This window comes from Psychrobacter sp. 1Y11, from assembly GCF_052259045.1.
Classification (GTDB): domain Bacteria; phylum Pseudomonadota; class Gammaproteobacteria; order Pseudomonadales; family Moraxellaceae; genus Psychrobacter.
Genome location: NZ_JBQQER010000007.1, coordinates 115,344 through 212,745 on the forward strand (window position 1 = coordinate 115,344; position 97,402 = coordinate 212,745).

Here is a 97,402-nt window from a genome sequence, read left to right on the forward strand (position 1 = left end):
TAAGCTTAAGTAGGTAAAGTGCTGCTTTTAACATTCCAGTATTGGACTGGTTATGTATTAAACCTATTGCCCCAACGAATAGCTTGAAACCAACGAGTTAGTCGCTGATGAACAACAAACTAATGGTCAGTAAGTCATACGCTATGGCTATCTCACAACAGATGGTTAATCCAATAAATGTCGCGATAGAAGTATTATACTTAATCCTGAGTAATTTAGTCAAGATTAAAGTGTTGTTGAAGCATTAATTAAATTTAAGGTAACGATTAATAATATCAATTGATGAGAATGCCAACAAAATCAATATACTACTGTTACTTCTATATTGAGAATAGCAGGGATGGTCACTAATCACGAGAAAGGGGGAAAAGAGGAGATTTTGAATCAAGTTGCTTGGTATAGTAATGCTCAAGAGGAAGTAAATAATGATAAGATACATAATAGTAGAGCAAGCACTACTACTATGTATCTTTAAGATGAAGGACTAGTATTTATCGCTTACAGTTATATGCTTAAAATATAGCCGTTTATTATTAATTTACAAAAAAAGCAATAACAGCGATTAGAGCAATGACTGCCGCTACAACAGTAATAATTGTTAGAAGCTTTTGTTTACTCTGCAACTCTTTAAGAGTAGTTTCAAGCTCACGGTTCTTTATGGTGAGTGTATTAATTTGCGTTTGCTGTTCAGCGATGCGCGCTTTGTAATTATCGGTTTTTTCCTGCTTTTCAGCATCACTAGGTTTGGTTTTTCCACTACCTTTTATTTTTTTGATGAGTCCTTGAATGATGCCGCCTAAACCCATTTGCATAATAAACTGTTTGACCAGTTGTACTTGAACCACTTCCCCGCGTACTTGCAGCTTTTCAGTAGTCTCGACATCATGAGTGGTTAGCGCATTAATCACTTGAATACTATAAGCATTGATAATGACATCAGGCTCACTACGATCTGCCGGCATGCTTGCATCTAATAGCACCCCTTTATAGCTAAAAGTGGCAAACACCTCGACATGAGGTAAGTACAAGCGCAAACACACTAACGTGTTTTGTTTAGCCAAAGGGTATGCTGCTTTACGTAGCTCAGGATCTAAGCGTAATAATAACGTCATTGCTGATTCAATAAAAACCAAAATGATATTGAGCAGAGAATGAGACAATGTAGAACGCTTCATGTCAATTATCCATAGTTATGGGGTGAATTATCGGGAGTAACGAAATAGTGAGCAAAGCAATAATAATGCAAATTCTTGCTAAGAGTAGCGTAAAAACGCGGATTGTCAAAATTAATATGTGTCCTAGCGTTTTTAATTTAGCTGCTTAGTCCGTTTAGATCAGCCAGTTTAGGATTGCTGCAGCTATGCTGTTGCTCCCATACTGACAAACTTATCATAAAAATAATGTTATCTGGTGTCAGTAACCGAATTGTTGCTCTGCTAGCAATGTCATTGGGTCTAGAAAATAAATCATTCACAGAATTAGCAATTAAAATAATGAGTTAGACGAGCTGATTAGAGATAAAAAGTAACACCGATAAAAATAGGGGCAAGAAAGTTACTGGTATTTTACGTAACGTTAAGTGTCGAATGCGTTGTAGAGTACACAAAAAAATGTAAAATCGCTTGCGCTCCCTATGCTGCCTTGATATAAAGACTTTAATAAAGCGTAACCCACAAACACGTAAGCCTATAGTTATCGTTATTGCTTAAGCACCATCAGAGCGATACAATAGCTATGGTTAACGTTTATTACAGCCCTTAAACTTGAAGGAAATTTTATGAATAAGTCAGAATTAATTGATAGCATTGCAGACAAAAGCGGTCTAAATAAGACTCAAGCTGGTGATGCATTGAACGCTGTTATGGAAAGCGTTGGTGAAGCACTAGAAGCTGGCGAGAGCATCTCACTAGTAGGCTTTGGTACTTTTAGTGTTAAAGATCGCAAGGCACGCACTGGCCGTAACCCTAAGACTGGTGAAGAATTGGCTATCCCAGCTAGTAAAGTACCTAGCTTTAAAGCCGGTAAAAACCTAAAAGAGCGCTTAAACTAAGCCATACTCTAAGCAGTGTCAGTGTCAGTGTTATTAGTTAGTACCGTCTTTTTATGTTCATTGAGCTAATATTTATGACTCTAACTATATTGAGATAACACTGCAAATAGCACAAAAAAAGCATCTTTAATTGAGGTGCTTTTTTTATGGGTAAAAAAGCTATGAAAGGCGAGACGAATATTTTGAGTCTATTGCAAAAATCACGTATCATAGGCGCGCAGGTCTAGCTTGCTCAATCGCTGAAATAGCAGTCATTCTCTTCTCTTTTGCATTGATATGTTTTGCCTTAATACTTATATATTGACAAGTATTGTATATTATTGATTCTGACCATTATCGATCTTATTAAGACTGATACTATTATAATGGTTCTCCCAACACGGTTTAATAAAGCAGAAATAATTATGGATAAATTGCGCGATTTTTTGAAAACTTGGCCCGGTCGCATTTTATTGATTTTATGCCTAGCGCCATTAGCGCTGTTGGGTGTTGAGAGCTATTTTGGCGGGAGTGTTGATCCCAACCAAATCGCTCAGGTAGGAGAGGCTAGCGTTGGACTTAGCGAGTACCAGTCTGCGGTGAACAGTCGACGTGCTGAGCTGTTGGATCAAGTCGATGATGCCAGTTTGATAAATGAAGACGTGCTACATGAGCAAGTCTTAAAGGGTCTGATTGATCGCACACTACTTGAGCAGCAAGCTGGTAAGCTGGGTATGACCGTATCTGATGACACAATCAATCGCTTATTGTTGCAAGAAGAGATATTTAAAGACGCAGAGGGTAACTTCTCAAACGATCAATTTTCGAACTTTTTGCGTCAGCGCGGGATGACCAAAGATCAGCTATTTGCAGAGTTTCGCAATCAGTTGAGTCTAGATCAGCTTAATGCCAGTATCGTAGGAACGGCTATTTATCCGATGCGCGCTGTCAATCAGCTGATCGACTTGCAACTTGAAACCCGTAAGGTTTGGCTTCATCGCTTCAATTGGCAGGACTATCAACAGCAAGTAAAAGTCACGCAAGCGGATGTAGAGACTTATTATAATGCCAATAAAAACAAGCTAAAAAGCGACGCTATGGTCGATCTTGCTTATATTCAGCTGATACCGGCGAACATCGAAGTCAATCAAGTGACTTCAGAAGAGTTAGAGCAGCAGTATGAAAGCTATAAGCAGCAGCTTGGTGTGGTTGATGAGCGCATGATTAGCCAGATCCTTTTGAGTGGTGATGATGCCAAAGCGCGCGCCGATAAAGTGCTCGCTGAGCTTAAGCAAGGCGCTGATTTTTCTACGCTTGCCAAACAGTATTCTGATGATCCTACTGGCACTAGTGGCGGCGCTATCGGCCGTTTTAACCCTTCGGTATTTGGCAATGATGCGGCTAAGGTTGAAGACGCGCTTGAAGGATTAGAAGTGGGAGAAGTTAGTCCAGCCGTTAATACGAGCTTTGGTTACCAGATCTTCAAGGTCACTGCAGACAATGGCGACGATGTGCCTACTATGGAGAGTATGCGTGAAGAGCTGACTGCCAAAGCCAAAGAGTACAAGCGTCAGACTATTTATGCGGATAAAGTCACTGCGATTAATGATCTAGCAGCAGATGGCTTTAGTATTGAGGATATCGCTCAACAAGAAAATGTGACGCTTAAACGCATCAAAGACTACCGTAAACAAAATAACACTTCAGTACTAGCGCAGCCGGCAGTTATCAAGCAAGCCTTTGATGAATTTACGATTCAAGATCAAGCGGTGACGACTGGTATTGAAGTCGGTAATGGTATGGTCTGGGCGCAGCCGAGTAACTATCGTCCTACTGAGACTTTGAGCTTAGCCGCTGCCAAGCCGATCATCACTCAGACCTTGCTCAAACAAAAAGCCAGTGCTCTGGCTCTAGCTGATGCCAAAAAGACAGCCGCCGCTATTGATACTGTCGATGATATCGCCAAGCAAAACGTGACTTTTCAAGCGTTAGGTGAAATTACTCGTCAGACACCTTTATTATCTGATAAAGAGCGCGGCCTTGCGTTTAGTAAGCAAGCGCCTATGAATGGGGTAGTTGCCATAGCGAGTACTACGGAAGAGGGTGCGTCAGTATTAGTGGGTGATCATATAGAAACTCAGGGCGAATCACAGTTATCGGCAGCAGAAAAATCACAAACCGCTGCTATTATCCGTGATAATTTAGGTCAGGATCAGTTGCAAGATTACTTAGACTACTTACGCTTAGTCTATAATGTTGAGATCAATGAGGCGAATATGGCTAACGCTCAAGTTCGCTAAATAAAAGAATAATCATAAAAAAGCCACCGTCGATACGGTGGCTTTTTCGTGCTTAACAATTAATCAAGCTTATTAATGACGGAAATGACGCATACCGGTGAATACCATCGCTATGCCATGCTCGTTAGCCGCAGCGATAGTCTCGTCATCACGCATAGAGCCACCGGGCTGGATAATAGCAGCAATACCTACTTCAGCAGCATTATCGATACCATCACGGAAAGGGAAGAAGGCATCTGAGGCCATTACCGCGCCTTCAGTAGCAAGACCTGCATGCTCGGCTTTGATAGCAGCGATACGAGCTGAGTTGACACGGCTCATCTGCCCTGCGCCTACGCCGATAGTACGCTTGTTTTTACCGTAAACGATAGCGTTTGATTTGACGTATTTGGCGACAGTCCAAGTAAATAATAAGTCCGCAATTTGAGCCTCTGTCGGCTGTACGTCAGTGACGATTTGCAAGTCGTTAGCTGTGATAATATCTAAGTCTTGTTCTTGTACTAGTAAGCCACCGTTAACGCGCTTATAGTCGAGTTTGCCTTGGCGCTTAGTTGATACTGGCAGCTCGCCGCAAACCAATACTCGAACGTTTTTCTTCGCTGCAGTTACTTCTAGCACGCCATCTTCAATACTTGGCGCAATAATCACTTCAACAAACTGGTTATCGATGATGTCTTTTGCCGCCGCTACGCTAAGCTTAGTATTAAAAGCGATGATACCGCCAAAAGAGGATTCAGGATCGGTGCTAAAGGCCGTGCGATAAGCAGTGACTTGATCGAGATCAACGGCAACACCGCAAGGATTAGCATGTTTGACGATAACGCAAGCGGGGGCGGTAAAGGCTTTGACGCACTCAAGAGCGGCGTCAGTGTCGGCGATATTGTTATAAGATAACGCCTTACCTTGCAGCTGTTTAGCGGTCGCAATAGAAGCCTCTTTGTCGTTTAAAGTGGCATTTTCGATATAGAACGCCGCTTGCTGATGCGGGTTTTCACCGTAGCGCAAATCCTGCGTCTTATCGAATTGTAGATTAAGTGTGCGAGAAAAAGCTTCTGGCTGCTGCGTTTCATTGACGCGGCTGCCTAAGAAGTTTGCAATCATGCCATCGTATTGAGCGGTATGTTCAAAAGCTTTTACGGCCAAATCGTAGCGTAATGCTGAGGTGAGAGTCGTGCCTTTATTTAGAGCAGACAAAACACGCTCATAATCACTAGGGTCAGTTACGATACCGACGTCAGCATGATTTTTTGCTGCGGCACGAACCATAGTAGGGCCACCGATATCAATATTTTCAATAGCCTCAGTCATAGTCACGTTAGCTTGTGCAATCGTCTCAGCAAACGGATATAGATTGACAACGACCATATCGATGCGCTCGATAGCATGCTCACTCATAATCGCGTCGTCAGTACCTCGGCGGCCTAAAATACCGCCATGAATCTTGGGATGTAGAGTCTTGACGCGGCCGTCCATCATCTCAGCAAAGCCAGTATAGTCAGAGACTTCTGTGACTTCGACATTATTCTCTTGCAGTAAGCGAAAAGTGCCGCCGGTAGATAATAAGCCAAAACCGGATTCGATTAGGCCTTGAGCGAATGCTACAATTCCTGCTTTATCTGATACGGAGAGGAGAGCTAGTGGTTTTGTCATCATAAAATCATTCCATAAAAATCCTGAGAATAGAAGGCATTAAACCGCAAGCATGGGCTGCTAGCAATTTATACCTTATAGGTTCAGGCGAGGGGATATAAGCAAAACAAGCCAGGAACTAATTGGCTCAATGATTGCCATGAGTAAGTCGTGATAAGCATTATAAAATATGTAGTTGCTTATATAGTTACTACTGTCATAACGATTAGTGATTAAGGCAATAGCAAAAGGTCGCTATGATAAAACATTTAGCTAGTAGGTACAAAAATTTGTTTTTTTTGCTCAAAATAATTCGTTAAAATATGCGACGCTTTAGCGCTTATAGGTCCAAAGGGTTACATCAAATCGTAGCATTTTAGCTTTTTTCGTAAGGTTCCACGATTCAACCCTAATATTTGCGCGCACTTCGTTTGATTACCGCGAGTCTTTTCGAGGACTACTTTTAATAGTGGCAGCTCAACTTCTTTTAGGATGAGCTCATACAAATCAGTCGGTAACTCATCGCCTAGAGCTAAAAAGTACTCACGAACCACACGCTCAACATGATGACGTAAAGGCTCGGAGCTCTCTGAGCTTACATAATCAACGCTTTGGGCAAAATGATTGGCAGAGGCCTGCACAGATGGTGTCATAAGGTGATGTCCTCAATATTAGGCAGATGATCAGTAAATAGGTTCAATAATAATCCTATCAATTTGCTGGGGAGTCAGAGGGATAGTAAGCATAAAAGATTGGCTGTAATTGGCAGATAACTGGCTTTGATGAGCCATCAAGTAATCGTTTGGCATAGCAATGAACTCACCAACTAAAGCCTCGCTACCATAAATACTAACCTTAAGACTAGGCACCAGCTGCGTCTGCGCACTTTGATTCGATAGCGTAGCTTGAACATCGCTAAAAGCGTTGGCCGCTTTGATCTTGCTTGCTCTAAATGTGAGATCTGAGATCGCAAAAGCATCTAGGTCAGCAGAGGGTAAGCGACACGCTGCTATCACACAGACAGCCTCTAAACGGGCAGCATGGTCTGGGTTTTTGATCAAAGTATTTAAATTAAAAATAATATATTGCGCAAATAAAGATAGGATTAATACTAAACAACCAGCGCTCCACAATAACATCGCCACTGATTGTGGCCCATCATCGTATGGATTCAAGCGCAGCTCTTCGTTTTGGGCTAAGTTACGCTGTCTTGAGCGTTGATATAGATAATCATCGCTCAAAGTCCGGTCAGCTTTGTTAGAGGACAACAGCTGCGGCTTAGTTGAGAGAGCTGTTGACTCAATAGTCGATTCAGAAGCGCTATTATCAAAAGCTTGCGCTTGAGTATGACCAGGCTTTTTATCACGATTAAGGTTACCGATAGAGCTACTGCTATGCTTGCTGAGCAGCTCTTCGAGCCAATTATTATCCGAAAGAGTACTGTTTTCTAGTTTGGCTGCGCCAGCTAATGAGTCATCATGAGCAGAAACAATTAGATGTTCATTCACCAAAAAACTATGCTGACAATGAGCACAGCGCATCTGCGTACTCGGCTTGTGTAAAAGCTCTGGCAATTCGGCATTCAGATCAAAATACATCTCACAACTAGGACACTGAGTTCTGATACACGTAGTCATGTTATCAAGTCCGAAAACGATGTTCGTTAATTCTACTAAGCCACAATTGGCGATAAGCAGTTACTACTAATATCGTAACAGATGTAATTAAATGTTGCTAGCCTGTAAATGTTCCTGAGAGTCGTTGCCAGTGATGATCTTCTTGCGTGGTAAAAGCATGTTTAGGGTCGAGAGCAAAATACGGCTGATAAGCATCAGTGACTTGCTCAGTCTGCGACTCAATGAGACCTGCTAAAACCAGCCTACCTTTTTCAGCGATAAGCGTTGCAAAATAAGGAGCCAACCCAATAAGCGGTTTTGCTAAGATGTTAGCAACTATCATATCTACCGGTATTACCTCATTATTAGCACAATAATCGTTGAACTCTTCTGGTAAGAAAGCCAATAGACGCTCATCAACTTTATTACGCTCAGCGTTTTGCTTAGTAGCTAATACCGCTTGTGGATCGATATCTACAGCATAAACTTGACGCGCGCCCAATAATAAAGCGGCTATCCCTAAAATACCAGAGCCGCAGCCATAATCAATGACGACTTTATCTTGTAAAGGCTCTGCTGTTAGCCAGTCTAGACATAAGCGCGTGGTCGCATGGTAGCCCGTACCAAAAGCTAAGCCTGGGTCCATAATAATATTGGTCGCCTCAGGATTTGGCGGTGTCAGCCATTCAGGTACAATCCAAAGGTTATTGGCGCATTCAATAGGCTGATAATGCGTCATCCATTCGCGCTCCCAGTCCTTGTCATCCACAGCGCTAAGCCAAGTGCGGCTAGCATTTACTTGTGCAGCGATATCATGGCTTAACTGCTCGAGAGCTTGTTTGTTACCTTGCGCGCTTGCGGCATCAAAGATACCGGTCAATACCACCTCATCCCACAATGGCGACTCGCCTGGTAGCGGCTCAAATAAAGGTTGATCGCCTGCATCGTCCAACATAATGGACAGCGCGCCCGATTCTAATAACAACGCTTCAGCCAAATCAACGTTAGTTTTTATACACTGTAGATGCAGTTGTTGCCATGCCATATAAATGCCTTAATAAAAGTGAGTTTAAAAATAATGATAGAATTGAATGCGACCGCATGAGGACTCGCTGCTAAGCTTTAGTGCTAGCGAAGCGCTTGCTGCGCTTCACGAATCACTCGAGTATTATTCTGTGCTTGTCCAGATCTGAGAATGAGCTGCCATAAAGAGCGGCGACGACTAGCATCTTGTGAGACAGTAAGGCCGCGGCGAGCCATCGCTTCTGCTTTACGGGGTTGATTCTTTTTTAGAGCGACTTGAGATAAATAGAAGTACACCGCTGAGGATCTTGGCGCTAAACGCTGAGCACGAGTAAAGCTACTTTCTGCTGCGGTTAGATTGCCGGATTGCAGCTGCGCGGTACCGACTTGCATCAGGTTTTGGAAAGCGGGTAAATCGCTTTTATTATTGGTAGCTTGCCGACTTGACTGCTGAGAGTTTTGACGGGCGCGCTCTAATAAATCGCTATGTGAGGGTAATGTTGGCGATTGAGAAGGCGTATTAGCGTCATAAACGGGTGGCTCTTCAATCATTACGTCCGGTAGCGGCATGACTAAAACGTTATCATCAGGGAGCGTTGGTATGGGCTGAGTAGGAGCTGAGCTTGACTGAGTTAAGGGGTTTTGGCGATTGTCATTACTTTCATAAGTAGTAGGGGCTCGGCTGGACGGAATATAAGGCTCAATAGGATAGCCATCGTTGGTGTGGCTAGTTGTAGGCTGCTTAGCGTTAGTAACAGCGGTCGTTTGATTAATAGTAGTTACCGACCCTCTATTGCTAGCAGTTGTAGACGGCGCTGTTTGACAAGCGCTCATGACTAAGGCGCTCATGATTAGAGTAGGGAGAAGCACTCGCTTTGACTGCAATGAGCTTGCTGCTATGCTTGCCAAAAGTCGTGAGTTTTGCTGCCTTAGTATCGTCATATCCTGCTACCTCTACTTAATATTACATCATCTATAAACAGTAAAAAATTTACTGAATGTTATGGTTACTTCATTCTCATAAGGATTTATATGTCGCTATCATGCCACTGTGCGCGAATCATTATTCAAGCCATCGCTAATGATTATAACTAGCTATAAATAATGGACTGTAGTGAATACTAAAGCCTTTATTATAACTTGATTGGCGCACTTTGCTAGGGCATGACCTCATGATTCAATTGAGGACACACCCTAACAGCCGGCGACTTAATAAGTTAGTAGCTATTCAACAAAGCATTAAAACCACTCAAGCGCGCGGTCGTACCAAGTATCAGCGCCTCTTTGTGTCTCATTATTCTCGATATCTTCATCGGCGGCTTGTTGAGGGTTCTCCAGATTTTCTGACTGTGGCTGCTCGATAGTAAATCCGCGTTCACGTGCCCGCTCTTGCTGATAAAGCTGCAAAGCACATTCGCTAGCTTCTTCAGGTAGATAGGCGGACATAACGGGTAAGTAGCGAGCATTAGCGCAGCGCTCATTAGATAGCTTGCCTGAGTTGTTCTCTAACCATAACCATTCGATCCCTTCAGGTTCTGCCATAGCAACGGGTGTTAGCTTTAGGCGGCGCATATAATCGACCCAAATCGGTAACGCTCCGGTACCACCGCCTAGACCAATAGGCTTATTGTCATCGCGGCCCACCCAAACGACACTGACATAATTGCCGCTATAGCCTGCAAACCAAGCATCACGGTAATCATTAGTGGTTCCAGTTTTACCCGCTAGATTGAGCTCGCTACCCAAAGACTGTGCTCGTCGAGCCGTACCTTCTTTGACCACTTGCTGTAGAGCATAGTTGGTCAAAAAGTTGGCTTCAGGAGGTACACTGCGCTGCGTATTAAGCCCAGTACGCTGCAAAATACGACCGCGATCGTCAATAACCGTGCGAATACTATGAATAGGAGTGCGGAAACCACCGGTGGCAAAGACTTGATACACCCCAAGCATATCCATCGGGCTGAGGTTGACCGAACCTAATAATGCTGAAGGATAAGGTGAGATTTTTTCTTCGATACCCATACGGCGTAATTGTCTAGCAAAAGTGTCTAAACCAAACTCCATTCCTAAACGTACCGTACTTTGGTTATAGGACTTGGCTAGCGCAGTGGTTAGAGGAACATAGCCATGATCCCGGCCATCGTAGTTTTTGGGATTCCAGTCGCCATCGCTCAAGTTAACAGTGATAGGAGAGTCGTCTACTGAGCTGGCGAGGTTATAGCGCCCACTCTCAAGCGCAGTCATATAGATGATAGGTTTTAGCAACGAGCCCACTGGACGTTTGGCATCTACCGCCCGGTTAAAGCCGGTGAATTCACTACCGCTACCGATGACAGAGACCAGCTCACCAGTCTCAGGATTGGCACTGACCAGAGCGCTTTGTAGATCTTTGGTTTTGCTATTATTACGGCGCAGTTCTCCAAGTTTACGATCGACGGCTTTGTCTGCTGCCAGTTGTGCAATAGGGTCAAGAGTACTGATAATAGTCAGCCCTTCGTTTTTGAGATCATCAGCATAGTAGACGTCATTGAGCTCACGTTTGACAATGTCCAAAAAGTCAGGGAACTGGCTTTTACCTTCAACGGGCTTATCGACTACTCCTAAAGATCTTTCAGTGGCAGCCGCGTAGTCTTCTGCCGTCAGCTTGCCTATCGCTTGCATATTACTCAACACCACATCGCGACGCGTTTTGGCCGCTTCTGGATGGCGACGAGGGTTATAGACACTTGGTCCTTTTGCCATACCCACTAACATCGCTTGCTGATCTAGACGCAGCTCGTTTAAAGGTTTATTAAAATAAAACTGTGACGCTAAGCCAAAACCGTTAATAGAGCGGTTACCGTTTTGACCTAAGTAAATCTCATTTAGATAAGTCTGTAGTATCTCATCCTTGCTATAATGCAGCTCTAGCAGTACCGCCATTAGCGCCTCGTTGGCTTTACGCTTGAGAGTACGATCTGAATTGAGATAAAAGTTCTTGATCAGCTGCTGGGTGATAGTCGAGCCGCCTTGCATAGAGCCGCCTGAGAAGTTATTGACGACGGCACGAGTAATGCCTCGTATCGACACGCCTTTATGCTCATAAAATCCGCGATCTTCAGTAGCGATCAGCGCATCTATTAGCGGCTGAGGCACTTCGTCTAAAGAGACGACCAAGCGATCTTCGTTACTATCAGGATAGATACCGCCGATACTGACAGGCTCTAGGCGTATGATACCCGTATCGTTTTGCTCAGTGCTTTGAATACTTTGGATCTTGTTATTAGCAAGCGTCATTTTGATGACTTGTGCTTTATCGACATCGTTAGCGCTATAGCTAAAACCGCGAGTATGGATAAAGTAGGTATTACCTGAGCGGTGAAAGCTACCAGTACGATCATAAGCTTTATCGCTTTGATAGTTCAGTAGATCAAGCCAAGTCTTCATCGTGTCTCTATCGACATTAGCACCTTGATACAATTCCAGCGGCTGCGAGTATACTTTGGCCGGAATATCCCAGCGCTTGCCCTCAAACTTATGGGTGATAGTACGATCAAGCTTGATCAGATATAGGGCCAACAGCACCATAGCCACAATGACAATAATGAGTAAGATACTGCTAAAAACAATCCCGCCTTGTTTAGAGGGCAGGGAGCTCATCGCAGCTCTAGGCGACTGCGGCGGGGGAAGATTAGGTTTTTGCACTGATAACACACCGTTTTAACATAAAAAAACTGCCTCATAATGACGCAAATTGACAAAATTTTCAATCTATCATCTCAGTCTTAGCATTCATCACACGCAAGCATTAAACCGCTATAATAAGCACAACTTATCGTGCTGTAATAGCAGCTTAATGAATAAATGCTGTTTCCTGCTTTTAACCTAGGGTATAGCGGCCATATAAGATAACGGCTTAGAGTAAGGCTCATTATGTTTTTTCTGTGAATCAGCGACTATTAAGAGCAAAGTATGTCGCCTTTATTGATTAGCAAGTCCAAACTACTACTGATCTTAAAATAATCCTGTTAAAAATAAGAGTGATTATGTCTAGTTCTTTTTCATCCTCGTCTGTATCCCATTCTCAGTATGACGATAGCTCCATCACGCAAGGGTTAGTGCTGCCGCACGCTGGGCATTGTTTTCATTGCGGCGATCCAGTACCCAAGCCGCCATTTCACGCACAAATATTAGGCGAGGCGCGTGAAATGTGCTGTATGGGCTGTCAGTTGGCAGCCGAGAGTATCGTAGAAGCAGGGCTTGAGCAGTATTATCTGGATCGCTCAGAGATTAATCGTACCGCAAGTTTGCCCACTCAGCTGACGCAGCTTGAAGCTTATGATCACGATGAGATCAAGTCACAGTTTGTCTACGCGCAAGAAGGTCTATCAGTCGCTGAGCTATCGGTGAATAATTTGCGCTGTGCGGCTTGTACTTGGCTGATTGAGTCAAGGCTTTACGAGATCGATGGCGTGGATAAATGCCAAGTCAATTTGACCAATCAGCGTATGCGTATTATTTGGGATGAAAATAAGCTCCCCATTAGCCGTATCTTAGCCGTTATCAATGAAATCGGTTACGACGCCAAACCTTATCGGCAAGATACGCATGAGGCGATGTTAGCCCGGCACAATAATAAAATGCTGCTCAGACTCGGTATCGCTGCCCTCGGCGCTATGCAAGCGATGATGTATGCAGTGGCGCTATACTTTGGTGAATATAGCGATATGCTCGTCTTTCAGCGCGACTTTTTGCGCTGGGTGTCGTTATTTGTCAGCACGCCAGTTTTCTTTTATGCCGGCGTGCCGTTCTTTACCTCAGCATGGTCGGCGATTCGCGCACGCCAAGTCAATATGGATGTACCGGTCAGTGTCGCTTTAATCGTCACTTTTTTCGCTAGTATGTATGCCACAGTGACCGGGCAAGGAGAGACTTACTACGATTCAGTGAGTATGTTTATTTTCTTCTTACTAGCAGGGCGCTACATCGAGCATAATGCTCGGCTAAAAGCAGCCACTATGGCGAATGATCTAGTAGTGATTGAGCCGATTTTAGTCCAAAAAATTGCTGAGGATAAAGCGTCAGCTGCTCTTATTTTAGAGCGTTTAAAACAGCAAGCTGAGACTGACGTAGCACCATTAGCAGTTGGCGAAGTCACTAATGCTGTTAATACTAATGATGATATCATTGCCAGTCCATTGCCTAACTTTATGCAAAATATGGACGCTAATGTTCAAGTGCTGACGCAAAAGGTCGCTCTGGCCTGGCAACATTCAGATGCCTCAGCGACTGCGCCGCCTGACGCTGATAAGTCTATGGTTACCGCCCAAAGTCTACAAGTTGGCGATATTATCATGATTGAAGCGGGTGCAGAGATCATTAGCGACGGTATCTTGCTCAGTCCAACCGCGACAGTGTCACAAAGCTTATTGACCGGCGAGGGCGACCTGATTATCAAGCGTCAAGGGGATTATATCGTTGGCGGCGCGCAAAACGACAGTCAGCCGTTTGAGATGTTGGTGACGGCTTTACCAGAAGACAGTCAGATGGGACTGATCGATCGGCTGATGAACCGCGCTATGAGTGAAAAGCCTAAACTGGCTCAGCAAGCTGATAAGCTGGCACGTTGGTTTGTCGCTCGTATTTTAGTGCTGTCGGTCCTAGTGTTTATTGGCTGGTATATCGTAGATCCTAGCCAAGCCATTTGGGCCACTGTTGCAGTGTTGGTAGCGACTTGTCCTTGTGCCTTGTCTTTGGCAACGCCTATTGCGCTGACGGTAGCGACCAATAGGCTAGCAAGCTATGGATTTTTGACCACGCGCGGTCACACGCTGCAAACTTTGGCTGAGATTACGCACGTGGCCTTTGATAAGACCGGTACGCTGACTTACGGTAAGCCCAATTTATTAAATATTGAGCTATTAAACGATCAAGCATCAGCTCATGCCGACTCGCAAGATAGTCTATTAGCGATAGCAGCTGCGCTAGAGGTGGGCAGTCGTCATCCGATTGCCCATGCGCTGCTGACGGCGGCCTATCAGCTACATCTGCCAACTACCCAAAACCTTCAACATTACCCGGCAGGCGGCGTTGAAGCGATAGTCGATGGGGTATTATACCGGATCGGTCATGCTGATTTCGCTATGGACGCTGCCCATGACGATGCGAGCAGCAGTGCTCAGTCGCTCAATATCGATTTGATTGCCCATCGAGCCAGCTCAGCGGTGGTTTTATCTTGTCAGTCTTTAATTAAAAGCTCCGAAGATACTGCGCCTAGCTGGCAAGCACTGGCCTGCTTTTATTTCAATGATAAGGTTCGTGATAGCGCCAAAGCAACTTTGGATACTCTAAAGCAGCTAGGGATAGAGTCAGTGATGCTAACAGGTGATCCTAGTCCGCAAGCCTTGGTCATAGCTGATACTCTTGGCATGAGCGCTGCTTACAATGGTCTATCACCTACTGATAAAGTCAATCACATTCAACAGTTGCAAAGTAACGGCGCGGTGGTACTGATGGTCGGTGATGGTATCAACGATGCCCCCGTGCTAGCCGCTGCTGATGTTTCCACTTCTATTGCCGGCGCTGCTGATCTAGCGCAAGTGTCTAGTGATAGTATTATTTTGAACGGTCAAGTCGAAGGCATCAATGCTGCTAAGCGTATCGCCGATAAGACAGAACGTATTATTAAACAAAACTTTCGCTGGGCATTAGGCTATAACGGTATTGTACTGCTACCGGCTATCTTCGGTTATGTCCCGCCTTGGCTTGCTGCTATCGGTATGTCGCTAAGCTCCTTGTTAGTAGTGCTCAATGCTCTACGTCTGAAACGAGCTTAAAATATAAGCTACAAACGAGAGCGTTAGGTTAAAGTTTAGTCCATAAAAAACCGCCTGTTAGCAATAACAGGCGGTTTTTATTTTTAAAAGGTTAATAGCGAATAGCTTTCAGATCAGTCTTGTAAGTAGCTAAGCAGACGCATAAATTCGATGTACATCCACACTAGCGTTGCGAGGATACCGATGCTAAATAACCACTCGAAGTCTTCAGAGATACCCGCTGCTACGCCGCGATCGATATTATCAAAGTCGAGGAGTAGGGTAAAAGAAGCGATAACAATGACAAACAAGCTAAAGCCGATAGCGATAGCGCCGCCTTCAAATAAGAAAGGTAGGCTTGAACCGAAGGCTAGAGATAGTATCCACTGCGCCACATAAACCAGCATGATAGCGATAAGTGCTGAGGTGACAATCGAACGGAACTTTTGGGTAACTTTTACCAAACCAGAACGATAAAGCCCTAACATGACTGCCGCGGTGACGAAGGTTGCACACATAGCAGTGACAGGTACGCTTGGGTACATACGCATAAAGAGCAGCGAGATACCGCCCAAAAATATACCTTCAAGTATGGCGTAAGGGATAGCAAAGGTTTTGGCTTTTTTGGGTTTGAAAGTCATAAAAATAGCTAAGCCAAAGGCGGCAAACATGCTACCAAAAGCGGCCATAGTAATAAAACCTTGTGACAGTCCTGCCATAAGGGCATAAAAGAAAAAGCCTACGCCCGTGATAGCCGCCAGTCCAAGTAACAGACTGGTTTTTTGGATAACACCTTTGACGGTCATAGGCTCGCCGCCGACCGCAAATTCTGCGCGACTGACAATAGGATTGGCCATACATATATCCTTAATATAAAATAGTATAAATCAACGTTACTTTAGCAAAATCGGCATTATTGTCAACTGTCTTTGCGTGACCGATATCAAGGCTTAGCCCTGATATCATCTACCTGTTGCTAGGGTCTAGTGGACATTCACAAGAAGGCACTAACAATAGTTAAAATAGATCGAATCTAAGTAAAAATGAGTCATATAGTAGATTTAAGACAAAAGTGTTGTAGCGCTACTGGGATAAGTTTTGCGCAGCCTCTGTGTCAGCAGCACGCAAGGAAAATTTATCCCAGTAGCGCATTTCGATTTATGACGGTTTTATTTTTAATTGACCATAATAAAGCAGCTAATAAGTAAATCGGTCAATAAAAATCAATTAGAAAAAGATCATTTAAGAAAAGTTACTCAACCAAAGTAAACGTTTACTCTTTTATAGATGGGGTCGATTACGACAGTTAACAACGATGATTGATAAAACATGATAGTTTAACGCTTTATTTATCGCTATCATTATCGAAGATATCGATGTTTTATGATTAGCAATAGCTATAATAAATAGTCATAATAACGCATGTTGCTTTCTTGATTTCATCGTATTAATTACCTTTGCACCTCTTTATTTAAGTTTGGTCGAGTCGCTTTATGGAAAACTCTGCGCAGTCAGCCCGATTGCCACATTTGCACGAATCAGAGCTGTTTCACGCTATCAAAAACCCAGCCTTTCGCCGTATTGGTCTGATGGGTCGCGCGGGCAAACGTAGTGTTATTCAGAGTCTCATTCAGGTAGCAAATACTGTCAATGAGATGAACTTAACGCTGATTATGGATATGCAAACCGCTAATTTACCTACTTTGAACTTGGTAGACATCGAAAAGGTAAAAATCGTCAAGCGCAGTTTGATCGGTGAGATTTGCGACTTAGTGATTGTGGTTGGTGGTGATGGCTCTATTTTGCATGCTGCTGAAGCACTAGCTCGTTATCGCGTTCCTGTACTTGGGGTTAACCGAGGTCGCCTTGGGTTTCTGGCGGATGTCAAGCCCAATGAGGTCGCCTTTAAATTACGGCAAGTATTGATGGGTGATTATCAGCTTGATCACAGATTTCTGCTGACGATGGAGATTCGTGAAGGAGAGAATATCCTGCATGAAGACATGGCGCTCAATGATATTGTGCTCCATGCCGGCAAGTCAGTACACATGATCGATTTTCAGATGAAGATCGATGGTCAAGACGTCTACCGACAGCATAGTGACGGCCTTATTGCGGCTACACCGACGGGCTCTACTGCCTATGCGCTCTCTGGCGGTGGACCTATCATCCACCCTAGTATGGACGCGATTTGTTTAGTGCCCATGCATCCGCATACGCTATCGAGCAGGCCTATTGTGGTCAGTGGTAATAGTGAGGTTTGTATTCGTATTCATGAAGACAATCGCACTCAACCAATGGTCAGTGCCGACGGTAAACCTAGTGTACCTATTGAACAAGATCAGCGACTATATATCCGTAAGCATCCTGATAAGCTGACTTTGCTGCATCCACCAGGGTTTGAGTTCTATGAAGCTTGCCGTACTAAGCTGCATTGGAATGTACATGCCGAAGAGTTCAGTCTGGATAGCGATGACGATGATGACATTGATATTGAAAGCACTGAGGTTGAGAACATTGAGATGGATAACATTGATCACCATAATATTGAGGCCGATGATCATAGTATTACCCCCGAGAAGATAGGTACAAAAACAGAGTGAGCCACTAAGTTTTAGACAGGTTAAAGATAGCTAGAGAAGAGGAGCTAAGATGAATAAAGAGACAATACTAGCCAGTTTGACCCCTGAGATAGTAGATAAATTCCGGGTAGCCATTGAGATTGGCAAATGGCCAGATGGCCGCCAACTGACTGCTGAGCAGCGCGAAACTTGTATGCAAGCGGTCATGATGTGGGAGCACGAACATCTAGCGCCGTCTGAACGCGTGGGCTTTATTCATAAACCTATCAAAGATGATGGCAGTATCGTCGGCGCTGAATGCGATGTCGAGCACGAGCATCATTATCCTAATATGCCTAATCCTAAAGGCGCGATTCAACCGGTTAAATTCCGCGATAAATAATGAGTAATCTTGAAACTAAAAATCCACACTATCATCGATAGCGTGGATTTTTAGTTTTATGTAATAATTTTATAAAACTAAGAGAGTGACTGTTAATTTACAAAGCGGTGGTATCGACAGTCGGACGGAGTGTTAGTGGGTTTTTTTGCATCAAAAACCCTTGCCAACCCCAATGCAAAAAATTGCGAATATTGGCGTGGTCAGTACCCTTAGGAGTGGCTTGTACTTTATCGTAATGTTCACCGAATAGTTTAAGGGTATCAAGCTGGTTTAGGCCGTGATGCTTAGCAAAACCAAAAACTTTGGCACTACCTTCGTTTTCGCCAGCGGCATTATGCTGCATACCATTGACGAATGGCGCTGGGGAATAACGATAAAAATCGTCAATAAAGCTGATCACATCGTTAAAACCTATGGCTTTTTTGTTCAAACCATTCAGTAAAGCCGAAACGTCGGATTGGCGGATGCTCATAGTAAATGACCTCAAAAAGATTAAAATTACAAAGAGTAAGCGCTTATAGTCTTCATACCCGTAAACGAGTCCGCTATAAACGATAAAACTTTATTTTAACGATTAAAATAGTCTTCGTCATCAAAAGAAGGCGCAAAATTGCCTTGTTCAAGATGCTGCATCTGTGATTGTACGGTGCGCTCTTGCTGAATACGCTGGTAGATCTCTTCGCGATGTACCGCGATATCTTTTGGTGCGTTAACCCCTATACGTACTTGGTTACCCTTGACGCCTAGCACAGTAACACTGACCTCATCGCCAATCATTAAAGTTTCGCCTACACGGCGAGTTAAAATTAACATGCGTCACACTCCTTATGTCGCAGTAAAAAACGATTACTTATCATATGACTTCTCAATTACTAAATATCATTAAATGAACCATTATCAAGCTGTTTATGGTTTTAATTCACAAGCGAATATATCGTCTCAAACGAGATAAACAGGGTCAATAATTATAGGTAGCATTTTGCCCAAATGAACGCCCCATTATAAGTCCCATAGACGGTACTGTCACGGATTTTAACAATACTACTGGATAAAACAGAAGTCTGGTGACTATTTAGCAGTGATAAGTGAGCAGATATGCACTGCGATTGTGGCAACTATGACCATAACAGCAAGAAAAAACAGAACCGTAACAGGTTCTGTCTTTATATATTATAAGTTATCTTAGCAGTTTAGCTAACTATCAGTGGCTAAGTGCGGATAAACAAAGAATAGCTAGGGTTTATTGTCCAGCTACTTGGCTATCACCATCCTCACGATCTAAGCCAAAAGCAGTATGCAGCGATTTGACTGCTTTTTCTAAGTGCTGCTCTTGGATAAGTACAGAGACTTTGATTTCACTGGTAGAGATCATTTGTATATTGATATTGTTCTCGGCTAAGGTTTGGAACATTAGGCTTGCTACCCCAGCGTGTGAACGCATACCGACACCGACTAATGATATCTTAACCACTTCGCTATTGCCTGAGACCTCTTTCGCACCGATCTCGTTTTTGACTTCTTCGTTTAGCACCTTTAAAGTTTTATCCATATCAGTACGGTTGACGGTAAAACTGAAGTCGGTAGTGCCATTGGCAGAGAGGTTTTGTACTATCATGTCGATTTCGATATTAGCGCGACCGATAGGCGTGAGAATAGCTGAGGCAATACCGGGGTGGTCAGGGACGCCGCGTACTACAATCTTTGCTTCATCACGGTTAAAGGCGATACCTGAGATAATTGCCTGTTCCATACTGTCTCCTTCGTCTATCGTAATTAGGGTGCCCACGTTATCTTTAAAATCGTCATCAAAGCTACCATCGTTGTTATCATCAAAGCTTGATAGCACTCGTAAGGGTACACCGTATTTACCAGCGAACTCTACTGAGCGAATTTGTAAAATCTTGGAGCCAAGGCTTGCCATCTCGAGCATTTCTTCAAAAGTTATTTTTTCAAGTTTTTTAGCTTTTGAGGTAACACGTGGATCGGTAGTGTAAACGCCATCGACATCGGTATAAATTTGACATTCATCAGCGCCTAGAGCAGCAGCGATAGCGACGCCCGTGGTGTCTGAGCCGCCACGTCCAAGCGTAGTGATGTTATCGTGCTCATCGATACCTTGAAAGCCTGCCACAATGACGACATTACCGGCATCTAGCTGTTGGCGAATATTTTTATCATCTATGCTTTCGATACGGGCTTTATTATGTGAGGTGTCCGTCTTTATAGCGACTTGACGACCCGTCATTGAGCGCGCGCCAATACCTAGATCCTGAATGGCCATAGCGAGTAGTGAGATCGAAACTTGCTCGCCAGTGGAAACCATTTGATCATATTCACGAGGATCAGGGTTATTGCTAATCTGGCGCGCTAGATCGATTAGACGGTTGGTTTCTCCGCTCATCGCAGAGACTACGACGACGATTTGATGACCGTTATCATGCCAGCGTTTGACGCGTTTGGCGACGTTTTTAATGCGGTCAATACTGCCCATCGAGGTGCCGCCGTATTTTTGTACTATTAACGCCATAAGATTTTACCTATTATTCATCCCTTATCAGTTATGAGCGTCAATTAAATCCAATCGTATTTTAATTAACGTTCGTAGTGATAAAGTCGTATTATTATTTGAACGCTGACCTTTATACCATAATCAAAGCACAAATTTAAGTCATCGCGCCGCTTTGATATATGGTAATTAATTATCAATGCTATAACCAACTGCCATAGGTCAAACACAAATCAAACGTAAGTTAAGCGTTTTGTTATATAAACGGCTTGTATTGACCAAGCTTAAGCTAGCTTAGCTGCGCTTCGATCCAAGCGGGCAGAGCCTCTATCACAGTACGAGTATTCCCAGCTTTCGGCGCGCCGCCTTGCGCGTAGTCAGGTTTACCGCCACCTTTACCGCCAAGCTCACCTGCCAAGTGACGAATGATATCACCGGCTTTAATCCGTGCGGTCATCGACTTAGCCACACTCGCGGCTAGCGCTAACTGCTCGTCTTTATCCCCGACTAATACGATGATGCTATCAGGAAGCTTGGACTTGATATCATCCATTAGCGGCCGGATGGACTTACCGTCAATACCGCTTAGGGTGCTGACAAGCACAGGCGTATCTTTGATGGTTTGCACTTCGCTTAATAAATCCGCCGCTTGGCTGCTGGCGAGCTTTTGTTGTAAGCGCTCAAGCTGCTTATCTAAATCGCGCTGTTTATCTGCCATGGTCTGTACGCGCGCGGCAACCTGTGGACGCTTGACTTTTAGCTGTTCTGCAAGAGTCGCTAGCTGGTGATCGTTTTGTTGGATGTATTTGATAGCGCCCATGCCAGTGAGCGCCTCGATACGGCGAATACCAGCGGCGATACCAGATTCGCTAGTGATCTTTAATAGGCCAATGTCACCGGTACGCTGCACGTGCAGTCCGCCGCATAACTCAATAGAAAAGGGTTGCTTGTTACCATCGATGGTGGCTTCTGTGCCCATCGTTAGCACACGTACCTCGCTACCATATTTTTCACCAAATAATGCTACTGCGCCTTTTTCCATCGCTTTATCGATAGCCATGTTCTCTATGCAGGCTGGCGTATTGGCTTGGATTTGTTCATTAACTAGGCGCTCGATTTGAGCGATCTCAGCTGGGCTGACGGGCTTATCGTAAGCAAAGTCAAAACGCAGCACTTCGCTTGAGACTAGCGAGCCTTTTTGACTGACGCTATCACCGAGTATATGACGAAGAGCGGCATGTAAAAGATGCGTAGCTGAGTGGTTTTTGGCGCTAGCAGCCCGGATGCTTGAGAGTACTTGTGCCTCTGCGTTTTGGCCTGCGCTAACAGTACCCATACTCACGACACCATAATGGATAATGGCTTGGCCAGACTTTTTAGTGTCTTGTACCGCAAAAACGCCAGACTCGCTACGTATCTCGCCCAGCTCACCGACTTGTCCGCCGCCTTCGGCATAAAAAGGCGTTCGATCAAGGACCATAACGCCTTCGCTACCTTCTGCTAGAGATTCGGCTGGATTGCCATCTTGATAGAGCGCGATAATATTGACATTATCATCGTTCAGTTGATCGTAGCCAATAAACTCAGTCGGCGTCTCCACTTGGATGACGCTACTGTAATCGACATCGAATTTACCGGCATCACGAGCGCGATCGCGCTGCGCTTGCATCTGCTCGTCAAACTCTGCTTCATCAATGGTAATACCGCGCTCACGGGTGATATCAGCAGTCAAATCAAGAGGAAAGCCATAAGTGTCATAGAGTTTGAACGCCGCTGCACCAGAGAGAATATCGCCATCTTGTAAAGTCTCAAGCTCAGTGGCGAGCAGACGTAAGCCTTGGGCTAAGGTCTTGGCAAACTGTGCTTCTTCTTTTTGAATAGCGGTTTCGATCACGCTTTGCTTTGCTTTTAATTCAGGATAAGCGTCACCCATCTCAGAGACTAAGGGCGCGACCATCTTATAGAAGAAATCACTCTCAGCGCCAAGCTTATTACCATGACGCACCGCACGGCGGATGATGCGGCGCAGTACATAACCGCGGCCTTCATTGCTTGGCATCACGCCATCAGCGATCAAAAAGGACACGGCACGAATATGATCGGCAATCACTTTTAGCGAGGATTGCTGCTCATTCTTAATTTCTAAAATCTTCGCTGCGGCGTCCATCAAATGGATGAACAAATCGATCTCATAATTGCCATGCACGCCTTGCATGATAGCGCTGATACGCTCAAGTCCCATGCCGGTATCGACACTTGGAGCGGGTAGCGGCAGCATGGTACCGTCTTTTTGTCGATTAAACTGCATAAACACGCAGTTCCAAATCTCAATGTAGCGGTCGCCATCTTCCTCAGGCGTACCAGGCAGACCGCCTTCAATCTCAGGGCCGTGGTCATAAAAGACTTCGGTACAAGGACCGCAAGGACCAGTATCACCCATGGTCCAAAAGTTATCAGACGCATAAGGAGCGCCCTTATTATCTCCAATACGGATAATACGCTCCGCCGGCAAACCAATCTTGGTATGCCAAATGTCAAAGGCCTCGTCGTCAGTCTCGTAAATAGTGACATAGAGACGATCTTTGTCGATAGCTAACCAGTCATCGGAGGTTAAAAACTCCCAAATATAAGCAATGCCGGCCTCTTTAAAATAATCACCAAAAGAGAAGTTACCGAGCATCTCAAAGAAAGTATGATGACGCGCGGTGTAACCGACGTTATCTAAATCATTGTGCTTGCCGCCAGCACGCACACATTTTTGTGAAGTGACCGCGCGCGTATAATCACGTGATTCCATCCCCAAAAAAGTCTCTTTAAACTGATTCATACCGGCATTGGTAAACAGCAAAGTAGGATCATTATGCGGAATAAGGCTCGATGAGGAGACAGGGGTATGCTGCTTGCTTATAAAAAAATCGATAAAAGCTTGACGAATATCGGCTGTTTGAGATGGCTGGCTCACAGCGGCTCCTTACAAAAGAATAGTTTTCGGATAGGTATAGAGTATTAAATTTGTCCGCGATTTTAGCACATACCGCCCCTGTTGAACATTCGCAAATAGTCACTGTTAGGGCTAATAAACTAGGGCAATAAATCAGCCGTTAATTGGTCAAGATAGCCGCGTCTGTTTTGTCTAGCTGATCGGTATTCAGCGGATTGGCTTCAATCACTTGTACGGGCAGATAGCGCAGTTGTAGCTTAATCGGTAGGTACTCCGGGAAGTTCTCCACCATGTCTGCGGTGATAAGCGCTTCAATCTGCTGGACGTCATAGGAGCTAGGAGTACTCTCGCCGCGGATGACTGCGCGTACGACTTGGTTTTCATCTGAGGTGTCAAACTGAGTGTTGGTCAGTACATTACCTTTATCGATGAAATAATTGTTTATCGCCTCTTTAGTGCTACTCTCAAAGACTTGCTGCTTAGCATTGGTTTGTAGGTTGATAGTCAAATAAGTACCGAGTCCGGCAAGCAGTAATAAGGTCACTGCATTGCGGCGTAAAAAAGTTAGATAGGTGTTTGATTTATAATCATCATCGACTAGGCGGCGAAAGCCAAGCAGCCAGAGTACTAGCGCATTAGTGAATTGAATAGCGATAATATTAGTAATGGCTAACAGCAGCGCCCCAAGACCTAATTGCGTCTCGCTATGAGCGAATAAAATACCACTCGCAGCTAGAGGAGGCACCAAAGCGGTGGCTACCGCGACCCCAACGACAGCGACCGATAGGTGCGGTGATACCATCGCATAAGCACCAGCCGTACCACCGGCTAGCGCAATCATTAAGTCCATTGAAGTCGGCTGAGTGCGCGATAATATCTCTGAGGTTAAAGGCTGATCGTTGTGGAGCAGACCGATCAAAAAGCCTACTAATACCACCAAAGAGACGCCCGCTATAACCGTAAATAGCGATTTCCATAGCAGTGGCATACGGTGGTCAATAATAGCGAGCGCCACACCAGTAATAGGTCCTAACATCATAGCTACTAGCATAGCGCCAATGACAACGGCTGCTGAATTGGTTACTAAGCCATAGCTTGCGATAATGGCCGAGAGAATGTTCATTATAAAATACATCTTACTCGGTAGCGCATTGGCCTCGATTTTGACTCGTACTTCTGGATAATCGACTTTTTGGTTACTGAATTGCTCAGCGACAAATTGTTTATAAGACTCAAGCTTCGCTTCTTTTTTTTCTTGCACTTGCTCTTTTGCGTTTTCTTCTTCTGCAGCACTCTCAGCGTCGTTTTCAGTTTCTTTAGCGTCTTTACCACTAGCATTTTTGTTGCCAGAATCTCTATTACCAGCAACCTCTGTTGTATTACTATTTTCTATCAGCCCTTCATCAGCAGGAATCGCTGAAAGCGCTAGGTTATCAGGCTGATCGTTATCGATATCGGCAGTTTCGACATGGCTGCTAGTCCCTGAATGCCCGGTAAGGGTCGTTTTATCAGTTGATAGATTATTATGAATGGTATTTGCGCTGTTGGCTTTAGTAAATACTGAATCAGCCATTGCTAAGCTAGAAAAGTCGATGTTAGAAAAGCCAATATTGACAACTTCTGAGTTGGTAGCCTGGACTTGAGCCATTTCAGGTGTGTTATCTTCAACCGTCGCGACAACCACCTCTTCGCTGATAGCCCTCATCGTCACTTTCGATTCAGAATGATAATTTCCTGCTTCTGCGGTGTTCATTTCCTCTTCATTTTGAGACTCTGACGGATCGTTGTCGTCGGCATTACCGTCAGTATTGTCTTCGACATCGTTGACATCTTCAACAAAAGTACTATCAAGGGTAGATGTAGACTCATGAGCGTCCTGGTTATTAAGGCTATCAGAGTGATTAGAGCTGCTAGAGGGATTAGCGGTCATAGTGTTGGACTTTCTTAGAGGCAAGAAGAAAATCACTATTGTAAAGATAAATAGGCGAGGAAGTATAGGTTTTTGCTATGAGCTAGCTTTACAAAGAAGAGTAAGCAATAAATTGAACGTTTTTAATACGCCAGATAACTCCCTAATAATAGCATGGTTTTTGACGTTAGTCGCCTAGTTTTAATGGCTTTAGCGGTTAGAATAAAGACTTACTTTTTATATGGGTTTAAGGTATAAAGTAAGTATACCCACACAAATTATAAGGATTAGACTATGAACTGGCCACTACTTTCTGTTGTTTACTCTATGGCAGCTACTGTTATCGTTGGTTTACTGATGATTGCCGCTTTAGTGACTGGCTTTAATGAGATACGACATATTCAGATAGCCATAGCCATCGGGCTACTAGTCGCTATTCCAGTAGGACTGTTTTTCACCAAAAAAATAGGTAGCATCACAGGTAATGAAGAAGGCTATAAGGCCTGAAAATGTTTTGGGCGTAGTCCAGCTTACAGACTTAGCAAGGGCTTTTAGTCTAAACGTTATGATTTAAGTATAAAAAAACAGCCTATTAGAAAGGCTGTTTTTTTGTCATTAAAAACTGTTTTTGACTTCAGATGTACTGTCGTAGCTTAGCAGTTATTGCAGTTCAACAGTCGCACCATTTTCGATATTGGCATAGACTTCTAACACATCCCAGTTGGTCAAACGCACACAACCTGCTGACGCTTGACGACTGATACCTTCAGGTTTAGGTGAGCCATGAATACCATAAGAAGGTTTTGACAGTCCCATCCATACTACCCCTACTGGGCTATTAGGTCCTGGTGGTAGCATGTGTACTTTTTTTGCGCTGCCTTCACCGACTGTGGCTTTATACCATGGCATTTTGACTTTATTGACAATCTTAAAGCTACCTTGCGGGGAAGGGGTGCTCGCGCTACCAATAGTAGTCGGATAAGTGGCAACTAGTTTATTGCCGTTATAAGCATATAAAGTCTTGTCAGCTTTATTAGCGACGACACGGTTGATACGCTGATTGAGAGGCTCACGATTGTTTAACACCGTGATAGTCTCACCGGCTTTATAGGTTTTATTCTTGTTCAGTTTATCGAGATAGCGTACGTCCATATGGAAGCGCTCACCTAGCATCTCTTTGATATCCTGATAATAAAGGCCTTTGACTTTTGATTTTGCCTCAGAGCCAGCAGGTAGCGTGGCAAAATTGGTATTCACATCATCTTCAGTAATCGTATAAGTGACTAACACTGGCTTATTCGCGGGAATATTTTTAATCAAAGCATTCCAGGTCTTTTGATCCATTTTACCAGTAGCAGGCAAGCCTTTCATGTTTTGAAAGTTGACTAGCGCCTTTTTGCTGTTCATACCCCAGCCACCATCAATAGGGCCAGGAGAGGCATGGTTCCAGTCGAGCAGTGCTTGCAATTTAATAGTCATCGCTGAGTTGACGTTCATATTCGGCGACCAAGACGAACCATTCACTTGCTTGGCATAATTAGATAGATCTAGCGTGGTATAAGTCTTACCGTCTTTGTCTTCGATGCTCTTGATAGCAGACTCATCGCCGATGTTTTGGAGTTGTGCGCTATTGGCTACTTCAAAATTTGGAACATCAGCTGCCGCACTACTAGGGCCTGCTAGGGCTTGGCCATCACTAATGTCATCCGTCGTATCAGACTGCTGGTCTTTACGAGTTAATTCTTCTACGCTCATATTATCAGCGGCAACAGCGTTAGACGCTGTGTCTGTATCGATATTAGGCTGAGCGGCGCGTTTGCTATCAATCAGTTGCCCCATTCTATCAGGCGTTGATGGCGTACTCACTCTATCTTGCGGCTGAGAGTTGTTTGCTGCGGCATTATTTGGCAAGGTAATACGAGTGCCATTATCTGCAGAGCTGCTACGATTCTCTTCTAAGTTGATACCAGATAAGCTTTCGATATCCGGTAGATTATCTACAGTATTTACAGGCAAAGTACGGGTATTGTCTGTCGGTGCAGCAAAGGCACTAAGACTCAGCGTGGCAATAGAGATTGCAATTACAATAGGTTTTATTTTCATCATAAAGGTCACAACATGGTAGTTATAATGGAGGTATTATGCGCATAATATGGACGCTTCGCAAATTTTTAACCCCTCTTTTTGTAGTAATGAGCGGATAGGCGTCAGGCGTTGACGCTTTGATTACTAGGTAGAGAGAATTGAGTCATAATCTAAAGGTTATATTGCGCAAAACAGGCTCTTAGCAAGGGTAGAGCAAGATAAGACACGAGTTAAATATTCTCCTATAGTAGCACGGTTAGTATAGAAATAAGGTTTGGCTTTAGTAGAGTTTCACCAAAGGTTTACTATTAGTAGTTGCTAGATGTATCAGTTGCTCGATTGATTGGCGTCATATTCGGTTTAAGTTTATAATGCCTTAAATTAAAACCATTAATCTTATAAACTTAAAGCTACTAAACAAATAATTAAAGAGGCCGTATGTCAGACGAGCAGATAATGAGTGCAGAAGAATTTCAGCAGCAAAATCAGAATCAGTACGACTATGACGGTCATGAGCTAAATGCTGAAGACACAGATCATAGTGAATTTGCTAACTTCCACAGTGAGCTTGAAGAGGCGCGTCAGCAATTAATGACGATTCGCGATTTCATTCGTTTTTGTGTTACGCAATTGCGTAACTATGATGTCGTAGTAGCACAAGGCACGACCGACGAATTCGCTGAAGCTTCTGCTATCGTTTTGCATTCTTTGTCGCTTGACTGGTCAGCGAATGAGCAGATTCTAGATTGCCGCCTGACTGCATCAGAGAAGCAAGCGGTATTAGAGCTATTAGAAGCGCGTATCGCTAAGCGTAAGCCGCTGAGCTACTTGATTAATTTAGCATATTTTTGTGATTTGCCTTTTTATGTCGATGAGCGTGTCCTTATTCCTCGCTCGCCGATAGCTGAGCTGATCCGTCAGCAGTTCTATCCTTATTTTGACGCCAATGAGCTTGCCAAGCCGCTTGGTATTAATGGCATAAACGATATGAAGGCAGGTGAGTCAGCCACTAAGTTCTTCGAGCATGGTCTTGAGATGAAGCAGCTGACGCAACCTGAGCGTATTTTGGACTTATGCACCGGTTCGGGCTGTATCGCTATCGCTCTAGCAACGCGCTTTGTCGATGCTTTGATAGACGCCGCTGATATCGACAAAGGCGCGCTTGAAGTAGCGATGGTCAATGTCGATCATCATGATTTAGGGCATCAAATCAATGTGATTGAGTCTGATCTGTTTGCTAAGCTGCCAAGCGGTAATCAGTACGAGCTTATCGTCACTAACCCGCCTTATGTTGATGCAGCTATCATGGCCGACTTGCCGCCCGAGTTTTTGTACGAACCTGATCATGCGTTAGCCGCTGGTCAAGACGGACTAGATTTAGTGCATAAGATTTTATATGAAGCCGCTGATTATTTGACGCCAGAAGGTCTACTGGTTTGTGAGGTCGGCGATAGCGAATGGGCGCTGATGCAAGCTTATCCTGATATTCAGTTTGACTGGTTAAAGTTTGCTCATGGGGGTCACGGTATCTTTGCGATGACTTATGATGATCTGATGGAACATCGCCAGTTATTTGCTCATTATGTACAGCTTCTAGAGAATAATCAGGTGCAATAACAGGCGGCTCTTACGAGTAAAGAAATAAGTTAAGCCAAGATTGCAAGATTGAAAGTAGCCCAATATTAACAGCAAAGCAGTATCAAGCGTGTAAGGATAGACATGGCAGGCAATAGTATAGGAAAACTCTTTAGTGTCACTACTTGCGGAGAGTCGCATGGGGCTGGCCTGATGGCTATCGTCGATGGCGTGCCGCCAGGTATGGCGTTATCTAGCGAGGACTTGCAAGTCGATTTGGATCGCCGTAAGCCTGGGACTTCTAAGTATTCCACCCAGCGCCGCGAGTCCGATGAGGTCGAGATAATCTCCGGTGTCTTTGAAGGTAAAACGACGGGCACCTCTATCGGGCTACTGATACGTAATACCAATCAGAAATCCAAAGACTATAGCGAGATTAAAGACACTTTTCGCCCCGGTCATGCCGATTATACTTATAGTATGAAGTACGGCTTTCGCGATTATCGCGGCGGCGGGCGCTCCTCAGCACGTGAGACCGCTATGCGTGTGGCAGCAGGCGCTATCGCTAAGAAGTATCTTTCTGAGCGCTTAGGTATACAGATTCATGGTCATGTGACGCAGATTGGTAATGAGTACAGCCAAGTCACTGATCCAAGCCAAATCGATTGGGACTTTGTGAATAGCAACCCATTCTTTTGCGCTGATAGCGAAGCAGTCGTGCGCTTTGAAACCTTAATCGATAGTCTACGCCGTGAGGGAACCAGCTGCGGCGCTAAGCTTGATATTATCGCAAGTGGCGTGCCGGTTGGGCTTGGCGAGCCGGTATTTGATCGACTGGATGCGGAGATTGCCCATGCGATGATGAGCATCAATGCGGTTAAAGGCGTAGAAATTGGCGATGGTATGGCGGTAGCCGGTCAGTTTGGGCATAAGTCTCGCGATGAGATGACCCCTGATGGCTTTACCGCCAATCATGCAGGCGGTATCTTAGGCGGTATCTCCTCTGGGCAAGATATCAGCGTTAGTATAGCACTTAAGCCCACCTCCAGTATTACCACCCCTGGTAAGAGTATTAATACTGATGGCGAAGCGATTGACATGCTAACCAAAGGCCGTCATGATCCTTGCGTTGGCGTACGAGCGACGCCTATCGCTGAGGCGATGCTCGCGATTGTACTACTCGATCATTACTTGCGTCACCGCGGTCAAAACGCTGATGTGGTCGCCCCGGTTGCGTCGATTACTGAGTAGCTTGAAGTCGTTTAATTAGTAGCGAGCCTTTTACCTTTAATGACTCCCATTAAAGGTAAAAGGCTTTTTTGTGCTTATAATAAATAGGGGTATAAGTTGCTCTTAGCTTTATTCTCTATCAAGCTACTTTTGAATAATAATCAACGGCTACGCAGCGCTGGTGTTTAAAAACCAATAATAGCTGCTGACTTGGAATAGCGAGCCAGTGTCCAAAAGTAATACTTTCGATATTATTTGTCGCTAATAATTGGCGACAATCCTGACGGCTATAACCTAAGTAAGCGTTTGTTGAGTTAGTAGCTTGAGTATGAGTCGGAATTAATTCTTTCATAGGGTTTGTACCTTGTCTAGATAGCAAGTTTGGATAAAGCTATCGTAGAATATTGAGGTATAAAACCCGTGCAGGGATGATGGAAGTTTAATGAATTAATCTTAGTTAGCTAAAGGTAAGGTAAGACGCACCAAAACACCTTGGGAGAGACTGCTAATGTTTTCAATTTCCTTATTATCATCTACGTTATTGATACTAACGCTACCACCATGATGTTCAATCACTTGCTTGACTAAAGTTAAGCCGAGCCCCGTGCCTTTTTTTAAATTATGACCGTTGGCTTGTGGCGATTTTTTTTGATGAGATAGGCTAAAATAACGATCAAAGGCTTTAACAATAGCATAATCGGCAAGCGGCTGACCATCGTTAAAAATATCAACCGTTACGCTACTATGCGTCCTACTATGCGTTGTCGTCACCTCGATACTCACTTCATTGATAGCGAAGTAGATGGCATTGTCTAAGACGTTTTGCAGCGCTTGCACTAACCAAAAGCTATCGGCTGCAATAGTGGTCTTGGCTAAGAGAGCGGGCGGATAATCTTGTTCAGTGGCGAAATGATTTATTGGCTCATTATCAATAAAAAACTTAATAGAGGCTAAATTACGCTGCTGAATCTTAACGCTACTGTCTTTTATCAAGCTAGTGATAATAGGAATTAGCGAGATAGCTTGACGATTTAATCTAAAAGTTGGCTGCTCAACTTTGGCTAATAATAACAGCCGATCAATGAGTTGCTGCATCTTAATACTTTGCTCGCCAATCGCTTGGCTTAGCATCTGCCGATCATCACTATCCAGATTTTCATCTTCTAATAACTCGCCGCTTGCGCGAATGGCAGTCAGTGGACTTTTTAGCTCATGAGTTAGGGTGTGCACATAATCACTGACGTAAGCTCTATTTTCTAGCCGATGTTTCATAGTCTCAATAGTATCGGTCAGGCTGTTAAGCTCATGACCTAAATAGAAGTATGGCTTTTGGGTATCTTCAGCCAAAGCTTGTGTATAGCGAGTCACAAGACTAATACTTTGCTGCAGCCACCAAGCGACTAACCCTGCCAAAATCAGTGAAACAACACTAATAAGTAGAGTCGTAATCAGCATACGCTGGCGCGTATTATCGAGATAGGGCAAGACACTATCGACCGGTTTGCCGATGCTAACCACACCAATAAGGCGCCCTAAATCATCCTTGATAGGCTGGGCGACATACATAATTGAGCTGTCGCGGATGCTGTTAGCATCAGGCGTACTGCGCGCGCCGTACTGACCTCTTAATGTCAGATACACGTCATTCCAGCGGCTATAGTCGGCACCTTCAGCATTATCAGATGCGGGTAGGGAGTCGTACAGAACGATGCCTTGACTATCAGTAACATATAAGCGAAAGCTACTCGCTGTTTTTTGCTTATATTCAGGCTCATTATCTAGATTATAAGCGGTTTTAGCCGTTTTACTTTTATTACCTTGATTTCTAGAGCTAGTGAGCTGGGCGATAAAAGCGCTATCTAACTGTTGTTGATAGGCAGGATTTAATATTTGCCCTGATTGCACAGGTGCTTGTAGATTGGCAGCCATCATTTTACTGGTATCGAGCAAAGTATCTTCAATGACTTGCTGCGCGGTTGGCTTGACGTGCTCAAACAGCTGAGTAAAAACCACCGCCCCTGAAACTATCAAGATCAAGGCGACTGCTAACCAAATCCGAAAAAATATACTTAGATTCAGCGGCTGTTTAGGCTGCGCTTGCAGCTTGTCGGCGCCCATGGAATGCAGCTTAGTATACCAATTGCTTTGATTAACATCGGCATCACTATTAGCTTTTGTATTATCTCGATTTTGGTGTTTAGAAGTAACCATTAGGCAGGGCACAGTCCATAGCCTAGACCACGGTGGGTATGAATGACATCGATATCAGGATGGATAGTCGCCAGCTGCTTACGAATAGATTTGACATGGCTGTCTATGGTTCTTGCCAAACGATGATCGGGATAATCGCTGATTGCATTCAAGAGCTGTTCACGGCTGAAGACTTGATTGGGCGCTTGCAATAAAGCCAATAAAATTTTGCGCTCGGTATTGCTCAGTTCTAGTTTTTGCTTATCCCAAGTGAGCGAATAGTTTAGCGGCTGATAATGCCAGTCTCCTGAGCTATAAGTAAAGCTGATGGGCGATTCTGAGACTGGGTTGGCATCATCGATTGTCTTATCAGAATCTTTTGAATGCTGACGAGATAACTGTTCACGTCGCCAAACCGCTTTTAGGCGCGCGACCAGCTCTCGCGGACTAAAAGGCTTAGCACAATAGTCATCTCCGCCCATCTCAAGTCCTAATATACGATCGACCTCATCGCTACGAGCCGTCAAAAATATAATCGGAATATCCTTTAAACTACCTAGGTCAGGCGCATGACGAATTTGTTGACATAAGCTTAAGCCATCACCGTCTGGCAGCCCAACATCCAAAATGATCGCCGACAACTCTTGCGCCTCTGCGCTAGGCAAACTATGCAGCACCGGCAACACACTGTTAGCATTATCGAGCCAAGTGATCTGCCAGCCTTCACGTTTACAAGTGATTTTGAGCGACATAGCAATGGCGGGGTCATCTTCTACTAATAGGATGTGGGTCATAGGGCTCTATCTTAATTATTTTTAGGTTGTATCTAAAAGACAACTACCGTATTTATAAGCTTGACCATTGAAAAGTCGCAGGCTAGCATCATAAATAGAGGTAATTAGTAGAGCGGGTTGAACATTCGCTAATAGTATTCATCACCGCTTATCAAACTATCCTAGCATGGAAATCTGATAAGACTATGTGATAAGCACGCAAAGGTTATGAAAAATCGATGAATAATGAATATTCTAAAAATCACAACACTTGAAAAGGCTTTGTAGGCAATGATAATTTGTCTTAATTTAAATAAGGAAATCGTATGAGTAACTATTTGGACGTGGTCACGGTAGAGCATAATCCTACGAACAAACCAATTGATCGCGCGGTGATTTGGCTACATGGCCTCGGAGCCAGTGGGCATGACTTTGAGCCAGTCGTGCCGCAGTTAGGCCTTAGTAAAGATATGGCAGTGCGCTTTATTTTTCCACATGCCCCGCAAATACCCGTGACCATCAATGGTGGCATGATAATGCCAGCTTGGTACGATATTCTTGAGATGAGTCTCGATCGTAAGATTGACGTCACACAAATTGAGAAATCCTCGCAGCAGATTCGCGATTTGATTCAACGCGAGATTGAACGAGGCGTTAAGCCTGAGCATATCGTCATTGCTGGGTTTTCGCAGGGCGGGGCAGTGGCTTACCATGTGGCGCTGGGATATCCACAGCGTTTGGCGGGGCTGATGACCTTATCTACCTATCTGGCAACCAATGATAGCCTGAGCTATAGTGATATCAATAAAGACTTGCCAGTCCTCATTGAACACGGGGTACAAGATCCTGTGGTGCCAGTGGTATTAGGTCAGCAAGCTCAGCAGCTATTGACTGATAAAGGCTACAACGTTGAATATCATACTTATCCGATGGCGCATCAAGTCTGTATGCCGCAAATCCAGAATATCGGTAAATGGATGAATAAGGTTTTGGCCTAATATTCTTTTATTATTAATCTCTTATAAGTAGTCTCTTAGCTATTGAAACTGGGTGAGTTGACCTTATATAGTAAGTAGAGTGATTAAGGCAAACACGTAAGCTTAAAAAGTAATAGTCAGCCTGTAAATTAATGTAATAACTATCTTTTATTGGTTGAGTCAAAGCTAAAGTTAGTCTAAAATACTCAGTCTTATTGGGGATGTTCTGGCTTCGACGCTGGTGATGAAACTCAATGATGCATGTCGAGAGTGTATGTCCTCTCGTAAATCAAACATATATTGTTATAGTCGCAAACGACGAAACTTACGCTCTAGCAGCTTAAACCCTGCTTACTGCGCTGCCGATTACCTATAGTTGGTTAGCCCAGTTGAAGCGTCCGTATATAGGTTCGCCACAAGAGATTGTCTCAATCGCTTGGGTTCAAAAGTAGAGAATCGTCCAATCCATCCTGACTGTCGGATCGGTGCGGACTAAAACTAAAGACAGAAACTAAACATGTAGATTCATGAGCGTAATGCTGGCGGACGCGGGTTCAACTCCCGCCATCTCCACCAAACACTAAAAATCCGGTCACTTATTAATTAAGTGACCGGATTTTTTTATGGGAAAAGCTTTCTATTTATGTCATTTAAATAAGAAGTGCATTTTACTGATAAAGTTTAAGGTATCAATATTAAAGCTTAGGGTAGGTCTTAGGAAGGGCTACGAAGTTTGGTTTTATCTGAGAAATTCTCTACTAAGCGTAAATCTGGTTATTTAATTTATTGAAATGGGCATTGCTCACTTTGGTTGCCATAGTATCAAAATGAATAGAGATGCCAGAACTATCTCTTGTGGCGTACCAGTATTCGTCATTACAACCGGTTGGTATTTCAAAAAACTTGTCATTGATGAAACTGCCTACAGTATAGACGTGTCCTTCTGCATAAAAATCATTACCACTTATACATACTACTTTATCACCAGTCTTAATCATATTCGTTCTCCTATCAATCAAAACGAAGCGCGCTTATGATAGTCAAATTCATAATCAAAGAACATGGAGAAGGTGCTGAGCGGTTGAATGGGTATACTGAGCGGTAGTACATCAAATTGAAGATATGTTCTCTATAGAATGTTTATTAGGCCATAATAAAACTCTATAGAAATAAAAAAACCAGCAACATAAAGTCACTGGCCTTTTTTAACTTCAGATAGAGGGTATAAAGCTTACTCTTCAGAAGTCTCTTCGTTCTCATCAGCTGCTTCTTCTACATCTTGGTCTTCGTCATCGCCATCTTCAGATAGGATGGTAACTAAGATAGTAGCAGTTACATCATGATGCAGTTGGATATCAACGCTGTACTCGCCGATCTGACGTAGCGTACCTTCTGGAAGCTTAATCTCAGCACGGTCTACTTCTAGACCTGAGTTGGTCAAAGCTTCAGCGATATCACGAGTACCGATAGAGCCGAATAGCTTGCCTTCGTCGCCAGACTTAGCACGCATGATGACGTTAACGTCAGTCAACGCATCAGCACGAGTCTGGGCGGTTGCGATCTCGGCAGCTTCTTCAGCTTCAAGCTCAGCACGGCGTGCTTCGAACTTTTCGATATTCGCTTTAGTAGCAGGAAGAGCCTTGCCCTGAGGGATAAGAAAGTTACGTCCGTAACCTGGTTTTACATCGACAGTTTCACCGAGTTTACCCAGGTTGACGATACGCTGTAACAAAATAATTTGCATGAGTCACTCCTAGTTAACGGTTAACCCTGATGGTTGTCAGTGTACGGAAGTAGCGACAAGTAACGAGCTTGCTTGATAGCAGTCGCTAGTTGACGCTGATATTTGGTAGAAGTACCAGTAATACGACTTGGTACGATTTTGCCATTGTCACTGATGTACTGTTTTAGCAGTTCAACATCTTTATAATCGATGTGAGTGATGCCTTCAGCAGTGAAACGGCAGAATTTGCGACGGCGATAGAAACGTGCCATAAGTATTCTCCTTTAATTAGTCTTCACTGTTGTTGTCGTTGTCGTCTGAACGACGTGGCGTAGCTTTACGTGCGCGTTTTTCATCGGCATTTTTAGCTAGCTGTGACTCTTCAGTGATTGCTTCATCACGGCGCATGACTAAGCTACGGATGATGGCATCGTTATAACGGAATAACTCTTCTAATTCTTCTAGAGTCTCACCGTCAGTTTCGATGTTGAATAACACATAATGAGCTTTATGGATCTTGTTGATTGGATAAGCCAGTTGACGACGGCCCCAATCTTCTAGACGATGGATGATACCATTGTTGTCTTGAACCAACTTGATATAGCGTTCAACCATGCCGACAACTTGGTCGCTTTGGTCTGGGTGTACAATTAACACCACTTCGTAATGTCGCATTTGGACTCCTTACGGATTAGTAGCTACCGGCCCTATGCAGGTAGCAAGGAGATTTATAAGGTAAACTTAGTCTCAGCTATTATTATAGAGAGCAATAAGCTTAGGATATAAAGCGCCGTATTATAACAGCACTCAAGCGTTAACACAAAGGTTAATGCGGCTAAAAGGAATTAATTCTAGAGCTCATTATTTATACGTGATAAGACTAGCCATAAAAAAAGTAGCGACTAAGCGCTACTTTTCGAAATCTTGTGATTAGGAGGAGTTAGTTTACTGTAGTTACTTCACTTTAGGCTGTTTAACCAGCTGTTTGCTATCTGCTTTAACCACTAAGGTTTTAGCGAGTTTGTCGTGCCAACCGATATTCTCGGGACTTTTTGAGGCCATATAATAATGAACGGCAATCACTATAAAGCCTAAAAAACTGGTAAAAGAAAACAATAGGTTATAGACAATAAGTAGCAGCAAAGTGCGCATTACTATAAGTTTAAAAAAGGACGGTATTCTATGCGTGGTTTGATCCACCACGCGAATACCGGTAATCAGTTTACCTAAAGACTGCCCACGTAAGATAATGAACAATATCTGCAGAGCAAATAAGCCAAAAACCATGACTTGTGACATCATCAAAGTACCGCTAGGGATACTCTCCATCAAGGTCATTGAGTACTGGTAAGCGGCGTCCATATTTTGAATATCTTGAAATTTAGTATAGTCGATATCCATTTTAGTCAGTGCCAATACTAGCGGAAAGATGGCTAATATATAGAGCAAGCCATTGACCGCAGTGGCTAGTATTCGTGACATGATAGGCGCTAAGATCACATCACCGACGACAACATCTTTGGCGCCCGCCACTCTAGTGTTACTAGACTTATTGAGCGAGACATTATTAGTTGGTGAATGGTCACGATTGGTCGTCATGTCTACTTTAGACTTTTTACTACTATCTGTAGCTGAGCGCTCATGCTTGCCGTAGAGTCTATCAAGAGAGAGCTTTTTGCCATTTAAGCCGCCTTGATTGGCGCTAGTATTCTTACTGGTACTAGCGTCATCAGAGTCTTCTGGGAAGACGGTGACATTACTGATAATAGAGTCATCATCACTATCATTAACGACGGTTGTATTATTCATGGTAGGACGATAGTAAGGTTGGTTAGCCGTCAAGTCACCGAGCCGTTGCCAATTTGCTAAGCCTTCATGCCACATCAAATCATCAAATACTACCTCGCCTGAGGTAAGCATGATATTGAGCTGATCTAAAGTGTAAGGCCCTGCTTGGACATTATTTCGAGCAAGAAAAATTTGCATAATGAGTTATATCTTAATTCGCTGATGATAAGTTTTAGCTTTTATAAGTGATGTTATTGGGACAAATCTGCTTTTAACAAGGTTAGTATCAGATGGTTAGGAGTTAAAATTCAAAACTAGAACCTTGTACAGACGCTTTAAACAATGTCTTGGATAGGATTTTAGATAAATAGTAAATACAATTTAGGGTTTGCTCGCTATTTCATCAAAATTAATGACGATCAGCAAACAAACCCTAATAACTTTTTTTACGAGTGATTATCTCTACTAGTCACTGTCTTCGAAGGTTAATAGCTACTTAAAGAGAGCGCATTATAGGCTACTATTGCGCTTCTTCACCAGCTAAGAAGAACCAAGTATCAAGGACAGAGTCTGGGTTCAATGAGACTGAGTTGATACCTTGCTCCATCAGCCAGAAGGCTAGATCAGGATGATCTGATGGGCCTTGACCACAGATACCAATGTACTTACCGGCTTTGTTACAAGCTTCGATCGCCATAGATAATAGTTTTTTGACTGCAGGGTCGCGCTCATCAAACAGATGCGAGACGATACCTGAGTCGCGATCGAGACCTAGCGTCAACTGAGTCAAATCGTTAGAGCCGATAGAGAAACCATCAAAATGCTCTAAGAACTCGTCAGCGAGTAAGGCGTTGGTTGGTAGCTCACACATCATAATGACGCGCAGACCGTTTTCGCCGCGTTTCAGGCCATTTTTCTCTAGTAGCTCAATGACTTGTGCTGCTTCATCTACTGTACGCACGAAAGGAATCATAATCTCAACGTTGGTCAGACCCATCTCATCACGGACGCGTTTTAGTGCTTTACATTCAAGCTCGAAGCAGTCACGGAAGTTATCCGACACATAACGACTAGCGCCGCGGAAACCAAGCATTGGGTTCTCTTCTGATGGCTCGTATAGCTTACCGCCTAACAGGTTTGCGTATTCGTTCGATTTAAAATCTGACATACGTACGATAACCGGCTGATCCATAAAAGCAACGGCTAAAGTTGAGATACCTTCAACCAACTTATCGACATAAAAATCAACAGGTGAGGCATAGCCTGAAATACGCTCATTGATCGCTTGCGAGATCTCACGAGGTAAGCTGTTCATGTTGAGTAGGGCTTTTGGATGTACGCCAATCATACGGTTAATGATGAACTCTAAACGCGCAAGACCGATACCTTTGTTAGGCATTTGGGTAAAGGAGAAGGCGCGATCAGGGTTACCGACATTCATCATGATCTTGAACGCTAGATCTGGCATAGACTCAATAGAGTTGGTTTGGATATCAAAATCAAGCTGACCTTCGTAGATAAAGCCCGTGTCGCCTTCGGCACAAGAGGCGGTGACGTCTTGACCATCAACCAATAGCTCAGTGGCGTTACCACAACCAACTATGGCGGGTACGCCAAGCTCACGCGCAATGATAGCAGCGTGACAGGTACGGCCACCACGGTTAGTGATGATAGCAGAAGCGCGCTTCATGACCGGTTCCCAATCCGGGTCCGTCATATCAGAGACTAAGATGTCGCCTTCTTCAACCTTGTCCATCTCGTTAAGGTTACTGACGATACGCACTTTACCAGCGCCAATACGTTGACCGATTGAGCGACCTTCGCACAGTACTTTAGCATCGCCAGTATTGATGACATAACGCTCCATGACGTTGCTGTCTTGACGGCTCTTAACGGTTTCAGGACGCGCTTGCACAATAAAGATCTGCCCACTATCGCCGTCTTTTGCCCATTCGATATCCATCGCTTGACCATAATGCTTCTCAATAGTCATCGCTTGTTTGGCAAGAGAGGTTAGCTCTTCAGTAGATAAAGAGAACTGCATACGCTCCTCTTTTTCGACATCGACGACTTTGACTGATTTAGCAGTGCTGCCTTCATCACCATAGATCATCTTTTTATGCTTGCTACCTAAGTTACGGCGGATTACTGAGGGTTTGCCATCGGCAAGTAGTCGCTTAGATAAGTAGAATTCGTCTGGGTTAACTGCGCCTTGCACGACCATCTCGCCGAGGCCATAGCTTGAAGTGATGAACACTACTTGATCAAAACCGCTTTCGGTATCTAGAGTGAACATAACGCCCGCCGCGCCCGTCTCTGAACGTACCATACGCTGAACGGCAGCAGATAGTGCCACGCCTTCGTGTTCAAAGCCTTTATGCACACGATAAGAGATCGCGCGATCATTGTATAAAGAGGCAAACACTTCTTTGATAGCGATCAATACGTTATCGATACCGCGAATGTTTAGATAAGTTTCTTGTTGGCCGGCAAATGAAGCATCTGGCAAATCTTCCGCAGTCGCAGAAGAACGCACCGCAACCGCGATGTCTTCGCCGCCGCTCATCGCTTCAAAAGATTGACGCACTTCAGCTTCGAGATCTGCTGGCAGCTTCTGCTCGATAATCCAATTACGGATTTTTTTACCGGTAGCGGCAAGTTTATTGACGTCATTAACGTCTAAGGTTTTCAGCTCGCTATTGATTTTGTCAAGCAGACCCGTTTCGTTCAAAAAACGGTTAAAAGCATTCGAGGTTGTGGCAAAGCCGCCAGGAACGCTAACACCCAAATCTGATAAGTGGCTAATCATCTCGCCAAGAGATGCGTTCTTACCACCGACCATCTCAATATCGTCTTTTCCTAACTGATCAAGATTGATTACAAGTGCTGTAGATTGCGCTGCCATGATAACTCCAAAAAATAAGGTTATTTAGTAAGGATTATAAGGGTGGATTATACCCCTATATTTTGCGAATTTCGAGAGGATAACGGAAAAAATTTGGAAAAAGATACAAAATTTAGAGTTTTTTTGTGTCTTTATAGCTCAGCCGATACTGTAATAGCAACGACCACTCTTATCAGTAACCTAGATGTAGTGAGAATATTGCTAAAACTTAATAGGAAGTCGCTATAAAAGCAGCAAAGTAAATTGCTAATAGCGAGTAGAGTAGTTGAGAGTCTTTTTTATAGATACACTCGTACACTTTTGCCTCTACATCGATTCCTATTCAGGCGCTATTATGAGTATAATGTGAGGCATTAATATCAAAGAATTCCTTTAGGCTGACCGAGCCATAAGTAACCATCATAAAAATAGAGCGGCTAAAAATAAGCGGCTTCTCATTAATGAACACTCCATAGAGCACTGAGGTTGTTAGTTATGTATTTCAATAATCCGTCTGAACCAGATAAACCGACTATACAGAACCGGCATGCAATGAGCTTGGATAACTCACAAACGATAAGAAGTGCTTTTTTTATCTCTGATGGTACCGCCATTACCGCTGAAACTTTGGGTCGCTCGATTTTGAGTCAATTTGCTTCTGTGCCTTTTGAAACTCACGTTCTACCTTACGTCGATAGTATAGAGCGCGCTGAGGATGCGGTGGCGCGCATCAACATGGCCTATCAGCGTGATGGCTTATTGCCGCTAGTATTCGATACGATAGTCAGCCCTGAGATTCGCGAAACAGTCAACTCCGCCAAAAGCTGTAATTTAGATATGTATGAGGGGCTGATTGGCCGTATCGCTGAAGAGACCGGTATTGAGCCGGATGGTCACTCAGGGCATGCTCACGATAATGTCGACTCTGAGACTTATAAAGAGCGTATCGATGCGGTGCACTTTGCCTTAGATAATGATGATGGCGCGCGTACCCGCCATTATAGTATGGCGGATATCATTCTTATTGGAGTTTCTCGCTCAGGGAAGACGCCAACCTCTTTATACTTAGCCTTACAATTCGGCATCCGGGCGGCCAATTATCCGCTGACTGAAGACGACTTGTATGACAACCAATTACCAAAATCCTTGCGTGAGCATAAAGATAAGCTGTTTGGGCTAGTCATTAATACCGATAGGTTAGTAAAAATTCGCCAAGAGCGCCGCGCCGGTAGCCGTTATTCTAGCTATCAGCAAGTGCAGCAAGAGCAGCGCGCGATACAAGGCATTTATATCTCTCAAGGTATCCCAAACTTGGACGTCTCTGAGATGTCGGTAGAAGAGATTGCCACCCGAATCCTGCAAATGACCGGCCTAAAGCGCCGCATTGGTTAATAAGCCCTAATAGCTATTTGCTTAGCTGATTATTAGTCCTATTATTAAAAGTAGAGAAAACTATGAGTCTAAACCAAAACGCATCATCAAAATCACCAAAATCAGCGTTACTAGTAGCGACCCTGTTAAGCACTGCTACTTTATTAAGTGCGTGCCAAACCTCGCCATTCGCTCGTGAACCCGTACCTGAGCCCCGTTATATTCCTTCTATTGTATTAGGGGAGGCGCAAACCTTGACTATTATGCCAAATAGGGTAGCCTGCGCTTCAGCATTGCCTATGCAGTGCTTGCTTGCTAAGTCGAGCAAAGATGGCTCAGTATTTCAGATTCCTTATGATTGGATCGATGATTTCAAGCCGGCTCTTGGAACTGAATATACGATAAATGCGCGTCCACAGATCGATGAAGGCAAACAGCAGCTCACCGGGCATTGGACATTGCAAAGCATTTTGACACAGCGTATGGTAGGGACCCCTTAACGCTTAGCATCTTTAGCTTATAAATTTGAAAATACTATCTTAGTTTTTAGATATGAGCTTGTCTTAGCTATGACTGCAATCATTGAAAGCTTCAAAATTAAATAAATTAATAACTGAATAAATAAAGAGGATATTATGGGCAACAAACCTAAATCCGATACGACTAATGAGACGGGTGAAGATACTAGCACCGAGGTCTCGAATAAAGATAGCGGCAGCGCGCCAACCACGAAGCCTGAGCAAACCAAAGACGCCAGTAAAAAAGAAAAAATCGAGCAAACGCATGAACAAGTGACCGATGACATCATGCATCATCCAGACTTGGTCAATCCGCTAGATGATACTCGTATCGATATCAAATCAGAATTTACTAAAGACTCACAGCGCATTAAAAGCGATCAGCATGAATTTGAATATGATGCTGTGGTTTTGGGAGCAGGCCCTGCTGGTGAGGCGGCCGCAATGAAGCTAACAAAGTCTGGCAAAAAGGTCGCAGTCATTGACCCTCGTGAACAAGTCGGTGGCAACTCGACGCACGTCGGCACTATTCCTAGTAAGGCGCTACGTCAATCGGTTTTTAACCTCATTAACTTTCGCCGCGATCCTATGTTCACCAAAGCTTTAGAGTATCAGCGAGTACCACTCAATAAAGTATTGGCTAATGCGCGCCGAGTGATACGCGACCAAGTTAGTACGCACAAGCGCTTTTATGAGCGTAATCAGATAGATGTCATTCAAGGGTGGGCAAGTTTCGTTGATAAGCATACCTTACGCGTTGAAACCGATGAGAATATCTTTGAAACCGTCACCTTCAATAAAGCCATCATCACGGTAGGCAGCCGTCCTTATCGTCCAGAGATCTTAGACTTCAATCATCCGCGCGTTTTTGATTCTGATAAGATCCTACAGATGGATTATGTGGTCAGAAAAATTATAATTTATGGTGCGGGGGTTATTGGCTGCGAATATGCCTCCATCTTTACCGGCCTTGGCTACAAAGTGGACTTAATTAATAACCAAGGCAAGCTACTGAACTATCTGGATAGTGAGATTAGTGATGCTCTAGCGCATGACTTTAGACAATTTGGCGTACTCATTCGTAATAATGAAGAGATCGATCATTTAGAGACGCATGACGATCATGTCATTCTTTATCTAAAAAGTGGTAAAAAGATCAAGTCAGATGCCATTCTTTGGTCGAACGGACGTTCAGGAAATACCGAAGGCCTCAATGTAGAAGGGATCGGTCTAGAAGCTAATAGCCGTGGTCAGCTAAAAGTTGATGATCATTATCGTACCGAAATCGATAATATTTATGCTGCAGGTGACGTGATAGGTTGGCCTTCACTAGCCTCAGCTGCTTATGACCAAGGACGCTGTGCGGCAGCCTTTATGGTTGGTGATAGCGATGCCGAACCCGTCTCTAGCGTACCAACAGGGATTTATACGATTCCTGAGATATCGAGTATCGGTAAGACAGAGCAGGAACTGACTGATGAGCAAGTGCCTTATGAAGTCGGTCAGGCTTTCTTTAAACATCTCGCACGCGCGCAGATCATTGGGGAGCGCACCGGCGTTCTCAAGATACTGTTCCACCGTGAGACTTTAGAGATATTAGGTATTCATTGCTACGGTAACCATGCCTCAGAGATTATCCATATTGGACAGGCGGTGATGAAATGCAATGCCACGCTTGAGTATTTCGTCAATACCACCTTTAACTATCCAACGATGGCGGAAGCTTATCGAGTAGCTGCACTTAATGGTCTTAATCGCGTGTTTTAGATTTTTAATTAAGCTAGATTTTATTATTAAAAAGTGTCTGTATATTTTGCAGGCGCTTTTTTTTGATAGTTTGAGTGAGAGTTTTTAAGATGGTATCTACGCTTAGTAAAATAGTATGGTCACTAATTCAAGGACATTAAGCTAAAAATTGATATTCAATCTCGCTGTCCTTTATAAACCTCACTGTCCTCTATAAACAGTGCTATCTTTCTGCGCCAATCGCCGCCGCAGAAATAATAACAGTATAAAGTAAAATAACCACAAGCCAGCTAGAGCATAAAAGCCAGTCGCCACCTGCGCGATGCTAGCACCCATTTGATTGAGCTGTACCGAAGTATTAATAGCCGGGGTGGTCGGTACTAGCCAGCGCACGACTTGTAAAACCTCTGGCAGCTGATTGGCCGGCCACGGATAGCCACTCATAAAAAATACTGGCAATGAGCTAAAAATTAGAATCTGCATACTGCGCTCGCGTTGACGCAGCCATAAGCCAAACACGCAGCCAAGAGTGGCTACCGTTGGGCAATATATCAGCAGAAATAGCAGGCTACCGAGCATGTTTTTACCGCGAGGATAGTTATGCAGCTCAAACGCCCAGCCGTAATAGAAACAACCCACTAAAAAGCTCAGCGTACCGAGCGCCGCAATACGTCCTAGCCAACCACGAATACTGGTAGCATGACGACGGTTCTCATACCAAGACCCTACGAGCATCGCTGCCGCTATCAGCAAGGTTTGCTGCAAAATAATAATAGATACCGCCGGCACCACGTAAGCACCATAGCCTTCGGTTTGATTGTATAAAGGCGCGATTTGTAAGGGCACCGCCTGGGTGTTTTGCGCGGCAGTCGGCATATAAGCTCCTTGCGCCACGCTTTTTTTGACTTCTACTCCTGCTGAGACGGTGCTGACCGCCTGCAAAAACCCGGTTTGCACGTTTTTATTTAATAGAAAATAACCACCGTTACCCAGTACGCTAACGCTAGCGGCTTTGCCAGCCATGACTTGCTGTTCAAGTCCGACTGGAATAATCATAAAGCCTGCTATCTCATTGCTCCAGATGGCTTCTTTGGCTTGCTGCTCATCCACGAAGTTTACCGTGTCTAATTGCGGGCTAGCACTAGCATAGCGGACGATAGTCCGAGATAGATCGCTACGATCATAATCAACAATGCCGACAGGCACATTATTCACGACTTCTGAAGAGTAAGGCCAAGGATAAAAGAAACCATAAATAATTGGCGCAATAATTAACATAAGCAGCACACCTTTATCGCTAAACACATCGACAAGGGTCTGCTTAAAGTTTGCCCAAAAAGTCTTAGAGGTCGCATTATCAGCTGTTGGCACAGCATTTTTGTCTAAAGGCTCTGAGTCTATAGTCGCTTTTTTGCTTTGCTCTACGGGTAGTTTTGCCATCAGCGTGCTCCCCAACGTTCAGGATGGGCTAGGGCACGCTTCGCAAATAGCGCTGACAGTATCATCGAGATTAGCACCGCTAACAGTAAACCGTAGAGAATAGGTAATGATATCGTCACCGGAGCATGCATTTGTATTTGGGCAATCTGCAGTTGCAGATAGTGTGTCAAAGGTAGAGCATCCGCCCAATGTTTGGCGCTGTCGGTAATAGCGATATAAGGATAAGTCACCCCAGCAAAAGCATAAGAGGGCACTGAGATAAAGCCTGTCGCTGACAAGCCCATGCGCAAAGAAAACGAGGTCAAAGTAAAAAAAGCCCCAAGCCAAAAAGATAAGATCATCAGCAACAAAAACCCTAAGTAAGTGATGATAATAGAATCAAAGCTGACCACCTGTTGTAAAGTGGCTAACCATATAGCCAGTGCTGCCCATAAGCTATAAGCCAGTAATGGCCAAAAGTATTTACCAAGTAAGCCAAAAAATAATACGGATAGACTAGTCTGGATCTTTGGATTCTCAGCGGATAATAACTGCTCATCTTTTGTCAGCGTGGGCTTATCAGCAGAAGGCGGTGCGGCTTGCTCGTTGTTGGCTATGCTTAAGCGTGGATGACCTGTATCGATAAAGCGATACCAACGCCCGAGCTGCTTATCGCGTAGCTCGCGACCGATAGTCGTAGCACCAACCACCATCGCTAAGATATGCAATAACGCCGGAATCACTGTCGAGCCCAAAAACTGCTGATAGTTAGTCACGGTGTTAAACAGGCTCGTACGTTGGATACTGATAGGCGAGTAATTGATGGCTGCCTGCGAGGGCGACATCCCTTGCTTAACCAGACGCTGAATCTCCACCCCAGCTGATAGCGTACCGGTGACGGCTTGTACGCTAGTCTGAATAATGCCAGAGTGAGTGCCATATTGCGCGTTGACTTGTAGCAGCACTGGCGCAGGTTTGCTAGCTAAGATATTGGTCGAAAAACTATCTGGGATAACCACTACGCCGTAGATATCGCGTTGCAAAATAGCGGCTTCAGCGTCGGCTGTCGAGCCATAAAGCCTCGCAACCTTGAGATTAGGATGTGCGTCCAAATAACGAACCAAGGTGTTAGCGACCGGACCATTGTCTTCATCGATAACGCCAATCGGTAAGTCAGTGATTTGCGTCTGTGAAAAAATCCACCAAACTAAGAGGATAGTCGCTAGCGGAATCCACAAAATCATCGCTAAATCCCAAGGGTTTTTGGCAAAAAACCGCCGCTCGTAACTAGCACTGCGTACAAAAGCTTGTATCAGACGCATGATTAGTTACTCTTGGTTTGATGAAGCCGTTTGACTAGAAGACGGCAAGTTCACGTTTTGAGGATTGATGTCTACTAATACGCTCATACCAGAGCGAATGCGGGTATCAGGGCTGCTCGGGCGCGCTTTTATCTCGAAGGTACGCACATCGAAGCCATCATCATTGTTAGTCGGTCGCCAAGTAGCAAAGTCTGATAAGCTAGAGGAAGCATAGACAGTGAAGGTCTTAGTATAGGGACGCTCAGATGCAGATAGAGCCGGAATGGTGCCGGTAAACTGTTGACCGATAGCAAATTGATTCAGATAATCTTCGGTCACGTTAAGCACAACCCACTGATCATCGGTATTGACTAAGGTTAGTATTGGCACGCCTTGGCCGATAACCTCGCCGGCGCTGACGATTATATTATCCACCACCCCAGCGATAGGGCTTTTTAGATTGGCTTCTTCTTTTGCAACCAATGCCTCCTCTAGTTTGGCTTCGACTTGCGCCACTTGCGCATTAGCGGCCGACTTATCCTCACTACGCGCGCCTTCCATCGCTAGCTCGTATTGCAAACGCGCCGCTTCGGTCTGGTCTTGAGTCGCAAGATATTGAGCGTAGGCTTCATCGCGCTTTTGCCGTGCCATAAGACCTTCTTGATAGAGACGATTGACCCGCTCGTAGGTATTAGCCGCCAAGTCTGAGGCTGCTTTATTCGCTTGCCACGCGGCTTTTGCCTGCGCAATCTCTTGCGGGCGTGCGCCATTTTCAGCTTTATCCAATTGGCTTTGCGCCGCATCAAGACCCGCTCGTGCTTGATTGACTTTGGCATTGATCTCTGGTGATTCCATCTCAATGAGCTGTTGTCCGGCTTCTACCTTATCGCCTTCGGTGACTAATATCTGTGCGATACGTCCAGGTACTTTGGCCGCGATAGAGGTCTGCTTCATTTGCATCTGACCTTGCAAAGTGATGCTCTTAGGCGCATTTGATTGACTACTTTTATATAGCCCATAAGCGATCACTGCCATTACTATCAGCAGCACTATTGCGAAGAGAGCTTTTTTTATTTTTGCGGCGTTGTCTGCTGGTTTTTTATGCTGATAGGGCGTCGTCAATTGCTCTAGCTCCTCAGTATCATTAGAGGGCTTCCTATCATGAACCGGGTCTAATTTATTGACATCATCAGCGTCGTTATGAGAGTTAGCCATGATATGACGTTCCTAAAGCAAGTAAGTTGAGAATAAAAGGCACTGAGAATAAAAATAGATATATAAGTTAACCACATCAAGGCTAGCAAGACCTGTTTTAAATCAGCGCTCACTGATATAGATTAACAGTTCACGCCATTGCACTAGAGAGGTTTTAATAGCTTGTTCAAATAATAGCTTATCAATAAACATGAACCGCATAAGGTTTAGAATCTTCTATGCTCTCGGAGTTATAAATTGCGCCGAAGGCGACGATAAAGGCTGAATAGTAAAGCCACAGCATAATGACCACCGCAGCTGATAGCGCGCCAAATTCAGCGCTATAGTTATTGAAGTTTTGCACATAAATCGAAAATAACACCGACAACAAAATCCACAGCACAGTAGCGAGGGCGGCCCCTGGCATTAGTTTTTTTAGCGCTATGGCATCACGATTTGGGGCGAGACGATAGAGACCCAAAAAGCTAATAAATATAATGCCTGCTAATATTGGCCACCTGCTCCAAAGCGCTATAGTCTTAGCGATTTGCGGAAAAGGAAAGTAGTTAGCGATCAGTGGAATAAGCGCGATAGAGGAGATGGCTATGATCAAGACCACTAATGCTGCTAAAGTTAAACTAAGCGCGCGGATGGTGCCTTGAATAAAGCTGCGTTCTTGAGTAATACCAAAAGCGGTATTAATAAGAATAATCAATGATTTGATCCCTTTGGAGCCTGCGTAAAGCGCTAACAATGAGGAAAGCAGTAAACTAAAAGTCAGCGCTGACGCGGTATTAGAGACCAGCTGAGTCAAACGAGAGTCAAGAACGTCATAGACGGTTGGTGGTATAAACTGACGTAACAGTAAGATCTGTTCTTGCATCTCAGCAGGTGAAAAAGCAAGTCCGTAAATCAGCACGAATACCGCCATTACTGGAAAGATAGATAAAAAACCAAAAAACCCTACACTAGCGCAGTGCGCCCAAACGTTAGAGGTGTTTGCGATACGCCATGTCTCTAAGATAGAGTGCAGTCCACTTACTAATTTATTCTTTTTCATAAAGCAATAATCACAAGATAGTTAATACAGTTTAGTTAGAAATAACGTTGTTATTGTTAGTTTTTTCATCATCATTATAAAGGCTCATCAACAGCTGTCATGATGCCAAAGCCCTAGTCGTTATTCAGTATATAAAGTAGGGAGCCTTATATCAGCAGCGTTAAGATAAGCATTAAAAGCAAGCGGCGTGCCACAACTTTGCATCAAACTGGCCAATGCTTGTACATAATCATTGGCAGCTTGCGCTTGTTCAGTGCGTGCTTTGAGCGCTTGAGTCTGCGCTTGTACTACATCGATAGTCGTGTTTACGCCTTCTTGCAGTCCTAAACGGCGTAGACGTAATACCTCTTGTGCCAGATCGACGTTACTCTGCAGTGCTTGATACCGAGCCTGAGCATTATTGACGTCATTCCAGTTTTTTTCCACTAATAATAACAGATTGTCACTGACTTCAATCTCAGACAAGTCGGCTTGACGTATGCGCGCATCGCTAGCAGCTAACGATGCCGTTTTATCAAGCCCGCCCCACAGCTTCCAACTGGCAGATACGCCCGCAATCCAGCTCGGATCTTTTTCAACTTGACTAAACCCATACAGTAGTACGGTTGGCTTATAACCAGTATCTGACAAAGCTCGCAGCTGCTGCGCTTGCGCGCGCTTTGCCGCGACTTTTTGCAACCCCGGATGGTTCGTAAGTGCTAAGTTCTGATAGTAGCTGACATCGCTCAAAGGCTTGCTCGAGACGAATAGCGGGGTAGTCGGTTTGATACGGTAATCGGTACGCAGCAGTCGCTGCAGTGCAATCATGGCTAGACGGGCATCGTTATTGGCTTTGATAGATTCGCTCTTTGCATCAGCAAGCGCAGATTGTGCTTGCAAGCGATCTACTCGCGAAATAAAGCCTTCTTCGAATAATCGCTGCGCGGTGTGATCCGTCTGTTGTAAAGTATCATAAGCATCTTCACGTAAATAAGCGGCAATAATAGCCAGTTGCGCCTTGAAGTAGCGCTCAATAAGCGTGTTATAAAGCTCGTTTTTGTCTAATATACCATCAGCGACAGCTTCTTGCGTACGAGCGTTAGAGGCTCCGGTTAGTGCTTTGGTACGTCCAGCGGTATACACTGGCCACGCCACCCCAAGACCTGCTCCTGTGGTGGAGCCTGAACGTTTAAAGTCGTAAGAGTCGGGAAGACGCTCACCGACAATCTCACCAAAATTAGGCAAATCTGGTACAGGCGGAATAGGCGGCGCTAAATTATTCATACCTGAGCTATCAAAACCATTGCCCACATTATTGACACCGTCAATGACTCTATTTCTTAGCGATGATAAATCGATATCTTCTTGGATTTTGTAGGCATTTGCAGATAATTGAGCGAACACAAAAGGCCGATCTACCGTCGCAAGTGCGTCTGTCTGATATTCACTAGCGGCGATAGCGGCTTGATTAGCGGCGAGCTTTGGCGACACTTGGAATAAGGTGCTTTGTGCTTGCTCTAAGCTTAAAAAGCTGGACACTTCTAACGGGTAGCTATTGGCAACACTTTTATGAGTAATGGGATCAATGAGGGTGTCTAGGCTAGAGGTTGCTGCTAGCGGCTCTGATGGAGGGTAGCTAATCTCATTTACGGGAGCACTCCTATCTACAATTTGCGTATTAGCATTAATAGAGGCGGCTGTAGGAGTATAAGTATCTGCTAAAGCCTGACCTGAAGCGTTAGAGAGCATCAGGGTGATTATCATAGAAGGTAGAGACAATAACGCAAATTTCATAATAAAGGTAAACCACTCATCAAGATATAGTGCTGATTTTAGGGCATTATAGCCCTGTTAGGGTTGACACACCAGTTTTAGGTTTAGACTAAGCGTTGTGCAATATCTATAAAGTTATAACAGCTATAAAGTTACAACGGCTATAAAAATGTGCAATAGCAAATAATGCTATAGTCGATATTATATAAAACAACTATAACGTTGAGGAGTAGGGAATGGCAGGGTACATTTTAGCCTTGGATCAAGGCACGACTTCTAGCCGCGCTATTATATACGATGACCAGGCCAGTACTGTCAAAATCGTGCAAAAGCCGACGAAACTTATCACACCAAAAGCCGGTTTTGTCGAGCAGGACGCTCAGCAAATATGGCAGACGCAAATCAGCTGTGCTCATGATGCCATTAACCAAGCGGGATTGTTAGCCACAGACATCACCAGTATTGCCATTACCAATCAGCGTGAGTCCATTGTGGTTTGGGATAAAGCGACAGGCAAACCATTAGCCCCAGCGATCATTTGGCAAGATAGACGTACCGCTAGCTACTGTGAGACGCTAGCCAAAAAAACCATCTCGCATCAGCGTAGCGTTGCACAAGAGGTACGTAGCATCACAGGATTACGCTTAGATCCTTACTTTAGCGCCAGTAAGATCGCTTGGTTATTAGAAAACAACCCGGATATTAAAGCGCGCATCGATGCTAATAAAACCGAGGAGCTGGCGATCGGCACTATTGATAGCTGGCTCATTTATAAGCTGACAGGTGGCGCGCATGTCATCGATGTGACTAATGCTTCTCGCACTTTACTATACGATATCAATAAGCTGGCATGGTCGAGTGAGCTGTGCGCGCGCTTTGACATTCCTATGTCGATACTACCGAAAGTCTTACCCTCCGATGGCGACTTTGGTAAAACTAAAAGAGGTCTATTTGCCAAACAGATCGCTATTCAAGCCGTGCTTGGGGATCAGCAAGCGGCTTTATTTGGTCAAGGCTGCCTTGAGCCTGGCATGGCTAAAAACACTTACGGTACGGGCTGTTTTATGCTGATGAATATAGGTCAGATGCCGAAACTCAGCGAGCAGCAACTGCTTACCACCATAGCTTGGCAAAAAACAGCTGGACAAAGTCGCGCTGAGCAACTCACCTTCGGACAAATGGTAGAGTCGGGTAGGCGGCTATTACAAATCCCAAAAAAACAAACCACTTATGCGTTAGAGGGCAGTGTATTTATGGCTGGCGCTATCGTGCAGTGGCTGCGAGATAACCTTGGTATGATTAATGAGAGCCAAGATATAGAGCGCTTAGCTCAGCAAGTTGATAGCAGCGAAGAGGTAGTACTATTGCCAGCATTCACTGGTCTTGGCGCACCGTATTGGCGCTCAGATGTCAGTGCTAGCATAACGGGTATGAGTCGGGGCACTACTAAGGCCCATATCGCCCGTGCGGCATTAGAAGCCATCGCTTATCAGACCTATGATGTGTTGATTGCCATGCAAAAAGACAGCCCTCATCCTTTGACTGAATTACGAGTTGATGGCGGGGCAGCTAATAATGATTTGTTAATGCAGTTTCAGGCTGATTTGCTAGGTGTACCAGTACTACGTCCGATAGATACGGAGATTACCGCCAAAGGAGCTGCGATACTAGCTGGCCTGAAATCTGGACTATATGATGAAAGTATTATGATAGATTCTTGGAAAGTAGAGCGTAGCTTTGAGCCGATGATGTCAGAAGCGGAGCGTCAGACTCATTTAGACAAATGGCAGAATGCCGTGACTCGCGCGCTGACTTAGCTTTGAGTTTTGACGGCAGCTTTATAAAGGTTTAATTAATAGATACTTAATAAGCTATTAAGCAGTGTAAATCTGCTACAAACATACATGCTGTAACGTAAGCTAATATTGGCATTGACATAGTTTACATATCCGCTGTAGCTACCACTACTAAGATAATTTTATACTTAGATAATGATGAGTTTGATTATTTGATAGCTAACTAAACTACTTCATTTACACGAGTCGAGTTGAGCTATCAGCCAGCCCTCATTGAATAATTTTAAATTTATAACTATTTATTAAAGGATTAAGCAATGAATAACAATAAAACTGACAATATCATTAATAATGAACCTAGAGTAGATGTCAATGGCAATGTCATTGATGCTAACGATCGAGTCATTACTAGTGATAATATGGAAGTCGCTGATAAGCAGCGCATTATGGATGATAATGCACGCCGTATGGCGGATCAAGAAATGGTCGATAGAAAAGTTGTCACTAACGATCCTGACAATATCGATCGTAGTGAAGTGAAACACATGTCAAAAGAATCAAAAGACGATCTAAATGCTGATATGATTACCGGTGAGCCAGGGTCGCATCCGGTAGGCACTGGTATCGGCGGCGTCGGTGGCGCAGCCGCAGGTGCGGCTATTGGTTCGATGGCAGGTCCACTAGGCACTTTAATCGGTGGCGCTATCGGTGCAGTCGTAGGCGGCGGTGCAGGTCATGCTTCAGCTGAGGCGATTAACCCGACTCATGAAGAAGCTTACTGGCGTGCAGAGCATGTGAATGCAAGCTATTACAGAGAGGGTCATGACTTCGATCGTGATCTGCATCCTGCTTATGCGGTAGGTTACGCTAATCGCGCAAAATACCCAGCTGATGCTCGTTTTGAAGATCATGAAAATGACCTTAAACGTTCTTGGGAAGAGGTGAAAGGTGAGTCGCGTATGGAATGGGAAGAAGCGCGCCTAGCATCACGTGATGCATGGCATCGTGTTAGTAAATAATGCAATAAAAAGCATTCTACTTGTTACTAAGAAATCAAAAGCTTCTAGAGTCATTCTAGAAGCTTTTTTTGTGCTCATATTTTTAGCGTAAAGCGATTATAAAGTTATGCTATTCTAAGATTATCTATCATAACTTCTATAAAGAAAGCAAATGGCTATCACCAATGACCCTTCAGCAAATAAACCTATACTAAGTGCCTCTGAGCTGTCTCACGATGTTGCTAGCTTTTATCAAGGTAAGTCGCGACAAGGACAGGCGCCAGGTCTTTGGACACTAGTACTATCTCAAGTCACCACTTGGATCTTTGCCCGCTCACTGATGAATGCCGCTATTTTAGGCTTTGTCTATGGTATTGCGGGCGTTTTAGCTTATGGAATGTATTATTTTAGCTTTGTTAGTGGCGCGCATATTGTCGATAGCCTACGCTTCAAGCATGGTTTTAATAATATGCAAACCTTTATGCGTGCTAAGTTCGGTAAAGCCGGCGAACACTGTTTTAATGCGGTGATTAGCTTTCGCTTAGTGAGCGAGATATTTAGTAATTTATTAGTGTTTGGTTTTATTACGACCTTGTTTGTGGGCTTTAACGAGACCTACTTAATAGTATTTATTGCCATTGCTACTTTGATCTATTCTGCAATCGGCGGTTTACATACGGCGCTAAAGACCGATGTCATGCAAGCCTCGCTGACTATCGTGGCAATCACAGTGCTAGCCATCGCTATGTTTATGCACCCGCTATTCTCTTTTGCCGATATTGTCAGCTCTTCTAACGCCGCCGATAATAAAGGTTGGGTATTATTGATCGTTGCCTTTATTCAAGTTTGGAGTTATCCGGCCCATGATCCAGTGATGACGGACCGCGGTTTCCTAGCAGATCGCAACACCACCAAAAAGTCGTTTTATTATGCCGCGCCTATCTCCATGATTTGCATTATGCTATTTGGTCTACTCGGTGTATTTGCTCAGTTGAATAATGCCGGCGGTGCTACTGAGGTCACGCAAACACTGAACACTTTATTTTCGCCAGCGGTGATGCTGTTATTTTGTTTTGCATTGATAGTTTCAGCGATATCGACGCTCGACTCAACTTATGCGAGTGCCGCTAAGCTCGTCGCTGTCGATATGAAGCTCATCAAGCCTACGGTTAGAAACGGCAGATTAGTCATGATCGGCTTTTTGCTGGCAGGCTTAGGTTTTATTGCTACTGGGAGCAAGGACTTATTTGACGCCGTCGCTATCAGTGGTACTGCTTCGCTATTTTTAGCGCCGGTAGTATTTTTTAGTATTTGGTCCGATTGGGAGGTTAAGCCTTGGGCATTGCTCGCTAGCTTCGCTTCAGCTTTACTAGCGGGTATCGTTTATATGTTAGAAAACGCGGGTTATATCGTTATAATGACCCCGCTGTTCGGTGCAGAGCACAAATACGTCAAGCTGTTAATACTTTGCGTTATAGCCTCATTAATTGGTTGCTTGGCTTTTATATTCGCACATATAAGGGCGCAACCGAAGGCATAAATGATTATACAAAATGCCTAAGCTATATTGACGAGTATTAGTTGTAATAAAAACCTTTAAATTGGTTCTATTATTCAGTAATAAAGCAAACATACTTTATGAACACGTGTTCAACACTAAAATAGGCTACTTGTGCTATGTTAAGACAGTTGATGTTTAAGTCAGCTTTGTGAGGACTATAGTAGATATATGAGTGACTATACATAATATGTTATATAGCACGTTATTCTAGTATGCTCACCTAGAAGGCTTTGCATGCTTTGACTTTTTATCTATACTCTGTTTTAAACATATAATAAAAATAATAGGTTGTTTATGAGCCAAGAGACTGCCAGTAATAATAGTTTTTATATTGCGACTGCTAACTTATTGAATCTTGCCAATCCCAATCGTATCTTTTACGATAACGCGCCAGCTTATACCAATAAGACGTACGAGCATAAATTAAAAGGGTTAAGCAATTTATTATCCAACGCTCATGCTGATATCATCGCCGTGCAGGAAGCTTGGGATAGCGAGGCAGTTGAGTCGTTGGCGGTGTCATTAGGGTTTGAGCCTAAGGATGTTATTATTCCTTTAGCCAGTAATGATCAAGCAAGCCCTTATACGCATGGAGAAGGCGCTACAGGTACGCCTGCCGTTGGTATTATTAGCCGCTTTGATCCGATAGAGACGAGTTTGCTAGAAACAGTCGTTGATGAAGCGACAATCGATATTCCAGATATTGGTCTTTATCGTCAGTTTAAACGTCCGCCATTATTAGTCAGAGTCAATGCCTATGGTCAGCCTATAACGATTATCACCGCTCACCTAAAAAGTAAACGTGCTTTTTTCTTACGTGATGACGCGGGTAATTTGTTAGAAGATATGGATGATCCTAACATTCGGGTTCGCGCCAAACTGCGTAGTCTGTGTATGCGGGCTGCAGAGGCAGCATCTATAAGAATGACGATTATAGAGCGCCTAAAGCATACTCGAGAACCTTTGATACTACTTGGCGACATGAACGATGTCACTGGCAGTGTGACTACTCAGTTGATGACAGAGACAGGGGAGGTAAATTATGATAAAAGTATGCGCGATGTATCATTATTCGATGCAGCTCGCGTGCAAGCACGTTATGGCTGGATGAAGGACGTGGCATATACTCATATTTATCAAGGTATGCCAGAGGTGATTGATCAGTTGTTTGTCTCAGAAGAGTTTTTGCCCGAGAGTAAATTTGCCCTTGGTCATGTCGAGCGAGTAGATTATTTTAACGACCATCTAAAATGGGACTATGCTGATAGAGTCACTGATCATGGTATTATACGAGCGAAAATAAAAATTCATGGCTAGTGCGATATTTCATTAGCTATTACATTGTGGTTTCGACCAACTCCTATTCTTGCCTCCTGAAGCTCAAGTGCAAACGATGCAATATTAGCATTCGCGAGCGATATTAATAGCTATCATACGTCTATTATTGTAGGGCTATTAAAGCACTTAATTTAGTGCTGATAAGATGATAAAGGTGAGCCATAGAAATAGGGTTAATATTAAGAGGTTTATGATGAGTGGACAAAAAGACGACAAGATTGAAGATGTGTTAGTAGACTCAGAGCTGGCCAAAAAACTGGTACCGAATAAATTTAAGTTTACCAGCCAACAAGGCCGTGCTCGCCGTCAAAAACTATTGATGGGCGCTAAAAAGCTCAGTGAAACAATGCCTATCAATGATATTACTTTAGCGGCAGTATGTGAAGAAGCGGGTATACCGCGCGCTTCTGCGTATCACTTTTTTCCTAATATTGAAGCGATATTTTTGGCATTAAGATTCTTAAATGCGATCGATATCTTAGAGATATTAGCGACCGTTGAGACCGAAGATTATGACAGATGGCAGGGTTATTTGACTGCACTTATTAAGCGCTGCGTTGATATCTTTCATGATGATCAAACCAAAGCCAAACTGATATATGATACTAACACTCCTGACTTTGAGGGTGACGGTTTCGGTGAGGATATGGATCATCAGGTCATCGAACTGGTCCACAAGCGCTTATCTGAGCGTTATGAGATGCCTGATTTTGAAAGTATGAAAGAGATTTTGTTAGTGACTTATGGCATTATCAACGCGATATTCACCTTATCTTATCGCCGTCACGCTAGTATCACAGAGCACTATGTACAAGAAGCCGGAACGGCATCAATCGCGTATCTACGCTGCTACTTACCAGAGAAGCTACCGCGCAAAAACAATTAAGCGCCAATTTAAATATATCTACTATCAAGAAACCGACTATATGTCGGTTTTTTGATTATTGAGAGTATAGTTTTCAGTGAAATATGAATTAAAGGCGATTGAATGACTTTTAGCCTACTGTTTATTAGCATGACAGCAGCCATACAATCTGCATCTCAAAAGTAAATCCTCAGTAAGATGCTATCCTTTTATAGCGTCTTTATAGCACTGAGACACCAATGAGCACAGCTATCTATTGTATTTTACTCAATTACGCTTATCATGGATAGCTAATGAGCGTTCATGATAAGTGTAAATAACGCAAGAACTATAATTAGAATTATGACTTAACACTATGATTTTTATTACTAAAAGCATTAGCCTTCATGAGCATGAGATAGAAGTTAGTGCCATACGCGCCCAAGGCGCTGGCGGGCAAAACGTCAATAAAGTGGCCTCTGCTATTCATCTGCGTTTTGATATAAAAGCCTCAAGCCTAAGCGACATACTAAAATCGCGTTTGCTAGAGAGCAAAGACAGCCGGATCAATAAAGAGGGGGTGTTTGTGCTCAAAGCGCAGCAATACCGAACCCAAGAGCGTAATAAAATAGATGCCATCGAGCGTTTACAGGCCTTTATCAAGCAAGGCACTTATGTGAGTAAAACTCGAAAAGCAACGAAGCCAAGCCGTAATGCCAAACGTAAGCGAGTAGATAATAAGACTCAGCGCGGCAAAATCAAGGCGCTAAGGGGCAAGGTTGATTACTAACTAAAGCTCTAAATGCATCGAGCACTGCAGTTACATCCATAGACTTTAATTAAATTGCGAGACCCTTCTATGAACTCTTTATCTCCTCGTTTATACTCATTCCGTCGCTGCCCTTATGCCATGCGCGCTCGTCTTAGTCTATTGTTCGCCGAAGTAGCAGTAGAGCTGCGAGAGATCGTTCTGAAAAATAAACCAAGCCAGATGTTAGCGATTAGCCCGAAAGGTACAGTGCCGGTCTTGCAGCTGAATGAGGGTAGGGTGATTGAAGAAAGCCGAGAAATCATGATATGGGCGCTTGAGCAAAGAGATAGACAAGGGTTACTTGATGCTAAGGTTCTCAAGCAGGCGAATGACTTACTCGAAAAAAATGATCATGAATTTAAACACTGGCTAGATCGCTACAAATATGCAGACCGTTATCCTGAGATGAGTCAGACAGAGTATCGGCAAAGGGGCGAGGTGTTTTTACAGGTTTTAGAGGCACAGTTAAATAAACACGCTTATTTGCTAGGCGATAGCACAAGTATTGCTGATATTGGGATTATGCCTTTTGTACGCCAATTCGCTCACGTAGACCGCGACGTTTTTTATGGTCTGCCTTATCCAAAGCTGCAAAGGTGGTTACAGTATTGGCTGGAACATCCGCTATTCAAGCAAGCTATGACTAAGTTTGATCCTTGGCAGGAAGGAGATGAGGTAATCATATTTCCTAATTAAAGTAGATATATCATTCAGCCAGTTTAAAATGACATTATAAAAAATGAATTAGTCATCTATTGGCAAGTACAAGCTAATGCTATGTATAATGAGACGATAGAACATTTCTTTAGCCATACGCTTTTAACTAGAAGATTTTATTATGCCAAACAAACGTCCGTTGTATATTCCTTTCGCTGGACCAATACTATTAGAAACTCCATTATTAAACAAGGGCAGCGCTTTTACCTCAGAAGAACGTGATAGCTTTAATTTAACAGGATTGTTACCTCACAATATTGAGACCATTGAAGAGCAATCTCTGCGCGCTTATCATCAACTTCGCTCATTCACTGATGATATGGATAAGCATATTTACTTGCGCAATATCCAAGATACTAATGAAACCTTATTTCATCATTTGATTGAACAGCATATTGAAGAAGTCATGCCGCTCATCTATACCCCCACAGTTGGGCAGGCTTGTGAGAAATTCTCACAAATTTATCGCCGCAAACGGGGTATATTTATCTCTTATCCTGAGCGCCATAAAATCGATGATATGCTGCAAAATGCCACCAAACAAAAAGTAAAAGTGATCGTAGTCACTGACGGTGAGCGTATATTAGGCCTAGGCGATCAAGGCATTGGCGGTATGGGCATTCCCATTGGAAAATTGTCTTTATATACCGCTTGTGGCGGTATTAGTCCCGCTTATTGTCTACCGATCTTATTGGATGTCGGCACCAATAACCAACAACTGCTTGACGACCCTATGTATATGGGCTGGAGAAACCCACGTATCTCAGGCGACGAATATTATGAGTTTGTCGATCTATTTATTCAAGCGGTTAAGCGGCGCTGGCCGGAAGTATTATTGCAATTTGAAGATTTTGCGCAAGAAAACGCGACGCCACTATTAAATAAATATCGCGATCAAATATGCTGCTTTAACGATGATATTCAAGGAACGGCTGCGGTCTCAGTCGGTGCCTTGATTGCCGCCTGTTTAGAAAAAGGTGAAAAGCTTAGTCAACAAAAAATAGCGTTTTTGGGTGCAGGATCCGCAGGCTGCGGTATCGCTGAGCATATTGTTCGCCAAATGCAGCGTGAAGGGTTGACTGAAGAGCAGGCACGCAAACAGGTATTTATGGTGGACCGTTACGGCCTACTGACTGATAGCATGACAGAACTACAAGAATTTCAAGTGCCCTTAGTACAGAAAAAAGCAGATATTGAGCATTGGGATAAGAGTCAAAAGCTTGGTTTAGCGCAAGTGGTTAAACAAGCAAAAATCACCGTATTGTTTGGGGTCAGTGGGCAAAAAGGTCTGTTTACACAAGAGGTGATTAAATTTTTATGCGCTAATACTGAAAACCCAATTGTATTACCGCTATCAAACCCAACGTCTCGTGTCGAAGCCACACCGCAAGAAGTGACAAACTGGAGCGACGGTCGCGCAATCATTGCTACGGGTAGTCCTTTTGCTAACACCACTTATAATGGTCAGTCTTTTGAGGTGTCACAGTGTAATAATAGCTATATATTTCCAGGTATTGGCTTAGGGGTTTTGGCAGCACGAGCGACAGGTATCAGCGATAATATGCTTATGGCAGCAAGTCAAGCCCTAGCAGATATCTCAGTGCAGTACGAAAAGGCACCCGGTGCTATCTTACCGCCAATTAGGTTTATTCAAGAAATTAGTAAAGAAATTGCTTATGCTGTAGCTCTACAAGCGGTGCAAGATAAGCTAGCTTTACCGGTGACGGCAGAGAACCTACAACGTCGATTACAAGCTAACTTTTGGTTACCTAGATATCGTAGTTATCGCCGTACTTCTTTTTAGGTTTATAAAATATAAAGAGAAAAGCCGACTGTGATTAAATATAGTAGTCGGCTTTTCTTTCAAAACTTGATTCTAAAAACAAGACCTGTTATCAAACCCTAATATCATCCACGCCATCTAAGCATTTCGTAAAATGCTGCTTAGTTGCCTCATTAGTCATAGCTGCTGATTTAAAAGCAGGTAGACTCGCTGAGGTGGCGGTAGATGGCTGGCAAGTGGAGACGTATCTGCTATATCTAATTTATCCAAAACAGCGGTTAATTGACCCGCTATTTAATGCGGTCAAAGAGTATTTGATTGAACGAGTAGCGGAGGTATTAAGGTAATCCAAAATCAGCGGTGTTCTCGGCTTAGGATTACCTAACATAATCAGCTCTTATTTATAATGACGTTCAACCATGTGTACCACGGATAGGGTAATCATTTTCGCGAATAAATGATAAGCCTTCTGCAAGCCTTTCAAGTTCAGGTCTTGCAAAGGGAGCGTTTGAGATATCAATGATTTGAATCTCGCCTTTGGCGTTAATAACGAATACACCAGGCTCTGCAAAGGGGTGATCGGTCTCTTTTTCTGAGCGTGGATCAGAGATATAAAGTCCCAGCTCATTCATTTGCTTAACGGTTAAGCCGTAAGCTATTGGGAAATTGATATCCTCTAGTTCTTCTAAATGCGCTTCCAACTGCTGCTTGCTATCGCCTGATATCGCTAAGATATCAACACCCGCATCAGCAAATGATTCCTTTATGGTTTCTAACTGATTAAGGTATTTGGTACAAATTGGGCAATGTTTACCGCGATAAACCACCACTAATTTCCAGTCATGACCATTTTCAGGTTTGCCAAGTGTTGTCGTCTCGCCATTTAGCTTGTGCACTTGTATCTCAGGAAATTGACTGCCAGCCTGAAGTTTTTGAGTATTATCCGATTGCATAGTTATATCCTTTTTAGGGCTATATTAAAGTGAATGAAATTAAAATACTTTTTTATATTAAACATAATGCTAAAGGCGAAAAAAGTAGAAAAACCACCCCTATTGCTGTCATTTCAAGATTCACAGTAGCGCTATTAATTATTTTTTAGAGATAATTTGCTCAGCGAGCGTGATAAGATCTGGCGCCATAAAGTTTGGTGTCGGCACATTAGTTGCAGGCAACATGGCATTATAAGGACGTTTGAGAAATGCTCCTTGACAACCAGCTGCTTGCGCGCCAATAGTATCCCAGAGGTGACAGGCGACAAGGCATAGATCTGATATCTCAACCGAGAGCGCCTTTGCTACGCTTTGATAAGTCTCAGGCGCAGGCTTAAACTTAGCCACGCTCTCAACACTAAAAGAGCGCTCAAAAAACTTACTTAATCCTGCATTTTCGAGTGGCGTAGGGGAGGCGCTACTCGCTGAGTTGGTCAAAGTGGCCAATCTAAACCCTGCGTCACGTAATTTGGTTAACGCTGGTATGGCATCAGCATGAGCTGGCATCTCGCTCATACGCTGCTTAAACTCAGTGATATCCTTATTTGTTAGCGTAATCTCATGAATATCAGCCGTCATCTGTAGCGCACCAACGCCAAGCTCGCCAAAAGGCGTATAAAGACCCGATAAGGTCATGGTTTGTGAATAAAGCACTAACTGCGCGAACCATTCTCTGAGTATGCGCTCATCAGTAAATAGCCGAGAAAACAGTGGCGCTAGGGTGTCGATATCAAGTAAGGTCTCATTGACATCAAATACGATGACTGAAGGTGAATAATGAGCGCGCATAAAAGATCCTTTTTAAGTCATAGTGCTATAGGTCAGAGATATTTCGGTTAGTATTGTTATAGTCAGTTCGAAATAAATCGATACGCTAATATGAGCGTGCTGCTGGGATAAATTTTGCGCAGCCTCTGTCAGCGTAGACACAGCACGCAAGTAAAATTTGTACCAGCAGCACTGTATCGGTTTTAGAATGTGTCAACTACACCCAATATAAAAGTCTTCCCTCGGCCACAATTAGCCCAAAGCATCAAGCAATTGCCCCTACAGTAACTGTAGTTGAGCAAGCATTCAAGTTAATTTGAGTAATCGTTCAACTTTGATTATTACAATATCATATCGTTATTGTATTATGCTTTATCTATAAAGGATCTATAGAGCTAATATAGCCGTTCAAGAAGTAACTCATTCTGTTAGTCAGTCAGGTTGCTATAATAGTTGGTAATCCTGAGATAGAGTGGTCTAAAAGCTTCACCTTAAATAGGGTATAATGTATGTAAGATAAGCTCTCAGAGAACAACCAAAGAGTGGTTATAAAGCTTTAACTAAACTCTAAAGATAGACCAAGATAAGATTGAGTAAGAGCTCAAAAATGACGCTATAACTGTTTATCCTTTAACGATTATCAGTCATAGCTTTTAAAAATTGGAAGGTTTGATGTCACGTACTACACTTTATAATCGTCAAGAAGCTTTGGAGCGCGCTATACAGCTGTTTTGGCAAAAAGGTTTTCATGCCACCTCTTTAAAAGATATTGAGCAAGCTCTCGATATGCGCCCAGGAAGTATTTATGCTGCTTTTGGTAACAAGGATGGCCTGTTTCAAGAGGCGCTGGATCATTATGCCCAAGCTTCATTGACTGAGCTTGAACGTATACTCGCCAAGCACCAGTCGCCTATATTCGGGCTGGCTGAATATATGCGTCAGCTTGGCGGGATACGTGATAAAGATATACCGAGTCGGGCCTGTATGTTGGTCAAAAGCTTGCTTGAGCTTGGTACGCGTGAACAATTAGCGTTAGATAAGGTAGAAAAATTACTAGCGGGCATGGAGGCGCGTTTTGGCGAGTGTTTCGCTGAGGCGCAGCGGTTAGGCGAGATGGATGACACGCTTGATGCGACTAGGCTGGCGCGTCGATTACAGGCAGAGGTTATGGGTTTGCGTGCCTTTGCTCAGCGTGATGTCGAAAGCCAAGCGGTACACGAGCTGGCAGAAGATATGGCATCATCGATAGAGAGCTTACGTAATGACGAGTCTGTTCACTAAGTAAGCGTAGTCTTGATAAGTGCGCTTTGTCAGTATTTAGCTAGAACCATAAGTATTAACGCTTATATCGATAAAATCTAGAAGGACGACTTAATATTATAAGTCGCCCTTTTGATTTTTGTGCTTTGTCCCTTATTCTTATTGTTGACTAGTGCTCTATCTTGGCATATCTGCCAACTGCTGCAAGATGCTTTTAAAATTCTCGACCCCTTGAGCGCCGCTGACCAAGTGTTGTTGATTAAAAATAACAGAGGGTACGCTTTGAATGCCTTGCTGCCGCCATTGCTGCTGCGCTTGACGAACTTTGTCAGCAAAGCGTTGGTCTTCGAGTACGGTAAGCGCTTCCTTACGATCTAAGCCAATCTCCGCTGCAATATCTGCAAGTACCTCTCTACTAGAGAGCGCTCTTGCATGAGTGAAGTGAGCGGCGAGTAGTGCTTGTTTTAACTCATGCATACAGCCTTGCTGATCAGCCCAGTGCAGTAGTTGATGCATATCAAAGGTATTATAAGTGCGCGTCTCTTCGGTGAAGTTAAACTCAAAACCTACCTCTGCGCCAGCCTCCGTTATACGAGCACGCATGGCATCAGATTGCTCTTTGCTTGAGCCGTACTTATTGGCGATATGCTCACGCCAGTTTCTACCTTCGCTTGGGGTATCAGGATTTAACTCAAACGGATGCCAATGAATCTCATACTCAGTGTTCGTTTGCTTGAGTGCTTCAGCCAATTGACTATAACCGACGGCACACCAAGGGCAAACCACGTCTGAGACGATATCTATTCTGAGTGGGGTTGCTTGATTCATAATCTCTCCCTGATCTTGTACAGACCGTTTCGCTCAATTAGTCTGCTTTTTGCCAGGCAAATTTTTCAAACGGTTTATCTACTGGGGTATTGGCAAGATGATTGGTGTAATTACTCATTACTTTTTGCGCTGCCCCTAATACCACCTCTAATACTTGGCGCTTAGTAAAACCTGCGTCCAAAAATGCTTGTACTGCCTCATCATCGACATTACCACGATTGCGGATGACGGAGAGTGTAAAGTCACGTAGCGCTTCTAACTTTTCGGTTGGTAAAGGGGTCTCGTCACGCAATGCATCAGTGATAGCATCATCAACTTTCATGCTTTGTGCAATCCCAGTATGGGCAGGTACGCAGTAATGACACTCATGCTCGACGTTAATGGTTTGCCAAACAACGGTGGTCTCTTCATCATTAAAGCTACTATCTAAGAACAGTTGATGAAGACGCTGATACCCTTCAAGCAAACCAGGTGCTTCAGCCATAACGGCGTGCAAGTTTGGGATCATACCAAAGGCGCTAAGCGAGTTATCTAACAAAGCTTGGCTGTTTTTTTGGGCAGTTTCTTTATTGTATAAAGTAAAATCGGTCATATAAAATCCTCAGCAGAATATTTTAGTGAAATTAAGCATGGTTTTGATGGATAGCTAGAAATTAAGGCATGTAACGCAAGTAATACATTGTTAGCTGACTTAATGAGACCACTATAAACCATTTTGAGCAATCACTCAAATATAAATTGAATGATTGCTCAAGTATTTGTAATTCTCGTTAACATTGCCGCTTTCTTAGCCGAGTTGCAATACGCCAAAAGCGGTCTTTACGTATAAAGACCGCTTTGAAAAACCTATTGCTATAGATATAGGTTAGTAGGCGCCCTCGCTATAAATAAGCTCATAGCTATGGCTATATATCTCAACAATATTACCAAACGGGTCTTCCATATAGATCATACGGTAAGGCTTCTGACCAGGATAGTAGTAACGAGGTTTTTGCATACGCTTCTTACCACCAGCGGCGACGATGCGTTCAGCAAGCTCTTCTACATTTGGATCTTGAACACAGAAATGAAAGATACCTGTCTTCCAGTATTCAAAGTTATTTTCAGGATCTTCTTGATTTTTGAACTCAAATATTTCAACACCGACGCGATCACCTGTTGATAAATGGGCGATACGAAAGCTGCCTCAATCAGCGCCAAACACCTCAGTACACATCTCACCAATCGCTCTGTCATCCTCAATAATATTAGTCGGCTCCATAATAGTGTACCAACCCATGACTTCGGTATAAAACTTAACCGCGGCGGCTAAATCTGGGACTGACAGACCAATATGTGAAAAACTTCTTGGGTAAACATGACTCAGCATTTGAAGGTAAGGTGCGCTTAATGTCACCTGGTAGTGTCGGGCTCAAGCTCTATCCCAAGCTATTATCATTACAACAGCAGCACCCTAAGCTCATCATTGACTATCGCTTTGCTCCAAACCTAGATATCGAACGGGCACTTGTTAATCATGAGATTGACATAGGTTTTATGACAACTATTTCAGCGTCAGAGACGATAAGCTGTCAAGCTATTGCAACAGAAGCTTTGATGTTAGTGACGCCGGCTAGTATTGAGACGCCAAGTTGGGATACTCTAATACAACTTGGATTTATTGATCATCCTGACGGCGCACATCATGCCAGCATGTTGCTCAGCGCCAATTATCCAAAGTTTCAGCATAGTAACGACTTTGAGCAAAAGGGCTTTTCCAATCAAATAGCGCTAATTTTGGAGCCTGTAGGTCGAGGGCTTGGATTTACGGTGTTGCCTGCCCACGCAGTTGCCGCTTATGAAAAGCCTCAGCTTATCAAAAGCCATTATCTGCCAACGCCAGTTAGCGAAACGCTTTATTTAGTGACAAATCATGACCATGTGCTACCTAATAGAATGCAGACTGTGATTAGTGAGATAAAGAGATGGCTATAGATTTACTTTATTAGACAGGATCTGATCTACTACAAACATATTGTCAGGTAGATACTGTTAATGCTATTTCAACGATAAGACCCTGAATACCATCTTCACGATTGCGAGCACTAACTTGTCCTTGGTGCGCGGCAATAATCGCCTGAGCAATAGCCAGTCCAAGACCGTAGCCGCCTTTTTGTTTGCTGGCTTTACTAGCAGTAGAGCTTATTGGGCGTTGTCTAGACGCATCTAAGCGTACAAAGGGCTGAAAGATACGCTCTAGATTATCGTTATCTATGCCTGATCCTTGATCTACAATGCTTATTTTTAGTGCAGATGTTTGATTCGTAAGCTTAATAGTTTCAATCTTAGATAAGACGATAGAGTGTGAGCTTGAATAGATAAAGGCGTTACGAATCACATTTTCAAAAGCGCTATGCAATTGCTCTCGATTACCGATAATAGTATGTAAAATCTTATCACTACTTGCCTCATCACTATTATTCAAGCATCGCCATTCAATGTGTTTATCATAAAACTCGAAACTCACGTCCTGACCAATCTCATCAAGGAGCATCGCTATGTCTATCGACTCAAAATCCTCAGGGCGTACCATATAGCGCTGCATTTGTAGTGATTGAATATGGATAATCTGCCCAATCAGTTCATTCATGCGAGTGGACTCTTTTTGGATACGGTCAAGATAATGCGTCGCATTAGGTGCATAGTCCCGAGTCAGCTCAGTCGCCACTTCAAGGCGCGCTAGTGGCGAGCGCAGTTCATGAGAGATGTCGCTGAGCATTTGTTTACGGGACATTTCGCTATCAGCCAGTCGATTGGACAAATGAGACACATCCTTCGCCAGGGCGCCTAGCTCATCATCCCCAAACTGTGATAAGTCATCACCAGATATATAATCGCCTGCGCTCATACGGTGTACTTTAGATTGAACACGGCGAATACGTGTCGATAAAGCACGGCTAAACCAGTAACAAGCTAATAGACTAAGCAATAAAATAATACCAAAGCGCACCGGAAAATGAGTTCTTTGTAAGGCTATTAGATCTGGCAATGGTAGGCGCGGTTGTAGTTGCACGGTATAGGTATAACCATCAGGTGTGGTGACAGATATATCTTGCAGCTCAGGATAATCCTCTGTATTTGGTACCACCTCTTGAATCATTTGATTGGGTGGTAAGGCGGGATTATTGAGTGCCTCGGGTGGTTGATTCTTTCGCACTCTTGACGGTATAAACCGAGAGTATAGGGGCATGCCTTGTTCATCAACAACTATAATCTGATTACGAAGACCGCGCTCATTGCGATAGATTTGTCGCACTCCATCATAGTCACCTGACTCTAGTGTATGTATTACCTCTTGACGCACAGTGATTAGGTGCGCCACTTGCACCGCCATTCGAGATTCTAGTGCTTGCGCGTTTATCCACCTCTCTATGGCGACTGATATCACTGATGTTAGTAGCAATAGCAATAACAGACTTAAAAATAGTCGCCAAAATAAAGGCAGTGATAGATTAAGTTTGCGCTTAGTATTTGTAGTGTCATCTAAGCGGTTGTTTAAGCTATTATTTGAGCTATTCTCTAAAGGTTTCATCATAGTACCAACTGATAGCCCTTGCCGCGAATAGCTTTGATAGGCTCATCATGAAAGGGTTGCAGTTTTTTGCGCAAGCGTGATACGTGCACATCAAGGCTGCGATCAAAGGGTTGCAGCTCACGCTGTAGCACGGTTTGCGATAGCCACTCTTTACTAACGACCTCACCTTGATGCTGTAGCAGAGCCACTAATAAATCAAACTCAGTACCCGTCACTTGTAGTTCAGTGCCATCAATGGTGCAGATACGATGACCTTGATCTAGAGTCATTCGCTCATGAATGAGGGCAGGGGTATCTACTGATGGTGTAGTGGTACGCTTGATAACGGCATTGATACGTGCCAGCAGTTCGCGCGGATTGCAGGGTTTGGCAATATAATCATCAGCACCAAGCTCAAGACCGATAATACGATCAATCTCATCGCCTTTTGCCGTGAGCATAATCACAGGGATTTGACGGGTGGCTGGCAGTTGACGCAATACGCTAAGTCCATCTATTTTGGGCATCATGATATCAAGGACTAATAGATCATACTCAAAGGCAGTATCTTGCAAGCGCTCTAGTACTTGCTCGCCATCATAGACACAATCACAGCTAACCTCATGATTAGACAAGTACTCTTGTAGTAATTGAGTCAGCTCTTCGTCGTCATCACCAAGCAAAATATGAGTCATAACTTAGTCCTAAGTTATTAATAAATAATAATTTATTATCCTACCGTTTTTTAATGCGCTCATATCAATAAATTAGATGAGGCGGTTTAGTGCATCTAGTACATTTAGTGCATAAAGTAAGTTTACAAGAGATAAGGGCTTAATAGCATCAATCGTTACCTTTCTTAAAGTTTCATAAATCTACGCAACATGCATTTGTATTATGATTTGTTTTGTCGATAGAGCACTGTTTATCAACGGGTTCATAACGATTTGCAAGACTGTAAATTGAAGAAACCCTAACATTTATAATATTCATTCCAAAAGGTAATCATAATGAAAAATTTAACCATCGCTACACTATTATCAGCGTCAACTTTATTGGGAATGGCTGGCATTGCCAGTGCTGCTCCAGACAATCAACCACTGCGCACATCCCAAATGCAACATCATAAAGGCGGTATGTCTGCAGATAGAGGTCCATTATCACAGCTCAACCTGACAGCCACGCAGCAAGCTCAAATTGAGGCTATCAAAGAGGCTAAAAAAGTGGAACGCGATAATAACCGCGCGCAAAACCAAGCGCAGCGGGAGCAAATGCGCGAGCAGATACAAGCTCTAGCAAATGCTGATACGCTAGATACCGTCGCCTTAAATCGCTTAGCAGATAAACATGCCGAGCAGGCCAGACAACGCTTTGTTGATAGGGTCCAAAGCCAACAAGCGATCGCTAAAGTATTGACTGCTGATCAGCGATCGCAGCTGCAGCAAATGAGAGCAGAACGCGGCGAGCGAGGTGGTGAGCATAGAGGTAGCAGCGACAGAGGTCATAGCCGTGGTGGTGCTTAGTGTTATTTGCTCTTGAAAACACTCTCTAAAAGTGGCACCCATAAATGTCAAAACCCTATTATCACAAGAGGCATAAACGTTACCTTTCTTAAAGTTTCATAAATCTACGCAACGTAGAAAATAAATATACTCCCTTAATAGGAATAGAGAAGTCGCTTCAAGGTACTACCTATCGATTCAGGCATTTAAATTATGGCTGTTCATAGTAAATTTAAACGTAAATGGAATTAGTATGAAGGATCAAAGAATAGGATCTGGGAGTTGTAGCTCTTAGCTTTAAAACTAAATATTTAAATTAATAGCAAAATATTAACTTTACAAAAAGGAGTATTATCATGAGAAATTATCTTAATCTGTTTAGCACGAAAGCGCGATTGCTCTATTTAGGCTCAGCATTACTCATAGCACCAGTAACCTCGACCTTTGCTATATTACCTATGATGTCACAAGAATTTGAACCTAGCTCAGTTACTGTGGCTTCTGAAGATGAAGAGCAGTGGAATAGCTATACTGATTTGAGTGGTGAAGACAGCTATTTAGATGTTGCCAATAATACAGCTAAACAATACGAATCTGAATTACTGGTATTTAATATACAACAATTACCTATTGTGAGTCTCCGTGAACGCACTATTATTATGAGCTCAACCTTATAAGTAATTTTATTGCAATATCGAAGAACAGCGTCCAACTATGCATTAAAGAATATAGCGCCACAATTAAGTTAATAGCATCTTAAAACAGCCTTTCCTAAAAAATGAGTCTCTCCTAGTATACTGGATCGACTCATCTTCTATATTATTAAAAATAAGAAATGCACTGAGCTTATAAGTCGCTTAACCTTATAGTTCCCATTATTTTGACACTGTCGACTACTTCTTAAGGGAAATGGTGGACGGGTGAGCCGTACCGCGATATCTACCTGATCACGGTCGAAATCTGCAATAGATTCAGTAGCGACAGTACGTAGATCAACGTCAGGAACAGCGATTGATAGCGCCGAAAGACTGGGTAGTAAAATTTTAGTGGCAAATGTCGGTGTCACACTAATGGTCACCGCCTGAGGTTCTTTGAGTATTTGAGTGGTGGCTTTTCTTAAAATCTCAAACGCTCGTGTGACTTCTGCAAAGTAGATTGCGCCTTGCGAGGTAAGAGCCACGCCCTTTGGCAGCCTTTGAAATAGCGCAAATCCCATGTATTCTTCTAATATACGCACCTGCTGAGCGACTGCTCCTTGGGTCACGAAAAGCTCATCTGCTGCGGCGCGAAAATTTAAATGACGCCCTGCTGCTTCAAATGCACGTAAAGCATTCAAAGAGGGTAAAGCGCGATAAGCATTTGACACAACCACCTCTTAGACAATAGATTTTCTACAGTCTAGCACTTTTTAATATCATGTGAGATATCTGCAACCATTAGTTATGATAGATAAACCAATCACTAATGGAGAAAATCATGACTAAAGAAAAAGTTGCGCTTATTATGGCAGGTGGCTCAGGTATGGGTGCTGCGGCCGCTCGTAAGCTCGCTCAGGATGGCTATAAGGTCGCTATCTTATCGTCCTCAGGCAAAGAGGGAGGCGTTAGCAAAAGAGTTGGGAGGTATTGGCGTCACGGGTTCTAACTTGGTAGATGTCGATGTACAGCGCTTAGTTGATTTGGCAATGGAAAAATGGGGCCGTATTGATGCGCTGGTAAACTCTGCCGGTCACGGTCCACGTGCGCCTATTTTAGAGATCACCGATGACGACTGGCATACAGGTATGGAGGTTTACTTCCTCAGTGCTGTGCGTCCGATTCGCCTCGTCACGCCAATCATGGTGGCACAAGGCGGCGGCGCTATTGTCAATATTTCCACGACTTGGGTCACAGAGCCGACAGCAACCTTTCCAACTTCGACAGCGTTTCGAGCCAGTCTTGGTGCTTTTACTAAGATCTTCTCTGGTGATTATGCGCCGCAAAGCATTCGCATTAATAATGTCTTACCTGGTTGGATTGACAGCTTACCTGAAGTCGATGAGCGCCGTGAGAATGTTCCGATGGGGCGTTATGGTGAAGCTGAGGAAGTTGCTGCAACGATTGCCTTTTTATTATCAGAGGCAGCTAGATATATTACGGGTCAGAGCATACGCGTTGATGGCGGTGTAACTCACTCTGTTTGATAAAAGGTAATGCTAGGTTTAGAGCACACACAGCGCTAGTATTACTTGGTGTGATTTGAGAGTCTAACTTCATTTTTATGAAGTGGGCTACCGCTTTAATTTAATAAAGCCTTTTCAAGCTGTATTTCTACGAGTGTTGTTTGGGTTTATACTTTTAGCGCTAATCGCATGGCGTCATAAAGTCATTACTCGGGAGCAGCTTGCGTATTTACCGCATTTTATTGTTATGTCAGTGCTCGCGACCTCCTTTTATTATTCTGGGTTTATTGCCGGTACTGCGTTGTTACCACTGTATTACGTTACGTTTACTTTATTCCCTGTATGTCTTACCCATAGCTGTAGACCGTCACCATCACTATGCTTATCAGGACGGCTAGGGGTGCATTTTTTACTTGGGACTAGCTTATTGATAATAGTATGAGTTAATGGCATGTTGGTATATTCCCGTGTTGATATAATATATACCAACAAATATACCTATATTCTATATGTTTCGCCACATACCAAGATATTCGTAAAACCCGCAAAACCCCATAAAAAAAGGCTTGCCGCATCGCTGCGAACAAGCCTGATTCAATATGTGGTGGGCCCAGTAGGACTTGAACCTACGACCAAAGGATTATGAGTCCTCTGCTCTAACCAACTGAGCTATGGGCCCTAACGTTAGACGCACAATGATACCTGATTTCTCTAAATTTTCAAGTAAAAGATAAGCAGAATCATGACTATTTACTAAATTTTAATACTTACCACCTGCTAAGGTGAGACCACGACCGCCATCAACATCAATAATCTGTCCGGTGACATAACTGGCTTGTATTAAATATAGCACACTATGAGCGATGTCTTCGGGTTTACCGACGCGCTGTAGAGGTATGGAGTCAACGATACTCTTTTGCAGCGCGGACTCGAGCGCTTGATCGCTATTTGCTTCTGGCAAGATATTGACGCCTGGAGCGACACCGTTGACTCGTACATCAGGCGCAAGCTCTAATGCTAGAGACTGTACCATCATCCGCTGGGCCGCTTTTGCCATATTATAAAGGGTGTAATTTTTGAACGGTTTATTGTGCGCATGGATATCGAGTAGGCTAATGATGCAACCTTGCCTCGCTTGCAAGTAGGGCAGTAGCGCTTGGCTGAGTATCAAAGGCGCTTTAGCATTACTCAAAAACAGCTCATCCCATTGCTCATTATCGATACTATCTATAGGGGTAGGGTAAAAGCGAGAAGCATTGTGGACTAAGACATCGAGTTGACCAAATGCAGCGATAATAACTTTGACAAAGGCCTCTAAGCTGTTTTTAGTATTAACAATTGATAAATCCGCCAGTAATACTTTGGCACTATGCGGGCGTATCTGATTGAGCTCATCGCTGAGTTCTTGAGCCTCAGGCTGGCTATTATGGCAGTGAATGATAACGCGGTAGTTCTGATTATGGGCGGCTTTAATAATAGCCGCTCCAATACGCTTAGCGCTGCCAGTGACGAGTATAACGGGGGCAGTGTTATGATCTGTCATAAGCTAGGTTTGCTCATTTTGAGTTTGTAGGTGCTGGATTCGAGCGTCGCGGAGAGCCGCTCCAATAGCTGGTCCTTTTAGCCCACTTGTAATATCAGTCATATCAATAGCATGAAAACTACTCAGCGCTAGCATCATTTGCAGGTGGTGAATGGCCAACTGCAGCACTTGGCTAGTGACTAATAATTGCGAGAGTTTCTCAGGGGCTTTGTGAGCGTTACAAGCTTGAATAAGATCAATCTTTTGTGCCGCGTCTAGCTCCTTTATTTTATTTAGCTGCTGCGCGTGCTCGACAAAAAGATTAGCAAACTGGGTATGCGCTTTAGGGACTTTAGCGCTCTGGCCTATGTCAATAATACTTTTAGAAGCTGTGTCTTCATCGTTTTTTAGCTGAAACAAAGAGTCATCAAGACTTGCCATAAGCAGCGCCCAGCGCTGCGAGAGGTTCAGCTGCATTTGACCGGCAAAGTATAAGGCGGTTTGTACGGTTTCTTTGATAGCAATATTTTGCCATGCCCGCGCGATTGCTACAAAATAGTCATTAAGCGCACCAATGTCAAATAGCGTCTGCCAATAAACATGAGGAGAGGTTTGCATAGTAGCACGGCTAGACTCTTGCCAAACACGCTCGCTACTTAAATGTGTAAGCTCGCCTGATTTTACTAATTGGCGCATTAAGTCCAGCGTTTCATCAGCGATGCTAAAGCCTAATTCATAGTAACGGCCGTAAAAACGCGCCACTCGCAGCACTCGTAGTGGATCTTCGCTAAAGGCAGTCGAGATATGACGTAAAGTTTTATTGTCGATATCATATAGACCATTATGATAATCGATGACTTCGCCAGTGATAGGCGTGTCATCGGTTAAGCTAATTACTTCGATTGCCATAGCATTGATGGTTAAGTCTCGACGCTGCAAGTCATCGAATAGAGTCACGTCAGGACTGGCATAGACACTAAAGCCCTGGTAGCCCCGCCCTTGCTTACGCTCAGTACGGGCAAGGGCATACTCTTGGTGCGAGGTTGGGTGCAAGAATACAGGGAAGTCTGCGCCTACTTGTTGAAAACCTGCAGCTAGCATTTGCTCGACACTGCTCCCTACTACTACGAAGTCTTTATCAGTCACAGGGCGGCCAAGCAGCCTATCGCGCACCGCACCGCCTACCAAGTACACTTGCATGATCACCTCTAAAACTTGAATTTTGACCAAAAAAAACCAGCCAACGCGTGACGTTAGCTGGTTTTATTATAGCATAGCACTTATCACTAGAGGATAAGCACTAGTACTTACTAAAATTGCAGAACTACTTTTGCTCTTCTTGCAAATCTAGCGCTTCGGTGACGGCAAGCGCAGTCATATTGACAATACGGCGAGCGGTCGCTGATGGCGTTAAGATATGTACCGGCTTGCTAGCACCCAATAAGATAGGACCGATTGAGGCACTATTGGTTGCTGTTTTCAACAAGTTAAAGGCAATATTTGCCGCATCAAGCGTTGGTAAGATGAGTAGGTTGGCCGCTCCTCTAAATTCGGTAGAAGGGAAGTCCTCTATACGAATATGCTCATCAAGCGCGGCATCCCCTTGCATCTCACCATCGAAGTCAAAGTTGACCTTCATTTCGGTCAATAGCTCATAGACTTTGCGCATTTTTACCGCGCTTTCGCGGTTTGAGGTGCCGAAGTTGGAATGCGAAACCAAAGCGACTCTCGGCGTGATACCGAAGCGCTCAAGTTGCTCCGCGGCTAATACTGTCATCTCGGCCAATTGCTCAGCAGTAGGGTCTTCATGGACATACGTATCAGCAATAAAAATATTACGATCTTGCATCAATACTGCGTTCATCGCATAAAAATCACTAACGCCTTCTTTTTTACCGATGACGTTTTGGACGTACTCTAGATGCAGTTGATAATGGCTAAACGTACCGCAGATCATACCTTCAGCATCCCCATTTTCGACTAATAAAGAGCCGATGAGTGAGGTCTTACGACGAACATCACGGCGAGCCAGCTCAATGCTAACGCCTTTACGTTTGTTCTTTTCGTAGTAGCCTTGCCAGTAATCTTTATAGCGTGGATCATCATCTTGATTGACGATAGTCATGTTGACGCCATCTTGTAGACGTAAGCCAAGTTTTTCGATATTGGCTTCAATCACTGCCGGACGACCAACCAGAATAGGCTGCGCCAATTGCTCATCGACCACAACTTGTACGGCTAATAGAACATTATTATCTTCGCCTTCGCAGTAAACGATACGCTTGGGATCTGATTTGGCGCGAGCAAAGATTGGTTTCATCACAAACGCGGAATTATAGACAAACTCAGATAACTGTTGGCGATACGCTTTCATATCTAAAATAGGCAGGCTAGCGACGCCTGAGTCCATAGCCGCCTGTGCGACAGCAGAGGCAATCTCAATGATTAAGTTTGGTTCGAGTGGGCCTGGGATCAAATAGTCGCGACCGAAACGGCGCATTTTATCCGTGGTTTTGACATTACCTACAGGGGTGGCTTCAACATGAGCCATAGCCGCAATAGCACGGACACAAGCGATTTTCATCTCTTCGTTAACGGCGGTCGCGCCGACATCTAACGCGCCACGGAAGATATAAGGGAAGCACAGTGCGTTATTGACTTGGTTAGGGTAGTCTGAGCGACCGGTTGCCATAATCACGTCTGGACGTACTGAATGCGCCAATTCTGGCATAATCTCAGGCGTTGGGTTAGCAAGAGCAAAGACGATAGGGTCTTTTGCCATACGTTTGACCATATCAGGAGTTAAAATGCCAGGCATCGATAGTCCCAAGAACATATCGGCATCATCCATAACTTCTTCAATCGTCGTCGCGTCGGTATCGCGGGCATAGCGCTGTTTAGATTCGTCAAGATTATCACGGCTAGTAGACAAGATACCGCGTGAATCAGAGACAAAGATATTGTCTTTATTAACGCCTAAGGCACAGATAATATCCAAGCACGAAATGGCAGCAGCACCAGCCCCTGAACAGACAATCTTAATCTCTTCAATTTTTTTATCGATTAAGATTAAAGCGTTAAGCAAAGCGGCCGCAACGATAATAGAAGTACCATGCTGATCATCATGAAAGACTGGGATGTTCATACGCTCGCGCAGTTCACGCTCGATTTTGAAACATTCTGGTGCTTTGATATCTTCAAGATTGATACCACCAAAAGTTGGTTCGAGAGACGCTACCGCTTCGATGAACTTGTCAGGATCGTTTTGGGCTATTTCAATATCGAAAACATCAATACCAGCGAATTTTTTGAACAGGACGCCTTTACCTTCCATAACAGGCTTTGAAGCTAGAGGACCGATATCACCTAAGCCGAGTACTGCTGTACCATTAGTGATGACACCAACTAGATTGCTACGAGCCGTATATTTAGCCGCTAGTTTTGGATCTTTTTCGATCTCAAGACAAGGTACGGCAACTCCTGGTGAGTAAGCAAGCGCTAAGTCGCGTTGGTTGGCTAGCTGCTTGATAGGAGTGACTGAGATTTTACCTGGACGAGGATGTGAATGGTAATGAAGAGCCGCTTGTTCAAACTGTTCTATTTCTGAAGTTGGGCTGTCCGTATTCAAGGAGGTATCGTCATTCATAATAATGGCCATAGTTAGGATAAAATAGTTAGAATAAAGGTGTTATAGGAGATCCAGAGGTGTCATAAAAAAAATGCTTCAAGCTGACTCATAAAAAAAAGGCTAACATCAGCGCCTTAATATTGTGAAGGCCGTTATCCATAAAAGATAATGGCTAATATACAGCCAGTTTTTTATAAAGCACACAGCGTTTAGCTAGACTGCTAAAGACTATATGCTAAAAAAATAACTATTCTAGCATCAATGTCAATTCACTGCCTAGTCAACCGGCCTTAAATGTGCAAATTAATATAACGGTACAAGTCATCTATTCAGCATAAAACTGCATAGGCTTACCCATCAGCATCGACAAATCATAAATGGATAAGCCATAGGCAACAAGCCATCTAAGAAGAGCAGCTGATCGGTAATTGCGGCGCGTTAGGTGTAGGGGGCGTCGTATCAAGTTCGGTAGCGATATCTTGTACGTCATAAGGCCGACTTAATAAGTCATAAACTCTAGCCACCTCGTCGAACTGACCTTGCTGGGCTGCAGTGATAGCGCGCTGTGCCATCTCGTTACGCAGCACGTAGACTGGATTGTTATTTTTCAAACTATCGATTACCTCATCGGTAGCTAAGGTAGCTAATCGGTTTAGATAACGCTGACGCCAGTCTTGCCAAACCGCTAGCGCTTTTGGAGGTAGTTCATGGCTTAGAATCGTTAACAATTGCTTTTCATGAGGATGTTTATTAGGAGCAACCAAGCCTAATAAAGCTCGAAAGCTATTGGTATAATCGAGTAAGTTATCTTCTAGTAGGCTCATCCACTCAAACGCCAGCTCTAAACTCTCTTGCTCGTGGGGAAGACCTAGCTTACGACACAGCCCTTGTTGGTAATGCTGCATAAAGACAGTCTCGTAAGGCGCTAAACAGTCTGCTAGAGTCTCACGAGTTACGCCCTCTAGGCGCATAAAATGCGGTAGCCAGACGTTAAGGTTCCAATAACCAATAGCGGGCTGATTTTGATAAGCGTAACGTCCGGTGTGATCAGAGTGATTATTAATCCAAGCCGGATTAAAGCGCTCCATAAAACCAAACGGTCCAAAATCTAAGGTGCTGCCGGTAATTGATAAATTATCGGTATTCATCACCCCATGGGCAAAGCCAATCAACTGCCAGTCGGCAATCATATGCGCTGTACGCTCGACAACATTGCTTAAAAATGCCAGTATCGGCTGCTCAGTATCGCGGCACTCTGGATAGTAAGTATCGATCATATAGTCAGTAAACTCGCCGAGTAAGTCCGGTGCAAAGCTCGCTATCCATTCGACATGACCGAGGCGTACATGACTATCTGCTACTCGCATCAAAGCGGCGCCTGCTTCCATTGTTTCGCGGCGCACGGGTGTATCTGAGACCACAAACGCTAGCGCATTGGAGGAGGGGATACCTAGCTGAGCAAAAGCATGGCCACATAAGTACTCACGGATAGTACTGCGTAACACCGCCCGGCCATCTCCCATTCGCGAGTAAGGCGTCAGGCCAATACCCTTAAGATGCAGGTCTTGTAAAGTTTCACTATTATCCAAGACCTGCGCCATCAGTAGACCGCGCCCATCGCCCAATTGTCCCGCCCATTGCCCAAACTGATGACCGGCATAAGCCATCGCTAGCGGCTCAAAACTCTCAGGCACATAGCGTCCACCGACGATATCGACCCAATGCTCCATCAGCTCGCTATCAGCTGACCAGCCTAATTGCTCAGCGACTTGTGAGTTAAAGTGGCCGGCACGCGGGTTATTCAGAGCGCTTGGCGGTTGTTTATGATACAGACGCGAGTCTAATTTGGCATAGCTATTTTGGTAGCGCATAACGGCTTCCTATTATGATTAAATCTCTTAAAAAGCCACTATAACATAGCCACAATATCGCAATGATAAGCTCTGTTGCTTAGTGGTAATTTATATCCAGCAGGCCCTATAAATACAGAAGAAATCTAGACAAAAAAATCCCTCTATCTATAACAGATAGAGGGTAGGAGAAACTTATTGATTAGAGGAGCTAGGAGCTAGCTTAGTTCTAACTAAGCGGCTTTATTATCAAAGCCAATCGAGCGAAACGCGGTTTTGAGATTGTTATTATGCTCAAATATTTTTTGCTCAACTTTGATATATTCGTGCTTAAGCTTATCATCAACCTCATGCAAGCGATCAGCAAACTCCGTCTTTTTCATCTCCACTGCTTTGGCTTTTAGCGCTTGCCATTCTTCAACAGTTTGTTTAAACGCATCATATTCAAACTTAATACGATCTTGGAAGTTTTGCATTGCTTGTGGAATATCAATACCGTCAGAAGTTGCTTTGTCGATTTGCTGCTGAGCACGCTTAAACTGCATTTGTACTTCGGCATGCTTGATAGTGGTGTCATCCACTCTACGCAACTCACTAGTCAAACCAAGCTTAGATAAACCTACGATTAACCATTTCGTTGGATCGTACTGCCACCATTTAACACCATTGCGATAGTCGTATTGGAAGAAGTGATGATAGTTGTGATAACCCTCACCCCAAGTAAAGATAGCTAAGATTGCGTTATCACGTGCACTATTAGTATCGGTATAAGGGCGTGTACCAAACATATGGCATAAAGAGTTGATAAAGAAAGTAAAATGATGAGTCAAGACTAGACGTAGTAGGCCTGCTAGCACTAACGTACCCCAAACATCACCGATCAACCAGCCTACGGCTGCGACCATAGCGACATTAGTCGCTAATACCCAAAGACCATAATACTTATGCTGAATTTGTAGCACTTTATCTTTGGTTAGATCAGGGATGTTTTTGTAGTCAAAGCGGCCACTAGGGTAGTTACGTAGCATCCAACCAATATGGCTAAAGAAAAACCCACGCTGCGCTGAATACGGATCTTCCATACGATCATCGACGTGACGATGATGGGTGCGGTGACCTGAGACCCAGTCAAAGGCTGAACCTTGCACAGCAAGGGTTGATCCTAATAGTAAGAAGTTTTTTACTAAAGGATGCGCTTTGTAGGCGCGATGCGACAGCAAGCGATGATAGCCTGCAGTGATACTGATACCTGTCCAGACCATAAAGGCGCCAAAGACCCCCCAGACTGGCGCACTAACTTGATGCGTTAGCAGATACCAAGGAGTAATCACCGCTGCTGCAATAGGCGTTGCGATTAAAAAAATCGCGGGTACTAAGTTAATGGGCGACTTTTGGAATTCAAGCTCAAGAGGGTCGACACCTTCGTAATTAGCCGCTGAATTCGCATTCTCGTAGCCGCTTGTAGCAGCAAACTGAGTATCTGCTGCTGCATCAGTGTTGCTTTTGTTATTATCAAACCACGTCTTAAAACGTAGCGCTTGAGTGCCAGCAGTTTGTATAAGCGTATCACTAGACTTCATAGCGAGACGTAAGCCTTTCAGTGGTAAACCTATTACTTTTTTAGCAATCATGTAATATCCCTAACGGTATTAATTTCAGCGTCTATATTACCCTAAATAAAGTATAAAGTGAACAGGTATACACTAGAAAAATATTGCTAAATAACAATAACTTGTATGAGTTATGGGATATTTATAATGAAAGCCATGTTAGCTATCAGGAGTTCAGTGAAAGTGTAAAACTGTGCGGAGATATGTTACATAAGGCATGACGCTTAGTGAGTGGATAAATCGTATTACTATTCAGGGTAAGCCTATAGTTTTTAACAAAATATCAATCGAGAACTCTCAACGCTAGGGTCATAATAATTGCGAAGGAATATCGGTGATAATGACATCCACTTGCCATTCTACCAGCTGTTTTATAGCCTCGATATCATTGACCGTCCAAGCGCTTACCGGCAACTGATAGCGGTGACAGTTATCGATAATTTGCTCGTTTAACAACGCGTAATGAATACCCAGTTGTGTACAGCCTAATCTTAGCGCGGTATTAGGTGCCGATGGTATAAGACTAGGCTCGAGCACTAATAATCCACGAGGTATCGATGATAGTTGCTGATGTCGCTGTAATTGGGCTAGTAGCTTTTTATCAAAGCTAGTCAATACCAACGGCAGGCTGGATAATGGGCTATTCACTAAATAGCGCAGTAACGCTTGCACAAGCTTGTCATGATTAGTGCGCTCGTGCGTTTTAATCTCAAGCTCGATATGAGTAAACTGGCTCAAAGTATGAGCTTGACTTCTTAATTCTGTCACCTCATAAGCCTTATCAGTACTGGCTTTATCTATACCCCACAGACTATTGAGCGCTTGACGTTGAGGCTTAAATGTAGGAGTAGACATCGAGAGTGGTAAAGACTGCGCTAACATATCGAGCGTAATGATATGGTGGCCCGATTGGGTGTGACGTTGAACCTCGCGTAGACTCAATTGGTCAATCCGCGCTTGTAAACCGCATAAACGCTGTAGAGTGTCGTCATGAAAAACAATCAAATGACCATCAGCGGTGAGTTGCACATCGAGTTCAACGCCTGCTAAGCCCCTTGCTTGCAAGCGCTTAGCGTGTTGAAAGCCGAATAAAGTGTTTTCTTGTGCTTCCACGCGCGCGCCGCGATGACCAAGGAGTTGCGTTTTTTTGAAATCTATCATAATTAAAGCAAGAATTTTTTCAGTGATAAGAGCCGGTTATTATACCTATCATAAGCTGTCTTTTATGATAGAACGTTTACTTTGAAGGTTGGTTATTGACTACGGCGTCTTTAGACGTTCTGTGTTGTGTTTTTGCAACTAATGCTGATTTTACCGCTATTAGTGGCTTTTATTTGTATATCTAGAAATTGTGATGCTGAACATCTTAGACAAACCCCGTATAATGATTTAATTTTTAATTAAGTGCCATTCTCTAAAGTAGTTATTCTTTTCTTTAAAATAGCCATTTTCAAATTATCTATTGTACAGTGCTATAGATAATGAATATGGTTCACCCTTGATTTACAAAGGATGATTGGCTACAAGGCGATTGGCTATAAAGAGTAATAAAGGCAGCTATAAAAAGGTCAGTAACTCAGGAGCTAAATGAGTATGAGCGTAGTCAAAAATAAGTGGATGAAATGGCAGCAGATTGCTGGTATTAGTTTGGTGTGTGGTTTAGCCGTTGCAGGCTGTAGTCGCCCAGATGATGAGGACAGCGTTGATACCACTGACGTCAGTGCTGAGCAGCAAGCCACTGGCGATGCTGATATTGCACCCGCAATGAGGTGTGATGACCCTATGGTTCAAGACCGCCTCAGAACTGCATTAATGAACACTTTAGATCAACAAACGCAAACGCTCGCGACTAACTATGCAAACAATGCAGAAGTGGCTATTAGCAGTAGCATGCTCGATACTAAAGTGGGCAATATCAAGATTGACGTACAGAACGCAGCGATTTTACAAGAAGGCAATGCTAGTGGCATGACCACTTGTCAGGCGAGCGTCAGCATGACCTTGCCTAGCGAGGACTTGTACCAAGCAAGCTTAATAGATTCATCCAATAATAAACCAAGCTTGCAATCGCGTTTGGCTAACGAAAACATCCGTATCAATAATAATATGTTAGTAGATGATGCTTTTAGCTATGTCATTGGTGCTCAAAACGGTCTAGTGCAAGCCCGTATCGCAGGCCAACCTGCTTTGATCCGCATTGTTGCTGATGTTATGGCAGGCTCGTCACTTAAAACTATGCTAGATGAGCAGGCAGCGATTCGCCGAGCCGAGGCGGCGGCTGCGCGTAGAGCAGCGGCGTCAAGCAGAGAGGAGAATCAAACTATTCGTCAGCCAAGAACGGTGACGCCAGTAGAGCCAATCCGTCAAGCGACTCCGCCAACACCACCGGCACCGCCGACGATTAATCAAAATAACAATGCTAACAATGATGATGAGAGTGTAGCCGCTGCTAGTACTAGTACGGATAATAGAGCCAGTACGCCAGTGAAACCAGCGCTCCCTAAGGCAATTCCTGAAGATAAGAGTATTGATATGATCATCGTTGAAGATGATAGTGCGACTTATTAAGCTTTATTTTTCTAAGCTTTATTTTTGCTGTGTCTAAAAGCTGTTCATGACCTAGTCAATAACTAAGAGACAAAGCGCTGATAGATTTAAGCTATTGGCGCTTTTTTTAGGCGTGATTAAACAGCGCTATTTACCTTCATTAAGCTTTTGTAACACTTGACTATCCCATAAGACCTCAGAGATTTGGGCAGGATCGGTACAAAAACGTGCCGCGACAAATAACCAATCAGATAACCGATTAATCAAGCTGACAGCGGTACTACGGATAGCTTGCGGGCGCTGCTGTTGTAACAACACGGCCTGACGCTCAGCGCGGCGACATACGGTACGCGCTATGTGCAATTGACTGACCAATATTGATCCTGTGGGCAAAATAAAATCTTTGAGCGGTGGCAAGCCAGCATTCATGCTATCTATCTGCTGCTCTAACCAGTCGATATGAGTCTCGTTCACGCCTTCATACTCTGGCATCGCAAGCTCCCCACCAATGTTGAATAGTAAATGCTGAATAATCACTAAGGCATGCGCAAAGCCTGACTCATTTATAAGTGATAAATGCTCAGATAGCGCTGTGTTGGCAACCGTGTTCATTTGCGTTAATTGGGCGCGTACTAAGCCAACATGCGAGTTGAGCTCATCGATATCACCCATGACTGTGAAGAGCATATCAGCTTTGCTGACGCGGCTGCCATCCGCCATGCCTGTTGTGCCATCATCACCAGTGCGAGTGTATATCTTACTTAAACGATTGCCCATTTATAACTCCTTATCTTTTATACCTAAAATGCGTGATACGCTGAAAGGTCTGTTTCTTTAACGGTTTTATTTAACAGCGCCCTGCGCTCATTGTAGTATTTTATGTCCGTTTTCGCTAAGATAATGCGTTAATATTTATATCACTTTATTTTATCAAAAGGCTATTTTGTTATGACTACCTCAGTTACCGATGCGCAGTCTCAGCTTGTTGTATACGACTCATTGACTGCCCGCAAGCAGTCCTTGCAGCCCTTAGTGGCTGGCAAGTTAGGAATGTACGTCTGCGGCATGACGGTTTATGATTACTGTCACATCGGTCACGCTCGGGTGATGGTGGCTTTTGATATGGTAGTGCGTTGGCTGACCCAATTAGGTTATGACGTCAATTATGTGCGAAATATTACTGATATCGATGACAAGATTATCGCGCGGGCTATCGAAAATAATGAAGATATCGGCACTCTGACTGAACGCTTTACAAAAGCGATGCATGAAGATGCTGCCGCGCTTGGCTGCTTGAGTCCAGATGCAGAGCCGCGCGCGACTGATCACATCGATGAGATGCAGCAAATGATCGCCACTTTAATCGAAGGCGATTATGCCTATGCTGCCAATAACGGCGATGTTTATTATGCCGTCGATAGCTTTGCCGATTATGGCAAGCTCTCCAAGCGAAAGCTTGATGAGATGCAAGCGGGCTCTCGCGTTGAAGTTGAAAGTATCAAGCACAATCCTTTTGATTTTGTTCTATGGAAAGCGGCAAAAGCAGGCGAGCCGCAGTGGATGTCTCCTTGGGGGCAAGGGCGTCCAGGCTGGCATATTGAATGCTCTGCCATGTCGACTAAATGCTTGGGTAATACCTTTGATATCCACGGCGGTGGTCATGACCTGCAGTTTCCGCATCATGAAAACGAGATTGCGCAATCGGAGGCAGCGACAGGCTGTGAGTACGCGAACAATTGGATGCACGTTGGCTTTATTAATGTCGATGGCGAAAAAATGTCTAAGTCTTTGGGCAATTTTTTTACCATACGCGAAGTCACTAACAGATATCATCCAGAAACTGTTCGGTTTTTCTTATTATCGAGCCATTACCGCAGTCAAATAAATTTCTCTGATAGCGCCTTAGATGAAGCGCATAACAGCCTAAGTAGATTATATAATGCGCTTAAAATCGCTGAGCAACAACAGAATCAAGCGCTTGAGACTGACAATGAGCTTATCAATCAAGCGTATCAAAGCGTGGCAGGTCAAGACTTTATGGCCGCTATGAATGATGATTTTAATAGCTCAGCGGCTATTAGTGTCTTGTTTGGTCTAGCAAGCGAAGTCAATAAAGCGGCAAAAGCGGAAGATACAGCTAAGGCTTGGCAGTCAGCCCAGCAGCTGCAAGCGCTCGCCAAATCATTAAATATCTTACAGCAACCGCCAAAGCAGTTTTTGCAAGCAGTTATTGGTGAAGAGTCGGAGGATGGGCTTAGTGATGCGGCTATTGATGCGCTTATTACTGAGCGTGGCGACGCCAAAACGAATAAAGACTATGCGCGGGCTGATGAGATTCGAGGTCAACTAAAAGAGGCGGGCATTGAGCTTGAGGATAGTAGCGCTGGCACGACTTGGCGCCGCGCTTGACACAGCTGCTGCTATAAACGGACAAAACCACCAAGATAACTACAAATACTCATAGATAAAGCCAGCTTAATGCTGGCTTTTTTTAATGGACTCAATTAGCTTATATTTAAAGTAGTTTGATAAGCGATAACACTCCATGCGAATACATGTTTTCTTACTTTTTATGCTGAGTCTCTGCTCCTTTTCGCTCAATGCAGCAACGGAAGAGAGGGGAGGGTCTGCTAGCGTACAAACTCAGCAGCAAGCAAGGCAGGCCGATAAGCTACAAGTAAATACTGAGCTTAAAGGAGAGTATAACGAAAACTATTATCTGTTAGAAAAGTTGAATACGGGGTTGCCGCCATTATCACCGCCGCCCAATTTATTAACGCCGATGGCAACTTTAGAGTTTTTTCAAACGGCGGTAACGAGGGAGCAGTTTGATTTAGCTGTCTATGCGCTAAACTTGAATTTGTTTGCGCCCAGCACCCAAACTAGCCGCGGTATTGAGCTGTCTAAACGTCTTAATTATTTATTAAATAGAAAAAATCTTTATGTTTTTAATAAAATGCCGGATCGTCCTGATGGTTTGATTGAGCCTTCTTTTGGAGGAGGGAGCAGCATTCATGGCGTCTCGCGCCGCTCTATTCGGCTTGGCGACATAGAGTATTTAGAGCACCGCATACCGATATTTATCGAGCGGGTAAAGATAGAGGACAACACGCCGGTTTGGGTATTCTCAGCACAAACGGTCAGCCATATCGATAAGCTCTACGAGCAATACAAACCGGCGACGTTTGAGCGCTATCTGCCCTCATGGCTACTGTTAAGGTTTTTTGGTATCGCTGTTTGGGAGTTTTTAGCCTTACTCATTTTCTTCTTCATCACTATCGCGGTGGGATGGGTGTTCAGTAGACTCACTGGTAAACTAATAGATCACTATACGAGTAATGAAGTGCTGTCTAAAGTGGGTCATAAAAAAAGCATCACTGAATTAGTCAATAAATTTACTGTGCCGCTGACTTTTACCATTAGTTTTTCTTTAGTATTTACTTTGGTGTCAGGTGGTTTTCCCTTTATACAGGCTATCGCCACGGACACTAGGCCTATCGTATGGGTAGCTTTAGTACTGAGCGTCTTATGGCTAGGTATCCGCGTGATTAACTTTTTTGCCAATCGCTACGAGGATCTGCAAATCGAAAGTTTGGGCGAGGAGCAGTACGATGAGTATCGCCAGCGTAGTACTTATTTGTCGATATTTCGGCGCGTTTTTATCTTTGTTATGGTGCTTGGCAGTGTTTGGATAGGCTTGAGCGAGTTTGTCAATATAGAAGGACTTGGCAAGACCTTATTGACTTCAGCCGGTATCTTGAGTGTGATTATTGGTATTGCCGCGCAGCCGACACTTGGTAATATCGTCGCTGGCATGCAGATCGCCATTACCCAGCCCATACGTATCGGTGACACGATTATGATTGATGGTAATTGGAGCACAGTCGAGAATTTAGGCTACACCTATGCCACTATTAAAACTTGGGACGAGCGCCGCTTATTTGTGCCGATGCGCTATTTTGTCAATCAGACTATCGAAAACTTGTCGCATCCTGAATCTCATCTAACGCGCACGGTCTCTTTACTCGTAGATTATGGCATCAATGTTGATGGTATTCGGCAAAAATACAGCGAGGTGGTCAAAGCCAGTCAATACTGGGATGGCGAAACTGAGCCTATGCTGCAGGTGCTGTCAGTCGCTAGGGATACTATTGAGCTGTACGGCACTATAGCAGCTAATAATCCTGATGATGCTTGGATGCTAGAATGTGAAGTACGAGAGCAAATGCTAAAGTATCTTTATGATAAACAAAAGCCTTATCTGCCAGCTGAGCGTATCACCTTTAAAGAGAACTGAAAAAGTAGAAAAAAAGAAGTAAAAGCTAAGGGGTATGAAGAAAAACACATTAGCACGGTTTTTTATTTTTATAGTGGAGCGACTTTATAAGCTAAGTAGATAAAATACGTAGACTAACAAATAAAGTCAGTTCTATACTGGCTTTATGTTATGGACTGCTTTAATTTATCAGCATACTTCTGCCAGAAAATTATAAATATGACAAAGTTTCATGCTCTTATATCCTGTAGTGCTAAGCGGTGCAAAGTAATGCCTTGTAATACTAAGCATCATGCGTCTAAGGGCGTTACTGTTATGCCCAATACGGTTGTGCTTGATAACCCTCTGCCCAATAATGTAGCTAAGACTAAGGGTGCTACGAGCTCTTTGCGCTCAAGCAGTATGGGGATAGTCTATATACTGACGGCTTGGTTATTACTCTCGATTATCTATCTACCTGTCTATGCTGCAGAAAATGTCGAAGATAGCCAAGACAGTCAAGCTAATACGGCTGATAGTTCGCCGATATCTATCACCACTCAGCCTGACAATATCGTTGATTACGCTGAAGATAAAATTAAGAGTATCGATCTAGAAGATATCAACCCTGCCAAAATGATTAACAAGGTCCTTGATCCCTCAGAAAAAATAGCAGTGCCGCAAGCTGGGTATTTGCAAGGCGATACTGAGATTATAGGAGACTATAACGCCAACTATTATCCTCTAAATAAGCTCAATGAAGGCTTGCCACCTTTGTCTGAACCACCGCATTTATCGAGTCCACTAGCAACGATGGAGTTTTTTCAATCCGCTATTATGAAACAGCAATTTGGGTTGGCAGCTTATGCACTAAATATGAACCTGATTGATAGTGAGCGCCAGCCTAACCGCGCCGTTGAGCTCTCAAAACGCCTAGATTATTTATTGCGTAAAAAAGAGCTGTATGTTTTCAACGATATGCCGGATCGTCCCGATGGTTTGATTGAGCCAACGATAGGCAGCAGTAATAGCGTGCGCGGCATTCCGCGTCGCTCAATCCGCTTGGGCTATATAGATTATCGTGAGCGCCGAGTACCTATCTCTATAGAGCGTGTGCGCGTTGGCGAGCAGCAGCCAGTTTGGGTGTTTTCGGCGCACACTGTTGGTAATATAGATAATCTGTATGAGCAATATCAACCCGCTAAATTTGAGCGTTATTTGCCCTTAATACTGACCGCGCGTCTCTTCGGTATCGCTATATGGGAATACTGCGCTTTGCTGTTGTTTTTCCTAACGACTATGGGTCTGGGGTGGCTGCTAAGTACAGGCGTTGGCAAGCTTATCAATATGGGAGCAAGTAAAAGCGATAAGCAAACGAGCGAGAGCGTAGGACGCCGTAGTGTTAAGGATATGGCCAATAAACTGACCGTACCTTTGACCTTAACCATTAGCTTCTCTTTGGTCTATACCTTAGCTTCCGGCGGCTTTCCTTATCTTGATGCGGTAGCAACCGCGACTCGGCCGATCATTTGGGTGTTTTTAGTCATTAGTACGGTATGGCTAGGGATTCGGATCATTCATTTTTTTGCCAACCGTTATCAAGACTTACAAATCGATAGTTTGGGTGAAGAGCAGCTCGATAAATACCGTATACGTCTCACTTATGTCTCGATATTTAGGCGTGTCTTTATTTTTGTTATGATCTTGGGCAGTATTTGGATTGGCATCAGTGAGTTTACCAATGTCGAGGGATTAGGGAAAACCTTATTAACGTCAGCGGGTATTGCTGGGGTAGTGATTGGGGTGGCGGCGCAGCCTACTTTGGGCAATATAATCGCTGGCATGCAAGTAGCTATTACTCAGCCTGTGCGCATCGCTGATACTGTGATGATAGAAGGCGATTGGACGACTATTGAGGATCTGCGATATACCTATGCGGTGCTCAAAACTTGGGATGAGCGGCGGTTAATTATACCGATGCGCCATTTTGTCACTGAGATTGTCGAGAACTGGTCACATACGGAATCACATCAAACAAGGCCGGTTTATCTCTATGTTGATTATGGCGTCGATGTTGAGGTCATTAGACAAAAATTTATTGCCGTGGTTAAAGAAAACGAACTATGGGATGGTGAGACTACACCTGAGCTCATCGCCACTGCAGTTAACGAAGATACGATTACCCTACGCGGCGCGCTAGCTTCTGATAGTCCACTGAATGCTTGGATGCTCGAATGCCAAGTCCGTGAGGTCATGCTTGCTTATTTGTACGAGGAACAAAAATCGTATCTACCAACCGAACGCATAACTTTTAAAGAGGACTAAATAAAGACACTAATTAAAGAGACTTAGCGATAAAAATAGGATGTGAGAAGGCGTTGAATTTGCTATAATATGGCGTTATTTTAAAGGGATAACTAAGACATCAAGATAGCTGCTGCGTTATATTTACGCCTTTATCATCTTGCAGTCTAGCTCCCACCCATCAAAATAGCCACTATTAGGGGTATGTATGTTACGTATTGTCGATGAAGCCTTAACTTTTGATGACGTGTTATTGTTACCCGCCTATTCTGAAGTCCTGCCAAAATCTGCCGATCTCTCTACACGCTTAACCAGAAATATCACTTTGAATCTACCTTTAGTCTCTGCTGCTATGGATACGGTGACTGAATCTGAGATGGCCATCACTATGGCGCAATTGGGCGGCATTGGTATTTTGCATAAAAGCATGGATATCGATAAGCAGGCCACGCAAGTACGCCGCGTCAAAAAGTTTGAAGCCGGTACGGTTGTCGATCCTATTACCGTCCACCCTGAGATGACTATTGGCGATCTATTAAGGCTCACTGAGGACAATAACATCTCAGGTGTACCAGTCGTAGAAAAAGGCACTGATAAAGTCGTCGGTATTGTCACTCATCGTGATTGGCGCTTTGAGACCAATCTAAAGCAGCCTGTCAGTGAGATCATGACCCCAAAAGAGCAATTAGTAACGGTTCATGAAGGCGAGAGTAATGAGAATATCAAAAAATTGCTGCACGAGCATCGCATTGAAAAAGTGATTGTCATTGATGATGATTTTCGTCTGCGCGGTTTGATTACGGTCAATGACTTTGCTAAGGCTGAAAACAATCCGAACGCTTGTAAAGATGATAAAGGTCGTCTGCGCGTCGGCGCCGCTGTTGGCACTGGGGCGGACACTGAGTCGCGCGTAGAAGCTTTGATCGCCGCTGATGTCGATGTATTAGTCGTTGATACCGCTCATGGACATTCTAAAGGTGTGATCGAAAAGGTTTCTTGGATTAAAAAGAACTTTCCAAATATCCAAGTTATCGGTGGTAATATCGCCACAGGAGATGCCGCCTTAGCCTTACGTGATGCAGGCGCTGATGCGGTAAAAGTCGGTATTGGTCCTGGCTCTATCTGTACTACTCGCATCATCGCTGGTATCGGCGTGCCACAAATATCGGCGATTGATAATGTTGCAAGCGCGCTAAAAAACAGCATTCCGCTGATTGCTGATGGCGGTATCCGTTATTCAGGAGATATGGCCAAAGCTATCGCTGCTGGCGCCTCTTGTATCATGGTCGGATCCTTAATGGCAGGTACTGAAGAAGCGCCAGGAGAGGTTGAGCTCTTTCAGGGTCGCTACTATAAAGCTTATCGCGGTATGGGCAGCCTTGGCGCGATGTCAGGCTCAAACGGCTCCTCGGATCGCTACTTCCAAGATGCCAAAGATGGCGTAGAAAAATTAGTGCCCGAAGGTATCGAAGGCCGTGTTCCTTATAAAGGTCCAGTCGCTGGTATCGTCAATCAATTGGTCGGCGGTTTGCGCTCATCGATGGGTTATACAGGCAGCGCGACTATTGAGGAAATGCGTAGCAATCCGCAGTTTATCAAAGTCACCTCAGCAGGTATGAAAGAGTCGCATGTCCATGATGTGCAAATCACTAAAGAAGCGCCTAACTATCGTGTATAAGCTATCGCGCATAAGCGCTTAAGTGTGAAATCTTTTATCAAACTACAAGCGTTATTTATAATATAATAATAGCGAGATACAAACAGTCAACAATGCTCTGTCATTGTTGACTGTTTTTTTTCGTAAAATAACTGAGTAGTAAAGCCCCTTATAAAAGGATGGTTATACTGGTTGTTAGGTGTTTTTTAAATTGAGTGTAAGGATGTCATAATAATGAGCTATTTCGGTACAGACGGTATTCGTGGGAAATTTGGGGAGTTACCAATCACCCCTGATTTTATTCTTAAATTAGGCTATGTGACCGGACAAGTACTGATAGAGAACCAAAGCCATGCTGCGCGTAAGCCAAGTGTCGTCATCGGTAAAGATACGCGGCTGTCGGGCTATGTCATCGAAGGCGCGTTGCAAGCAGGCTTCAATGCTGCAGGCGTCGATGTTCATATGCTAGGGCCGCTGCCTACGCCTGCGATTGCTCATCTGACTCGCAGCTTTAATGCCGATGCTGGGGTAGTCATTTCAGCCTCTCACAACCCGTACTATGATAATGGTATCAAGCTGTTCTCAGGTGATGGTAAAAAACTTAACGATGAGATGCAAAACGCTATCAATGCGAAATTAGATGCTATCATGACAGCGGATCCAGCAGACGAGGCGGCGCTAATGATGCCTATTGCTGATCCTGCCAAACTAGGTAAAAACCATCGCATTGATGATGCAAAGGGCCGCTATATTGAGTTCTGTAAGGGCAGCTTCCCTTATCAGCATGATTTAGATCATCTCAAAATCGTCGTGGACTGCGCCAATGGGGCGGGTTATAGCGTAGCGCCAAGAGTGCTACGCGAGCTTGGCGCTAACGTGATTGCCATTAATAATACGCCTGACGGTATCAATATCAACTCTGAATGCGGCTCCACGCATCCTGAAGGGCTGCAAAAAGCAGTATTAGAACATAATGCAGATGTCGGCATCGCGCTTGATGGCGATGGCGACCGTATTGTGATGGTGGATGACTTAGGTCATCTAGTCGACGGTGATGGTATTCTCTATGTGCTCGCCACGCAAGGCAAGCAGCTGGCGAAAGGGGTTGCCGGTACCTTGATGAGCAATATGGGTTTAGAGCTGGCGCTACAAGCGAAAGATATTGAGTTTGCGCGCGCTAAAGTTGGTGATCGTTACGTGATGCATGAGCTGGAAGCGAAAGGCTGGATATTAGGCGGCGAGCCCTCAGGCCATATTTTATGTTTAGATAAGAGCCGCACCGGCGACGCGATTATAGCAGCGCTACAAGTACTCGCAGTGATGCAAGAACAAGATAGAGCTTTAAGCGCTTTAATTGAAGACTTCACAGTCTTACCGCAAAAGCTAGTCAACGTGCGTCTGGCGAAAATGCAAGATCCGTTTGCCAATCCAGAGCTGGTCGCAGCTTTTGATAAAGCCCGTACTAAGCTTGAGGGTCGTGGTCGCTTGCTTATTCGTCAGTCAGGCACAGAGCCGATGATTCGGGTAATGGTCGAGTCCGATGATGAGATAGAATGTGATGTGATGGCGAATGAGCTCGCCGACCAAATCAAAGCTCACTTGGGCTAGGCGCGTTTAACATTCACAAAAGGAGTCTTTATGAGTATGGATTTTACCGATCAGCGTTTGTCTTACGAAAAAGGTGAGCTTGATCAGTCCTTGGTACCAAAGTCGCCATTTACGCTATTTAAAGCTTGGATGAATGAAGCGCTAGAGCAAAAAGTACAAGAGCCTTATGCGATGAGTCTTGCGACATGCGGCGCAGATAACAAGCCTAGCGTGCGTATCGTCTTATTGCGGGAAGTGACGGATACCGGTATCGTCTTTTATACCAATTATGAGAGCGCAAAAGGCCAAGACATCGCTCAAAACCCGAATGCTGAAGTACTGTTTTTTTGGCACGAGCTTGAGCGTCAAGTGCGTATCAGTGGCTCTATTGCCAAAATAGCTGCTGATAAGTCGGCTCAGTATTTTCAGAAGCGCCCGCATGATAGTCAAGTCGGCGCTTGGGTGAGTCAACCGCAAAGCGGGGAAGTGGCCAATCGGGAAGTGATGGAGGATAAGTTTGCTCAGTTATTAAAAGAGTACCCTCAAGATGCCAAAGTGCCAACGCCTGAATTTTGGGGTGGTTATGAGATTACGATTGAGCGTATTGAGTTTTGGCAAGGTCGTGCCAATCGTGTGCATGATCGCATCGTTTATAGCAAAGAAAACAGTTGTTGGACGACCAAACGCTTATTACCGTAGCATGACGTTTAATGAGTAGTACAAAAAGCCATTTTATCGCTGTTAATTCAGTTTAAAGTGGCTTTTTTGGTATTTCAAAATTAGTTTTGTTGATTCCGTGGGTTATCACTAGCGCTAGGACAAATTTTAGGAAATCCTATTTAAAGGACTTCCCTTGCGAACCTAAAATTGTAATACAATTTTTTAACGGTTCTCAGTATCGACCTCTACTGACACCGACATACCTGGACGTAGTTTTGCCAGCTCAGGCTGATTTTGTTCTAGATCAATACGCACTGGGATGCGCTGAGCGATTTTTATGTAGTTGCCGGTAGCAGGATTGGCCGCGCCGGCACTGAACTCACTACCAGTTGCCGGTGAGATGCTGCTGACATGACCGTTGAATTTTGCACCGTCTAGCGCGTCAACTCGAATTGATGCAGGCTCACCAATAGCTATATTTGCCACTTGAGTTTCTTTGAAATTAGCGATAATCCAAACGCCTTTGGGTACGATATACATCAGTTGAGTACCGGCATTGACATACTGACCAACTTTTACGCTGACTTGGCTTAATTGTCCTGATTCCGGAGCTTTGATAACAGTGTTGTCCAAGCTGATTTTTGCTTGTTTGGCGGCCGCTTCAGCATTTTTGATATTGGCATCTAATGAAGAGCGACTACTGCTAGTTTTTTTGCGGTTTTCGCGAGCAGCCTGTAGATTCGCCTGCGCTTGTTGTACTCCCGCTTGCGCTTGTGCTAACGCCGCTTTGGTATGAGCAACCTCAGCTTTTGATACAGCGCCGATAGCATCTAAACCTTGATAACGATTGACATCTTCAACAGCACTATCAACGCTTACTTTAGCACTATACAAATCAGCTGCACGCGCTTCGATTTGTGCTTGACTGGTTTGCGTATCCTGAGCGTTGCTGGAACGATTGGTAACGGCCACTTCTATATTCGCCTCAGCTTGCTCGAGCTGCTGCTGAAAGGTACGGTCATCAATTTTGACTAACAAATCGCCCGCTTGCACGTTAGCAAAATCCTCTACCGCAACCTCAGTGACATAACCTGAGACTTGCGGACTGATTACCGTGGTTTGACCTTTCACAAAAGCATTATTCGTTTGCTTCACAACGGGGGTAAAAGGGGGGAGCTTCCAGGCATATAAAATTAAGGCAATGCCGAGAATAATTAAGCCAATGAGTAATGCTAAATTCAGATAAGACTTCTTTTTGGGAGACCAACCTGCCGGAGAGGAGATAGGTTCTTCAGGAGGTAGGGAAGGTGCTTGCGAGTCATCATCTAAATCTGTCTTATCGGCAGCCGGAGTGGTGGTCTTAGAATCTGGAGTAGGGTTGTTTTCTACTGGCGTTTTTGAGTCAAGCTCATTAAGTTTTTCTTGGCTCATAACGCGCTCCTATAGTTTGGCATAAGCATGTGAGTTAGCTTTAATGGCATTGAGTGTTTATTGTTTCAAGTTAACAATATAGTTGTAATATAAGTGATGAGTATGAAGAAAAGCATTATTTTTGTTCACGCATTTTTGCTATGGCTGCTAGCTCTTTGGCAAGAGGGTTAATCTTATGGTAACGATTATAGAGATAGCTTATTAATAATATGAGCATGGTTAGGGTAGCGATAGTCGCCATTAAAAAAAATAAATCAGCGTAAGCGGCAACGCTAGCTTGGCGCTGAATACCTTGAGCAATTTTTCCCATGGCCGCTATACTTGCTTGATTCGCGTCCAGCGTTTGAGTAGAAAGTGCTGCACGCGCATCTGTCAGCTGACTCAGTACTCCAGGGTCACCTAAATTGAGTGAGCTGACCATATCCGCATAATGCATCTGAGTACGAATAGTAGTAAAGGCTTGGATGGCGGCGGCACCTGCCAAACCACCCACGGTTTGTGAAATACTAAAAATCACCGAAAAGCTTATAATATAAGCGGGTCCATTAGAGATAGCTCGGAACATCCCTTCAAAAACCATTGGCCCCATAAAATAGACGGCGGCAAAAGCAATAAGAAATTGGCTGAGATAAAACATATAAGGGGCTGAATTTAAAGAAACATCCGTATCCAACCATGCTCCTAAGGCAATCAAAGCTAACGAAAAAATGATCGGACGCCGCAAATCTATAGCTTTGGTAGTAAAAATGCTAATGCTCAAAGCTAGCACGCTGGCGGCTAATATCACGGCATAAAAAGTAATGAGCTGTTCATTCGCGTAGCCAAGATTGGCTAGTAACCCAGCTGCTCCTACATTTTGCTCAGATAATAAAATACGCATCACAGCGCCGGTTATCATAAAGGCAATAATATTGCGGCTACGCATCCAGCGCACTTGCAGCATAGGGTTTTGGCGATGAGTTTCAATCCATAAAGCTATCGAGATAGTCGCGACCGCAATGATTAGAGGGTAGCTCAACCAAGGAGTCGTCCACCATTGAATTCTACCTTGCACTAAGAATACTGCTAAGGCTGCAAGGCCGCTAGCAAAGAAAGCAAAGCTTAAAATATCAAGTTTCTCAAAGACTTTTTCGGTAATACCCGGTGGTAGCTCTAGTAGATTAATCAGTCCAAAGCATATCAGTGCCAGACCAAGCTCAAATAAAAATAAACTCTCAAGTAAGCCATCAGCGGTTAGATAAGGCGAGATGATTCGTGATAATGGGGTGCCAAACTGCAATAAACCAAAACCTAAAATCAAGCCGCTAATACGTTTGGCGCTCGGCATACCTTGAAGGCAGTAAAAAATAGCTAGCACGGTCATAGCACTAGCAACAATGCCACTAAGAGCACGCGCGATAATTTCTAAATGATAAGCATTGATGATAATACCGGTAGTCGTACTCAATAAATGACTACTTACTAACCATTGCAAACTAGTAGCCGCTAATAAAAAAAACAGAGTAATTTTACTAAAGAGCGACATGCCAAATTGCTGACGAATTTTGTATAGCAGCACCGTAATACAAGCATTAGTCATATTATAAGCGACAGATATCCAACCACCCTCTACTGGAGTCAGTCCCATTTCGCCTTGAATTTGGGGTAAGTTAGCGACCAGAAGACCATTTTGAAAACTAGCAGTTAGACCGATGAAAATTCCAATCAGTAAATAAAGGACTTTGCGGCGCGCAGGATGATCAGGATTGGCAGGAGAGCCAACCATAAACGGTTTTTCATGAGGTTTGAACTGATAGTCAATACTCATCAGTGTTTATCAATTTAATTAAGAAGGGTGATAAGAGCATATAGTGCAGTTGCCAAATAAAGTGACCTTACTTCGGTACTATTTTATCATAACTTTTATTAGCGGCTAATAAGCTAAACTAATATTTGAAGGGTGATGGATTATGACCGCAGGTTTTACATTTTTATTAGTCCCCTATAACATATCGACTAATAAGTTCTAAAATGTTAATTGCTGACTAAAGTTTAAAATATATAATAAGATTTACTTTAGCTTTAAATATAGTCTAATCCAAATAAAACCGATACAATCCTATTAACAATTGCATTTAATGAAATAAACGATGACTTATTCAA

The 97,402-nt window shown here is 43.8% G+C and carries 73 protein-coding genes, 1 tRNA gene, 1 other RNA gene and 4 pseudogenes; 33 read left to right on the forward strand and 46 right to left on the reverse strand.

Annotated features, from left to right (window positions below; genetic code table 11):
• Window positions 1-533: 533 nt before the first annotated feature.
• Complete coding sequence (locus ACTXGJ_RS08035) at window positions 534-1,175, reverse strand: hypothetical protein (RefSeq protein WP_439243002.1); 642 nt, start codon at window positions 1,173-1,175, stop codon at window positions 534-536.
• A 602-nt stretch (window positions 1,176-1,777) separates the two neighbouring features.
• Here ACTXGJ_RS08035 and ACTXGJ_RS08040 point away from each other — a divergent pair.
• A complete protein-coding gene (locus tag ACTXGJ_RS08040) occupies window positions 1,778-2,050 on the forward strand; it encodes an HU family DNA-binding protein (protein ID WP_025647025.1) in 273 nt (90 codons plus the stop codon).
• A 404-nt stretch (window positions 2,051-2,454) separates the two neighbouring features.
• Window positions 2,455-4,329, forward strand: coding sequence for a SurA N-terminal domain-containing protein (locus ACTXGJ_RS08045; RefSeq protein ID WP_443565621.1), 1,875 nt, complete (start codon window positions 2,455-2,457; stop codon window positions 4,327-4,329).
• A 72-nt stretch (window positions 4,330-4,401) separates the two neighbouring features.
• Here the strand turns inward: ACTXGJ_RS08045 and purH are convergent, their stop codons facing one another.
• The 6 genes from purH to mrcB form a co-directional block, all read right to left on the reverse strand.
• Complete coding sequence (gene purH / locus ACTXGJ_RS08050) at window positions 4,402-5,979, reverse strand: bifunctional phosphoribosylaminoimidazolecarboxamide formyltransferase/IMP cyclohydrolase (protein ID WP_443565649.1); 1,578 nt, start codon at window positions 5,977-5,979, stop codon at window positions 4,402-4,404.
• Between the two features lie 335 nt (window positions 5,980-6,314).
• Window positions 6,315-6,611, reverse strand: a complete 297-nt coding sequence (fis, locus tag ACTXGJ_RS08055; protein ID WP_439242998.1) for a DNA-binding transcriptional regulator Fis — start codon at window positions 6,609-6,611, stop codon at window positions 6,315-6,317.
• Between the two features lie 30 nt (window positions 6,612-6,641).
• Window positions 6,642-7,595 carry a zinc-ribbon and DUF3426 domain-containing protein gene (locus tag ACTXGJ_RS08060; protein ID WP_443565623.1) on the reverse strand — a complete coding sequence of 318 codons (954 nt, stop codon included), beginning with the start codon at window positions 7,593-7,595 and terminating at the stop codon, window positions 6,642-6,644.
• A gap of 97 nt (window positions 7,596-7,692) precedes the next feature.
• Window positions 7,693-8,619 (reverse strand): 50S ribosomal protein L11 methyltransferase, encoded by a 927-nt coding sequence (gene prmA, locus ACTXGJ_RS08065; protein ID WP_439242994.1) that lies wholly within the window; start codon window positions 8,617-8,619, stop codon window positions 7,693-7,695.
• Between the two features lie 83 nt (window positions 8,620-8,702).
• The gene (locus tag ACTXGJ_RS08070) at window positions 8,703-9,539 is read right to left on the reverse strand and encodes a tetratricopeptide repeat protein (protein WP_439242992.1); all 837 of its coding nucleotides are present in this window, start codon (window positions 9,537-9,539) and stop codon (window positions 8,703-8,705) included.
• 297 nt (window positions 9,540-9,836) lie between these two features.
• Window positions 9,837-12,281, reverse strand: a complete 2,445-nt coding sequence (gene mrcB / locus ACTXGJ_RS08075) for a penicillin-binding protein 1B (RefSeq protein ID WP_443565625.1) — start codon at window positions 12,279-12,281, stop codon at window positions 9,837-9,839.
• 341 nt (window positions 12,282-12,622) lie between these two features.
• Between mrcB and ACTXGJ_RS08080 the strand changes: the two genes are divergently transcribed.
• Window positions 12,623-15,412: a heavy metal translocating P-type ATPase gene (locus tag ACTXGJ_RS08080; RefSeq protein WP_443565626.1), complete on the forward strand. Its 2,790-nt coding sequence runs from the start codon at window positions 12,623-12,625 to the stop codon at window positions 15,410-15,412.
• A 113-nt stretch (window positions 15,413-15,525) separates the two neighbouring features.
• On the opposite strand, the gene ACTXGJ_RS08085 is transcribed toward ACTXGJ_RS08080, so the two are convergent.
• Window positions 15,526-16,248 (reverse strand): Bax inhibitor-1/YccA family protein, encoded by a 723-nt coding sequence (locus ACTXGJ_RS08085; RefSeq protein WP_443565627.1) that lies wholly within the window; start codon window positions 16,246-16,248, stop codon window positions 15,526-15,528.
• 636 nt (window positions 16,249-16,884) lie between these two features.
• On the opposite strand from ACTXGJ_RS08085, the gene ACTXGJ_RS08090 reads away from it, so the two are divergent.
• Together ACTXGJ_RS08090 and ACTXGJ_RS08095 are read left to right on the forward strand one after the other, a co-directional pair.
• Entirely contained in the window at window positions 16,885-17,994 is a 1,110-nt protein-coding gene (locus tag ACTXGJ_RS08090) for an NAD(+) kinase (RefSeq protein WP_443565628.1), read from the forward strand.
• A 49-nt stretch (window positions 17,995-18,043) separates the two neighbouring features.
• The gene (locus ACTXGJ_RS08095; protein WP_439242982.1) at window positions 18,044-18,355 is read left to right on the forward strand and encodes a YeaC family protein; all 312 of its coding nucleotides are present in this window, start codon (window positions 18,044-18,046) and stop codon (window positions 18,353-18,355) included.
• A gap of 97 nt (window positions 18,356-18,452) precedes the next feature.
• Here the strand turns inward: ACTXGJ_RS08095 and ACTXGJ_RS08100 are convergent, their stop codons facing one another.
• The 5 genes and pseudogenes from ACTXGJ_RS08100 to ACTXGJ_RS08120 all read right to left on the reverse strand — a co-directional run bounded on the left by ACTXGJ_RS08100 (window position 18,453) and on the right by ACTXGJ_RS08120 (window position 25,732).
• Window positions 18,453-18,827 (reverse strand): HopJ type III effector protein, encoded by a 375-nt coding sequence (locus ACTXGJ_RS08100; RefSeq protein WP_439242980.1) that lies wholly within the window; start codon window positions 18,825-18,827, stop codon window positions 18,453-18,455.
• A 173-nt stretch (window positions 18,828-19,000) separates the two neighbouring features.
• Window positions 19,001-19,168 (reverse strand): annotated as a pseudogene (gene csrA / locus ACTXGJ_RS08105) (carbon storage regulator CsrA); the annotation flags it as partial.
• A 427-nt stretch (window positions 19,169-19,595) separates the two neighbouring features.
• Entirely contained in the window at window positions 19,596-20,882 is a 1,287-nt protein-coding gene (locus ACTXGJ_RS08110) for an aspartate kinase (protein WP_439242978.1), read from the reverse strand.
• A 268-nt stretch (window positions 20,883-21,150) separates the two neighbouring features.
• Window positions 21,151-23,823: an alanine--tRNA ligase gene (gene alaS / locus ACTXGJ_RS08115; protein WP_443565629.1), complete on the reverse strand. Its 2,673-nt coding sequence runs from the start codon at window positions 23,821-23,823 to the stop codon at window positions 21,151-21,153.
• Between the two features lie 139 nt (window positions 23,824-23,962).
• Complete coding sequence (locus tag ACTXGJ_RS08120; protein WP_443565630.1) at window positions 23,963-25,732, reverse strand: DUF389 domain-containing protein; 1,770 nt, start codon at window positions 25,730-25,732, stop codon at window positions 23,963-23,965.
• A gap of 273 nt (window positions 25,733-26,005) precedes the next feature.
• Here ACTXGJ_RS08120 and ACTXGJ_RS08125 point away from each other — a divergent pair, with 273 nt between their 5' ends.
• Window positions 26,006-26,218, forward strand: a complete 213-nt coding sequence (locus ACTXGJ_RS08125) for a hypothetical protein (RefSeq protein ID WP_348653998.1) — start codon at window positions 26,006-26,008, stop codon at window positions 26,216-26,218.
• Window positions 26,219-26,371: 153 nt separating this feature from the next.
• Here ACTXGJ_RS08125 and ACTXGJ_RS08130 read toward each other — a convergent pair whose 3' ends face one another.
• Window positions 26,372-27,817 carry a L,D-transpeptidase family protein gene (locus ACTXGJ_RS08130; RefSeq protein ID WP_439242972.1) on the reverse strand — a complete coding sequence of 482 codons (1,446 nt, stop codon included), beginning with the start codon at window positions 27,815-27,817 and terminating at the stop codon, window positions 26,372-26,374.
• 570 nt (window positions 27,818-28,387) lie between these two features.
• Here ACTXGJ_RS08130 and prmB point away from each other — a divergent pair.
• Complete coding sequence (gene prmB / locus ACTXGJ_RS08135) at window positions 28,388-29,413, forward strand: 50S ribosomal protein L3 N(5)-glutamine methyltransferase (RefSeq protein WP_439243173.1); 1,026 nt, start codon at window positions 28,388-28,390, stop codon at window positions 29,411-29,413.
• A gap of 102 nt (window positions 29,414-29,515) precedes the next feature.
• Window positions 29,516-30,622 carry a chorismate synthase gene (aroC, locus tag ACTXGJ_RS08140; RefSeq protein WP_439242970.1) on the forward strand — a complete coding sequence of 369 codons (1,107 nt, stop codon included), beginning with the start codon at window positions 29,516-29,518 and terminating at the stop codon, window positions 30,620-30,622.
• 118 nt (window positions 30,623-30,740) lie between these two features.
• On the opposite strand, the gene ACTXGJ_RS08145 is transcribed toward aroC, so the two are convergent.
• The 3 genes from ACTXGJ_RS08145 to ACTXGJ_RS08155 all read right to left on the reverse strand — a co-directional run bounded on the left by ACTXGJ_RS08145 (window position 30,741) and on the right by ACTXGJ_RS08155 (window position 33,585).
• Window positions 30,741-30,953, reverse strand: a complete 213-nt coding sequence (locus tag ACTXGJ_RS08145) for a hypothetical protein (RefSeq protein WP_439242968.1) — start codon at window positions 30,951-30,953, stop codon at window positions 30,741-30,743.
• A gap of 101 nt (window positions 30,954-31,054) precedes the next feature.
• Window positions 31,055-32,812 carry a two-component system sensor histidine kinase CreC gene (gene creC / locus ACTXGJ_RS08150; protein WP_439242966.1) on the reverse strand — a complete coding sequence of 586 codons (1,758 nt, stop codon included), beginning with the start codon at window positions 32,810-32,812 and terminating at the stop codon, window positions 31,055-31,057.
• Entirely contained in the window at window positions 32,812-33,585 is a 774-nt protein-coding gene (locus tag ACTXGJ_RS08155; protein WP_439242964.1) for a response regulator, read from the reverse strand. The genes creC and ACTXGJ_RS08155 overlap by 1 nt, the downstream gene beginning before the upstream one ends.
• A gap of 305 nt (window positions 33,586-33,890) precedes the next feature.
• On the opposite strand from ACTXGJ_RS08155, the gene ACTXGJ_RS08160 reads away from it, so the two are divergent.
• Together ACTXGJ_RS08160 and ssrA are read left to right on the forward strand one after the other, a co-directional pair.
• A complete protein-coding gene (locus ACTXGJ_RS08160; RefSeq protein WP_439242962.1) occupies window positions 33,891-34,562 on the forward strand; it encodes an alpha/beta hydrolase in 672 nt (223 codons plus the stop codon).
• Between the two features lie 196 nt (window positions 34,563-34,758).
• Window positions 34,759-35,117: a transfer-messenger RNA gene (gene ssrA / locus ACTXGJ_RS08165) on the forward strand.
• A gap of 182 nt (window positions 35,118-35,299) precedes the next feature.
• On the opposite strand, the gene ACTXGJ_RS08170 is transcribed toward ssrA, so the two are convergent.
• From ACTXGJ_RS08170 to ppsA, 6 genes are all read right to left on the reverse strand, one after another.
• Window positions 35,300-35,539: a hypothetical protein gene (locus tag ACTXGJ_RS08170; RefSeq protein WP_439242858.1), complete on the reverse strand. Its 240-nt coding sequence runs from the start codon at window positions 35,537-35,539 to the stop codon at window positions 35,300-35,302.
• A gap of 233 nt (window positions 35,540-35,772) precedes the next feature.
• Complete coding sequence (gene rplI / locus ACTXGJ_RS08175; protein ID WP_439242856.1) at window positions 35,773-36,285, reverse strand: 50S ribosomal protein L9; 513 nt, start codon at window positions 36,283-36,285, stop codon at window positions 35,773-35,775.
• A 20-nt stretch (window positions 36,286-36,305) separates the two neighbouring features.
• Window positions 36,306-36,536 carry a 30S ribosomal protein S18 gene (gene rpsR, locus ACTXGJ_RS08180; protein WP_010198808.1) on the reverse strand — a complete coding sequence of 77 codons (231 nt, stop codon included), beginning with the start codon at window positions 36,534-36,536 and terminating at the stop codon, window positions 36,306-36,308.
• 16 nt (window positions 36,537-36,552) lie between these two features.
• Window positions 36,553-36,939 carry a 30S ribosomal protein S6 gene (rpsF, locus tag ACTXGJ_RS08185; RefSeq protein ID WP_439242854.1) on the reverse strand — a complete coding sequence of 129 codons (387 nt, stop codon included), beginning with the start codon at window positions 36,937-36,939 and terminating at the stop codon, window positions 36,553-36,555.
• 279 nt (window positions 36,940-37,218) lie between these two features.
• A complete protein-coding gene (locus tag ACTXGJ_RS08190) occupies window positions 37,219-38,250 on the reverse strand; it encodes an RDD family protein (RefSeq protein ID WP_439242852.1) in 1,032 nt (343 codons plus the stop codon).
• Window positions 38,251-38,572: 322 nt separating this feature from the next.
• A complete protein-coding gene (gene ppsA / locus ACTXGJ_RS08195; protein ID WP_439242850.1) occupies window positions 38,573-40,957 on the reverse strand; it encodes a phosphoenolpyruvate synthase in 2,385 nt (794 codons plus the stop codon).
• A 531-nt stretch (window positions 40,958-41,488) separates the two neighbouring features.
• On the opposite strand from ppsA, the gene ACTXGJ_RS08200 reads away from it, so the two are divergent.
• From ACTXGJ_RS08200 to sthA, 3 genes are all read left to right on the forward strand, one after another.
• Window positions 41,489-42,328 (forward strand): pyruvate, water dikinase regulatory protein, encoded by an 840-nt coding sequence (locus tag ACTXGJ_RS08200; RefSeq protein ID WP_439243169.1) that lies wholly within the window; start codon window positions 41,489-41,491, stop codon window positions 42,326-42,328.
• Window positions 42,329-42,390: 62 nt separating this feature from the next.
• On the forward strand, window positions 42,391-42,807 hold the full coding sequence (locus ACTXGJ_RS08205; protein ID WP_439242848.1) for a hypothetical protein: 417 nt from the start codon (window positions 42,391-42,393) through the stop codon (window positions 42,805-42,807).
• 135 nt (window positions 42,808-42,942) lie between these two features.
• On the forward strand, window positions 42,943-44,592 hold the full coding sequence (gene sthA, locus ACTXGJ_RS08210) for a Si-specific NAD(P)(+) transhydrogenase (protein WP_439242846.1): 1,650 nt from the start codon (window positions 42,943-42,945) through the stop codon (window positions 44,590-44,592).
• A gap of 180 nt (window positions 44,593-44,772) precedes the next feature.
• Here sthA and ACTXGJ_RS08215 read toward each other — a convergent pair whose 3' ends face one another.
• From ACTXGJ_RS08215 to ACTXGJ_RS08235, 5 genes are all read right to left on the reverse strand, one after another.
• Window positions 44,773-46,011: an ABC transporter permease gene (locus ACTXGJ_RS08215; protein ID WP_439242844.1), complete on the reverse strand. Its 1,239-nt coding sequence runs from the start codon at window positions 46,009-46,011 to the stop codon at window positions 44,773-44,775.
• Entirely contained in the window at window positions 46,011-47,312 is a 1,302-nt protein-coding gene (locus ACTXGJ_RS08220) for an ABC transporter permease (protein ID WP_439242842.1), read from the reverse strand. Before ACTXGJ_RS08220 ends, ACTXGJ_RS08215 begins: the two co-directional genes overlap by 1 nt.
• A 6-nt stretch (window positions 47,313-47,318) precedes the next feature.
• Window positions 47,319-48,506, reverse strand: coding sequence for an HlyD family secretion protein (locus ACTXGJ_RS08225; protein WP_443565631.1), 1,188 nt, complete (start codon window positions 48,504-48,506; stop codon window positions 47,319-47,321).
• A 181-nt stretch (window positions 48,507-48,687) separates the two neighbouring features.
• Window positions 48,688-49,545, reverse strand: coding sequence for a YihY/virulence factor BrkB family protein (locus tag ACTXGJ_RS08230; protein ID WP_439242838.1), 858 nt, complete (start codon window positions 49,543-49,545; stop codon window positions 48,688-48,690).
• A gap of 120 nt (window positions 49,546-49,665) precedes the next feature.
• Window positions 49,666-51,318, reverse strand: coding sequence for a TolC family protein (locus ACTXGJ_RS08235; protein ID WP_439242836.1), 1,653 nt, complete (start codon window positions 51,316-51,318; stop codon window positions 49,666-49,668).
• Between the two features lie 215 nt (window positions 51,319-51,533).
• On the opposite strand from ACTXGJ_RS08235, the gene glpK reads away from it, so the two are divergent.
• From glpK to ACTXGJ_RS08275, 8 genes are all read left to right on the forward strand, one after another.
• Window positions 51,534-53,114, forward strand: coding sequence for a glycerol kinase GlpK (gene glpK / locus ACTXGJ_RS08240; protein ID WP_439242834.1), 1,581 nt, complete (start codon window positions 51,534-51,536; stop codon window positions 53,112-53,114).
• 461 nt (window positions 53,115-53,575) lie between these two features.
• On the forward strand, window positions 53,576-54,112 hold the full coding sequence (locus tag ACTXGJ_RS08245) for a hypothetical protein (protein WP_439243167.1): 537 nt from the start codon (window positions 53,576-53,578) through the stop codon (window positions 54,110-54,112).
• A gap of 151 nt (window positions 54,113-54,263) precedes the next feature.
• Window positions 54,264-55,631, forward strand: coding sequence for a sodium:solute symporter family transporter (locus ACTXGJ_RS08250; RefSeq protein ID WP_439242832.1), 1,368 nt, complete (start codon window positions 54,264-54,266; stop codon window positions 55,629-55,631).
• A 315-nt stretch (window positions 55,632-55,946) separates the two neighbouring features.
• Window positions 55,947-56,969 (forward strand): endonuclease/exonuclease/phosphatase family protein, encoded by a 1,023-nt coding sequence (locus tag ACTXGJ_RS08255; RefSeq protein ID WP_439242830.1) that lies wholly within the window; start codon window positions 55,947-55,949, stop codon window positions 56,967-56,969.
• 214 nt (window positions 56,970-57,183) lie between these two features.
• The gene (locus tag ACTXGJ_RS08260) at window positions 57,184-57,876 is read left to right on the forward strand and encodes a TetR/AcrR family transcriptional regulator (protein WP_439243165.1); all 693 of its coding nucleotides are present in this window, start codon (window positions 57,184-57,186) and stop codon (window positions 57,874-57,876) included.
• Window positions 57,877-58,210: 334 nt separating this feature from the next.
• A complete protein-coding gene (gene arfB / locus ACTXGJ_RS08265) occupies window positions 58,211-58,624 on the forward strand; it encodes an alternative ribosome rescue aminoacyl-tRNA hydrolase ArfB (protein WP_439242828.1) in 414 nt (137 codons plus the stop codon).
• 69 nt (window positions 58,625-58,693) lie between these two features.
• Window positions 58,694-59,341, forward strand: coding sequence for a glutathione S-transferase (locus ACTXGJ_RS08270; protein WP_439242826.1), 648 nt, complete (start codon window positions 58,694-58,696; stop codon window positions 59,339-59,341).
• Between the two features lie 142 nt (window positions 59,342-59,483).
• The gene (locus ACTXGJ_RS08275; protein WP_439242824.1) at window positions 59,484-61,166 is read left to right on the forward strand and encodes an NAD-dependent malic enzyme; all 1,683 of its coding nucleotides are present in this window, start codon (window positions 59,484-59,486) and stop codon (window positions 61,164-61,166) included.
• A 392-nt stretch (window positions 61,167-61,558) separates the two neighbouring features.
• Here ACTXGJ_RS08275 and ACTXGJ_RS08280 read toward each other — a convergent pair whose 3' ends face one another.
• Entirely contained in the window at window positions 61,559-62,098 is a 540-nt protein-coding gene (locus ACTXGJ_RS08280; protein ID WP_439242822.1) for a peroxiredoxin-like family protein, read from the reverse strand.
• Between the two features lie 138 nt (window positions 62,099-62,236).
• Window positions 62,237-62,926 carry a haloacid dehalogenase type II gene (locus tag ACTXGJ_RS08285; protein WP_439242820.1) on the reverse strand — a complete coding sequence of 230 codons (690 nt, stop codon included), beginning with the start codon at window positions 62,924-62,926 and terminating at the stop codon, window positions 62,237-62,239.
• 651 nt (window positions 62,927-63,577) lie between these two features.
• Between ACTXGJ_RS08285 and ACTXGJ_RS08290 the strand changes: the two genes are divergently transcribed.
• Complete coding sequence (locus ACTXGJ_RS08290) at window positions 63,578-64,186, forward strand: TetR/AcrR family transcriptional regulator (protein WP_439242818.1); 609 nt, start codon at window positions 63,578-63,580, stop codon at window positions 64,184-64,186.
• Window positions 64,187-64,342: 156 nt separating this feature from the next.
• Here the strand turns inward: ACTXGJ_RS08290 and ACTXGJ_RS08295 are convergent, their stop codons facing one another.
• From ACTXGJ_RS08295 to ACTXGJ_RS08305, 3 genes and pseudogenes are all read right to left on the reverse strand, one after another.
• The gene (locus tag ACTXGJ_RS08295) at window positions 64,343-64,993 is read right to left on the reverse strand and encodes a DsbA family oxidoreductase (RefSeq protein ID WP_443565634.1); all 651 of its coding nucleotides are present in this window, start codon (window positions 64,991-64,993) and stop codon (window positions 64,343-64,345) included.
• A 37-nt stretch (window positions 64,994-65,030) separates the two neighbouring features.
• On the reverse strand, window positions 65,031-65,585 hold the full coding sequence (locus tag ACTXGJ_RS08300; RefSeq protein WP_439242814.1) for a carboxymuconolactone decarboxylase family protein: 555 nt from the start codon (window positions 65,583-65,585) through the stop codon (window positions 65,031-65,033).
• A 273-nt stretch (window positions 65,586-65,858) separates the two neighbouring features.
• A pseudogene (locus tag ACTXGJ_RS08305) lies at window positions 65,859-66,362 on the reverse strand (lactoylglutathione lyase family protein).
• 20 nt (window positions 66,363-66,382) lie between these two features.
• On the opposite strand from ACTXGJ_RS08305, the gene ACTXGJ_RS08310 reads away from it, so the two are divergent.
• A complete protein-coding gene (locus ACTXGJ_RS08310; protein WP_443565635.1) occupies window positions 66,383-66,967 on the forward strand; it encodes a LysR family transcriptional regulator substrate-binding protein in 585 nt (194 codons plus the stop codon).
• A 43-nt stretch (window positions 66,968-67,010) separates the two neighbouring features.
• On the opposite strand, the gene ACTXGJ_RS08315 is transcribed toward ACTXGJ_RS08310, so the two are convergent.
• Window positions 67,011-68,567 (reverse strand): sensor histidine kinase, encoded by a 1,557-nt coding sequence (locus ACTXGJ_RS08315; RefSeq protein ID WP_443565636.1) that lies wholly within the window; start codon window positions 68,565-68,567, stop codon window positions 67,011-67,013.
• The gene (locus tag ACTXGJ_RS08320) at window positions 68,564-69,241 is read right to left on the reverse strand and encodes a response regulator (RefSeq protein ID WP_439241319.1); all 678 of its coding nucleotides are present in this window, start codon (window positions 69,239-69,241) and stop codon (window positions 68,564-68,566) included. The genes ACTXGJ_RS08315 and ACTXGJ_RS08320 overlap by 4 nt, the downstream gene beginning before the upstream one ends.
• A 315-nt stretch (window positions 69,242-69,556) precedes the next feature.
• Here ACTXGJ_RS08320 and ACTXGJ_RS08325 point away from each other — a divergent pair, with 315 nt between their 5' ends.
• Together ACTXGJ_RS08325 and ACTXGJ_RS08330 are read left to right on the forward strand one after the other, a co-directional pair.
• Entirely contained in the window at window positions 69,557-70,069 is a 513-nt protein-coding gene (locus tag ACTXGJ_RS08325; RefSeq protein WP_439241317.1) for a Spy/CpxP family protein refolding chaperone, read from the forward strand.
• A gap of 335 nt (window positions 70,070-70,404) precedes the next feature.
• On the forward strand, window positions 70,405-70,725 hold the full coding sequence (locus ACTXGJ_RS08330; RefSeq protein WP_439241315.1) for a hypothetical protein: 321 nt from the start codon (window positions 70,405-70,407) through the stop codon (window positions 70,723-70,725).
• A gap of 227 nt (window positions 70,726-70,952) precedes the next feature.
• Here ACTXGJ_RS08330 and ACTXGJ_RS08335 read toward each other — a convergent pair.
• Window positions 70,953-71,414: pseudogene (locus ACTXGJ_RS08335) on the reverse strand (LysR family transcriptional regulator); the annotation flags it as partial.
• Window positions 71,415-71,524: 110 nt separating this feature from the next.
• Between ACTXGJ_RS08335 and ACTXGJ_RS08340 the strand changes: the two are divergent.
• Window positions 71,525-72,230: pseudogene (locus ACTXGJ_RS08340) on the forward strand (SDR family oxidoreductase).
• A 581-nt stretch (window positions 72,231-72,811) separates the two neighbouring features.
• On the opposite strand, the gene ACTXGJ_RS08345 reads toward ACTXGJ_RS08340, so the two are convergent.
• The 7 genes from ACTXGJ_RS08345 to ACTXGJ_RS08375 all read right to left on the reverse strand — a co-directional run bounded on the left by ACTXGJ_RS08345 (window position 72,812) and on the right by ACTXGJ_RS08375 (window position 81,980).
• Window positions 72,812-72,888 (reverse strand) — tRNA-Ile (locus ACTXGJ_RS08345).
• An 81-nt stretch (window positions 72,889-72,969) separates the two neighbouring features.
• Entirely contained in the window at window positions 72,970-73,752 is a 783-nt protein-coding gene (locus ACTXGJ_RS08350) for a pteridine reductase (RefSeq protein ID WP_439241313.1), read from the reverse strand.
• A 3-nt stretch (window positions 73,753-73,755) separates the two neighbouring features.
• The gene (locus tag ACTXGJ_RS08355; RefSeq protein ID WP_443565637.1) at window positions 73,756-74,931 is read right to left on the reverse strand and encodes a tRNA nucleotidyltransferase; all 1,176 of its coding nucleotides are present in this window, start codon (window positions 74,929-74,931) and stop codon (window positions 73,756-73,758) included.
• 124 nt (window positions 74,932-75,055) lie between these two features.
• Window positions 75,056-77,377 carry an NADP-dependent malic enzyme gene (locus tag ACTXGJ_RS08360; RefSeq protein WP_443565639.1) on the reverse strand — a complete coding sequence of 774 codons (2,322 nt, stop codon included), beginning with the start codon at window positions 77,375-77,377 and terminating at the stop codon, window positions 75,056-75,058.
• A gap of 386 nt (window positions 77,378-77,763) precedes the next feature.
• Window positions 77,764-79,230, reverse strand: a complete 1,467-nt coding sequence (locus ACTXGJ_RS08365; RefSeq protein ID WP_443565640.1) for a protein adenylyltransferase SelO — start codon at window positions 79,228-79,230, stop codon at window positions 77,764-77,766.
• Between the two features lie 212 nt (window positions 79,231-79,442).
• Complete coding sequence (locus ACTXGJ_RS08370) at window positions 79,443-80,840, reverse strand: acyl-CoA desaturase (RefSeq protein ID WP_439241305.1); 1,398 nt, start codon at window positions 80,838-80,840, stop codon at window positions 79,443-79,445.
• A gap of 288 nt (window positions 80,841-81,128) precedes the next feature.
• Window positions 81,129-81,980 (reverse strand): glycerophosphodiester phosphodiesterase, encoded by an 852-nt coding sequence (locus tag ACTXGJ_RS08375; protein ID WP_439241303.1) that lies wholly within the window; start codon window positions 81,978-81,980, stop codon window positions 81,129-81,131.
• 426 nt (window positions 81,981-82,406) lie between these two features.
• Here ACTXGJ_RS08375 and ACTXGJ_RS08380 point away from each other — a divergent pair, with 426 nt between their 5' ends.
• Complete coding sequence (locus tag ACTXGJ_RS08380; RefSeq protein ID WP_443565641.1) at window positions 82,407-83,387, forward strand: hypothetical protein; 981 nt, start codon at window positions 82,407-82,409, stop codon at window positions 83,385-83,387.
• 126 nt (window positions 83,388-83,513) lie between these two features.
• On the opposite strand, the gene ACTXGJ_RS08385 is transcribed toward ACTXGJ_RS08380, so the two are convergent.
• The gene (locus tag ACTXGJ_RS08385; RefSeq protein WP_443565642.1) at window positions 83,514-84,143 is read right to left on the reverse strand and encodes a cob(I)yrinic acid a,c-diamide adenosyltransferase; all 630 of its coding nucleotides are present in this window, start codon (window positions 84,141-84,143) and stop codon (window positions 83,514-83,516) included.
• Between the two features lie 171 nt (window positions 84,144-84,314).
• Here ACTXGJ_RS08385 and cysS point away from each other — a divergent pair, with 171 nt between their 5' ends.
• The 6 genes from cysS to pdxH all read left to right on the forward strand — a co-directional run bounded on the left by cysS (window position 84,315) and on the right by pdxH (window position 93,868).
• Window positions 84,315-85,775 (forward strand): cysteine--tRNA ligase, encoded by a 1,461-nt coding sequence (cysS, locus tag ACTXGJ_RS08390; protein ID WP_439241297.1) that lies wholly within the window; start codon window positions 84,315-84,317, stop codon window positions 85,773-85,775.
• A 136-nt stretch (window positions 85,776-85,911) separates the two neighbouring features.
• Window positions 85,912-87,663 carry a mechanosensitive ion channel family protein gene (locus ACTXGJ_RS08395; protein WP_443565643.1) on the forward strand — a complete coding sequence of 584 codons (1,752 nt, stop codon included), beginning with the start codon at window positions 85,912-85,914 and terminating at the stop codon, window positions 87,661-87,663.
• Between the two features lie 294 nt (window positions 87,664-87,957).
• A complete protein-coding gene (locus ACTXGJ_RS08400) occupies window positions 87,958-89,946 on the forward strand; it encodes a mechanosensitive ion channel family protein (protein ID WP_443565644.1) in 1,989 nt (662 codons plus the stop codon).
• A 187-nt stretch (window positions 89,947-90,133) separates the two neighbouring features.
• Window positions 90,134-91,603, forward strand: coding sequence for an IMP dehydrogenase (gene guaB / locus ACTXGJ_RS08405; RefSeq protein WP_439241291.1), 1,470 nt, complete (start codon window positions 90,134-90,136; stop codon window positions 91,601-91,603).
• 213 nt (window positions 91,604-91,816) lie between these two features.
• On the forward strand, window positions 91,817-93,190 hold the full coding sequence (glmM, locus tag ACTXGJ_RS08410; RefSeq protein ID WP_439241289.1) for a phosphoglucosamine mutase: 1,374 nt from the start codon (window positions 91,817-91,819) through the stop codon (window positions 93,188-93,190).
• 36 nt (window positions 93,191-93,226) lie between these two features.
• Window positions 93,227-93,868 (forward strand): pyridoxamine 5'-phosphate oxidase, encoded by a 642-nt coding sequence (gene pdxH, locus ACTXGJ_RS08415; RefSeq protein ID WP_439241357.1) that lies wholly within the window; start codon window positions 93,227-93,229, stop codon window positions 93,866-93,868.
• Window positions 93,869-94,051: 183 nt separating this feature from the next.
• Here the strand turns inward: pdxH and ACTXGJ_RS08420 are convergent, their stop codons facing one another.
• Together ACTXGJ_RS08420 and ACTXGJ_RS08425 are read right to left on the reverse strand one after the other, a co-directional pair.
• Window positions 94,052-95,260: an HlyD family secretion protein gene (locus ACTXGJ_RS08420; protein WP_439241287.1), complete on the reverse strand. Its 1,209-nt coding sequence runs from the start codon at window positions 95,258-95,260 to the stop codon at window positions 94,052-94,054.
• Between the two features lie 115 nt (window positions 95,261-95,375).
• Window positions 95,376-97,067 carry an efflux MFS transporter permease gene (locus ACTXGJ_RS08425; protein ID WP_439241285.1) on the reverse strand — a complete coding sequence of 564 codons (1,692 nt, stop codon included), beginning with the start codon at window positions 97,065-97,067 and terminating at the stop codon, window positions 95,376-95,378.
• Between the last annotated feature and the right edge of the window lie 335 nt (window positions 97,068-97,402).

Coding starts and splice junctions, on each gene's coding strand:
- ACTXGJ_RS08035 (WP_439243002.1), bottom strand. CDS start 1,175: ATGAAGCGTTCTACATTGTCTCATTCTCTGCTCAATATCATTTTGGTT.
- ACTXGJ_RS08040 (WP_025647025.1), top strand. CDS start 1,778: ATGAATAAGTCAGAATTAATTGATAGCATTGCAGACAAAAGCGGTCTA.
- ACTXGJ_RS08045 (WP_443565621.1), top strand. CDS start 2,455: ATGGATAAATTGCGCGATTTTTTGAAAACTTGGCCCGGTCGCATTTTA.
- purH (WP_443565649.1), bottom strand. CDS start 5,979: ATGACAAAACCACTAGCTCTCCTCTCCGTATCAGATAAAGCAGGAATT.
- fis (WP_439242998.1), bottom strand. CDS start 6,611: ATGACACCATCTGTGCAGGCCTCTGCCAATCATTTTGCCCAAAGCGTT.
- ACTXGJ_RS08060 (WP_443565623.1), bottom strand. CDS start 7,595: ATGACTACGTGTATCAGAACTCAGTGTCCTAGTTGTGAGATGTATTTT.
- prmA (WP_439242994.1), bottom strand. CDS start 8,619: ATGGCATGGCAACAACTGCATCTACAGTGTATAAAAACTAACGTTGAT.
- ACTXGJ_RS08070 (WP_439242992.1), bottom strand. CDS start 9,539: ATGACGATACTAAGGCAGCAAAACTCACGACTTTTGGCAAGCATAGCA.
- ACTXGJ_RS08080 (WP_443565626.1), top strand. CDS start 12,623: ATGTCTAGTTCTTTTTCATCCTCGTCTGTATCCCATTCTCAGTATGAC.
- ACTXGJ_RS08085 (WP_443565627.1), bottom strand. CDS start 16,248: ATGGCCAATCCTATTGTCAGTCGCGCAGAATTTGCGGTCGGCGGCGAG.
- ACTXGJ_RS08090 (WP_443565628.1), top strand. CDS start 16,885: ATGGAAAACTCTGCGCAGTCAGCCCGATTGCCACATTTGCACGAATCA.
- ACTXGJ_RS08095 (WP_439242982.1), top strand. CDS start 18,044: ATGAATAAAGAGACAATACTAGCCAGTTTGACCCCTGAGATAGTAGAT.
- ACTXGJ_RS08100 (WP_439242980.1), bottom strand. CDS start 18,827: ATGAGCATCCGCCAATCCGACGTTTCGGCTTTACTGAATGGTTTGAAC.
- ACTXGJ_RS08110 (WP_439242978.1), bottom strand. CDS start 20,882: ATGGCGTTAATAGTACAAAAATACGGCGGCACCTCGATGGGCAGTATT.
- ACTXGJ_RS08120 (WP_443565630.1), bottom strand. CDS start 25,732: ATGACCGCTAATCCCTCTAGCAGCTCTAATCACTCTGATAGCCTTAAT.
- ACTXGJ_RS08125 (WP_348653998.1), top strand. CDS start 26,006: ATGAACTGGCCACTACTTTCTGTTGTTTACTCTATGGCAGCTACTGTT.
- ACTXGJ_RS08130 (WP_439242972.1), bottom strand. CDS start 27,817: ATGATGAAAATAAAACCTATTGTAATTGCAATCTCTATTGCCACGCTG.
- prmB (WP_439243173.1), top strand. CDS start 28,388: ATGACGATTCGCGATTTCATTCGTTTTTGTGTTACGCAATTGCGTAAC.
- aroC (WP_439242970.1), top strand. CDS start 29,516: ATGGCAGGCAATAGTATAGGAAAACTCTTTAGTGTCACTACTTGCGGA.
- ACTXGJ_RS08145 (WP_439242968.1), bottom strand. CDS start 30,953: ATGAAAGAATTAATTCCGACTCATACTCAAGCTACTAACTCAACAAAC.
- creC (WP_439242966.1), bottom strand. CDS start 32,812: ATGGTTACTTCTAAACACCAAAATCGAGATAATACAAAAGCTAATAGT.
- ACTXGJ_RS08155 (WP_439242964.1), bottom strand. CDS start 33,585: ATGACCCACATCCTATTAGTAGAAGATGACCCCGCCATTGCTATGTCG.
- ACTXGJ_RS08160 (WP_439242962.1), top strand. CDS start 33,891: ATGAGTAACTATTTGGACGTGGTCACGGTAGAGCATAATCCTACGAAC.
- ACTXGJ_RS08170 (WP_439242858.1), bottom strand. CDS start 35,539: ATGATTAAGACTGGTGATAAAGTAGTATGTATAAGTGGTAATGATTTT.
- rplI (WP_439242856.1), bottom strand. CDS start 36,285: ATGCAAATTATTTTGTTACAGCGTATCGTCAACCTGGGTAAACTCGGT.
- rpsR (WP_010198808.1), bottom strand. CDS start 36,536: ATGGCACGTTTCTATCGCCGTCGCAAATTCTGCCGTTTCACTGCTGAA.
- rpsF (WP_439242854.1), bottom strand. CDS start 36,939: ATGCGACATTACGAAGTGGTGTTAATTGTACACCCAGACCAAAGCGAC.
- ACTXGJ_RS08190 (WP_439242852.1), bottom strand. CDS start 38,250: ATGCAAATTTTTCTTGCTCGAAATAATGTCCAAGCAGGGCCTTACACT.
- ppsA (WP_439242850.1), bottom strand. CDS start 40,957: ATGGCAGCGCAATCTACAGCACTTGTAATCAATCTTGATCAGTTAGGA.
- ACTXGJ_RS08200 (WP_439243169.1), top strand. CDS start 41,489: ATGAGCTTGGATAACTCACAAACGATAAGAAGTGCTTTTTTTATCTCT.
- ACTXGJ_RS08205 (WP_439242848.1), top strand. CDS start 42,391: ATGAGTCTAAACCAAAACGCATCATCAAAATCACCAAAATCAGCGTTA.
- sthA (WP_439242846.1), top strand. CDS start 42,943: ATGGGCAACAAACCTAAATCCGATACGACTAATGAGACGGGTGAAGAT.
- ACTXGJ_RS08215 (WP_439242844.1), bottom strand. CDS start 46,011: ATGGCAAAACTACCCGTAGAGCAAAGCAAAAAAGCGACTATAGACTCA.
- ACTXGJ_RS08220 (WP_439242842.1), bottom strand. CDS start 47,312: ATGCGTCTGATACAAGCTTTTGTACGCAGTGCTAGTTACGAGCGGCGG.
- ACTXGJ_RS08225 (WP_443565631.1), bottom strand. CDS start 48,506: ATGGCTAACTCTCATAACGACGCTGATGATGTCAATAAATTAGACCCG.
- ACTXGJ_RS08230 (WP_439242838.1), bottom strand. CDS start 49,545: ATGAAAAAGAATAAATTAGTAAGTGGACTGCACTCTATCTTAGAGACA.
- ACTXGJ_RS08235 (WP_439242836.1), bottom strand. CDS start 51,318: ATGAAATTTGCGTTATTGTCTCTACCTTCTATGATAATCACCCTGATG.
- glpK (WP_439242834.1), top strand. CDS start 51,534: ATGGCAGGGTACATTTTAGCCTTGGATCAAGGCACGACTTCTAGCCGC.
- ACTXGJ_RS08245 (WP_439243167.1), top strand. CDS start 53,576: ATGGTCGATAGAAAAGTTGTCACTAACGATCCTGACAATATCGATCGT.
- ACTXGJ_RS08250 (WP_439242832.1), top strand. CDS start 54,264: ATGGCTATCACCAATGACCCTTCAGCAAATAAACCTATACTAAGTGCC.
- ACTXGJ_RS08255 (WP_439242830.1), top strand. CDS start 55,947: ATGAGCCAAGAGACTGCCAGTAATAATAGTTTTTATATTGCGACTGCT.
- ACTXGJ_RS08260 (WP_439243165.1), top strand. CDS start 57,184: ATGAGTGGACAAAAAGACGACAAGATTGAAGATGTGTTAGTAGACTCA.
- arfB (WP_439242828.1), top strand. CDS start 58,211: ATGATTTTTATTACTAAAAGCATTAGCCTTCATGAGCATGAGATAGAA.
- ACTXGJ_RS08270 (WP_439242826.1), top strand. CDS start 58,694: ATGAACTCTTTATCTCCTCGTTTATACTCATTCCGTCGCTGCCCTTAT.
- ACTXGJ_RS08275 (WP_439242824.1), top strand. CDS start 59,484: ATGCCAAACAAACGTCCGTTGTATATTCCTTTCGCTGGACCAATACTA.
- ACTXGJ_RS08280 (WP_439242822.1), bottom strand. CDS start 62,098: ATGCAATCGGATAATACTCAAAAACTTCAGGCTGGCAGTCAATTTCCT.
- ACTXGJ_RS08285 (WP_439242820.1), bottom strand. CDS start 62,926: ATGCGCGCTCATTATTCACCTTCAGTCATCGTATTTGATGTCAATGAG.
- ACTXGJ_RS08290 (WP_439242818.1), top strand. CDS start 63,578: ATGTCACGTACTACACTTTATAATCGTCAAGAAGCTTTGGAGCGCGCT.
- ACTXGJ_RS08295 (WP_443565634.1), bottom strand. CDS start 64,993: ATGAATCAAGCAACCCCACTCAGAATAGATATCGTCTCAGACGTGGTT.
- ACTXGJ_RS08300 (WP_439242814.1), bottom strand. CDS start 65,585: ATGACCGATTTTACTTTATACAATAAAGAAACTGCCCAAAAAAACAGC.
- ACTXGJ_RS08310 (WP_443565635.1), top strand. CDS start 66,383: ATGTCACCTGGTAGTGTCGGGCTCAAGCTCTATCCCAAGCTATTATCA.
- ACTXGJ_RS08315 (WP_443565636.1), bottom strand. CDS start 68,567: ATGATGAAACCTTTAGAGAATAGCTCAAATAATAGCTTAAACAACCGC.
- ACTXGJ_RS08320 (WP_439241319.1), bottom strand. CDS start 69,241: ATGACTCATATTTTGCTTGGTGATGACGACGAAGAGCTGACTCAATTA.
- ACTXGJ_RS08325 (WP_439241317.1), top strand. CDS start 69,557: ATGAAAAATTTAACCATCGCTACACTATTATCAGCGTCAACTTTATTG.
- ACTXGJ_RS08330 (WP_439241315.1), top strand. CDS start 70,405: ATGAGAAATTATCTTAATCTGTTTAGCACGAAAGCGCGATTGCTCTAT.
- ACTXGJ_RS08350 (WP_439241313.1), bottom strand. CDS start 73,752: ATGACAGATCATAACACTGCCCCCGTTATACTCGTCACTGGCAGCGCT.
- ACTXGJ_RS08355 (WP_443565637.1), bottom strand. CDS start 74,931: ATGCAAGTGTACTTGGTAGGCGGTGCGGTGCGCGATAGGCTGCTTGGC.
- ACTXGJ_RS08360 (WP_443565639.1), bottom strand. CDS start 77,377: ATGAATGACGATACCTCCTTGAATACGGACAGCCCAACTTCAGAAATA.
- ACTXGJ_RS08365 (WP_443565640.1), bottom strand. CDS start 79,230: ATGCGCTACCAAAATAGCTATGCCAAATTAGACTCGCGTCTGTATCAT.
- ACTXGJ_RS08370 (WP_439241305.1), bottom strand. CDS start 80,840: ATGATTGCTAAAAAAGTAATAGGTTTACCACTGAAAGGCTTACGTCTC.
- ACTXGJ_RS08375 (WP_439241303.1), bottom strand. CDS start 81,980: ATGATAGATTTCAAAAAAACGCAACTCCTTGGTCATCGCGGCGCGCGC.
- ACTXGJ_RS08380 (WP_443565641.1), top strand. CDS start 82,407: ATGAGTATGAGCGTAGTCAAAAATAAGTGGATGAAATGGCAGCAGATT.
- ACTXGJ_RS08385 (WP_443565642.1), bottom strand. CDS start 84,143: ATGGGCAATCGTTTAAGTAAGATATACACTCGCACTGGTGATGATGGC.
- cysS (WP_439241297.1), top strand. CDS start 84,315: ATGACTACCTCAGTTACCGATGCGCAGTCTCAGCTTGTTGTATACGAC.
- ACTXGJ_RS08395 (WP_443565643.1), top strand. CDS start 85,912: ATGCGAATACATGTTTTCTTACTTTTTATGCTGAGTCTCTGCTCCTTT.
- ACTXGJ_RS08400 (WP_443565644.1), top strand. CDS start 87,958: ATGCCCAATACGGTTGTGCTTGATAACCCTCTGCCCAATAATGTAGCT.
- guaB (WP_439241291.1), top strand. CDS start 90,134: ATGTTACGTATTGTCGATGAAGCCTTAACTTTTGATGACGTGTTATTG.
- glmM (WP_439241289.1), top strand. CDS start 91,817: ATGAGCTATTTCGGTACAGACGGTATTCGTGGGAAATTTGGGGAGTTA.
- pdxH (WP_439241357.1), top strand. CDS start 93,227: ATGGATTTTACCGATCAGCGTTTGTCTTACGAAAAAGGTGAGCTTGAT.
- ACTXGJ_RS08420 (WP_439241287.1), bottom strand. CDS start 95,260: ATGAGCCAAGAAAAACTTAATGAGCTTGACTCAAAAACGCCAGTAGAA.
- ACTXGJ_RS08425 (WP_439241285.1), bottom strand. CDS start 97,067: ATGAGTATTGACTATCAGTTCAAACCTCATGAAAAACCGTTTATGGTT.